General features: G+C 61.8%; 89 protein-coding genes and 1 pseudogene (1 of these 90 cut by a window edge). 44 read left to right on the top strand and 46 right to left on the bottom strand.

Translation table 11 applies throughout. From position 1 onward, the window contains the following. From AC3WQS_RS28265 to AC3WQS_RS28315, 11 genes are all read left to right on the top strand, one after another. Positions 1 to 982, top strand: partial view of a 3-oxoacyl-ACP synthase III family protein gene (locus AC3WQS_RS28265; protein WP_020971052.1) — the 3' portion only. It extends 47 nt beyond the left edge of the window; only the last 982 of its 1029 coding nucleotides appear in the window; the start codon falls outside the window, past its left edge; its stop codon occupies positions 980 to 982. A gap of 3 nt (positions 983 to 985) precedes the next feature. After that, positions 986 to 2188, top strand: coding sequence for an MFS transporter (locus tag AC3WQS_RS28270; RefSeq protein WP_492712600.1), 1203 nt, complete (start codon positions 986 to 988; stop codon positions 2186 to 2188). A 5-nt stretch (positions 2189 to 2193) separates the two neighbouring features. Further along, a complete protein-coding gene (locus tag AC3WQS_RS28275) occupies positions 2194 to 3189 on the top strand; it encodes a zinc-dependent alcohol dehydrogenase (RefSeq protein WP_492712637.1) in 996 nt (331 codons plus the stop codon). Beyond that, a complete protein-coding gene (locus tag AC3WQS_RS28280; protein WP_019745655.1) occupies positions 3182 to 4003 on the top strand; it encodes an SDR family oxidoreductase in 822 nt (273 codons plus the stop codon). The genes AC3WQS_RS28275 and AC3WQS_RS28280 overlap by 8 nt, the downstream gene beginning before the upstream one ends. Next, positions 4000 to 4899: an NADP-dependent oxidoreductase gene (locus AC3WQS_RS28285; protein WP_020909402.1), complete on the top strand. Its 900-nt coding sequence runs from the start codon at positions 4000 to 4002 to the stop codon at positions 4897 to 4899. The genes AC3WQS_RS28280 and AC3WQS_RS28285 overlap by 4 nt, the downstream gene beginning before the upstream one ends. Next, positions 4896 to 5693, top strand: coding sequence for a VOC family protein (locus AC3WQS_RS28290; RefSeq protein ID WP_019745657.1), 798 nt, complete (start codon positions 4896 to 4898; stop codon positions 5691 to 5693). Before AC3WQS_RS28285 ends, AC3WQS_RS28290 begins: the two co-directional genes overlap by 4 nt. Further along, positions 5690 to 6574: a TIGR03619 family F420-dependent LLM class oxidoreductase gene (locus AC3WQS_RS28295; protein ID WP_019745658.1), complete on the top strand. Its 885-nt coding sequence runs from the start codon at positions 5690 to 5692 to the stop codon at positions 6572 to 6574. The genes AC3WQS_RS28290 and AC3WQS_RS28295 overlap by 4 nt, the downstream gene beginning before the upstream one ends. Beyond that, positions 6571 to 7239: an HAD-IA family hydrolase gene (locus tag AC3WQS_RS28300; protein ID WP_019745659.1), complete on the top strand. Its 669-nt coding sequence runs from the start codon at positions 6571 to 6573 to the stop codon at positions 7237 to 7239. Before AC3WQS_RS28295 ends, AC3WQS_RS28300 begins: the two co-directional genes overlap by 4 nt. Then, positions 7236 to 8198 carry an ROK family protein gene (locus AC3WQS_RS28305; protein WP_019745660.1) on the top strand — a complete coding sequence of 321 codons (963 nt, stop codon included), beginning with the start codon at positions 7236 to 7238 and terminating at the stop codon, positions 8196 to 8198. Before AC3WQS_RS28300 ends, AC3WQS_RS28305 begins: the two co-directional genes overlap by 4 nt. A 10-nt stretch (positions 8199 to 8208) precedes the next feature. Continuing rightward, positions 8209 to 9309 carry an alcohol dehydrogenase catalytic domain-containing protein gene (locus AC3WQS_RS28310; protein ID WP_019745661.1) on the top strand — a complete coding sequence of 367 codons (1101 nt, stop codon included), beginning with the start codon at positions 8209 to 8211 and terminating at the stop codon, positions 9307 to 9309. 161 nt (positions 9310 to 9470) lie between these two features. Continuing rightward, positions 9471 to 9947: an SMI1/KNR4 family protein gene (locus AC3WQS_RS28315; RefSeq protein ID WP_024487502.1), complete on the top strand. Its 477-nt coding sequence runs from the start codon at positions 9471 to 9473 to the stop codon at positions 9945 to 9947. Between the two features lie 13 nt (positions 9948 to 9960). Here AC3WQS_RS28315 and AC3WQS_RS28320 read toward each other — a convergent pair whose 3' ends face one another. After that, positions 9961 to 10734 carry a DUF4190 domain-containing protein gene (locus AC3WQS_RS28320; protein ID WP_020971058.1) on the bottom strand — a complete coding sequence of 258 codons (774 nt, stop codon included), beginning with the start codon at positions 10732 to 10734 and terminating at the stop codon, positions 9961 to 9963. A gap of 175 nt (positions 10735 to 10909) precedes the next feature. Between AC3WQS_RS28320 and AC3WQS_RS28325 the strand changes: the two genes are divergently transcribed. The 3 genes from AC3WQS_RS28325 (at position 10910) to AC3WQS_RS28335 (ending at position 13737) form a co-directional block, all read left to right on the top strand. Further along, positions 10910 to 11617: a TetR/AcrR family transcriptional regulator gene (locus AC3WQS_RS28325; RefSeq protein WP_438472524.1), complete on the top strand. Its 708-nt coding sequence runs from the start codon at positions 10910 to 10912 to the stop codon at positions 11615 to 11617. After that, positions 11610 to 12347 (top strand): SDR family oxidoreductase, encoded by a 738-nt coding sequence (locus AC3WQS_RS28330; RefSeq protein ID WP_492712599.1) that lies wholly within the window; start codon positions 11610 to 11612, stop codon positions 12345 to 12347. The genes AC3WQS_RS28325 and AC3WQS_RS28330 overlap by 8 nt, the downstream gene beginning before the upstream one ends. A gap of 82 nt (positions 12348 to 12429) precedes the next feature. Further along, complete coding sequence (locus AC3WQS_RS28335; protein ID WP_492712598.1) at positions 12430 to 13737, top strand: serine hydrolase domain-containing protein; 1308 nt, start codon at positions 12430 to 12432, stop codon at positions 13735 to 13737. Between the two features lie 19 nt (positions 13738 to 13756). Here the strand turns inward: AC3WQS_RS28335 and AC3WQS_RS28340 are convergent, their stop codons facing one another. The 3 genes from AC3WQS_RS28340 to AC3WQS_RS28350 form a co-directional block, all read right to left on the bottom strand. Beyond that, the gene (locus AC3WQS_RS28340; RefSeq protein WP_492712597.1) at positions 13757 to 14593 is read right to left on the bottom strand and encodes a DUF1206 domain-containing protein; all 837 of its coding nucleotides are present in this window, start codon (positions 14591 to 14593) and stop codon (positions 13757 to 13759) included. Positions 14594 to 14654: 61 nt separating this feature from the next. Continuing rightward, positions 14655 to 15056: a hypothetical protein gene (locus AC3WQS_RS28345; protein WP_492712596.1), complete on the bottom strand. Its 402-nt coding sequence runs from the start codon at positions 15054 to 15056 to the stop codon at positions 14655 to 14657. Between the two features lie 58 nt (positions 15057 to 15114). Then, positions 15115 to 16086: a serine/threonine dehydratase gene (locus tag AC3WQS_RS28350; protein ID WP_070795553.1), complete on the bottom strand. Its 972-nt coding sequence runs from the start codon at positions 16084 to 16086 to the stop codon at positions 15115 to 15117. 167 nt (positions 16087 to 16253) lie between these two features. Here AC3WQS_RS28350 and AC3WQS_RS28355 point away from each other — a divergent pair, with 167 nt between their 5' ends. Together AC3WQS_RS28355 and AC3WQS_RS28360 are read left to right on the top strand one after the other, a co-directional pair. Continuing rightward, entirely contained in the window at positions 16254 to 16892 is a 639-nt protein-coding gene (locus AC3WQS_RS28355) for an NAD(P)-dependent oxidoreductase (protein ID WP_020909412.1), read from the top strand. Positions 16893 to 16894: 2 nt separating this feature from the next. Beyond that, a complete protein-coding gene (locus tag AC3WQS_RS28360) occupies positions 16895 to 17842 on the top strand; it encodes a nuclear transport factor 2 family protein (protein WP_283308010.1) in 948 nt (315 codons plus the stop codon). 38 nt (positions 17843 to 17880) lie between these two features. Here AC3WQS_RS28360 and AC3WQS_RS28365 read toward each other — a convergent pair whose 3' ends face one another. The 4 genes from AC3WQS_RS28365 to AC3WQS_RS28380 form a co-directional block, all read right to left on the bottom strand. Beyond that, positions 17881 to 19047, bottom strand: a complete 1167-nt coding sequence (locus AC3WQS_RS28365; RefSeq protein WP_317825987.1) for an alkane 1-monooxygenase — start codon at positions 19045 to 19047, stop codon at positions 17881 to 17883. 420 nt (positions 19048 to 19467) lie between these two features. Continuing rightward, positions 19468 to 20451 carry an ABC transporter substrate-binding protein gene (locus AC3WQS_RS28370; protein ID WP_019745672.1) on the bottom strand — a complete coding sequence of 328 codons (984 nt, stop codon included), beginning with the start codon at positions 20449 to 20451 and terminating at the stop codon, positions 19468 to 19470. A gap of 95 nt (positions 20452 to 20546) precedes the next feature. Beyond that, positions 20547 to 21404: a helix-turn-helix transcriptional regulator gene (locus AC3WQS_RS28375; protein ID WP_019745673.1), complete on the bottom strand. Its 858-nt coding sequence runs from the start codon at positions 21402 to 21404 to the stop codon at positions 20547 to 20549. Continuing rightward, on the bottom strand, positions 21401 to 22345 hold the full coding sequence (locus AC3WQS_RS28380; protein ID WP_019745674.1) for a D-cysteine desulfhydrase family protein: 945 nt from the start codon (positions 22343 to 22345) through the stop codon (positions 21401 to 21403). Before AC3WQS_RS28380 ends, AC3WQS_RS28375 begins: the two co-directional genes overlap by 4 nt. Before the next feature lie 73 nt (positions 22346 to 22418). Between AC3WQS_RS28380 and AC3WQS_RS28385 the strand changes: the two genes are divergently transcribed. Continuing rightward, on the top strand, positions 22419 to 23105 hold the full coding sequence (locus AC3WQS_RS28385) for a dienelactone hydrolase family protein (protein WP_283567222.1): 687 nt from the start codon (positions 22419 to 22421) through the stop codon (positions 23103 to 23105). Positions 23106 to 23118: 13 nt separating this feature from the next. On the opposite strand, the gene AC3WQS_RS28390 is transcribed toward AC3WQS_RS28385, so the two are convergent. Genes AC3WQS_RS28390 through kynB form a run of 3 tightly spaced genes read right to left on the bottom strand, consistent with a single transcriptional unit; the run spans position 23119 to position 26598 of the window. Next, positions 23119 to 24552: an amino acid permease gene (locus AC3WQS_RS28390; protein ID WP_492712595.1), complete on the bottom strand. Its 1434-nt coding sequence runs from the start codon at positions 24550 to 24552 to the stop codon at positions 23119 to 23121. A gap of 52 nt (positions 24553 to 24604) precedes the next feature. Further along, the gene (gene kynU / locus AC3WQS_RS28395) at positions 24605 to 25870 is read right to left on the bottom strand and encodes a kynureninase (protein WP_492712594.1); all 1266 of its coding nucleotides are present in this window, start codon (positions 25868 to 25870) and stop codon (positions 24605 to 24607) included. Next, the gene (gene kynB, locus AC3WQS_RS28400; protein WP_492712593.1) at positions 25867 to 26598 is read right to left on the bottom strand and encodes an arylformamidase; all 732 of its coding nucleotides are present in this window, start codon (positions 26596 to 26598) and stop codon (positions 25867 to 25869) included. The genes kynU and kynB overlap by 4 nt, the downstream gene beginning before the upstream one ends. A 138-nt stretch (positions 26599 to 26736) precedes the next feature. On the opposite strand from kynB, the gene AC3WQS_RS28405 reads away from it, so the two are divergent. The 3 genes from AC3WQS_RS28405 to AC3WQS_RS28415 all read left to right on the top strand — a co-directional run bounded on the left by AC3WQS_RS28405 (position 26737) and on the right by AC3WQS_RS28415 (position 28717). Beyond that, on the top strand, positions 26737 to 27228 hold the full coding sequence (locus AC3WQS_RS28405; RefSeq protein ID WP_283308000.1) for an Lrp/AsnC family transcriptional regulator: 492 nt from the start codon (positions 26737 to 26739) through the stop codon (positions 27226 to 27228). Positions 27229 to 27411: 183 nt separating this feature from the next. Then, on the top strand, positions 27412 to 27726 hold the full coding sequence (locus AC3WQS_RS28410) for a hypothetical protein (protein ID WP_139120551.1): 315 nt from the start codon (positions 27412 to 27414) through the stop codon (positions 27724 to 27726). A gap of 34 nt (positions 27727 to 27760) precedes the next feature. Continuing rightward, positions 27761 to 28717: a phosphotransferase enzyme family protein gene (locus AC3WQS_RS28415; protein ID WP_492712592.1), complete on the top strand. Its 957-nt coding sequence runs from the start codon at positions 27761 to 27763 to the stop codon at positions 28715 to 28717. A gap of 50 nt (positions 28718 to 28767) precedes the next feature. Here the strand turns inward: AC3WQS_RS28415 and AC3WQS_RS28420 are convergent, their stop codons facing one another. The 5 genes and pseudogenes from AC3WQS_RS28420 to AC3WQS_RS28440 all read right to left on the bottom strand — a co-directional run bounded on the left by AC3WQS_RS28420 (position 28768) and on the right by AC3WQS_RS28440 (position 33905). Next, complete coding sequence (locus AC3WQS_RS28420) at positions 28768 to 29394, bottom strand: MBL fold metallo-hydrolase (RefSeq protein ID WP_007730862.1); 627 nt, start codon at positions 29392 to 29394, stop codon at positions 28768 to 28770. After that, entirely contained in the window at positions 29391 to 30479 is a 1089-nt protein-coding gene (locus tag AC3WQS_RS28425; RefSeq protein ID WP_007730860.1) for an S-(hydroxymethyl)mycothiol dehydrogenase, read from the bottom strand. Before AC3WQS_RS28425 ends, AC3WQS_RS28420 begins: the two co-directional genes overlap by 4 nt. Positions 30480 to 30627: 148 nt before the next feature. Continuing rightward, complete coding sequence (locus AC3WQS_RS28430; protein WP_019745685.1) at positions 30628 to 31890, bottom strand: helix-turn-helix transcriptional regulator; 1263 nt, start codon at positions 31888 to 31890, stop codon at positions 30628 to 30630. A gap of 20 nt (positions 31891 to 31910) precedes the next feature. Beyond that, positions 31911 to 33081: pseudogene (locus AC3WQS_RS28435) on the bottom strand (glycoside hydrolase family 183 protein). Between the two features lie 119 nt (positions 33082 to 33200). After that, complete coding sequence (locus AC3WQS_RS28440) at positions 33201 to 33905, bottom strand: type 1 glutamine amidotransferase (protein ID WP_029256465.1); 705 nt, start codon at positions 33903 to 33905, stop codon at positions 33201 to 33203. Between the two features lie 130 nt (positions 33906 to 34035). On the opposite strand from AC3WQS_RS28440, the gene AC3WQS_RS28445 reads away from it, so the two are divergent. The 6 genes from AC3WQS_RS28445 to AC3WQS_RS28470 all read left to right on the top strand — a co-directional run bounded on the left by AC3WQS_RS28445 (position 34036) and on the right by AC3WQS_RS28470 (position 39371). Next, positions 34036 to 34539 carry a PASTA domain-containing protein gene (locus tag AC3WQS_RS28445; RefSeq protein WP_021345800.1) on the top strand — a complete coding sequence of 168 codons (504 nt, stop codon included), beginning with the start codon at positions 34036 to 34038 and terminating at the stop codon, positions 34537 to 34539. Positions 34540 to 34668: 129 nt separating this feature from the next. Further along, the gene (gene cuyB, locus AC3WQS_RS28450; RefSeq protein WP_232253260.1) at positions 34669 to 35445 is read left to right on the top strand and encodes a cysteate racemase; all 777 of its coding nucleotides are present in this window, start codon (positions 34669 to 34671) and stop codon (positions 35443 to 35445) included. 36 nt (positions 35446 to 35481) lie between these two features. Continuing rightward, on the top strand, positions 35482 to 36165 hold the full coding sequence (locus AC3WQS_RS28455) for a GntR family transcriptional regulator (RefSeq protein ID WP_019745689.1): 684 nt from the start codon (positions 35482 to 35484) through the stop codon (positions 36163 to 36165). 62 nt (positions 36166 to 36227) lie between these two features. Next, entirely contained in the window at positions 36228 to 36605 is a 378-nt protein-coding gene (locus AC3WQS_RS28460; protein ID WP_020909423.1) for an ArsR/SmtB family transcription factor, read from the top strand. Then, positions 36602 to 37198 (top strand): SRPBCC domain-containing protein, encoded by a 597-nt coding sequence (locus tag AC3WQS_RS28465; protein ID WP_020909424.1) that lies wholly within the window; start codon positions 36602 to 36604, stop codon positions 37196 to 37198. The genes AC3WQS_RS28460 and AC3WQS_RS28465 overlap by 4 nt, the downstream gene beginning before the upstream one ends. A 133-nt stretch (positions 37199 to 37331) precedes the next feature. Beyond that, entirely contained in the window at positions 37332 to 39371 is a 2040-nt protein-coding gene (locus tag AC3WQS_RS28470) for a YhgE/Pip domain-containing protein (RefSeq protein WP_020971076.1), read from the top strand. Between the two features lie 38 nt (positions 39372 to 39409). On the opposite strand, the gene AC3WQS_RS28475 is transcribed toward AC3WQS_RS28470, so the two are convergent. From AC3WQS_RS28475 to AC3WQS_RS28530, 12 genes are all read right to left on the bottom strand, one after another. Beyond that, positions 39410 to 40609: a glycoside hydrolase family 183 protein gene (locus AC3WQS_RS28475; RefSeq protein ID WP_019745693.1), complete on the bottom strand. Its 1200-nt coding sequence runs from the start codon at positions 40607 to 40609 to the stop codon at positions 39410 to 39412. Between the two features lie 173 nt (positions 40610 to 40782). Further along, the gene (locus AC3WQS_RS28480; RefSeq protein WP_020909426.1) at positions 40783 to 41568 is read right to left on the bottom strand and encodes a RhlG family 3-oxoacyl-ACP reductase; all 786 of its coding nucleotides are present in this window, start codon (positions 41566 to 41568) and stop codon (positions 40783 to 40785) included. Next, positions 41565 to 42764, bottom strand: coding sequence for an acetyl-CoA C-acyltransferase (locus AC3WQS_RS28485; protein ID WP_492712591.1), 1200 nt, complete (start codon positions 42762 to 42764; stop codon positions 41565 to 41567). The genes AC3WQS_RS28480 and AC3WQS_RS28485 overlap by 4 nt, the downstream gene beginning before the upstream one ends. A gap of 79 nt (positions 42765 to 42843) precedes the next feature. After that, positions 42844 to 43827 carry an NADPH:quinone oxidoreductase family protein gene (locus AC3WQS_RS28490; protein WP_003943088.1) on the bottom strand — a complete coding sequence of 328 codons (984 nt, stop codon included), beginning with the start codon at positions 43825 to 43827 and terminating at the stop codon, positions 42844 to 42846. Between the two features lie 31 nt (positions 43828 to 43858). Next, positions 43859 to 44956, bottom strand: a complete 1098-nt coding sequence (locus AC3WQS_RS28495; RefSeq protein ID WP_492712590.1) for an acyl-CoA dehydrogenase family protein — start codon at positions 44954 to 44956, stop codon at positions 43859 to 43861. Continuing rightward, positions 44953 to 46146: an acyl-CoA dehydrogenase family protein gene (locus AC3WQS_RS28500; protein ID WP_003943047.1), complete on the bottom strand. Its 1194-nt coding sequence runs from the start codon at positions 46144 to 46146 to the stop codon at positions 44953 to 44955. Before AC3WQS_RS28500 ends, AC3WQS_RS28495 begins: the two co-directional genes overlap by 4 nt. 34 nt (positions 46147 to 46180) lie before the next feature. Continuing rightward, complete coding sequence (gene fabG, locus AC3WQS_RS28505; protein WP_020909429.1) at positions 46181 to 46939, bottom strand: 3-oxoacyl-ACP reductase FabG; 759 nt, start codon at positions 46937 to 46939, stop codon at positions 46181 to 46183. Between the two features lie 46 nt (positions 46940 to 46985). Then, the gene (locus AC3WQS_RS28510; RefSeq protein WP_492712589.1) at positions 46986 to 48020 is read right to left on the bottom strand and encodes a phosphotransferase family protein; all 1035 of its coding nucleotides are present in this window, start codon (positions 48018 to 48020) and stop codon (positions 46986 to 46988) included. Beyond that, on the bottom strand, positions 48013 to 48795 hold the full coding sequence (locus AC3WQS_RS28515) for an SDR family oxidoreductase (protein WP_070384859.1): 783 nt from the start codon (positions 48793 to 48795) through the stop codon (positions 48013 to 48015). The genes AC3WQS_RS28510 and AC3WQS_RS28515 overlap by 8 nt, the downstream gene beginning before the upstream one ends. Position 48796: 1 nt before the next feature. Next, complete coding sequence (locus tag AC3WQS_RS28520) at positions 48797 to 50017, bottom strand: acyl-CoA dehydrogenase family protein (RefSeq protein ID WP_019745701.1); 1221 nt, start codon at positions 50015 to 50017, stop codon at positions 48797 to 48799. After that, positions 50004 to 50807, bottom strand: a complete 804-nt coding sequence (locus AC3WQS_RS28525) for an enoyl-CoA hydratase-related protein (protein WP_408988585.1) — start codon at positions 50805 to 50807, stop codon at positions 50004 to 50006. Before AC3WQS_RS28525 ends, AC3WQS_RS28520 begins: the two co-directional genes overlap by 14 nt. Beyond that, positions 50804 to 51625, bottom strand: coding sequence for an SDR family oxidoreductase (locus tag AC3WQS_RS28530; protein ID WP_020909431.1), 822 nt, complete (start codon positions 51623 to 51625; stop codon positions 50804 to 50806). The genes AC3WQS_RS28525 and AC3WQS_RS28530 overlap by 4 nt, the downstream gene beginning before the upstream one ends. A gap of 158 nt (positions 51626 to 51783) precedes the next feature. On the opposite strand from AC3WQS_RS28530, the gene AC3WQS_RS28535 reads away from it, so the two are divergent. Then, positions 51784 to 52260 carry a MaoC family dehydratase gene (locus AC3WQS_RS28535; RefSeq protein ID WP_492712588.1) on the top strand — a complete coding sequence of 159 codons (477 nt, stop codon included), beginning with the start codon at positions 51784 to 51786 and terminating at the stop codon, positions 52258 to 52260. A 90-nt stretch (positions 52261 to 52350) separates the two neighbouring features. On the opposite strand, the gene AC3WQS_RS28540 is transcribed toward AC3WQS_RS28535, so the two are convergent. Continuing rightward, a complete protein-coding gene (locus AC3WQS_RS28540) occupies positions 52351 to 53064 on the bottom strand; it encodes a TetR/AcrR family transcriptional regulator (RefSeq protein ID WP_019745704.1) in 714 nt (237 codons plus the stop codon). A 104-nt stretch (positions 53065 to 53168) separates the two neighbouring features. On the opposite strand from AC3WQS_RS28540, the gene AC3WQS_RS28545 reads away from it, so the two are divergent. After that, positions 53169 to 54689, top strand: a complete 1521-nt coding sequence (locus AC3WQS_RS28545) for an AMP-binding protein (protein ID WP_256063919.1) — start codon at positions 53169 to 53171, stop codon at positions 54687 to 54689. A 52-nt stretch (positions 54690 to 54741) separates the two neighbouring features. Here the strand turns inward: AC3WQS_RS28545 and AC3WQS_RS28550 are convergent, their stop codons facing one another. The 6 genes from AC3WQS_RS28550 to AC3WQS_RS28575 all read right to left on the bottom strand — a co-directional run bounded on the left by AC3WQS_RS28550 (position 54742) and on the right by AC3WQS_RS28575 (position 60772). Beyond that, positions 54742 to 55029, bottom strand: a complete 288-nt coding sequence (locus tag AC3WQS_RS28550; RefSeq protein WP_019745706.1) for a putative quinol monooxygenase — start codon at positions 55027 to 55029, stop codon at positions 54742 to 54744. A 56-nt stretch (positions 55030 to 55085) separates the two neighbouring features. Beyond that, positions 55086 to 55718: an HAD family hydrolase gene (locus tag AC3WQS_RS28555; protein ID WP_030243853.1), complete on the bottom strand. Its 633-nt coding sequence runs from the start codon at positions 55716 to 55718 to the stop codon at positions 55086 to 55088. A gap of 38 nt (positions 55719 to 55756) precedes the next feature. Then, positions 55757 to 56431, bottom strand: a complete 675-nt coding sequence (locus AC3WQS_RS28560; RefSeq protein ID WP_019745708.1) for a TetR/AcrR family transcriptional regulator — start codon at positions 56429 to 56431, stop codon at positions 55757 to 55759. A 68-nt stretch (positions 56432 to 56499) separates the two neighbouring features. Beyond that, the gene (locus AC3WQS_RS28565) at positions 56500 to 57891 is read right to left on the bottom strand and encodes an MFS transporter (protein WP_019745709.1); all 1392 of its coding nucleotides are present in this window, start codon (positions 57889 to 57891) and stop codon (positions 56500 to 56502) included. A gap of 250 nt (positions 57892 to 58141) precedes the next feature. Beyond that, entirely contained in the window at positions 58142 to 59797 is a 1656-nt protein-coding gene (locus AC3WQS_RS28570) for an AMP-binding protein (RefSeq protein ID WP_492712587.1), read from the bottom strand. Between the two features lie 3 nt (positions 59798 to 59800). Further along, a complete protein-coding gene (locus AC3WQS_RS28575; RefSeq protein ID WP_031333840.1) occupies positions 59801 to 60772 on the bottom strand; it encodes a phosphotriesterase family protein in 972 nt (323 codons plus the stop codon). A gap of 158 nt (positions 60773 to 60930) precedes the next feature. Between AC3WQS_RS28575 and AC3WQS_RS28580 the strand changes: the two genes are divergently transcribed. The 3 genes from AC3WQS_RS28580 (at position 60931) to AC3WQS_RS28590 (ending at position 63119) form a co-directional block, all read left to right on the top strand. Next, the gene (locus AC3WQS_RS28580) at positions 60931 to 61491 is read left to right on the top strand and encodes a TetR/AcrR family transcriptional regulator (protein WP_003943195.1); all 561 of its coding nucleotides are present in this window, start codon (positions 60931 to 60933) and stop codon (positions 61489 to 61491) included. A 101-nt stretch (positions 61492 to 61592) separates the two neighbouring features. Then, positions 61593 to 62297, top strand: a complete 705-nt coding sequence (locus AC3WQS_RS28585) for a FadR/GntR family transcriptional regulator (protein WP_019745713.1) — start codon at positions 61593 to 61595, stop codon at positions 62295 to 62297. Positions 62298 to 62312: 15 nt separating this feature from the next. Further along, positions 62313 to 63119: an ABC transporter ATP-binding protein gene (locus tag AC3WQS_RS28590; protein WP_020909438.1), complete on the top strand. Its 807-nt coding sequence runs from the start codon at positions 62313 to 62315 to the stop codon at positions 63117 to 63119. 12 nt (positions 63120 to 63131) lie between these two features. Here AC3WQS_RS28590 and soxR read toward each other — a convergent pair whose 3' ends face one another. Continuing rightward, the gene (soxR, locus tag AC3WQS_RS28595) at positions 63132 to 63572 is read right to left on the bottom strand and encodes a redox-sensitive transcriptional activator SoxR (RefSeq protein ID WP_020909439.1); all 441 of its coding nucleotides are present in this window, start codon (positions 63570 to 63572) and stop codon (positions 63132 to 63134) included. 62 nt (positions 63573 to 63634) lie between these two features. Here soxR and AC3WQS_RS28600 point away from each other — a divergent pair, with 62 nt between their 5' ends. Together AC3WQS_RS28600 and AC3WQS_RS28605 are read left to right on the top strand one after the other, a co-directional pair. Continuing rightward, complete coding sequence (locus AC3WQS_RS28600; protein ID WP_492712586.1) at positions 63635 to 65065, top strand: MFS transporter; 1431 nt, start codon at positions 63635 to 63637, stop codon at positions 65063 to 65065. A gap of 32 nt (positions 65066 to 65097) precedes the next feature. Next, positions 65098 to 65310 (top strand): helix-hairpin-helix domain-containing protein, encoded by a 213-nt coding sequence (locus AC3WQS_RS28605; protein ID WP_020971089.1) that lies wholly within the window; start codon positions 65098 to 65100, stop codon positions 65308 to 65310. Between the two features lie 9 nt (positions 65311 to 65319). Here AC3WQS_RS28605 and AC3WQS_RS28610 read toward each other — a convergent pair whose 3' ends face one another. The 3 genes from AC3WQS_RS28610 to AC3WQS_RS28620 form a co-directional block, all read right to left on the bottom strand. Next, the gene (locus tag AC3WQS_RS28610; RefSeq protein WP_042953148.1) at positions 65320 to 66414 is read right to left on the bottom strand and encodes a GGDEF domain-containing protein; all 1095 of its coding nucleotides are present in this window, start codon (positions 66412 to 66414) and stop codon (positions 65320 to 65322) included. Positions 66415 to 66651: 237 nt separating this feature from the next. Continuing rightward, positions 66652 to 67791 (bottom strand): serine hydrolase domain-containing protein, encoded by a 1140-nt coding sequence (locus AC3WQS_RS28615; protein ID WP_020971091.1) that lies wholly within the window; start codon positions 67789 to 67791, stop codon positions 66652 to 66654. Between the two features lie 104 nt (positions 67792 to 67895). Next, entirely contained in the window at positions 67896 to 68765 is an 870-nt protein-coding gene (locus tag AC3WQS_RS28620) for an oxygenase MpaB family protein (protein ID WP_400819898.1), read from the bottom strand. Between the two features lie 116 nt (positions 68766 to 68881). On the opposite strand from AC3WQS_RS28620, the gene AC3WQS_RS28625 reads away from it, so the two are divergent. Next, positions 68882 to 69502, top strand: a complete 621-nt coding sequence (locus tag AC3WQS_RS28625; protein WP_019745721.1) for a TetR/AcrR family transcriptional regulator — start codon at positions 68882 to 68884, stop codon at positions 69500 to 69502. 9 nt (positions 69503 to 69511) lie between these two features. On the opposite strand, the gene AC3WQS_RS28630 is transcribed toward AC3WQS_RS28625, so the two are convergent. Together AC3WQS_RS28630 and AC3WQS_RS28635 are read right to left on the bottom strand one after the other, a co-directional pair. Next, a complete protein-coding gene (locus tag AC3WQS_RS28630; protein ID WP_019745722.1) occupies positions 69512 to 70204 on the bottom strand; it encodes a GntR family transcriptional regulator in 693 nt (230 codons plus the stop codon). Between the two features lie 9 nt (positions 70205 to 70213). After that, entirely contained in the window at positions 70214 to 71356 is a 1143-nt protein-coding gene (locus AC3WQS_RS28635) for an acyl-CoA dehydrogenase family protein (protein ID WP_492712585.1), read from the bottom strand. 127 nt (positions 71357 to 71483) lie between these two features. On the opposite strand from AC3WQS_RS28635, the gene AC3WQS_RS28640 reads away from it, so the two are divergent. After that, positions 71484 to 73010: an aldehyde dehydrogenase family protein gene (locus AC3WQS_RS28640; RefSeq protein ID WP_492712584.1), complete on the top strand. Its 1527-nt coding sequence runs from the start codon at positions 71484 to 71486 to the stop codon at positions 73008 to 73010. Between the two features lie 12 nt (positions 73011 to 73022). On the opposite strand, the gene sfnG is transcribed toward AC3WQS_RS28640, so the two are convergent. After that, on the bottom strand, positions 73023 to 74147 hold the full coding sequence (gene sfnG / locus AC3WQS_RS28645; protein ID WP_024487492.1) for a dimethylsulfone monooxygenase SfnG: 1125 nt from the start codon (positions 74145 to 74147) through the stop codon (positions 73023 to 73025). Between the two features lie 98 nt (positions 74148 to 74245). Between sfnG and AC3WQS_RS28650 the strand changes: the two genes are divergently transcribed. Next, the gene (locus tag AC3WQS_RS28650) at positions 74246 to 75466 is read left to right on the top strand and encodes an SfnB family sulfur acquisition oxidoreductase (protein ID WP_047888996.1); all 1221 of its coding nucleotides are present in this window, start codon (positions 74246 to 74248) and stop codon (positions 75464 to 75466) included. A gap of 6 nt (positions 75467 to 75472) precedes the next feature. On the opposite strand, the gene AC3WQS_RS28655 is transcribed toward AC3WQS_RS28650, so the two are convergent. Beyond that, complete coding sequence (locus AC3WQS_RS28655; RefSeq protein ID WP_021331743.1) at positions 75473 to 76135, bottom strand: TetR/AcrR family transcriptional regulator; 663 nt, start codon at positions 76133 to 76135, stop codon at positions 75473 to 75475. Between the two features lie 119 nt (positions 76136 to 76254). Between AC3WQS_RS28655 and AC3WQS_RS28660 the strand changes: the two genes are divergently transcribed. Further along, entirely contained in the window at positions 76255 to 77649 is a 1395-nt protein-coding gene (locus AC3WQS_RS28660) for an MFS transporter (RefSeq protein ID WP_020971099.1), read from the top strand. A 6-nt stretch (positions 77650 to 77655) separates the two neighbouring features. Further along, positions 77656 to 78651 carry an ABC transporter substrate-binding protein gene (locus AC3WQS_RS28665; RefSeq protein WP_019745728.1) on the top strand — a complete coding sequence of 332 codons (996 nt, stop codon included), beginning with the start codon at positions 77656 to 77658 and terminating at the stop codon, positions 78649 to 78651. On the opposite strand, the gene AC3WQS_RS28670 is transcribed toward AC3WQS_RS28665, so the two are convergent. After that, complete coding sequence (locus AC3WQS_RS28670) at positions 78638 to 79465, bottom strand: helix-turn-helix domain-containing protein (protein ID WP_080909931.1); 828 nt, start codon at positions 79463 to 79465, stop codon at positions 78638 to 78640. The genes AC3WQS_RS28665 and AC3WQS_RS28670 overlap by 14 nt on opposite strands. Before the next feature lie 139 nt (positions 79466 to 79604). Between AC3WQS_RS28670 and AC3WQS_RS28675 the strand changes: the two genes are divergently transcribed. From AC3WQS_RS28675 to AC3WQS_RS28690, 4 genes are all read left to right on the top strand, one after another. Then, positions 79605 to 80273, top strand: coding sequence for a DsbA family protein (locus AC3WQS_RS28675; RefSeq protein WP_492712583.1), 669 nt, complete (start codon positions 79605 to 79607; stop codon positions 80271 to 80273). Positions 80274 to 80418: 145 nt separating this feature from the next. Beyond that, positions 80419 to 80850 (top strand): MarR family winged helix-turn-helix transcriptional regulator, encoded by a 432-nt coding sequence (locus AC3WQS_RS28680; RefSeq protein ID WP_019745731.1) that lies wholly within the window; start codon positions 80419 to 80421, stop codon positions 80848 to 80850. Positions 80851 to 80921: 71 nt separating this feature from the next. Further along, complete coding sequence (locus tag AC3WQS_RS28685) at positions 80922 to 81380, top strand: MarR family winged helix-turn-helix transcriptional regulator (RefSeq protein WP_020971103.1); 459 nt, start codon at positions 80922 to 80924, stop codon at positions 81378 to 81380. Between the two features lie 105 nt (positions 81381 to 81485). Further along, positions 81486 to 83093, top strand: coding sequence for a DHA2 family efflux MFS transporter permease subunit (locus AC3WQS_RS28690; protein ID WP_153211899.1), 1608 nt, complete (start codon positions 81486 to 81488; stop codon positions 83091 to 83093). 73 nt (positions 83094 to 83166) lie between these two features. On the opposite strand, the gene AC3WQS_RS28695 is transcribed toward AC3WQS_RS28690, so the two are convergent. Together AC3WQS_RS28695 and AC3WQS_RS28700 are read right to left on the bottom strand one after the other, a co-directional pair. Further along, complete coding sequence (locus tag AC3WQS_RS28695; protein ID WP_492712582.1) at positions 83167 to 83895, bottom strand: YdcF family protein; 729 nt, start codon at positions 83893 to 83895, stop codon at positions 83167 to 83169. Positions 83896 to 84263: 368 nt separating this feature from the next. Next, on the bottom strand, positions 84264 to 85547 hold the full coding sequence (locus tag AC3WQS_RS28700; RefSeq protein WP_259118382.1) for a PucR family transcriptional regulator: 1284 nt from the start codon (positions 85545 to 85547) through the stop codon (positions 84264 to 84266). 137 nt (positions 85548 to 85684) lie between these two features. Here AC3WQS_RS28700 and AC3WQS_RS28705 point away from each other — a divergent pair, with 137 nt between their 5' ends. Beyond that, positions 85685 to 86560 carry an SGNH/GDSL hydrolase family protein gene (locus tag AC3WQS_RS28705; protein ID WP_322742050.1) on the top strand — a complete coding sequence of 292 codons (876 nt, stop codon included), beginning with the start codon at positions 85685 to 85687 and terminating at the stop codon, positions 86558 to 86560. 52 nt (positions 86561 to 86612) lie between these two features. Beyond that, positions 86613 to 87989, top strand: a complete 1377-nt coding sequence (locus AC3WQS_RS28710; protein WP_020971108.1) for a spinster family MFS transporter — start codon at positions 86613 to 86615, stop codon at positions 87987 to 87989. Positions 87990 to 88082 lie beyond the last annotated feature (93 nt).

Here is an 88082-nt window from a genome sequence, read left to right on the forward strand (position 1 = left end):
GGACAGGCGGGAACAAGCCTCCGACATGGTGACCGAAGGACGGTTCGATCCCGTCGAACAGCAGAAGACCGGACAGACTTCGGTTGCAGTGTCGGACCCTGATATCGGCGAATCCGCGCCGGAGATGGCAGTCTTCGCAGGCAGAGCTGCGTTGGCCGACAGCGGAATCAGCAGCAACGAAATCGACCTACTCGTGCATGCAGTGGTTCTGCACAACGGCCTGGAGGCGTGGAACTGCGGCGCCTACATTCAGAACGAACTTGGCATCGACGACTGCCTGCCGATCGAGATCCGAACAGCCTGCGCCGGAGCAATCGTCGGAATCGAACTGATCGGCCGCTGGTTCGACGGACACGGCAAAGGCCTGGTAACTGCATCCGACGCTTGGCGTCTCCCCCTGTTCGACCGGTGGAATTCCGACAGCGGTCTCGCCTACGGAGACGGCGCGGCCGCTGCTGTCATCGGCCCGGATCCGGGTCCCTTTCGTATTCTTTCGACTTCCGTAGTCACTGATGCACACCTCGAGCAGATGCACCGCGGGCACGAGCGCACAAGCATGCCTGTCTACGGCACCGCCGACCCGATCGATCTCCGAGCACGGGTGGGGGGCTTCACCGAGACTCACTCCATCGACGAGTTCTGGTCACGCAACGCGGCCGCTCTGTCTCGATGCGCTGAAACAGCTTTGGGTGATGCCGCCACTCATCACGGTGACATCGCCACCTGGATCGTACCGAATTTCGGCAACGTCCTACTCCGCAAACAATGTTTCGAGCCGCTGAAGATCCGCGCCGAGCAGACCTTGGTCGAACTCGGCAGAACCATCGGCCACACCGGTGCTGCCGACCCACTACTGGGCCTCGACCTGCTCCGCCGCAGCAAGGCCCTGCACCCCGGAGACCGGATCATGCTCACCGGCATCGGCGTCGGGTTCACATGGGGATGCGCAGTCGTCGAATACACCGGATACGAGAAGGGATAGGCCATGGTGGTCGAAACTCCGCACGAATTGACGACAACGGCTCGCTCTACCAACGCGAATGCCGCAATAATCTGGATGCTCCTGGCAGTGTTCGGCGTCGGCACTGTCGAATACCTTGTGGCCGGCGTACTTCCGGACATCTCCACCGACCTCGAGGTCAGCACCTCCACAGCCGGACTGCTCGTCACCATCTATGCCGTCACAGTGGTCATCGGTGGCCCTCTACTGACGATCGCTACCACCAGGGTGCCGCGGACACCTCTCATCGCGGCTCTGATGGCTCTCTTCGTCATCGGCAACATCGGAACTGCGCTGGCACCGAACTTCGCAACCATGGTGATATTTCGGATCATCACTGCTCTGCCACACGCGACGTTCTTCGCTCTGTGCCTGGTGCTGGCGACGTCGTTGGTGGCGCCTGAATTCCAAGGGCGTGTGATCGCCCGCGTCACCCTCGGACTGAACCTGGCGACGGTCCTCGGCGTCCCCTTGGGAACTCTCATCGGTACACAACTGGGTTGGCGCTGGTCTTTTGCGATCATCGCCGTTTTCCAACTGCTGGTCACCGCTGCGCTGATCGCCTCGACGCGCAACGCCGCTCCCTCGCACCAGACCGGCAACGTCAGCTCAGAGCTACGGGTGTTCACCCGGGGCCCAGTTCTGTGGGCGATCGGGCTGACCGCTCTCAGTCAGGCAGCGCTTTTCGTGGTGTTCACCTACATCTCGCCGTATCTCACCGAGCATGCCGGCATCTCGGTGTCGACGGTGACGGTGGTGTTGTTCGTATTCGGCGTCGGGTCTGTTGTCGGCAATCAACTCGGTGGTTACTACGCAGACAAGGACCTGGACAAAACGCTGTACATCGCGTTGACCGCGCTCGCGTTGGCACTTCTCGCTCTCTTCGTCTTCGGCGCAACGTCTTGGTTTGCCTTCGCCTGGATGTTCGTACTCGGTGCTACCGGTTTTTCCATTATTCCGCCGCTCGCCTCGAAACTCATCGGTGCTGCAAGCGAAGCCCCGCACCTTGCTGCCACGGTCAACATTGCAGGATTCCAACTTGCGAATGCTGCCGGCGCGTGGATCGGCTCGATCGCTCTGTCCGGCGGCAACAGCGTTGCAGTCCTGCCTGCTATCGGGGCAGTCCTCGCGGCGGGCGCAGTACTGCTGCTGTTCGTCAGTCGGCGCACTGCTCGGAGCGTGACGTGAAAGCCATGAGAGCTGCGATGATCGACGCTCCCCGTTCCGTGTCGATCGTGACGATCGACCGTCCCAACTGCGGGCCTGACGATGTCGTCGTCAAGGTTGCCTATGTCGGTCTGTGCGGTACGGATCTGGAGTTGTTGCACGGCACGTCGTCATACCTCACTGATGGCCTTACGTCGTTTCCGCATCACTTCGGGCACGAATGGGTGGGCACCGTAGAGCAGACCGGCCCGAATATTCAGGATCTGTCGGCGGGTGACGTAGTCACCGGGAGCACGATGATTTTCTGCCAGGCGTGTTCGGCCTGCGGGGCCGGACGACGCAACCAATGCTCCGATCTGCGTGAGGTCGGGCTATACGAACATCCTGGTGCCGCAGCCGAATTCCTCCGCATGCCGCGGCGCACGGTCGTTTCACTCGGTCGCGTCACAGTCGAACCGGAGCACGTTCTCATCGAGCCGCTCGTGACGGTGCTCGAGGCGCTCGACGCTGCTTCGGTGTCGCCGGGTGATCGGGTTCTCGTCGTCGGCGCGGGCACGATCGGCAGCTTGTCCATCGCCATGCTGAGTCGATACCCGATCACCGTCGACGTTCTCGAACCCCGGTCGATCGAACACCTCGACTCCGGCACCGTCACACACAGTTTCACCGATGCCACACACCTGACCGGGCAGTACGACGTGGTCGTGGAGGCGTCTGGCGGCGCCGGTGCGCTGGGTACCGCCGTAGGCGTTCTCCGTCCGGGAGGCAAGTGCATCCTCGTAGGCGTCGCGGCGCACACGGAATCGATCGATCCCGGAGCGGTTGCGCTGGCCGGCATTTCGATCATCGGAGTACGTCACGGGGTAGATCACTACCGCCGAGCCGCGGAACTGTTCCCGCTGATTCGCCCGGCATTGACCGCATTGATCGACAGTGTGGTTCCTCTGACCGAAGCACAGTCCGCATTCGATCGTCTCGAAGGCCACAGGACACGGCCGAAGGTGGTGATCTCTGTTGAGTGAGCTCGAATACACAGTGATAACCGGAGCGAGTAGTGGTATCGGCCGGGCAATCGCGCTCGCGCTTGCGAAAGAGGGTCACAACCTCGTCCTCGGATACGGCAATGGTCTCGATCGCATCGCACGGTTGGTGAGCGAACTAAATGCGCAGTTCCGCATCGACGTCGTTCCCCTGCAACTGGACCTGCGCAATGCCGAATCGACAGTCGACGCCGTTCTGAGATGCACAGATGAACTGGGTGAGATCCACTGCCTGGTAAACAATGCCGGAATCAACGATCGATCACCCGCAGATGCACTCGCCATCGATCGAATGCGCGAGGTCATGGCCGTCAATTCGATCACCCCACTTGCGTTGGCCTCGTCGGTGGGGCGCCGGATGATCGCGCGAGGTATCGCAGGATCGATCGTCAACATCACATCGATCCATGACACGGTACCCATCACCGGCGGTGCAATCTACTGCGCCAGCAAGGCCGCATTGGCGGCGTCGAGTCGTGTCCTCGCCCTCGAATTCGCGCCCCACGGAGTGCGCGTCAATTCCGTCGCACCGGGAGAAACCGCCACCGCGATGAACGGCATCGATGACGAATCCTCGTATGCGGACATCGATCGCCCCGCTATCCCGTTGGGGCGTCCGGCCGGTGTGCACGAGGTCGCAGCAGCCGCGGCGTTCCTCGCCGGGTCCGGTTCGAGCTATCTCACGGGGACCACCGTTACCGTCGACGGCGGACTGGTTCTGACTGCAGCCGAAGCGAATGCCCGCTACGCCGTCGATCATTCTCCAACGCAAGGTCTCATGAAAGGAATCGCATGAAAGCCATCGCAATCGAAGCCACCGGCGACCCAAGCGTTCTCACTCTCACCGAGGTTGACGAGCCGACATCCGGCCCCGGAGACGTCACTGTTTCCGTTGCAGCCGCTGCCGTCAACCCTGTCGATCTGAAGACCCGTTCGGGGTTCTTGCCCATCGAGTTGCACTTCCCAGCCGTATTGGGATGGGACGTCTCCGGAACTGTTATCGCAGTCGGATCCGCGGTAACACGCTTCACGCCAGGAGACCGCGTCATCGGAATGATCGCGCAACCGGCACACCGCTACGGAACCTATGCCGAACGCGTCACCGCCGACCAGTCCTTGTTCGCACCCGCTCCGTCGAACGTCACCCTCGAGCACGCTGCTGCGATCCCACTCGCAGCGCTCACCGCTGTGCAATGCCTCGAGAAACTCGACCTTGCACCAGAATCCACGGTGTTGGTGACCGGTGCTGCCGGCGCGGTGGGCCGAATAGCGTCGGCGCTGCTGATCTCGCGGGGACACCGCGTCGAAGCCCTCGCTCGCGAGAGCGACACTGACGAACTCTTGGCCCTCAGCCTCAGCCGGGTCATAGCGAGTCCCGTCGACCTGCCGCAGAAGGAGTACGACGCCATCGTCGACACGGCGGGTATTGCCGAATCCGTCGACAGTGTGCGAGACGACGGCGCCTTCATCTCCATCGACGACAACGAGCAACCCGCACCGCAACGTGGAATCACACCGGCGAAAAGCTATGTCGACGAGGACGGCTCGGGCCTCGAATCATTCGCCGAACTGGTATCGACCGGTTCGGTCACCGTCCCTGTCGCCCGAACATTCCGGTTCGACGAAGCACCCCAAGCCCACGCTCTGCTGGCCGCGGGCGGAACCCGAGGAAAGGTACTGCTGATCCCATGACCGTGACCGCGAATGTCGAAGATGCCTTGTCCACAGTCGGTGTCACCGTTCCCGATGCGGACGCCGCCGCCAACTTCTTCGCTTCACTCCTGGGTGCGAACCGCGTCGTAAGATACCCCGGACGTGTCTCCGTACCGATCGGATTGTCGGGGGTCGTGGATTTCGTATCAGCGGATTGGCCCCATCAACCCCCACCGCGGTTGGTCGACATCGGTACCAACCATCTCTGCTTCACTGTCGGCGATATCGAACTCGCTGTGAGCTACCTTGATTCGCGAAGCGACGTGACAGTCCTCGGCGACGTGATCGAGGTACCCGAGGGTCCGATTGCGGGCAACAAGTGGGTGTACTTCCGGTCGCCGTGGGGCGATCTCTTCGAACTTCAGCAGTGGCCCGAGGAGCCGGGATACTTCCACGAGACCCAGGCCCGACTCCACCACAGACGAGAGGACATCGCGTCAGCCCTTCTCCCGACCTGCCGCGGTTTGGATCACACGGGCTACAGCGTCCCGGACCTCGACGCCGCGATAGCGCGTCTGGTGACCGCCCATTCGGGAACCGAGGTGCTCCGCACCGACATCGCAGCGGATCGCGGGTTCATGACGGCACAGTTCGATCTCGACGTCGAAGGAACGTCCCGGATGGCGATGGTATCCGTCGGCGACTTGAACATCGAGTTGTTCGAGCACCACATCGGCCGGCAGGAGGCCCCTCGCCCTTTGACCGCCAACGGGGGAAACTTCCTGACGTTCCGCCACGGGGGCGCCGCGCGACTGATTCCGAGTTCGCTGTGAAGTACGGAATCAATCTCCCCAACTTCGGGCCGCAGATCGACCCCGAGGGGATTCTCGCGTGGGCCCGGACAGCGGAAGCTGCCGGATTCGACAATGTCCTACTCTCGGATCACGTGGTGTTGACCGACGACGCGAATCGCCGCTCTCCCGCTCCGTTTTACGAGTGCCTGGCCACGCTGTCCTGGCTCGCAGCGGGTACCGAGTCGATTCGCCTGGGCAGCGGCGTGCTGATCGGCAGTCACCGACACCCGGCCCACCTCGCCCACGCGACCGCGACGATTGATCGACTCAGCGGCGGACGGTTGATCGTGGGCATCGGGGTCGGCTGGACTGCACAGGCTTTCGACGTCCTCGGCGTTCCGTTCACACGTCGAGGCCGACTGACGGATACCACTCTCGAAACCCTGATCGCAGCGTGGACGTCGGAGACATACGACGCACCGGGCTCGGCCGGAACACATCGCGTGCACAACGGACCTCTACCGCTGCAGCAACCACACCCTCCGTTGTGGATCGGCGGCAACGGACCCGCTGCGATCGACCGAACCAACAGATTAGGCACTGCATGGCACCCATTGCACCCTACCCGGGGCCTATGCATCGCTGGAGTCGCTTCACTCGCCCCCGGGCGTGAGTTCGTCCCCCGCATCTACTTTCTCCCCACCGAAAGATCTGTCGAATCACCAAACCGTCCACTCGGGTACGGAACCATCAACCAGATACGTGCCGACATCGATTTTCTGTCTGAGATCGGTGCACAGACGATTGTGCTCGATACCGATCCTGGCGACCAGCGACTGCGCCGCTCAACCGACCACGATCTCGATCTGATTCGCATTGCCGGCGAAAGTTTGGGAATGAGTCGGGTGGCCGTCTTATGACTCTGCGGCCCAGCTTGATTCGACAATCCATTTCGACCTCGGCACTGCTGTTCGACATGGACGGAACCCTCGTCGATTCGCAGGCGTCGATCGAGGCTGTCTGGTTCGAATTCGCGGACCGGCACGGCGTTGATCGGGCGGTGGTAGCGCAGGCACTTCCAGGCCGCATCGCTTCCGACATCATCGTTCGGGTTCTCGGTAATCGAGCAAACGTCGAATCCGAACTGAACTGGATCAGGCAAAGCGAAGAGCAGAACTCGCATCCAGTTCGCGCCATCGCCGGCGCCAAGGACTTTCTGGCGTCTGTGCCCCGGGAGCAATGGGCGATTGTCACGTCGGCCCCTCGATCGATGATGGTGCGAAGGCTCACTGAAGCGGGCCTCCCGCTTCCACACGCGTCGGTATGCGCTGAGGACGTGCGCGCCGGCAAGCCAGATCCCGAGGGCTTTCTTGCAGCGGCGGCGCGCTTGAAGGTTTCCGCCGACTCCTGCACCGTATTCGAAGACTCCTCGGCCGGCATGGCTGCTGCGGCCGATTCCGGCGCATCATGCGTTGCAATCGGAGCCGAGCCCGGACGAAACCTTTTGAGAGTGAATAATTTTACTTCACTACGACTCTCCCGAGAGAGATCGGAGCTCGTAATCGACGTGGTACCGGAACTATGACGGATACCGTATCGGTCGATCTGGGAGGTACGTGGCTACGCATCCGCAGCGGTGAGCGAACCGAACGGCTGCCATCGCCCAGCGTGCTCCGACAACCGTCTGCCACTCCCGATCAACTCCTGCGCGAGCTGATCGAGACACTGGATCGATATCTACCGCCGGGTGCCGCAGTGAACATGGCGTGCGGGGCCGCGCTCGACGAACAGAAGGGCGTCGCCCATGGATCCGGCCCATTGTGGGGCGGCACTCCTGCCGGTGAGATTCCGTTGCTGCGCCTCCTCGAATCCCACCGCCCGGACGTTCGATGGACACTCGTGAACGACGTGACGGCAGGGTTGGCGTCATTCGCTCGTGGGTTTACACGTCCCACCGATCGGCGCATCGCCTACCTCACCATCAGCAGCGGGATCGCACTGCGGATAGCTGATGCAAGAGAGGGAGTGATTCCAGTGGACGCATTGGGGTTGCAAGGTGAGGTCGGCCACCTTCGTGCAGTGACGTCGGGGCCGGATACAGTGCGACAGTTGCCCTGCGCATGTGGAGGCATCGGACATGTCGCGGCGATCTCGTCCGGCTCGGCGTTGGCTGCTGTCGCCTCGGCTCTCGAATTGCCCTATGACAGAGATTCGTTCGGTCCAGCACTCGAGTCAGGCGCCCCTGGTGCATCACTTCTGTTGAGCGTGGTCGTCGAGCCGATCGCCGAGCTGGTCAGAACGATGATCGCCCTCGATCCACGACTGGATCGCATCGGGATCGGTGGCGGGCTCGCCGAAGGTCTGTCCGAGATGTACGAGAGGGAACTTTGTTCCCAACTCGCCTCGGTGCGATCGTACGCGGACACGTCACTGACTCCCGAGAGAATCCGTAAGACGATATACCTGTGCCGTCCTCACGACATCGACACCCTGTCCGGTGCCGACGATATTGCCGCCGGTCGCCTCCGCGTAAGCAAGCTGTGAAAGAGGATTCATGACAACGCAACTCACCCATCGCGCAATCGTGAGAAGGGGCAGTCGGTCGAGCGTCGAAAAGCGGCCGACTCCAACTCCCGGACCCGGCGAACTTCTCGTCGCCCCCGAGAAAGTCAGCCTGTGCGGGACTGACATTCAGATTGTGCGCGGAGACAGGGACGACCCCTCGCCCATCGTCGGCCACGAAGGCGCTACCCGCGTCGTCGAAGTGGGCGACGGCGTCACCGGCTTCGAGGTAGGTGATCGAGTCGTGGTCAACCCGACGCATCCGCATGATTCATCGTTTCTTCTCGGCCACAACGTCGAGGGGTTGTTTCAACAACGCGTCATCATCGGCGTGCCCGCGGTGAGTGGAGGGTTGGTCACGCCGTTGCCACTGGAACTTTCCAGCGCACGCGCTACTCTCGTCGAACCGTACGCCGTCGTCAGGTACGCGCTCTCCTGCCTCTCCCGTGAGTCACCGGGGACGCTGCTCATTTTCGGCGACGGTCTCATCGGAAATCTGGCTGCGGCCCTCGCACCCTCCGTTCTCTTCCCAACCGTCCGAGTAGTAATGGTCCACCGCACCGAACTCGGCATGGAGTGGACGACAAATCACTTTCCATCCGTGGTCAACTCGCTCGCTACCGAGAACTGGGTACGCGAAACCACAGGCTCGGTCGCCGTGCTGGTCGCGACTCACCGCGCCGGCACAGTAGCGTCGATCGACACCGCTCTGGAACGCCTCGGCGATCGAGTTGTCTCCGTGCATCCGATTGGTGGAGTGCCGGCCAAGGCCACGTCCGATTTGTTACCCGGGGTGGACATCGCCGGGGTGCGACAAGCCAACACGGGTGGACCGACACCACCCGCGATCACGACGTTCACCAGGGGCTCTCTGCGCGTTGCCTTGACGGGCAACAGAGGAGTCACGAACCACCAACTCGCCTCCGCTGCAGCTGCATTGACGAGCGCCGACGACACGATCGACACGCTACTCACACACCAACTCGGCATCGATGAGGGCACCGCATTGATGAACGTGATCTGCGAGAAACGGACCCGAGAGGTGGACGGCGAGTTGGTGATTCGATTGGTGGTGAATCTTGCGGGTCATTGAAGGTATTTGATCCGACGAACTCGGGGAACAACCAGCCAAGACCTCCCGCCCGAGATCCCCCACGGACTCGCATTGCTAGTGTTGATGACGTGTTTGCCACGGGACCCAACGCGCTGACGGTAAAAGGCCAACCGACGCTTCAACACATAGATTTCACCTTTTTGGATTCTTTTCGATTTCCCGACCGGCAGGGCTTCCCCGATTCATATCGCGCATTCATCCGGCACGCAGGGTGGGCGCGGACCTTCGGACTCTGGCTCATCTATCCGCCCGTCCTTCCCGGATTTGCCGACGGCTGGCAAGGGCGCGCCCGCAACCTCACCGCTCATCTTCATTCGGTCTACACAGAAGGACAGGATGACGAGTTCGATTGGATGATCGAACCCGACGGCGATTGGTCACTCCCCGACTCGCTGCAGGTTTTCGGATGGAGCGAAAACGGTGACGCCCTCCTGTGGGACACAGCATCACGCGACACCGACGGAGAGTTTCCGGTTTGGGAATCGCGATCGTTCAACTCCCTCCACCGCCTCGGCGGGAGCCTCTACGAAGCACTTCCGTCCATTCGCACCCGGACGGCGAGCCTGTTCGGACCCCGCGCCTACGACATCGAGCCACTCCAGCCCACCCAACTCTGACGCGCGACCCAAATTATCGAAAGGCCGCGGGCACAGCCACTAGTACGACACCTACGATGACGACCAGCGACAGATAGCCGAGAACGAGGCCGGCCACTGCCAATCCGCGCCCACTTTCGCCGGAACGGCGAATCTGGTTCAGCGACACATGGCCCACGGGAATAGCAAGAACCCCACCGAAGATTCCAAGTACCAGTGCGACGATGGCCAAGGCATTCGTACCGCCGACCACCCCTGGCGGCGGCGACACCACCTGCCTGACAGGCCCGAATGCCGAACGAAGGCTCCTCCCTAACAGCAGCGCCCCGACCATATACAGCGACAGTCCCGCCACTGATCCGGCTACCCAGGCTCCACGAAACGCCGGCCCGTCGACGTCGAGGATCCTCCCCGCCGCCCTTACCCCGGATCCTGCTGCACCGACCGCGATACTCAAATTCACTGCGCCAGGAAGAACGGCAAGCAAGGCAATAGCACCGATACCAAGCGACAATGCCGGGCCACCTCGGCGCCGCCACGCCAAGGAACTCATCAGCGCTGCAAACAAAGTCACAGCAATGCCTAAAAGCCCAGTCACAAATCCGACAACGACTCCCGTCTCGAAGTCCCCACCTAGATGACGAGCAACCCACTGTGCCCAGGCCCGTGCGAATGGCGGCCCGAGCGTCAGCGAGGCAACGACCGTTGCAACCGCAACACACGCCACGACACTGATGACCCGCAGAATCCACCCCAGATAACCGGAATGCGAATTATTCGGCGCAACAGTAGTTTCCGAGTCGATCACCAGGATTCCTTCGTTCAGAGTGCGACAACAGAACGGCCCTAGCCGTCACTCCACACAGAACCGTGGCCGGACCGGCTCACTCATCTGATCAAGTTCTGGTGCCTGTGTCTGTAGTTCGTTCGCACGACCAAACCGGCGATAGCAACGATTACACATTTATGTTAGCGTTGCTTTCATGAGTTCGAGGGCAAAGATTCTGGCCGCAGCAACCGAGTTGCTCAACACCTCCCCCAACGGTGACATCTCCACCCGTGCCGTGTGCGAGATGGCCGGCGTCGGCGCCCCCGCGCTCTACCGTCAGTTCGGCGACAAGGACGGACTGCTCGCAGCCGTCGTCGAGGCAGGATTCTCCGAATACCTCGAAGGCAAACGCGCTGCGACACCTTCCGATGACCCCGTCGCCGATCTACGGGCCGGCTGGGATGCGCATACAGCCTTCGCGCTCGCACATCCCGCTCATTACCGACTGATGCACTCACCTTCCGCCCAGAGTGCCGACACCGCCTTGCAAGCCCAGGCGCTACTTCGATCCGTTCTCGAACGATGCGCTGCGGCAGGCGTTCTGACCGTATCGGTCGACGTGGCTACGCAGATGGTGATGTCCGCCAACGCGGGTGTCGCTCTGATGCTCGTCGTAAGGCCGGAACAGTACCCCGATCCGACACTGTCACAGCGAGTTCGCGACGGAATCTTCGCGTCCATCATCGACGAATCCGGCGCCCACCCGGACGCCTCCCTCAACAGAGTTGCATCCACTCTCGACGCTCAACTCGCCTCCGCAGATTCAACTTCCCTCTCCACCAACGAAGTCGGCCTACTACGGGAGTGGCTCCGCAAGCTGTCCGATGCACCCAAACCAGTTCAGGAGTTACATCATGACTGACACCACCACCCGCGTCGCCATCGTCACCGGAGCTTCCGGCGGCATCGGGCGAGCGACTGCCGAGAAGCTCGCCGCCGACGGAATGGCTGTCGCCGTGCACTATTCAGGAAACCTTCAACGCGCCCAGGAAACAGTTGACACCATCGTCGCAGCGGGCGGTCGCGCCATCGCGGTGCATGCCGACGTCGCCGACGAAGGTGAAGTCGCGGCCCTGTTCGATACGGTCGAGGAGGAATTCGGAGGCATCGACGTCGTCGTCCATGCAGCCGGAATCATGATTCTCTCCACCGTCGCAGAACTGAACTTCGACGATTTCGATCGGATGCATCGGACCAACGTCCGAGGGACCTTCGTGGTCGACCAGCAGGCAGCCAGATGTGTCCGGCGCGGTGGTGCGATCATCAATTTCTCCACCTCCGTGAAGAAGCTGGCGTTTCCGACTTATGCCGCGTACGCCGCCACCAAAGGTGCTGTCGACGCGATCACTCTGGTTCTCGCGAAAGAGCTACGGGGACGCGATATCGCGGTCAACGCCGTAGCCCCAGGCCCCACGGCCACCGATCTGTTCCTGGACGGGAAAGACGAAGCTACAGTGGAGAACCTGTCCAAGCTGGCTCCCCTGGAACGCCTCGGCACACCGGTGGACATCGCGGAGGCTGTCGCGTTTCTCGCCGGCCCAGCTCGTTGGGTCAACGGCCAGGTCATCTACGTCAACGGCGGCGTGATTTAGCAAATCCATCGTCTAAGGACCACACCTTGGCAATTCCGACAAAACAGTCAAACCAGTCGACTTTGGTTGTAATGTGCAAACAATGGAAAACCAGGATCGAGGGTCCGCCCGGACGTCACGACGACAGTTCATCAGCGTTGCAGGACTGGCGGCAACCGCCGTCATAACCCTCGCGACCTCCTCGACCGCCAGCGCCGCCGGCCCCACGGCACCCAATCCAGGTTCGCGGGTCGGCGATCCTGCAGAAGCCCAAGCGGTACAGCGCGTCGCAGAGACACTGCTGAACAGCGGAGTCCCCGGCCTTGCCTTCGCCATCGTCAAACCGGATGAGAAGAACCGCAAAGCGAGTGTCACCACTGCGTACCACTACGGCCATGCCGACGTCGAAAACGGCGTGAGAGTCACTCCACGAACGCAATTCGAGATCGCCTCGGAGACCAAGACCTTCACCGCTGCACTACTGGCGAAACTGATCGCTCGGGGAGAAGTCGGATTGGACGACCTGGCGAGCAAGTATTCGGACGGCAACCCGCTGCCAAAAGGCAGCGGTGGCGAGGAGATCACGCTTCGCCAACTGGTCACCCACCGTTCCGGTCTGAGCGACGACCCACCCAATCTTTCGGCAGGGTGTGCCGATCCCACACAATCGTGCACGGACGAGAAAGCGAAGTACACGAGAGACATGCTCTGGGAAGGACTCCGGGCTCCCGGGGCCTTGGAGTTCGCCCCCGGTAGCCACTGGCTGTACTCGGACTTCGGGTTCGGACTGCTCGGCACACTCATGGCAGACAAGATCATTCCGGGACAGGAGAAGCCGCCTTTCGCGGCAGCAGTCGCCCGCGAAATCACCGACCCGCTCGGGATGATGGGTACCGTGATCGAGACCAAAGCAACCGACCTGGCCGTTCCGTACTACCTCGACGGCACAAGAGCCCCTCTGTGGAACAACACGGGTGCGATCGCAGGCGGGGGTGGCCTCGTCAGCACCGCCGAGGACATGTCGATCTGGGCCGCAACAACTCTCGGCTATGGCAACAACCCGCTCAAACCGGTCCTGACCTCGATGCTCGAGCAGATCGACACGCAAGCTCCGGAGAATCCTGCATTCGGAATGGGAATGGCGTGGCAGCTCCAACCCCCGACGCCGAACTTCCCACAATCGTTCGCCAAGAAGAACGGAGACAGCTCGGGATCCAACTGCATCACCCTGTTGGTTCCCGACAGCGGCTGGTCGATCACGATTCTGGCGAACGGTGGAAATGCGGCGATGATCGACCCTGCAGCAGTGAACCTGATGCATGATCTGGTTCCGAGACGACCGATATTCGGTAGCTCGACGGGAAGTTCGTCGGGCAGCGACGCCGGTTTCCAGACCGGGTCATTCGGATAGACCCACTTACCCAGGGGCGCTACATCTTCGTCGAACGTGCCATCACGAAGCAGTAGAGCCCGTAGGTGATGATGCCCAATCCGGCAAGGATCAGCAGGGCCACTCCGTACGGCTGCGCACCCAGCGTCTTGAACGCTCCGTCGAGTCCGGAGGACTTGCCGGGTTCGGAACTGTTGACCGCGAGAAGAACCAGAACGCCGACAGCAGCGATGGCCAAGCCCTTGGCGACGTACCCGACGGTTCCGAGTCGGCGCACGAAGTTGCTGGGTGTGCCTTTCAAATCATCCAGGAAGTTCTGGCTCGCGCCCTTGTACACGTGGTAAACACCAACAGCGATGATCGCGATCCCACCGATCACCAATGCGATAGTCCCCAGCGTGTTCGCCATCAAACGCGCCGTGATTCCCGCACTCTGACCGCTGCTGGACTTCCCGCTTCCGCGGGCGAATCCGAATGCAGTGAAAGCAAAACCGAAATAGACGAGCGAAATGCCCAGAGCCTTTGCACGGTTGAAGAACTCCTTCTTCTTGTCGTCCGAGGACGGCGACGACGAGCTCCCCAACGCAGCTTCGGCCAATCTCCACAACGCCATGGCAAGGAAGGCCACGACGCCGACCCACAGAGCGAAGACACCCCCTGGTTTTCCTGCCAACTCGGCCATCGCACCCGATTGGTCCGCAGACCCGGATCCACCGAGAGCAAGGCGGATCGCGATATATCCGATCAGCAGATGAACCACGCCGCTGACGACAAATCCTGCGCGGGCAAAGCGCTCGAAGACATTGTTCTGTGCGACGTCAGCCGCCGTGGACGTGACACTTTTCTGGTCCTGCGGTGACGATTCTTTGTTCATCATGATCGTCGAACCATATACGGGCAGACGCTTCCCTCGAACGCCTGCACCAAGTGTTTCGAGATCAAGGGTTTCGAGGGTTCTGATCCGGCGTCGACCGCGGTTCTTCGGGGTTGGGAACCTTGGGGTCGATCGTGTCTGCATGATCTCGTTGCTGGTTCAGTTCCTCGCGAGAGCTCGTCGCCTCTTTCCGATGTTGCGCTGCATGATGTTGCAGCGCAGACGCTTCCGCCGCTTTGGCGTCGGCCTCTGCCTGCACCATGCGCGCTTTGGCTGCTGTCTCGTCTGCCCGCGCCTCGCGCTCGCCTACTTGCAGCGACTTGTCTGCGACGTCTTCGCGGATCTGTTCTGCCTCGATGTGACGACGCTCGTCGCGCCTGTTTCGCGCCACCCACAGGAGTGCGGCCACGATCGCTATCACCACGACCACGGCAACAATTATCCAGATAATGCTGCTGGTACTCATACTGCGAGAGGTACCCACCTGGGACTTTCTCACACGCAGGCAAAGAAATACGCGAAAATTACAGGTCGGTCGGATGCGTGTTGGCGCCGCACAAAACGACGCACAATTCACCGTCGGACGGCGGCGTCACCGTTCCGTTCAGAACCGGAACCATTGCTGCCGCGGTTCCCAACTCCACCAGGATCCGGAACTCCCGCCACAGGAACGCCCGCGCCTGCCGGATCGAATCATCGTCGACCACAACGCTGTTAACCGAACTCTCATGCAGCGTCTCCCAGGCGATGGCGCCAATCCGTGTGGCCCCCAATGAGTCCCCGGCGATACTGTTCACTTCGATATCGATCGGACGCCCCGCATCGAGCGAGGTGTGCAAGGTGGCAGCCCCGGTCGGCTCGACGGCTACCACTTGATCTTCGGGACGAGCCGCCGCGACGATTCCAGAGACCAACCCGCCGCCGCCGACTGCAACGCAATACGTGATCGGTCCGGATGCGTCGTCCTCGATCTCGAGAGCAATGGTCCCGGCTCCGCTGACGATGTCGGGCAGGTCGTAGGCGTGCAGTTCGAGCGCACCGCTCGAGCGTGCGATGTCCGCCGCAGCGGCAGCGGCGAGTGCATACCGGTCGCCGACCTTGTGAACGGTTGCACCCAGCTCCCCAAGTGCCTTCACCTTTGCTTCGGGCGCTGTCTCCGGCACCACCACTGTGCAGGTGAGTCCTCGGCGCCGCGCGGCCCACGCAGCGCCGATCGCAGCGTTGCCGCCGGACGCGATCACCACGCCTGCGTCAGGCATGGTGCCGTCGGCGACCGCTCGTTCCACTGCATTGAGACTGCCGCGCACCTTGAAGGAGCCGCCGTGTTGGAGGTACTCGAGCTTGAACAGAACCGGCACCTCACCGTGTGGTGTCGGCACCGCAGTTCGAAAGATGGGAGTACGCCGCGCCAGTCCTGCGATACGAGTCCGTGCGGCTTCGACATCCGAGCGCTCGATTGCCAGCGGACCTGCGTTGTTGTCGGCGGTGAGAGTCATGTACCAACCCTACGGTTCGCAACTTCGACCCGAAGCAGTCGGCCCATCGTCATCAAGATGTCTGTTTTTCACCAATTACTGCCCGCATCTGACCGAGACATCGACCTTCCAGGTGAATAAATTTACTACTACAAGCACAACGACGACAGCAAGGAAAGGCACACGCCATGTCGAAGATCGCAGTATTCGGTGGAAACGGTTTTGCAGGAAGTGCAATCGCGAAGGAAGCCGCTTCACGCGGCCACGAGGTAACCGTCGTCGCTCGCAGCGCGCAGTCCGGAACCGACACGAATGTCGTGCAGGGTTCGGTTCACGACAACACGATCGTGGAGCAGATCACGGCAGACAACGACGTCGTTGTCGTTGCCATCCCCGCTCGCGAGATCGACGGCAAGCGCCTGCTCGACGCCGTCACTCCCCTCGCCGATGCCGCCGCACGCAACGGTGCTCGCATTGCCGTAGTCGGTGGCGCCGGCAGCCTGTTGGTCGCCGAGGGTGGGCCGCGCGTCGTCGACACCCCCGATTTCCCGGACGCATACAAGGGTGAGGCGCTCGCTCACGCCGACGTCCTCGACGCGCTCCGCGCAACTGACAGCAATGTCGACTGGTTCTACGTGAGCCCGGCCGCAGCGTTCGGTGCCCATGCCGGCGTCGCCCCGAAGGGATCGTTCCAGTTGGGTGGCGACATTCTCCTGACGGACGCCGAGGGTAACTCCGCCATCGCGGGCGAAGACTACGCCCACGCTTTTGTCGACGAGATCGAGACTCCGGCCCACCGTCGCCAGCGTTTCACCGTCGCACACTGAACATGAGCAACCTTCGTAGGCGCGCAGCCTGGATCGCTGTTCCCGCTGCCGCCGCCCTCCTGCTCACCGCGTGCTCCAACGACGCGGAATCCGCAACGCCCAGCAGTTCTGCGACGTCCACGACCGTTGTCGCCGAACAGGGCGATCAACTCGAATCCAACAAGACCGTCGTCACAGATTTCTACGAACTGGCGTTCAACGGCCGTCAGGTACAGCAAGCCGCCGACCGGTACCTTGGCGACGTCTACATCCAACACAACCCCACCGCCGCCGATGGGGCAGCCGGATTTGTCAGCGGCATAGGCGGTTACGTCGAGGCCACACCCGGATTACACGCCGAGATCACTCGTGTTTTCGCCGAGGGCGATCTGGTTGCCCTCCAGTCTCACACCACGTCTACACCTGGCGACCGCGGCCAGGCAGTATTCGACATCTTCCGCGTCGACAACGGCAAGATCGTCGAACACTGGGATGCCATTCAAGACGTGCCGGAAACGTCCGCAAATCCGAACACGATGTTCGACGGACCCACCTCGTCGCCGTCCAAGTCGTCAGAAGTCTTGGAGCGCAACACGGCCAACGCGTTGACGTTCCTGCAGCTCGCCTTCAACGAAGGCAAATCCGCCGAGGCTGCCGACCAGCTGGTCGGTCCGACCTACACCCAGCACAACCCCTCGTTCGCTGACGGCAAGGACGCATTTGTCACCGCACTGGCCGGGATCGAACCCGTTACCGGAGACAAGGCCACCAAGTTTCCACGGACGATAGCCGAGGGCGACTTCGTCTTTGTTCAGACCTTCGCTTCGTCCGGTGAGGGAACGGCCGGCGGCGGCTCGATGGACATCTTCCGATTCGACGAGAACGGCAAAATTGTCGAACACTGGGACGCGGTCCAGGACTACCCGTCGACGACCGCGAGCGGTAACACCGTGTGGGATGACGGTCGCTGAAACGACAACTCCGAACAGTTCAGCGGACGGCTACGTAATCAGCCGACGTTGATTCGATCTGTGTCGCCCTCGTAGTAGTCCAACAATCTCTGATCCATCACCCGGCGCCACAGTGGTGGAATCCACGCGATCACGATCATCACTGCGTAGCCGGCCGGAAGTTGCGGCGCTTCGGCCGCGCTACGCAGACTTTGGTACCGCAGCTTCGGGTTGGCGTGGTGATCGCTGTGCCGCTGCAGTTGGTAGAGAAACAGATTGCTCACGACGTGATCGCTGTTCCAACTGTCAGCGGGGCTGGCGCGAACGTACGATCCGTCAGCACGCTTGCCACGCAGCAGACCGTAATGCTCGAGGTAGTTCGCCGCTTCGAGGAAGGTGAATCCGGCAACTGCCTGCAGCAGGAGCCAGGGCGCGACCTCCCAACCGAAGATACCGATCAGCGTCGCGAAGAGGACAACACTCATCGCCCAAGCGTTGAGAATATTGTTCTCGAAGCTCCAGGTTCGTTTGCCTTTCCTCTGGAGTCGCGCGCTCTCGATGCGCCATGCCGAACGCAGCCCGCCGAAGACACTTCGTGGCAAGAACCTCCAGAAGCTCTCACCGAACCGTGAGCTGGCCGGGTCCTGCGGAGTAGCTACACGCACATGGTGGCCGAAATTGTGTTCCACGTAGAAGTGCCCGTAGAGAGATTGCGCAAGCGCCACTTTCGCGAGCCACTGTTCGCTCTTCTCGCTCTTGTGGCCGAGCTCGTGGGCCGCGTTGATACCGACGCCGGCGACGACACCCACCGTGAACGACATCGCGATCTTCTCCGCGATTCCCATCGGAGCGTTGATCCAGCACCAGCAGGCGAAGACCAGACCGGCGTATTGCAAGGGGAGGAACGCGTAAGTGCACCAGCGGTAGTAGCGGTCCTTCTGCAGTCGTGGGATCGCATCGTCCGGCGGACTTTCGCCATCTTCACCAGCCAACATGTCGATGATCGGGATGACGATGACCAGCAGCCACGCGCCGGTCGCCCAGAACAATCCGAGACGAAGGTTGTCGACGAGAAACCAGGAGATGAACGGGCTGAGTGGAATCAGCAATCCGAGCGGCCACAGGTACCTTTTGCGGTCGCGCCAGCGCGGGTTTTCGCCAGACGGCGAGTCGGTGTTCTGGACAGCCTTCGATTCGGTATGCCGTGCGTCGGAAGTCGCTGTCATTCGCCGATCTCGCCTTTCGTCCCCTCGAACGATTCGCCCCACGCACCGTTCACGCTCAGCAAACCAGAACTAATGTCCGGACGGGTATGGTCCCGAAATCCAGAGCGCCCTGCTCGAAAGACGGCACGAGCGCTTGTACTCACCAAAAACTCCCCCGCACATCACTGCTCACCCCGACAGTAGATACGGACAAAATACCCCACGGATCTGCGGGGATGGCGACCACCTCCCCACGTCGCCGAGGATCGATGATCCCTGCCAAGGCAAGGTCGAACCGCGTCGCTCTCGTCGAAGTAACGGTAACCGGCAGTGACAGAAATCATAAGCAGAGGACAGGATTTCCGCTCGTAGTGGCGACCAAAAAGACTGCGCGCCCTCAACTGGTCAGTTGCGGGCACGCAGTGAAAAGGTGAGCAAGCGTCAGAGCGTTGCAAACACCTTCGTTTTCACTTCGTTCAGCCAACCGTTCGCGGTCACGAAGTCTGTGACGCTCGACTGCAATCCGAAGACGTGCCCGGCCTGCGCCGCCGGCAGCCTCGTGAAGAGGTTGTCGTCGAGGACCGCTTGAACCGCCGCATTGGTCGATCCGTCCGCATTCAGGGGATACAGCACGACCGTCACACCGTTCATGATGTCGGCCAACTGCTCCATCGGGTAGGACTCGTATCCGGCATCGGTGTAATTGGTCGGAACACCGGGCCCGTACGCCAATCCGAGTTCGTTGACCACCAAATTGCCGATCGCACCGGTGGGCTGCTGAACCGAGAAAGCGCCGGGCGCGTCTCCGAGTGAAATGTGAATCCACTTGTTGGTCGCGATCACGTCGGCGTACTCGCCACGGACACGTTCGAGATTCTCTTCGTAAGCAGTGCGCGTCGACTCGAGCACGTCCGTCTTGCCGATCGCCTCGGCGATCTCCGTGGTGATCGTCTTCCAGTCGCCTCGACTCTCGCCCTTGACGATGACGGTGGGCGCAATGCCAGACAGACGGTCGAACGCCGCTTGGTCCACCTCGTCGGCGTCGCCGACGATGATGTCGGGATCTGCCGCAGCGATCGCTTCGAAGTTCATTTCCCCGTAGGGCCCGATGGTCGGGAGCCCGTCGACGAAGGCCTGCTGCTCCGGCGTGAATTCACTGATCCACTTGCCGTAGTCCTGCACAGCAGCCGGTTTCACTCCGAGGGACATGAGCTGCCAAGGAGTGTCGTACGACGCGGCGACGACGCGCTCCGGCGAGGCGGGAACCTCGATGTCCCCGTATGCCGAGGCAACCGTCCGGACGTCCGTCGGCTCGGAGTCGGCCGATGACGAGGAACAGCCAGTCACCACCATCGCACCGACAACGACAACTGCCGCCGCTGCGATGACTCTGGAACCGAAAGAAAATGATCGAATTGCGCGCACGCAGAACTCCTACAGAGGTGATTGTTTAGCCAACCCTAAGTTCATTCTGTGGCACGACACAAGTCCGATCGAGGCGCTTTGAGTCGCTGTTCGGACTAGTCCTGTAGCCAATCGGTCATTGGCGCGCGCGGATGATCGATCAGGCTTGCGAACTCCCCCGGGGTCACACCCATCGTCCGACGAAAAGCCGCACCGAACGCGCTTTCGGAACGGAAACCCGTCTTCCTCGATACAAACGAGATGCTTCGACCAAGTGCCAGAAGTTGCATCGCATGATGAGCCCGCAGTCGCATACGCCATTCCGAGAAGGTCAATCCGGTTTCGGCCGGGAACCTTCGTGTGAGGGTCCTCGTACTGACCTTCGCGTCGGTGGCCCACTCCTCGACCGATCGGGTGTCGGCCGGGCTGGCAACCAACTGATCTGCGATCTGCCGAAGCCACGGCGTCGTCGGCAGCGGCACATCGAAAATCAGTCGCGGTACGGGTTCGACGAGGTCGATGGCAAACGCCTCGGCTCGTCGACGAGCCGCGTCGGTCAAGTCGTCTCGGGTGAGGTGATCGAGTACTTGTTCGAGCAGCGGAGGGGTGGACAAGGCCACCACACGATCCAACCCGGTCACATCGGATGCCACCAACCACGTGCACGACAATTCTGTGCCGCTACGCGCCGTCACCTCGTGCGGAACAAAGGACGGGATCCACAGACTGACCCCGCTCGGCACCGTGTACACAGTCTCCGGAGTACGGACCTCGAGAACACCGTCGATCGCCCACAGCAATTCGTGATCGCTGTGGCGGTGCATCTCCCACGTGTAGTCCGAATCGACTGACAGCCGATTGGTCGCCAAACGCAGATACCCGTCGGCACTGACGCGCAGCGGTCGCACGACGCGTTGCCACTCGGACAACTCGTCGAGCGGGCTGCTGAGCGGGTAGTCGATCTGCTCGCTCACCGCAGCGTCGACAGTTCGGGATGTCCGAACAGGCCAGGTAACCCACCGGTGTGCAGGAAGACCGTTTTTGATCCCGCCGTGATGGCTTTGTCCTTCACTAGTTGGATCAATCCCGCAAAGGCTCGGCCGGTGTACGTCGGGTCGAGGAAGATGCCCTCCGTACGAGCCAAACATCGGATCGCGCCGGCTGATGCTTCCGTGAGCGTCGAATATCCTTGTCCAACTTGGTTTCGCAGGATCTGAAGATCCGCGGCTCGCACGGTCGGACCAGGCATCTCGTCCAATAACCCAGCGAGGGTCGACACTGGATCGGCAACAGCCCCGACATCGACGCCGACAACTCTGTCGACGCCCAGATGCGCGACAAGTCCAGCCATCGTTCCGCCCGATCCGAGTGCAACCACGACGCGTTCCACTCCGGGGAGTTGCTGCTCGATCTCGCGTGCGCAGTCGACGTAACCCTGCGCGGCCACCGCGCTGGTACCACCGAAGGGAATGACAAAAGGAACTCCGCCCGAGTCAGCGACGGCCTGCACCGCGGCGTCGACCGCGGATGCCGTGTTCCCTCCGGCCCAGACGATCTCAGCGCCCGCGAGTGCATCCAGAACGAGATTTCCCTGCGCGGATTCCGGCTCGGCACCACCGAGCACCAGCACACAACGCAATCCCAAACGGGCTGCTGCGGATGCAGTCAACCGAGCGTGATTGCTTTGCGGTGCACCGGTAGTGATCAAAGTCGTCGCGCCGACGGCCAAAGCCTGAGCGCAGGTGTACTGCAGCTTTCGGATCTTGTTGCCGCCACCGCCTAGTCCGGTGACATCGTCACGTTTGATCCACAGGTCTTCCGGCCCCAATCCGAGTGCCTTCGCGCAACGCGCCAAAGGTTCGACGGGGGTCGGCCAACTGCCCAGGCTGATCGGCGGAACGTCGGAACTGAACATTCGACGAGTCTAGTTCGACCGTGCACCCACAGGCTGTGCTCGAATACAGTCCGTACTCGCATACAGTCGGGACATGGGAACTTTCACGACGACCACACGTGACGTACCGCTGACCGTCAGCCGACCGGATTCGCCGAGTGAACCGAGACATGCGGTAGTAGTTCTCCAAGAAGCGTGGGGCGTGAACCAACACATCGAGAGCATCCTCGAACGCCTCGCCGACGCCGGCTACCTTGCCGTCGCCCCGCATCTCTACCACCGCGGCGCACAGACCTCCTTCACCGACTTCCCGTCCGCGAAGGATGCGCTCATGGCACTCGACAGCACAAGCATCGGCCACGACGTACGTGCCGCCGTCGACTGCAGCCGATCCGAGGGAGCAGACAGAGTCGGCTCCCTCGGATTCTGCATGGGCGGCACCGCGTCACTGTGGTGTGCCGCGGTACCCCTCGTCGATTCCGCTGTCACGTACTACGGCGGCGGTGTCGCCGAGGCCCGATGGGACGGAATCGCGGCAGGCACCGAACTTGCAGCGCAACTGCAGGTCCCGTGGCTCGGTCACTACGGCGACCTCGATCCGAGTATCCCGCCGGAGAGCGTCGAGCAATTGCGCGCAACCGCGTCCGATCTCGCCCGGGTGTACCGCTATGCCGACGCCGGCCACGCGTTCAACAACGACACTTCGACCAGCCACTACGCCCCGGATTCTGCTGCCCTCGCCTGGACCCGCACTATGGAGTTTTTCGCCGAAACCCTGTGATTGCCAATGTAAGTCAGGGAACCCGCTTGACCACCGTGCCGGTGATCTCGTCCTGAACCTGTTCAGCCGTTACCGCTCGACTCTGCGCCCGACGTGATCGGGTGAAGTAGTAGATGCCGATCACGGCAAGAACAAACGGAACTCCGAACACCAGCGTCATCTTGAAATCGTCGACCCACAACGTGGTGATCAGAATCGCGACCATGAGGACTCCGCCGAGGATTGTTCCCACCGGAAAGAACGGAATCGTAAAGGAAAGTTTGGTTCCGTCCTCCTTCATCCGCTTGCGAAAGAACCAGTGCGTCAAGAAGATCAGCAGCCACGTCGCCATCGCTCCGAACATCGACAACGAGATCATCAACGTGAATGCCTGCTCGGGAAAGAGAACGTAGACGATGGTCGCGACGGCGATGCCCGACGTCGACAGCAGCAAGGCGTTGACCGGCGAGCCGTTGGCCCTGACCTTGCCGAGAATGGCCGGCGCGTCACCAGCACGCGAGAGCGAGAACATCATTCGCGAAGACACGTACAACTGACTGTTCATCGCGGACAGCGCGGCAATAATAACCACGAAGTTCAGCACACTGTCTGCGCCCGGAATCTTCACGACCTGCATCACCGTGACGAAAGGGCTTCCGCCGCTCAAGATCTTGTCCATCGGAGCAATTGCCAGAATCAAAGCAAGGGTTGCGATGTAGAAGACGAACAGCCGGACGATCGTCACACGGAACGCCTTCTTCACCGCTACCGCCGGGTTCTCCGCCTCACCGGCCGCAATGGCGATCATCTCGATGCTCAAGTAGCTGAAGATCGATACGATCACGGCAAACCACATGCCGGACAAACCATTCGGAAAGAATCCGCCACCGGCCGTGTAGTTGTGGAATCCATAGTCCGGGTTCCCGCTACCGAACACGACGTACGCTGCCATCACGATGAATGCCACGATCGCGAAGACCTTGATCGTCGAAAACCAGTACTCCATCGTTCCGAAGGCCTTGACGTTGAACATGTTCACTCCGATCAGCACTCCGGAGAACAACACGATCCACAGCCACGACGGTACGTCGGCGAACCAGAACTGCATGTATTCACCGATCGCGGTGACCTCGGTACCGACCGCGAGGACGATGCAAGACCAGTAGAGATAGCGAACGAGGAAGCCGATCAACGGTCCGACGTAGAACTCTGCGTACGCACCGAACGAACCTGATGTCGCATGTGCGACGGTCATTTCGGCGAGGGCACCCATCAGCAGCAGGGCGATCAACCCGCCGATCGCGTAACTGATGATGACGCTCGGGCCGGCAAATCCGATGGCGAACTTACTGCCGAGGAACAGTCCGGTGCCGATTGCACCGCCGAGCGCGATCATGCTCATCTGCTTGGGGCCGAGTTCGCGTTTGAGACCTGATTCTCGCTGCTGAATGTTTTTGAAATCACTCATGAAAGCTCCTTGCGAAAGGCGGTACCTCCCGGTCCGCGGAAACTTGGAAGAATCAGGTGACTGCGTCGCGCTCGCGGAATTCGGGGCGATCCCAGGACTTGTTCTCGAGGATGTCTCGCAACACGTCGACGGCGTTCCACACGTCGGCGTATCCGAGATAGAGCGGAGTGATACCGAACCTCAGCACTCCGGGTTCGCGGTAGTCACCGATGACGCCCCGCGCGATGAGAGCCTTCATGATGGAATAGCCCTCGGAATGAACAAAACTCACGTGCGAGCCACGACGCTCGTGCTCGCGCGGCGTGATCAACTCCAAACCGTAGGCAGCGCAACGCTCCTCGACGAGGCTGATGAAGAGATCGGCCAGCGCGAGCGACTTGCTGCGGATGTCGGCCATGTCAGCTTTGAGCATGACGTCGAGACCACATTCGACGAGTGACAACGACGTGATGGGTTGAGTACCACTCAGAAACCGTCGTATTCCTGCGCCCGGTTCGTAGGCCGACTCCATCGCGAACGGTCGCGCGTGCCCCCACCACCCGGACAGTGGCTGGATTCCGGTGTTCTGATGGCGACGGTTGACCCAGATGAATGCAGGCGAACCCGGACCACCATTGAGGTACTTGTACGTACACCCGACCGCGAAGTCGGCGTCGGCGCCGCTCAGATCGACAGTGACGGCGCCGGCCGAGTGTGCGAGATCCCAGATCATGAGGGCGCCACGTTCCTGCACTGCTGCAGTGACTTCCGTCATCGCATACAGGTTTCCGGTGCGGTAGTTGACGTGCGACAACATCACTACGGCGGTGTCTGGTCCTACTGCTTCGGTGAGGTCGCCCGGTTGGTCGATCAGGCGTAGTTCGTACCCCTGATCGAGCAGCGAGATGATGCCCTCCGCAATGTAGAGGTCAGTGGGGAAATTGTCGCGCTCGGAGACGATCACCTTCCGGCTGGGATCCTGAGCAGCCGCGATGGACAGTGCGGAGGCCAATGCCTTGAACAGGTTGATCGACGTCGAATCCGTCACTACCACTTCGCCTTCACCTGCTCCCAGCAACGGGGCAAGTTTGTCACCGAGGCGGACCGGGAGGTCGAACCATCCAGCCTCGTTCCAACTGCGAACCAAGCCGTTGCCCCACTCGTCGCCGATCACTCTCGCGGCGCATTCCTGTGCGGCAATGGGACGCGCGCCGAGAGAGTTTCCGTCGAAGTAGAGAACGCCCTCCGGAATCGCGAACTCGCGGCGGAACTCCCTCAGTGGATCCACTGCGTCGGCCTTGACGCAGTCTTCCAACGAAAGGGTGGTTGTCGATGTCATGACGATTCTTCTCCTGCATGTGTCGGCGTTGAAAGTGATGAAGGCAGAGTCCGGAGCACGGCGCGTACCGGGCTGGCATCGAGGTCGAGGAACTTCAGCGGCAGTGCGATCAACTCGTAGTAGCCTTCGTCGACCTCGTCGAGGCACAGTCCTTCGAGGATCGCGACGCCACGATCGCTTGCCGCGTGGTGCCCGTCCATGGTCTTGCTGTCCATCGGATCGAACGAGGCGCCGTCGATTCCGATCAGAACGCCCCCGCGGTCGGCGAACCAGTGAGTCAGGTCCGGAGAAACGCCGGCGAAGTCGTTGTCCCACTCGCTCGGGTACTTCGGGTAGGTCCTCAGAATCAGCCGTTGCGGCAGATGGCCGCCGAGTCGCTCCACCGTCTCTTCGACGGGCCTGATGCATGCGGCACCGTCGACCCCCGTCATGTCGACCACCAGTGCTTCGCCGAGATAGGGCTCGAGGGGAACAGAACCGATGGGCGCCCCGTCGATGCGGGTGTGCGCCGGCGCATCGGCGTGAGCACCGATATGCGGAGTGGTGGTGATTCGGTTGATGGTGACGGCGTCACTGCCGCCGAGGTCGGACGTGACAGCGCGGGTGAAGGCGGTATCGCCTGGCCACACGGGCGTCGATTCGGAGATCGGCGGGCTGATGTCGATCAACCGTGCCACCCAGTCGCCCATGTGTCCGTCGCCCGCGTGTCGGCCGATCCTCGGAAGCATCCAGACCCCTTCGTCCGCAACAGTCGACTGTGTCGATCTCGACCGTTTGATAATTCGATGTGTTTGGCAAAAGCTAGGATCATCGACGGGCGCGGTCAATAGATGCTGAATATTTTCGCGACGGCAGGGAGAAATCGGATGATTAGTGCGATCGAACGGGCGGCAGCCGCGGCTCGGCCGAATCATGTTCGGCTCGACGAAGTCGATACAGCGATTCTCCGCGAACTCGTCCGGGATGCGCGCATCCCCAACAATGCACTCGCCGAGAAGGTCGGGATAGCGCCGTCGACCGCTCTGGCGCGGATGCGCGCTCTACGCGAATCGGGCGTCATCAAGGGGTTTCATGCAGACATCGACCTCGAGCTACTCGGCCTCGAGATCTCGGCGATGGTGTCGATTCTGATTCACTCCCACGCCAGGAGCCGGATGACGGAAATTGCCGAGCACCTGAGCGGACTGGATTCCGTTCAGCGAGTGTTCCTGATGAGTGGGGACCGTGATCTCCTGGTGCACGTGTCGTGTGAATCCCCCACTCGGCTTCGCGATTTCGTCAGCGCACACCTCAACGATCCGGCTATCGCCAATACCCAGACCAACCTGATCTTCAGCGAACTGAGTCAAGGCGGCTGAACTGCAGCTGTCGCCAAGGCCGATTCGGTGTACTCTCGTAACCTTCGTCTCCGGACGGAGTACGCGGAGCGCTGATCAATGTCGGAACACAAGCAAATGCAACCCCCGGACTACCACCGATGCCTCGAAACGGTGTTCTCCTCACCCGCCGCATGCCGCGAGATACTGGAAAGACTGTCCAAGATGACGGAGGCAGAAGTCCAATCGCGATGGTCGCCGTGGGTTGACCAGGAACCCCCACCCTTCGGTTCGCATGTCAAGGATCAAGTACCCGCAGAGGTGCAGTTGGCGGCGCTACAAGTCACATACGATTCCCATCGAAAGTCGACTATGGCGCTGTGGCGCCAGTTGTCGGACATCATGGGCATCCCCGTCATGCAGGAAAGCCTCGTCGAACTCATCTGGAGTGTGCGTATGACGATCGAGCGGCTCAACAACCGAATCGAGATGCTCGAAAACGCAGCTACACAATCGGGCAAACCTGCTCCTGACGCATGAGATGACTGTGTTCATCCCACTAAAGTCGGACAGCATGTTGCCACTCGGGTTGTCCATGCTCTGGGAGTCGGTGGAGCCGGAAGCCGCTCTGGAGGAGCGATTCGGATTCAACAGCTTTGGCGCAGCCACCCATTGGGTCTCGGCGGTACTCGAGCAGACTTGGGGATTGACGGCCCTCGAGTGCTCGCGAATGGCGATCAGTGACCAGAACGCGATTGTGTGGGTTGCGAGCGACCGAGGTGGGCTGGTGGTGAAGTGGTCGCGCGCCACAGAGCGCTTCGCGAACCTGGGGGCGTCGACGCGACTGCTGAGCGCACTCGCCGGGCAGGGTGCGCCCGTTCCGTCGCCAATCACTTCCCTGAACGGATTGGACCGGGAAACACTGGAAGGGCCCTCGTGCGCAGTGTCGTTCACCGTACTGCCGGAGTTGGCGGGAGATTGGTTGGACGTGCACGACCACGCGGCGGTCCGTTCGGCAGGAGCATGTCTGGCAGAAATACACCGAACGCTCGGCGCCACCCATGTCGACGGATCGGTTTTCTCGTCGCGCAGCACCGGGTTGATGGAGCGCATCGGTGGTTGGCTCGAGAATTTCGACCGCGGGTTCGCGCCTGAGGCAACGCGTAGGCTCGTGGACCTCCTGGCGCGTGCGTCCGAGCTAGATGACCAAATTCAACTGGTACACAACGACTTCCGTGCAGCCAACATCCTGACTCGAAATTCTCATACCACCGGAGTACTCGACTTCGACGACGTGGTGATCGACCACCGGGTGAGCGACCTGGCCAAGGCAAGCGTCTATCTGGGCACCCTGTTCACCGATTGGCGACCGACACCGATCGCGGTACGGCAGAGCCTGCGCGCCGGCTACGAATCTGTACGTACCCTCAGCCGATCCGAGACAGAATGGTTCGAGATCCTCGAACTGTGGCACGGCCTGATGGCAATCCCGGGTGAGAACGACACCGCCGGTTGGGCATCAGCGTTGTGACAAAAAGTGGGGACGCCGGTACCGGCGTCCCCACTTCACTTCTGATCACATCAGGATCCGGCGCGGATCCATTCTTCGAGATGCGGCGCCTCTGTGCCGATCGTCGTGCCGTCGCCGTGACCGGTGTGAACCTTGGTCTCGGCGGGGAGCGCGAACAGCTTGTCGCGAATGGACCCGATGATGGTCGGGAAGTCTGAGTACGACCGCCCCGTTGCGCCGGGTCCACCGGAGAACAAGGTGTCGCCGCTGAACAGTTCCCCCGCCTCGGGCAGGTAGAGGCAGGTCGACCCCGGGGAATGGCCCGGTGTGTGGATGGCCAGAATGTCCGTACCCGCCACAGCAATACGCTGATCATCTTCCAAGCTCAGATGCTTCACCCCGGGGTGAGTCATCTCCCAGAGCACATCGTCGGCCGGGTTCAGGTAGATCGGAGCGTCGAGCTTCTCGGCCAGCTCCGGCGCAACGGTGACGTGATCGTTGTGACCGTGGGTGCAGACGATTCCGATCACCTTGCGTCCGCCGACAGCGTCGATGATCGGCTGCGCGGTGTGAGCTGCGTCGACGATTACCACTTCGTTGTCGTCACCGATCAGCCAGATGTTGTTGTCGACGTCCCACGTTCCGCCGTCGAGGCTGAACGTGCCCGAGGTGACGACGCGATCGACACGCAATGTCACAGGACCACCACCGAACGGAGGACCTCGCCGCGGTGCATCGTCTCGAAGGCCTTCTCCACCTCGTCGAGCTTGATGCGCTCACTGACGAACTTCTCGAGCGGCAGACGCCCCTGCTGGTACAGGTCGACCAGAACGGGGAAGTCACGCTCGGGCAGGCAATCGCCGTACCACGACGACTTGAGGGCTCCGCCGCGCGAGAAGAAGTCCACCAGCGGCATTTCCAGCTTCATGTCCGGCGTCGGAACACCCACCAGCACTACAGTTCCCGCGAGGTCGCGGGCGTAGAACGCCTGCTTCCAGGTCTCCGGGCGACCGACTGCGTCGACAACCACGTCGGCACCGAAACCTCCGGTCAGCTCCTGGACTGCCTCGACGACGTCGTCGACCTCGGTGGCATTGATCGTGTGTGTGGCACCAAGTTCCGTGGCCCACTCCAGCTTTCGCGGATCCCGGTCGATGGCGATGATGGTATTGGCGCCGGCCAGGCGTGAACCCATGATCGCTGCGTCGCCGACACCACCACACCCGATCACGGCCACTGAATCACCGCGTCCGACGTTGCCGGTGTTCATCGCGGCACCCATGCCGGCCATGACACCGCAACCGAGCAGTCCGACCACAGCCGGATCGGCCGAGGCGTCGACCTTGGTGCACTGGCCTTCGTGAACCAGCGTCTTGTCTGCGAATGCGCCGATACCGAGTGCCGGCGTCAGTTCGGTGCCGTCTTCGAGCGTCATCTTCTGCTCGGCGTTGAACGTGTCGAAGCAGTACTGCGGGCGGCCACGCTTACACGCACGACACTGCCCGCAGACTGCACGCCAGTTGAGGACGACGAAGTCGCCCACCTCGACGTGAGTGACACCGGGGCCGACGCTCTCGACGATGCCCGACGCCTCGTGCCCGAGCAGGAACGGGTACTCGTCGTTGATTCCGCCGTCGCGGTAGGTCAGGTCGGTGTGGCACACACCGCACGCTGCAATGGCGACCACTACCTCGTTGGCACCGGGGTCGGGAATCGTGATGGGGACGATTTCGACGGGGGCACCCTTGGATCGGGCGATGACGCCGCGTACCTGCTGTGGCATGGCTTTGCTCCTGGCTTCGTGCGATTGAGGACGTGTCGTCACATGGCGCCGTGTTTTCACATTGCGATATGTGCACTCGTTGAAAGGTTAGCCCGAAGCAGGTGCCCGCAACCCTGGTCGAACTGACTGACCGACCTGGCCGAAAGGACTAGGGTGCAGGCTTCACGCCGGCCTCCGCGCCCGCGGCGGCCGCCGCACCCCGACTCTCGACGCCCAATTTCCGCAGGACCCCGGCAACATGAAACTTGACTGTGCTCTCGCTGACGCCGAGGCGCTCCGAGATCGCCTTGTTGCGCCGTCCGGCCACCAGATGCTCGAGTACCTCGAACTCCCGCGGAGCCAGTTCGGTGAGGACGTCGCGGTTCGGTAGGGCGACGGGGGCGTCGAGCGGGATGGTTGCGCTGATCCGGTTCCCCCACCCGGGCGTCGACTCGGATTCGACGGTTCCACCCAAAGTCTCTACCCTCGAACGCAATTGGCGTTCAACGTCAACCACGTCGGCTTCGCCGCCGCCGTCGTCGCGAATGTCGATCGAGAGTGAAGCCGCGTCGAGCGTCCAGGCCACCCGGATACGCGAGAGCATCTGCTGATCCGACAAGGCCAAGACCGCGCCGCGGACGACCGCGCGGGCGCCGTGCGCCACTTCACCTGGTAACCCACGCCCGTCGACGGGTGGCTCCACCAACTCCAACGCGATTTCCCGATGCTTGAGCAGCGAACGCAATTCCCCACGCATCCGTGCAAAAGCCGTGGTGGTCGACTCTTCGGCCAACTCGCGGTGCACGTCGACGGCTGAACGCAGGCCGATCAGAGCCGAGGCCGCAGTCTCCCTGGCCGAGGTTCGCGCACGTGTGTCGTCGAGATCCGCCGAGCGCAGCGTCGCCAGCATCGTCTCGAGGGTGGCCGCATGCACCTCCGTCATCTCCGCCACGGTGCGTGCACGCTCCGACGACGCTGCCCGTGACTCGGCGAGATATGCCGGGCTCGCGTTCCGGACCTGGAGCTGAATTCCGGTTGCAGTCACTGCGAACAGTGCCTGGATCAATTCGAGGGATGCTGTCTTCACCGGTACGGGGTGCGGTGTCAAAACGAGAAGCGTATCGGTTCGATCAAGCATCGCAAGCACTTCACGGTCCCGGCCGGCGACAGCGCATTTTCCCCGAAAGATCTGTCCGACAGTGAGATCCGTACGGATACGGTCGAGTTCGGCGATGGTCACACGATCGACGACGGCTGGATCCCCGGCGACCTTGCGCGGCCTACCGGTGCATTCACGGGTGAAGATCACCAGGGAAGTGTGCGGCGCCATGTCCGCGATCAACGTCGAAAATCGTCGGCCGATTTCGGGTAGTGGTCCCACCAACACGTCTCGAAGGGCGGTGATCAGTAGCGCATTGTCGGTGGTGCTCACCGTTCAACGATAAATCCGGTTCACTGGTGCAGCGTGGTCTTCATGAGCATCACGTTGTAGTCGGACCAGGTGGTGGCGAGAAAGTAGAGGTCCTGCCCCTGTGACCAGGGGTGCATGTACGCGCCGTAGAGTCCCGGAACCTCGTCGGTGCCGATCACTACGTCGGGCGCACTCCACGGGCCGGTCAGGTCCGACGCCGTCCGCAGCACCAGCGCTCCCCACTCGTTGGAGTACATCGCGACGAACTTGCCGAGATAGTCGTTGTACTGCACCGACAGTTCGCTGACATCCCCGTCGAGAACCACTGCAGCGGCAGCGGGATTGTTGGGGACCCATGCTTTTCCGTCCCAGTATTCGTACGCCGCGACGTCCGCGATGGAGGCTTCCTTGACCCGCGAGAGGCGCCCCCTCGCCGAAACGTCCCGCGGGGGTACCGAAGTTGTAGACGTAACCACCGTCTTTGACGAAGGAACCCATCTGGAAGTTGTCGTTACCCGTCAACGGCAGATTGGGCCGGGACGAGGCCGGTTCGACCTGCCAGGTCTCACCGTTGTCGTGCGAGGACGCGATCTGCGAGAAGTTGGTGACCCACTCGCCCGACCCTCCCCACGAACGAATCGACATGTAGTTGACGTACTGAACGCCGCCAACCGAGATACCCGTCGTCGGAATGCTGCTGGTTTCGACGCCGGTGACTTTCAGACTTCCGATGATCTCGCGTGAGTGATTCGGCCGGTCGGTCGGTGAGGAGTCGATGTTCATGCCGTCGGACAGATTTCCGTCCGAGCTACGGAACAGGACGTTGCTGCGCCAGTCACCGACCACCCCGGAACACAGGGGGTCAGATCCGATGCCGACGGTGTCGCCGAAGGCTGTCAGGACCTGACCTGCGCCGTTGTCCCACATGATGCCGAGATCCGTGCCGAGAACGTTGAAACGCTCGACGGTTTGGTTGGGGCTGAGCGCGCCGGTGATGTACTCGACCGCCGAGGTGCGGCCCTGCAATTCCGGAAGTTTCCCGTCCGTTCCGTTGAGCCAGGGAATCGGATTGGTCGGCCCACCTGATTGATCCAAGCTGCCGGTGACGTTGCAATCCCACGGGGATGCATGAGCCTGGGTCGCCCCCAAGACCGCGGTCGACGCGAGTACACACGTCACTGCAGCTGTCGATATCTTCCGTATCCGGCGCATCGCTCCCCTTTCGCGGGGGAGATCCGGACTCTACGAGGTGTCTTGCTCGACCGGATCGGTTCATCCACCCACGACAACACAAGGTAACAGGTAAATCAGTCAATCAGGACAAAACGGCCTTATTCAACAGAGATCGATTTCAACCACTTCTCCATCACCGCTGCGGCAATCTCGAGCCCCTGAGACTCGGCAGCACTCAACTGATGCATGAAGATGCGCGGACCGTCCGCTCCCAGTGAAGCATGCAGCGAGTCGCGGTACTCGGCCAGTTCCATCCATTCGCGCGCCACCTCGGAGGACGCTTCGAGGTGAAACTGAACGGCGTAACTCTGCTTGTATCGGAAGAGTTGATTCGGATACTTGGCAGAACCAGCGAGCCGCACCGCGCCGTTCGGAATGTCGAAGGTATCCGAATGCCATTGCATTGCAGGAAATGTGGAGGGCAGATCTCCCCACACGGGATCTTGCCGGCCCTCGACAGTCAAGGTGATCTCCTCAACTCCGACTTCGGGCACAGCGCCCGTGTAGACGCGAGCACCCAGCGCCGCGGCGAGCAACTGCGAACCCAGACACACTCCCCACACCGGGACATCGTTCTCGACCAGATCGCGAATGTATTCGATCTCGGATGCCAACCACTCGACCTCGCCCTGATCGCCGACGCCCATCGGCCCGCCCATCACGATCACGGCGTCGAACCGTCGATGGTCGGGAAGCGGGTCGGTTCCCAGAAGAACGGTCTGCACATCTCCGTAGCTCTCCAGGACAGGCGAATACGCCGCTGGGGGTTCACACTGCGCGTGTCGTAGTTCCAGAAAATGCATTAGGCAATTCCTCTCGAATCCGGTGCCGAAAGCCTATGGTTCTATTCGACATAAGGCACATCGACGGCGTCGGATGTGCTCTGACTCGAATCTCCCCTTTTCATCGCCCCTTTACCGACAAGGAACGTCTGTGCGCGCACCACAACTCTTTTCGACATCGATTCGCCCGTCCTCAACTGCCGTTCGCATCGGACTCAGCGCATTCGCCTTGGCGTCACTTGCCGCATGCTCAGGAACAAGCACCGACAGCGAGGCCGAATCAACATCCACCGCGACCACCACTGCAACCTCGACAACTCAACCCACGACGACTCAGGCTCCATTGACCACCTCGGTGGCCGGTCCGACGAATACTCCACTGGCCACCACCCCAGTCACCGCAGAAGTGACGCCCCCTGCAACTCCTGCGATCATGCCCAACGTCGTGTGCATGAATCTTCAAGACGCGCAGGACACCATTCAGTCGGCCGGAGTCTTCTTCTCCAGAAGTGCTGACGCAACTGGCGCGGGTCGACGCCAACTGGTCGATTCCAACTGGATTGTTGTCGATCAGACACCTTCTGCCGGAAGCCCTTTCGGTGAAATCGAAGCCGTGCTCTCAGCCGTCAAGATCGGCGAACCCACCCCCTGCTGATCGAGCGAGATCTCGAACTTCGCAATTCTGGGAACGCCGCGCCCTACTTGACAACTACCTTCAACCTCCTTCACTGTAGTCAACATTACGAGTATCCAATATATTGGATGCGAAAGGTTGGATTGCAACATGAAGGTGCAACGAATACGGCAGCGCGCCAACTCTCCGGCGGGCATGAGCGAACCCGTCATCGGAATACTCGGAGGCATGGGGCCGGCCGCTACTGCGGACTTCTACTCCAAACTCGTTGCCCTGACGCCAGGTTCGACGGATCAGGAGCACCCCAAAGTTGTCATCTGGGCCGATCCCACGGTTCCCGACCGGACATTGGCACTCACCGAGGACGGCCCGGACCCCACCCCCTGGCTGCTCCGAGGTGCGCGCGTCCTCCGAGAGTCGGGCGCAACGACGCTCGCCATCCCATGCAATACCGCCCACGCCTTCCTGCCCGCCATCTCATCCCAACTGGGACTTCCCGTCGTCCACATGATCGACGAAGTTGCTCGGCACATCCGGACGCTCTCACCCGCCGTCACATCCGTCGGACTGTTGGCCACCACGGGGACGGTCCGCACCGGGTTGTATCAACAATGGCTGTCGGAATACTCGATTGACGTCCTGGTGCCAGGACCTGCGATCCAGGACGAACTGGTGATGCCGGCGATCCGAGCAATCAAGAGTGGCAACGTCGGAGACGAGACCACCGACAAACTCGTCAGGGCCGCTGATCTTCTCGTCGAATCGGGCGCGCAGGTCGTCGTGGCCGGATGCACCGAGATTCCGCTCGGACTGCCCGCCGACGCCACAACCTGTCAGATCATCGATCCGGCAACAATTCTCGCCCGCGCGCTGCTCCTACGCGTTGCGGATGCCCGGAAACACGCGTCGTTGGCCGACCTGGGCTGACCTGCGACAAGCAACGTGCAGAGTACGATATCCAGTATGTTGCGTGGCGGTAAACCGGTTGAGCGAGCACGAATGAGCGACATCGCTCTCGAACGCATTCGCGAAGCGATCGTCACCGGTGAACTGGCGCCGGGCTCGAAGATCAAGGACAGCGAACTCGCCGAGTATCTGGGATTGAGCAGAACTCCGGTCCGCGAAGCGCTCGCAAGGCTGGTCGACACCGGACTCGTGGAAGCGAAGCCCGGTGCATACACGCGCATCACCACCCTCGACCGCGGCGACGTCGAGGCAACACTCGCAGTCATCGAAGCTCTCGACCAACTGGCCGTCGTCACCGCTGTACCGAACCTCACCGACGAGATGATCGGGGCGATGCGCTCCGCCAACAAAGACTTCGCCGCTGCCGTCAAGCGAAACGACATAGGCCGAGCGCTGACCGCGGACGATCGCCTACACAGCGTCATCATCGACGCTGCGGCAAATCCGCTGTTGAAGAAGCTGATTCACCAGGTTCACCCACAAATTCACCGCATCTACTACCGCAAGTTCTCGAGCCTTCTCGGCAGCCAGGACTCCGTCGACCATCACAACAAGCTGATCGAGCTGTGCGCAGACCACGATGCCGAGGCGGCAGCAACACTGTCGGCCGAACATCGACGCCATCTCGGCGGGCTGATCGGTGAACTCTTCGACGCCGACGAGTTCGCGCTCTCGGACTGACCGACGCCCGAATACAAGTTTCGGCGCTTGCCTATATTGGCCATTGCCGATATAAATGACTGGTGCATGCGTTCGACGTTCTCGGAGACCCAGTTCGGCGAAGAATCATGGAACTCCTGTCCAGCGGCGAGCGCTCGGCGGGTCAGATCGCCGAAGTCGTGGCAGCGGAGTTCGGAATCTCGCAACCGACCGCGTCCGGGCACCTGCGAGTGCTCCGAGAAAACGGATTCGCCACCGTCCGCAGCGAAGGCACCAGGCGTCTCTATGCCGTCGAGCCCGCGCCATTGCAAGAAGTGGACCAATGGCTCGACGGATTCCGGCAGTTCTGGAGCGGCCCTCTCGACGCATTGGCCACAGAACTCGCACGAGGGAAACGACGCGGCTCCGAGCGGAGCAGATCTTCACAATCGAATTTTTCCGACGAAGGAGACTCACAATGACCGAGATCGCGAACCAGGACACCAGCCTCACGGCGGTAGAGCGGAGCATGGGCAACCGCGACATCGCAGAAGGTGCGGCTCGAACTGCCGTACTCAAGCGCCGCTACAACGCGTCGGTCGACGACGTCTGGGACGCCATCACGACCCCTGACCGCATCAACCGTTTCTTCCTTCCGGTGAGCGGAGACTTCCAGGTGGGCGGCTCGTACGCCTTCGAAGGCCAGGCAAGTGGCGAGATCCTGGCCTGCGACGCCCCACACCTGCTGCGACTGCAGTGGACACCGCCCGGCGATCGCGGATACAGCGATCAGGTCGAGATCCGGCTGACTGCAGACGGCCCCGACGCCACCTGGCTCGAGTTGGAGCACGCCTCCGTCGCCGATGTCTTCCGCAACGACCCGGACACCGGCTGCTACGGCGTCGGAACCGGCTGGGAAGGCCCACTTCACTACCTGGGCGAATACTTGCGCGGCACTCTCCCCGATGCGCCGAGCACCGAGTGGTACACCTTCGACGAAGCAGAGGAGCTTCGTCTGGCCAACTTCCGCGGGTGGGAGTGGGCAAAGATCGAGGCAGAGCACGGCGGCCGATAACGCCCAATTCTTCGAAAACGGTCACAGGATGGCCGTTTGCTTTGTATCGTGACCGAGCTGGACGTATGTCCAGCAGTTTTGGTGGCTTTCTTTCGTGCCACAACTGCTTCGGTCCACGAGAAGAGAGCTCCACATGGCGCCACAACCCGTAGTCGACAACGCGGCCACGACGCGACGCACGCACATCATCCGGACAGTTCTCGCTGTCCTCGTCATCGCACCGCTGTCGATTGCGGCGTTCTACATGTGGGCACTGTGGGATCCGGGCGACACGGTCAACCGCTTGCCCGTCGCCATCGTCAACGCCGATGCCGGCACAGAACTCGACGGAACACGTCTGCAAGCCGGCGATGAAGTTGTTGCCGCGCTCGTCGAGAGCGGAGACGTTGCATGGAAGGTCGTCTCGGAACAGGAAGCCGCCGACGGCGTCAACGACGGCACCTACTACTTCTCGGTCGTCATTCCCAAGACTTTCAGCGCAGACGTGGCCAGTGCCGCATCGGGTTCGGGCCGCAAGGCCGAACTCGACGTCTTGTACAACGATTACAACAGTCTGGTCGCCGGCCCGGTCGGTGAAAGCATCATCGCTCAGGTGCGCTCGGCGGTCTCCGAGTCGATCGGCGAGCAGTCCATCGACCAGGTGCTGGTCGGGTTGGGTGAACTCGGAACAGGATTCGGTGAAGCAGCCGCTGGCGCGCAACAACTCTCCGACGGATCCTCCGAGGCACTCGCCGGAACCAACGAGCTCTACGCCGGAAGCAAGGAACTCGCCACCGGCATGGGTGAAGCGAATCAAGGCGGCAAGGAGCTGGCCGCCGGAGCCGGCGAGCTGGCTGCTGGAGCGAACGAAGCTGCTGCAGGCTCGGGCGAGCTGAGCAGCGGACTCAACCAGTTGGTCGGGGGAACCGACGAACTCGGCGCAGGCGCCCGTCAGATCAGCGAAGTGGTCGACATGGTCACCACCCCGGTACTCGACCTCGCGGGGTCCTCGGACGCCGTCGTCGGTCAGATCGACGCCCTCACGTCGATGCTTCGAAACTCGGCCGATCCGGTCTCCGCCGGACTCGTCGAAGCCCTGGGTGGACTGCGGGCTTCCCTGACTGCACAACCGTCGGACGACGACGTGATCGGTCAGCTCGGCCAGCTTCGCGACGGTGCGCGGGAGATCTCGCGCCAACTCACCGATCCGAGCAGCGACTACCGTGGCGGGCTTCTTGCCGCGGCGGCCGGTGCAGGTGAACTCAACACGGGACTAGGCCAACTGTCCGACGGCGCAGGCCAACTCGCTACCGGCGCACAGGAACTCTCCACCGGCCTCGGGCAGTTGGACACCGGAAGTATTGCGCTCCGTGACGGTCTCGGGCAGCTATCGGCCGGCGTCGGCGAGCTCGACGCGGGCAGCGCAGAACTCGCCACCGGTTTGTCCGACGGCGCCGCCCAGGTGCCGCAGTTCTCGGACGACGAACGCGCCACCACAGCCAATCTGCTCTCGTCCCCGGTTGCCGTCGACGCGCGGAACAACTATCCCGCAGCCGGTTTCGGACCGGGAGCCGTCCCTGCCGTGATCTCGGTGGCACTGTTCCTGTGCGGAATTCTCACGTGGTTCGTCGTCCGTCCACGACGCGGACGTTCACTGAACTCGCACACCAGCGTGGTGCGTGAGGGGCTGCGCCGCTACCGCATTCCCGCCCTGGTCACCTTGGTCGCGGCGCTCGTGTTGTCGGTGGTGTCACTGACCGTGGCAAACGTCGAACCACCTAGTGTTCTGGCGATGATCGCAGTGATGATCCTGGTGGGTGCCGCCGCGGTCAGCTCGGGCAGGCTCTTCACCGTTGTGTTCGGAGCCGTCAACGGAACCTTCATCGCTTTGGGCGCCTTGATGATTCAGATCTTCGCCTTCGGCGCGGTGTACCCCATCGAACAGATGCCGACGGTTCTGCAGTGGCTGCACGCCCTGATGCCACTCACGTGGGCGCGCAACGCCATGCGCATGGTCCTTGTCGGATACTACGGCCCGAAATTCTGGGTGGCGGTAATCGCTCTGGCTGCCTTGGTGATCGGAGCCGTCCTGTTCACCATCTGGTGGCGCCGCCGACAAGAACCGCCGACCGACGCCGATGACGACGCGCCGATCACCGAGGAGATCGTGTACCTCCAACCAACGCAAATGTAACTCGGCGCAAACCTGAGTCAGCGCAAACGTGAGTCGGATCAGCGAACGAGCGTCGTACGCATCAACATGACGTTGTAGTCGGCCCACGTGGTGGCAAGGAAGTACAGATCCGAACCACTGGACCACGGGTGGATGTATGCAGCGTAGATACCGGGAACCTCGACCAGATTGACCAATGTTTCCGGTGCCGTCCACGGACCGACCGGACTGGGAGCGGTTCGCATCACGATCGAACTGAACGCGTCGGCGTACATCGCCACGAACTTGCCGAGGAACTCGTTGTACTGAACGGAGATCTCCCCGATGCGGCCGCCCATGACGGGTACGGCCGCAGCGGGATCAGCTCGGATCCAGCCGTTTCCGTTCCAGTACTCGTAGGCGGAAAGATCGAGGATCGCCCCCTCGGGCACGCGAGAAAGTCGAACCTCGCCGGATCGTCCCGCGGGGGTTCCGTAGTTGTAGACGAACCCGCCGTCCTTCACCATCGAGCTCATCTGAAAGTTCTCGCTACCGGCGACGGGGGCGACACCCGCGGGAAGAACCCCACCGATATTGGGGCGCAGCGTCTCCGGACGCATGGTCCACGTCTCGCCGTTGTCCGAGGAGGTGGCAATCTGTGAGTAGTTTGTACTCCACTGCCCGGCCTCGCCCCAGTTGCGCACCGACATGTAGCTCAGATACTGCACACCGTTCACTGCTATGCCGCTCGTGGGGATACTGGAAGCCTCGACGCCCGGAATCTTCAGACCGGAGATGATCTCACGCGCCTGACCGGTACCGTCCTTCGGCGCGCTGTCGATGCGCATCCCGTCGGCGAGTACCCGATCCGAGCTGCGGAAGAGCACATTACTTCGCCACTCGCCCACCAAACCGTCGCAGGTGGGGTTACGACTGAGCCCGGTGGTATCGCCGAAAGCGGTCAGAATCTGCCCCGCACCGTTGTCCCACATGATGCCCAGGTCGGTTCCCAGGACATTGAAGCGATCAACCGTCTTGTTGGGACTGTATGTGCCGGTGATCTTTTCGATCGCGGTAGTACGACCGGACAGACCTGGCAACCCTCCGGTGTTGCCGTTGAGCCACGGCGCCGCATTGGCCGGACCTCCACTACTACCGACGCCACTGACTCCGACGCATCCCGGCGCAGCCATCGCCGGCGAAGCCACCGCCGTGACGGCAGCAGCTGCCAGAGCAGCAACTACCCCGAACACCCCCAACGATCTCCCCGCGCGAAACATGACTCCCCCATGGCCGGGATTGTTGGTGTTGTCGTCGTCGTTCCCCCCGAACCTCGGACAATCTAGCAACTGCAGTCACAGATAACCCAATCAGACAAAGACGCGAAAAGGCCTGAAAGTCATAGTAGTTCAGACTTTCAGGCCTTTTCGGACAGAGAAGATCAGTCAGTAGGTCAGCGCGCTCCGCTCGCACCGCCGTCGAGTGGAATCACCGCGCCGGTCAGATAAGCCCCGGCACGTGAAGCCAGGAAAATGGCAAGACCTGCAGCATCCTGGGGAGTTCCGACCCTGCCCAACGGGACCGAGTCCGCCACAGCCTTTGCACTTTGCTCGTCCTCGAGGAGGAATGCCATCATCTTCGACGGGAACGGGCCCGGCGCAATGGCATTGACCGTGATCTGTTCCCCCGCAAGCGTTGCCGCGAGCTTGCGCGTCAACATGTGCACCGCAGCCTTACTGGCTCCGTACGAGAAGTTCTCCGACCCCGACACCACGAGTCCGTCGATCGATCCGATATTGATCACGCGCGCGGGATCTTCCGCAGTGGCCGCAGAACGCAGCTGCGGCAACAGCTTCTGCGTCAAGAGGAAGATTGCCTTGACATTGATGTCGAAGATCTTGTCGAAGCCGGCAGCCGGAAAATCGTCGACGGGAGCTCCCCACGTGGCACCGGCGTTGTTGACCAGTACGTCGAGCGTCGGCGAAATCTCGGCGACCTTCGCAGCGAGGCTCTCGATCCCCTCGTCCGTGGACAGATCGGCCGGATGCGAGATGCAGGTGCCGAACTCCGAAAGCTCTCGCGCGGCTTCGTCACAGGCTTCGGCTTTTCGGGCCGAAATGACGACCGTCGCTCCGCCTTCGACAAATCCACGAGCGATCATGTATCCGATACCGCGTGATCCACCGGTGACCACAACGGTCTTGCCACTGACGTCGAACAGTCCCTCGATCAAGCTCATGCGACCTCGAAAAGCCCGGCAGCACCCATGCCGCCGCCGATGCACATGGTCACCACCACGAGCTTGGCTCCGCGCCGTTTTCCTTCCAGAAGAGCATGGCCGACCAGACGAGCACCCGTCATTCCGTACGGATGGCCGACGGAGATACCGCCGCCGTCGACGTTGTACTTCTCGGGATCGATCCCGAGCTTGTCGCGGCAGTACAGGGCCTGAGAGGCGAAGGCCTCGTTGAGTTCCCAGAGATCGATGTCGTCGACCTTCAGTCCGTGAAGATCCAGCAGACGCGGAATCGCGAACACCGGTCCGATGCCCATCTCGTCGGGAGCACAACCCGCGACAGCCATCCCACGGTAGATACCGAGAGGAGCCAACCCGCGGCGTTCCGCCTCGCCCGCCTCCATCAGCACCGAAGCGGAGGCACCGTCCGAGAGCTGAGACGAGTTGCCCGCAGTGATGGAGGAATGCGCACTGACAGTCCCGTCGGCCAGAACCGGTCGCAGACTCGACAGCCCTTCCAACGTGGTGGAAGCGCGGTTGCCTTCGTCCAGGGTCAGCGTCACGGACTCGCTGCGGATCTCACCCGTCTCCTTGTCCTGCACTTGCTTGATCGAGGGCAGCGGGACGATCTCGAGATCGAACCGACCTGTGTTCTGAGCTGCTGCGGTCCGCTGCTGCGAGACGAGCGCGAACTCGTCCTGCTGCTCGCGGGTCACTCCGTAGCGCTCGGCGACGATCTCGGCCGTGTGCAGCATCGGCATGTAAATCGACGGCTTGTTTTCCTTCAGCCACGGATCAGCCGCGCGGAAGTTGTTCATGTGATCGTTCTGGACCAACGAGATCGATTCGACTCCGCCGCCGACCGCGATCTGCATTCCGTCGTCCACGATCTGCTTGGCTGCGGTCGCGATGGCCATGAGCCCGGACGAGCACTGACGATCGATCGTCATTCCGGAAACCGAGTCCGGAAGCCCGGCCCGCAGCACCGCTTGCCGTGCGACGTTGCCGCCGGAAGATCCCTGCTGCAGCGCGGCGCCGAGGATGACGTCCTCAACCTCGCCGCCCTCGAGGCCCGCGCGCTGAACTGCATTCGAAATGGCATGTGCAGCAAGCTCTTGAGCCTGAGTGTTGTTGAACGCGCCGCGGTACGCCTTACCGATCGGGGTACGGGCGGTGGAAACGATGACAGCTTGCCTCATCGGGGAATCCTTTCGTCGAACACGAAGTGCTGTGCGCCTTTATTAACCGCCGGGGGTTAATAAAGGCGCACAGCAAGAATCAGGGCTGGAACACGACGCGACCAACAGTGGTGCCGTCGCCGAGGCGACCGATACCGTCGGCAACGTCCGTCAACGACAACCGCTCACTGATCAGTGGTTTGACCAAGCCGGCATCGGCGAGCCTGGTGAGCTCGACGTGGCAGTCGTCGATGGCCTGCTGGTTGTAGGCCTTGTACAGCCCCCAGTGCAGTCCGATGATCGAATAGTTCTTGATGAGAGCGTGATTGAGTGCCGGCTGCGGGATCGTGCCACCGGCGAAGCCGATGATGACGATCCGTCCCTCGAAGGCGATGCACTTGGTGGACTTCGCGTAGGCGTCGCCGCCGACCGGATCGAAGACCACGTCGGCGCCCTTGCCGCCGGTGAACTCCTTGACCGCTGCCACGAAGTCCTCACTGTGACGGTCTACGACGAGGTCTGCGCCGAGCTTGCGCGCGTACTCGGCCTTGTCCGGGCCGCCGACGACACCGATGACCTTGGCGCCTGCCGCCTTGCCGAGTTGCACTGCCGCACTACCGACACCACCCGCAGCAGCGTGGACCAACAACGTCTCACCCTCGAGCAGTTGGGTGCGGCGATGCAGAGCGAACCACGCTGTCTGATAGCCGATGCTCAGAGCGGATGCTTCCGCGTCGTCGAGAGCCGACGGCGCCGGGAACGTGTTGTTCTGATCCAGTACCGAGTACTCGGCGAATCCGCCGGACGGCAGACTCGGATTACCGATCACCCGGTCCCCCACTGCGAACTTGGTCACCGATTCACCGACCGAGACCACTTCACCACACAGTTCGACACCGGGTGTGAAGGGCAGCGGCGGCTTGATCTGGTACTCACCCCGGCACATGAGGACGTCGGGGAAGTTGGCCGGAGCCGCCAGCACCTTGACCAACATCTCCGTCGCATTCGGGGTGGGATCCGCGGTCTCCTCCAACGCGAGCACATCGCGGGGTTGACCGAGTTCGTTGACGCGCCAAGCCTTCACAGCAATTCTCCAGACAGATAGTGGGTGAGTTTCAGGACGAGATCCGGAGGTCGACCAACTCGGCGAGGCGTGCCCGATGCTGATACGCGGTTCCCAGCGACAGCTGATCGCTCTTCGCCCGTTTGAGGTACAGGTGCGCCGGATACTCCCACGTCATTCCGATACCACCATGAAGTTGGACGCATTCCTCCGCAGCATGAACCGCGACGCCGCTGCAGAATGCCTGGGCCACCGTCGCTGCGATCGCCGCATCGGCGTCGCCGCGCGCATAGGTGTCCGCCGCATATCGTGCTGCCGCTCCCGAAGAGCTGACTTCGAGCCAGAGATCGGCGAGGCGGTGCTTGATCGCCTGGTACGAACCGATCGCCCGGCCGAACTGCTTGCGCTCCTTCACATACGCGAGAGTCGTTTCGAGGCACCACTGAGCTACAGCGAACTGTTCGGACGCCAGAAGTGCGCTTCCGCAGAGCAATGCTTCCTCAACCGCTTGCGCCGCATTGCCGCTGTCGACACGGACCGACGACGACCCCGAGAACTCGACGTCCGCCAATCGGCGCGTCATGTCCAGGGACAGAACCGGCGTGACGGTAGCGTCGGCGATCCGAACTGTATGCAGCTCCAGGCCGCTCTCACCGGCAACCGGAACAACAAGAACATCGGACTCGGCGACGCCGGCAACCGTCGTGACGCTGCCGACGAGTCCACTCGCCGTTACCTTGACAGTAGGTGTGAAAGTTCCTGGTGCAGTGGACAACGGGACGACCAGAGCAGCCGTCGAATCCCCCGCTGCCAATTGACCGAGCACCTCGGTCTCGCCGGCCTTCAGCAACGCCGTCGTCGCCAGCACCGCGCTGGTGAAGAACGGAACGGGAGCGACCGCACGTCCGATCTCCTCCATCACGACCGCCGCCTCACGCGTCGACGCACCTGCCCCGCCCAGTTCCTCGGGTACCAGCAGTCCCGCCAAACCGAGTTCCGACGCCAGCGACTTCCACAGCCCGGTGAAGTCGGCGGACACGTCGTCGTACGCCGTGACCACGGTGTCGGCGCCGGCCCGCTCGCTCAGCAGTCGTCTGACGCTGGCTCGCAGATCTTGTTCGGTCTCGGAGTACAGCAGATCGGCGCTCATCGGGGTAGGTCCTTCCAGGCGATGTCCTTGTCGACGCGATGCTCGGGCGGCAACCCGAGTACACGTTCTGCGATGACGTTGCGCAGGATCTCCGACGTTCCGCCCTCGATCGAATTGCCCTTGGCTCGCAGGTACCGGTATCCGGGTTCACGCCCGGTGAAGTCGACGGAATCCGGTCGACGCAGCGTCCAGTCGTCGTAGCGCAGACCAGCTTCGCCGTGCAGCTCGAGGTCGAAACCCGAAATCTGCTGAGCCAAACCGGCAAACGCGAGCTTCATTCCCGAGCCCTCGGGGCCAGGCTGGCCGGCGGCGAGCTGCTGGCGCAGTCGCTCACCGGTCAGACGCGCAACTTCGGATTCGGTCCAGAGCCGCATCAACTCGTCGTGCATCGCCGGATTACGCAGCTCGGGCTCGTCACGCCAGGCCTGAGCGACCTTTCCGATCATGCCTCCCTCACGCGGTGCGCCCGAACCGATGGCAACACGCTCGTTGTTCAGGGTGGTGGTCGCAACCTTCCACCCCTGGCCTTCGGCTCCGAGGCGATTGGCGTCCGGAATCCTGACGTCCGTGAGGAATACCTCGTTGAATTCGGCCTCGCCGGTGATCTGACGCAGCGGCCGGACATCGACGCCCGGGTCGGTCATGTCGCAGATGAAGTAGCTCAGACCCGCATGCTTGGAACGTGACGGATCGGTCCTGGCCACGAGAATCGCCAGCTGCGCATTCTGCGCGCCCGACGTCCATACCTTCTGCCCGTTGACTATCCAGTCGTCGCCGTCGCGGACGGCGCGGGTAGCGACGGCCGCGAGGTCCGACCCTGCGCCCGGTTCACTGAACAGCTGGCAGTAGACCGTCTCCGCAGTCCACAACGGGCGCAGGAACTTCTGCTTCTGCTCCTCGGTACCGAAGGCGGCGATGGTCGGTGCCGCCATGCCGAGTCCGATGCCGTTCTTGCCGGTGGCCGGGCCGGGTGCGCCGGCGGCCTCCAGCTGAGCGTTCACCTGACGCTGAAAGCTCTGCGGTACACCGAGTCCCCCATGACCTTCGGGGAAATGAACCCACGCCAGTCCGGCGTCGAATCGTGCGCCGAGGAAATCCGACACCGACACACTGTTCGGATCGTTCTCCGCGAGAAGCGTGTTCACCTTTTCGGTGAGATCACGCGATACTGCCTCTTCGTCGAAAGCCATGCCCATTCCTTCGGTTCGAGCGGTGAGCGGACGGTCAGTCCTTCGGTCCACCGGCGACGTAGACGACCTGACCGGAAACGAAGCCCGCGCCTTCACTGACGAAGAACGACGCGGTGTGCGCGATGTCCTCGGGCTGACCGACGCGGTTGACCGGAATCTGCGAAGCGGCAGCGGTCTTGAAGTCCTCGAAGCCGACTCCCATGCGCTCTGCCGTTGCGGCGGTCATCTCGGTTTCGATGAATCCGGGGGCAATGGCGTTGGCGGTGACGCCGAATTTGCCCAATTCGAAGGCCAATGTCTTGGTGAATCCCTGCATGCCGGCCTTGGCTGCGGAGTAGTTGACCTGTCCGCGGTTGCCGAGAGCCGACGTGCTCGAGAGGTTCACGATGCGGCCGAACTTCGCTTCCACCATGTACTTCTGCACCGCACGCGACATGAGGAACGCTCCGCGCAGATGGACGTTCATCACCGAATCCCACTCGGCGACGCTCATCTTGAACAGAAGGTTGTCGCGAGTGATGCCGGCATTGTTGATCAGCACGGTAGGTGCACCGAGTTCTGCGGCCACACGATCCACCGCTGCAGCAACCGAAGCCTCGTCGGAGACGTCAGCGCCCACGGCCAGTGCTTGGCCGCCTGCGGCCTTGATCGCGTCGACGGTTCCGGCACACGCTGCTTCGTCGAGATCCAGCACGGCAACGGCAAAGCCGTCTTCCGACAGTCGCTTGGCCACTGCCGCACCGATTCCGCGTGCTGCACCCGTGACAATTGCGGTTCTACGTTCCTGGCTCACTGGCCCTCCATAATTTTCGTGATTCAACGGACACCGGACGATCTCGTCAGATCCCGGCCTGATCTGCAATTTCCCTGGCTTTGGCTACCAAGGCGTCAATACGTTCCACGGTGGGAGTTCCGCTCTCCGCGGCATTCTGCGGTTCGTCGCGGGCGCGACGCATCACGCCCTCGGCGATCACGGCGATCTTCCACAGCCCCAAGGTGTGCCAGAACTTCAGCGCAGCCGGATCCCGTCCGGTGGCCTCGAGATAGATCCGGGAGATCTCCTCTCGCGAAGGGAATCCCGGGAGCGCCGACGCCGGGAAATCGCCACCAGTGTCCTCCCTGGCCGCCGGCCAGTACGCCAACAAGCTTCCGACATCGGCCAACGGATCACCGAGTGTGCAGAGTTCCCAGTCGAGGGCCGCGACAACTTCGCCGTTCTCAGCGGAGGTGATCACGTTGCGTAGGTGAAAGTCGCCGTGCACCAACGTGGTTTCGGTGTGAGCCGGCTGAGCTGCAATGAGACGTCGGGTGAGATCGTCCAGGTCAGGACATTCCCGCGTCTTCGACTGTTCCCACTGTCCGCCCCAGCGCTTCAGCTGCCGTGCAGCGTAAGGCTTGTGGCTTGCCAGGTCGTCGAGACCGGCCTGCTCGAGGTCGACGGCGTGTATCTTCGCCAGCGTCTGAGCGAGCGAGATTCCGATTGCCCGGCGACGATCTTCCGACAACGCCTCCGCAAGAGGCATTCGGTCCACCACTTCGCCGTCCACGAATTCCATGAGGAGCAGCGGAACTTCGGTGACGGCTGGATCCTCGGTCAACCCGAATACTCGTGGCGAAGGCACGTCGGTGGATTCGAGAGCGCTCAGGATTCGAGCTTCGCGCGCCACGTCGTGAGCCGAGGCCAGCAGGTGCCCCAGCGGTGGGCGTCGTAGTACCCAGCGATTGCCGTCTTGATCGCGAACCAGGTACGTGAGATTCGACTGCCCCAGGCCGATTCGATCGAAGGACAACGGCCCGGTGAAGTCGATCCCCAGGCCTGCTATCCACCCGGTGACCGCTTCGGTATCGAGTCCCACTACTCCGACGCTAGCCACCGACGGACGCTCCCTGCCGGAACGGGAGTGCGTCACCCAACAACTGGCCACCGTCGATGGTCATGATCTCGCCGGTGATCCACTGGGCTGCATCCGAAACCAGGAAGGCGATGGCAGCGGCCACGTCCTCGGGTTCACCGATGCGTCCGAGAGCGGTCGACGCGGACACCGCTTCTTCATGTTCTTTCCACAGAGCTTCGGCGAGTTTGGTTCTCACCACTCCCGGAGCAACGGCGTTGACACGAATCTTCGGTGACAACTCGAGCGCCAACTGCTTGGTGATGTGGATCAGAGCAGCCTTCGACGCGTTGTACGTACCGATCCCGGCCTCGAACGCCATGCCGCCGATCGAGGCGGTGTTGACCACGGAACCACCGTGCTCGCCCATCCAGGCCCGCGCTGCCAGGCCGGTCCACAGGACTGGAGCCCACACGTTGACGTCGAAGGTCTTGGCGAAGCGCGAGTGATCCTGGTTGATGATCGGCCCGAACGACGGGTTGGTGCCCGCGTTGTTCACCAAGATGTCGAGACTGCCGAAACGCTCGATCGTCTGCTCGACGCACTTGTGTGCAGCATCCTCGTCCGTCGCGTGAGCGCCGACGCCGATCGCGTTGCCGTTCACCTGCGCGGCAGCCGCATCTGCGGATTCCTGTGAGCGCGAAGTCAGTACGACGTTTCCGCCCGCCGCCGCAATCGCCTGCGCGGTCGCGAGGCCGATGCCCCGCGATGCGCCTGTGACGATTGCCGTCTTACCGGTGAGATCCAGTCCTGCCATGTCAGTTCGCCTTGACTTCGCGGTACTTGCGCAGTTCCTGCTTGGCGATGGCGCGCTTGTGCACCTCGTCCGGGCCGTCAGCCAGGCGAAGGGTGCGCATGTGGGCGTAAGCCATCGCGAGCGGGAAGTCGTCCGTGACGCCGCCGCCGCCGTGAACCTGGATGGCGCGGTCGATGATCTTGAGCGCGATGTTCGGCGCTGCAACCTTGATGGCTGCGATCTCGGTGCGCGCTTCCTTGTTGCCCACCGTGTCCATCATGTGAGCGGCCTTGAGCGTGAGGAGTCGAACCATCTCGATGTCGATACGAGCCTCGGCGATCCAGTCCTGGATATTCGCGTTGTCACTGACAGGCTTTCCGAAGGTGATGCGGGTGGATGCGCGCTTGCACATCAGTTCCAGTGCGCGCTCGGCCATTCCGATTGCACGCATGCAGTGGTGGATGCGGCCGGGGCCGAGGCGGGCCTGGCTGATCGCGAATCCTTCGCCCTCGCCGGCGAGAATGTCCTTGGCCGGGACGCGCACGTCCTCGAAAGTGATCTCGCCGTGTCCTTCGCGGTCCTGGTAGCCGAAGACCGGCAGGTTGCGCAGGATCGTGACTCCGGGAGCATCGATCGGAACGACCATCATCGACTGCTGACGGTGGGTGGCGGCATTGAAGTCGGTCTTGCCCATGACGATCAGAACCTTGCAGTTCTGGTGCAAAGCGTTGGAAGCGAACCACTTACGGCCGTTCAGTACGTACTCGTCGCCGTCACGGTCCATACGAAGCTGGATGTTGGTGGCGTCGGAACTGGCAACCTCGGGCTCGGTCATCGCGAAAGCAGAACGGATTTCGCCTTCGAGAAGCGGCTTGAGGTACTTCTCCTTGTGCTCGTCGGTGCCGAAGAGCGTGAGCACCTCCATGTTTCCCGTGTCCGGAGCGGCGCAGTTGGTGGCCTCGGAAGCCAGGTGGCTGCGGCCCATGATCTCCGCGAGCGGTGCGTATTCCAGGTTGGTCAGGCCGGGGCCCCATTCGGGATGCGGGTGAAAGAGGTTCCACAGCCCGCGCGCCTTGGCTTCCTTCTTCAAGTCGTCGATGATCGGCGGCTGGAAGTGCGGGTTACCGGACTCACGCATCTGCTCTTCGTAGACCGCTTCGGCCGGGTAAACGTGCTTGTCCATGAAATCGAGCAGTTCGGCCTGGTACTTCTTGGTGCGATCCGAGAACTCAAACACTGACATGTGAACTCCTGACAGAGAGGGAAGGAAAATTGGGGGCTCGATGTTCGAGATGGCTGTTGACGCCCTCGACGACATCCGGGCCGTGAAATGCATTCAGCATCAGTGATTCCGCACGCCTGGCGGAATCGGTGAAGGTCGAGTGCGCGTCGGCACTCATCTGAGACTTGATGACGGAGAGGGACGTCGGCGAGCAGTTGGCTGCGATGTCCTCGGCGTAAGCAATCGCCGCATCCAGAACGTCACCGCCGCTGACCAGGTGGTCGATCAAACCGATACGGTACGCCTCGTCGGCATCCACCATCCGGCTGGAAAGCAGAAGATCGACTGCTCGGCTGTGACCGACCAAGCGGGGCAACATCCAGGAGATGCCGTACTCCGCAATCAGGCCTCGACGCGCGAAGGCGGTAGTGAATCGCGTTGCGCTCGAACCGAAACGAACGTCACAGTACAGAGCCTCGACCATTCCGAGCCCTGCGGCGACGCCGTTGACGGCAGCGATCAGCGGCTTGCGAACGGTGGTCGGGAAATCACGGTCCCGTGGTCGGACAAGATCACTTTCGGAGACGTCGCCGACGTTCTTCAAATTGCCGAGGTCAGCCCCCGAGCAGAATCCTCGACCGGAGCCGGTGACAACAATTGCTCGGACACTGGGATCTTCGTCTGCTGCGGCCAAAAGGTCGTAGTACTGATCTTCGAGCTCGTTGGTCCACGCGTTGAGAACGCGGGGCCGATTGAATGTCAGGACCAGCACCGCTCCTCTCTGCTCGGAGAGGACGAGTTGCTCGGTCATCGCGTTCCCGCGAGCAGCGACGCCTGGTACCGGCGCATCCCGCGCAGCCAACGGTCGTAGTCGGCGCCCTTCTGCCGGTACATGTCCAGAACGTTCTTGTGCGGAAGGATGAGGAATTCCTCGGCATCTACTGCGGCAAGAACGATTTCGGCGCATTCAGCAGGCTCGAGAACATTGCCTGCCGCAAGCACAGCCCCGGTTGCGGCCTTGCCGACCGGATCGCCGGAGTTCTCGCCTTCGTAGAGAAGCTTGGTGTTGACACCCATCGGACACAGGCAACTGACGCGAACGCCCTGATCTCCGTAGGTGATCGAGAGCCACTCGGCAAACGCGACCGCGGCATGTTTGGTCACCGAGTACGCGGCGGACCCGACCTGACTGAGCAAGCCGGCAGCAGAGGCAGTGCTGATGAAGTAGCCTTCCCCGCGCTCGGTCCAACCAGGGACGAGGAGCCTGGCGGCACGAATGTGGGCGCGAACGTTGACGTCGATCGTCGTGTCCCAGACGTCCTCACTGATGTCGAGGCCCATGCCTCCGGTGACGCCGGCATTGGCGAAGTAGAGGTCGACCGGGCCGAATTCCTTTTCCGCCTGCGCGATGAGGCCCGCAATGACCGTCTCGTCGGAGACGTCGCCACCCGCAGACACTGCTGCGCCGGGATGCTCCATGTTGATCGCCTCTGCCACTGCCGAAGCTGCCGCCCCGTCGAGGTCGGCTACTACGACGCGAGCGCCCTCTGCGGCCAGTCGCTGCGCCAACGCACCGCCGATCCCCCCGCCGCCACCGGTGACAATTGCTACCTTCTGGGCAACCTTCATGAGCGATTCCTCTCGCTTGCGTCATACCTACGCGCTGACAGTGATCCACGTCTCCCCTCATGTATAGTTGAATCCGGCGTCAGTTTCAACCGTCGAATCGCGACGGTCACCCGAACGGCCCGTTCCGTCCTCCTGAACTGCGAGTAAAGGGATCAACGATGACTGAAAACCAATTGCCCGTCCGCCCGTCCACCTTCGCCGAGCTCGAGAAGCTCATCGGCCAGGAACTTGGCCCGACGGAGTGGTACGACATCACCCAGGAGCGCATCAACGCGTTCGCCGAAGCCACAAACGATCATCAGTGGATTCACGTCGACCCGGAACGAGCCGCATCGAGCCCGCTCGGCAGCACCATCGCGCACGGACTCTTCAGCCTCTCGCTGGGCCCACAGTTCTCCTACCAACTCATCCACTTCGACGGCTTCGCCCACAGCCTCAATTACGGCTACGACAAGGTTCGCTTCCCCGCTCCCGTTCCCGTGGGATCCCGGGTCCGCATGCGTGCAACCGTCGTGTCCGCGGAGCAGTTGCCCGGCGGAATCCAGGTGAAGATGAGCCAGGTGGTTGAGCGCGAAGGTTCCGACAAGCCAGTCGTCGCGGCCGAATCCGTCGCTCGCGTCGTCGAGAAAAGCTGAACAGAGAAAAGCTGACTAGAGAAAAGCTGAAACAAGACTCGGCACGTCCCGGCCGCTCGAACGTCGATACGGCCGGGGCGACCTGCCGCTTCAGGATCGGTCAGGGAACTTCAGCGCGTTAGCCCACAGGTCTGTCACCGTGGCGACAATCTGATCGAACTCCGGCGAACGCCCGTCCACCTCACCCTCATGGAGGGTGAACAGACTGTAGGCGAGCCGACTCACCATGCCGGACAGAGCAATTGACGCTGTCATTGGATCCAGCGTCGTGTCCGCGATACCACGACTCTGCAGATCTGCAATCCCGCGGGCATTACGGCGTATGAACGCATTGGCACGCTCGCTGCGGAACTTTCGGAACTCCGGGTCGATGTGAGCAACCTGCTCCATCAGCCCCATCAATTTCGCATTGCGTTGATACGCAGCCAGATACGCTCGATTACTTGCCTCGAGCACGGCGTACGGATCGTCTGCGCCCGCCACGCGTCCCATGCCCGGGTGCATCATGTCGTCTCGCGCGACCTCGAGGACGGCGGCGAAGACCTCTTCCTTGTTCGCGAAGTAGGTGTAGAACGATCCCGTCGCGCAGCCGGCTTCTTTGGCGATGTCGATCAGACGGGCATCGAGATAGCCACTACGCTCGAATACCGTGCGGGCAGCGGCAATCAGCGCTGCGCGCGTGCGGGTTCCCCGCTCGGTGGTCGGCCGATCTCGGAGCAGCGCAGGCGGAGCCACCGGCAGGGCGGCAATTCGCGATTCGTCATCGAGCACGGTGCGCTCCCCATCCTTCCGAGCCAACATCATTTCGGGACAATCCCAGCAGACTCGATGTTGACGCCGGATTCAAGTGTACGCTCTGGTGAGACCCAGGACACACAATCGGTCGATTCCTCCCGAAAGGCAGAACCATGGTTAGCGTTCTCGACCCGGTGACCCGTCACGCGGAAGTCACTCCGGACAACATCGCAATTCGAAACAGCATTGCGATCCGCGGCACGGATGAACACTGGACTTACCGGCAGCTCCACGACGCGTCCCTGGCGTTCGCCGGCCGCATTCGCGATGCCGGGTTGAGCGTAGGCGATCGGGTTCTCCTAGCGGCACCGTCGGTAGCGGAATTCGTCGTGGCGTACATGGGAATTCAGGCCGCAGGTTGTGTCGTGGTGCCGATCAACACGATGTCGGCGCAACCCGAAGTCGAGTACGTTCTGGACGACGCGGAGATTTCCCTGGCCATCGCGTGGCATCAGCTCGGTCCCGCAGTCCAGGATGCAGGGAGTGCGCGCGGTGTCCCGGTGTGGACACTCACCGAAGAATCGGCGAAGGCTGATCATGCACCCGCAACTGTGGTCGACCGTGACGCAGCAGACACAACGGCGATTCTCTACACCTCCGGCACCACCGGACGCCCGAAGGGCGCTCAACTGACCGTCGGGAATTTGTTGTCCGCCGGTGAGATCGGCGCCGAGAGCAGCCGCGGAAACCCTTCGGACCGCACCGGAACCGGACTGCCGCTCTTCCATATCTTCGGCCAGGGTTCGGTCATGATGGCAACCTTCACCGGCGGCGGATCACTGTCCCTGCTCGCCCGGTTCGACCCCGCCGCCATGCTCGACCTGGTCCGCCGAGACAAGCTCACCATCATGGCCGGTGTCCCCACCATGTGGAATGCCATGCTCCACGCCGCCGCCGACGTGGACAGCTCCGACTTCGAACAACTCAGGATCGCAATCTCCGGTGGCGCATCACTTCCCGGTGAAGTCGCTCGCGCCTTCGAAGCACGGTTCAACTGCACGATCCTCGAGGGCTACGGCCTCACCGAGACGAGCGCGTTCGGGACTTTCAACAGCATCGACCGCGTCGCAAAGATCGGATACACCGGCCGCGCCGTACCGCGCACCGAGGTCGAGGTGCGTGATCACGACGGAAATGTCTGCGAGGCAGGCACAGTGGGCGAGGTGTTCATCAAAGGACCGACGGTCATGAAGGGTTACTGGAAGCGCCCTGAAGACACTGCCGCCGTTCTTTCCGACGACGGATGGTTCCGCACCGGAGACCTCGGTGAGACCGATCCCGACGGGGACCTTCGCATCGTCGACCGCGTGAAGGACCTCATCATCCGTGGTGGATACAACGTCTATCCGGGCGAGGTCGAAGAGGTGCTCTACCAGCACCCCGACATCATCGAAGCCGCAGTGATCGGCATACCCGACGACTACTACGGGGAGGAAGTTGCCGCAGTGGTGGCCGTGCGTCCAGGCTCCGACCTCGAAGCAGACGCCGTCACTTCGTGGGCTCGGGAACGTCTCTCCGCCTACAAGATTCCCCGAGTCGTCCAGTTCATCGATGCACTCCCGAAGGGTTCGACGGGAAAGATCCTCAAGCGATCGATCGACCGAACCGAACTCCTCGCCCAGAAGCAGAACTGAAAACACAGGTGAGCCCCGGCGAGATTTCGCCGGGGCTCACCTGTTCACTCGCTCAGAGAGCGTCGAAGTACTCGATCTGCGGGGCGCCGGCGAGGAAGGGTGCCATCGCCTTTCCTGCAGCCTGGAAATGCTCGGACGTTCCGTGAGCCTTGATGGCAGCACCGTCCTGATACAGCTCCATGAACTTGTAGGAATTGGCATCCGTTTTCGAGCGGATCAGTTGATACAGAACCGTTCCGGGCTCCTCCGTGCGCACCTTCTCCGCAAGTTCGGCGATTACGGCTTCGAACTGCTCGCCGCTTCCGTCCTTGACGGTGATATCCGCGATGACAGCAATCATTCGTTCCTCCAAAAGTGTTCCAGCAGTATTCGAGTGTTACCGAGAAACCTACAGTTTCACTGCGTGGGCAGTAGTCCGAACGTCGATGCCAGTTGCCTGCGAGTGCTTTCTGCGTCGGTGTGGAGAATGCCGGCGATCCCCAATCGTGCCGCACCGTCGAGATTCTGTTGCAGATCGTCGATCATCACGGCATCTTCGGGCGCGACGCCCAGGCGCTCACACGCGATGGTATAGATCTGACGGGAGGGCTTACGAATCCCGACTTCCGAGGAGATCACCACTTCGTCGGCCAGGTCCTCGAGGACAAATCCCGCATAACAATCACGCCCGAAAGCATTGGACACGAGCGCAACAGGGTGTCCCGCCGCCCGCACGTCTGCGAGCAGACGCACCATCTCCTCGTCTCGAATCAGCCCGGCTTGCATACGGTCGACCAATCCAGCACTGTCGACGACTGCGCCGTGCGCTCGTAGACGTTCTCCGAATCCGGCCTCGAAGGCCTCCTGGTCGATCTTTCCGGATTCGTGATCGGAGAGCAGCCTCTTCGAGACGTCGTCGCGGGAGAGCAGGGTCAACGGAAGCCGTGGGTCTCCCCCAAGCGAGGCCCCAAAATCTTCGAAGGCCTGAAGAACACTGGAGGTGAGAACTCCACCGAAATCGACGAGCACTGCCGTACGCGTAGGTGTCATTGCTCCATCAGACACCAAACATGAACCCGGCGTCAACATCAGTTTTGGCGCAGCGAGAATTGTAAAGTGTTGATCCACAACCGGTTGACCGTATCGAGCAGACCATCGAAGGTCACTCCGGCGGCGCCGTCCTCGCCGCCGCGGGATACGAAGTACCCGAACGCAAGTCGACTGATCATCCCGGAGAGTGCCCGAGACGTCAGTAACGGATCCAGGTTCGCGTCCGCCAGACCGGCTTTCTGCAGCTTCTCGATACTGCGCGCGTTGCGTCGAACAAACGCGTCAGCACGCTCGAGGCGGAGAACCCGGAACTCCGGATCGATACTTGCGACCTGCTCGAGCAGTCCCATCAGCTTCGCGTTGCGTCGGTACGCCTCGAGGTACGCGCGGTTGCTCGCCGCGATGACCTCAGCGGGATCCGCTCCTTTCGGAGTGTGCGGCATGCCCGGATGCATCATGTCTTCGCGCGCCAGCTCCATCACAGCCGCGAAGATCTCCTCCTTGCTTGCGAAGTAGGTGTAGAACGTACCGGCCGAGCACTGCGCCTCCACCGTGATGTCGATCAGACGCGAGTCCAGATAACCGGTCCGTTCGAAGACGGTGCGAGCCGCATCGATCAACGCTCGACGCGTACGCAAACCACGCTGAGTGGAGGGGAGTTCCCGTGACACTGTCGACGAAGCATCTTCGGAGCCTGTGCGTGCTGCAGCCATGCTCCAGTTATACGTCAGACGCCCGCTACCGGTGACCGATAGCGGGCGCCTGTTCGAGACCGAAGGTATTACCTGGCGTAGAGGTGCGCGCCGGGAATTGCGTTCGGATCGTCCCGAACTTCCTTCGGATTGGTCTCTTTCAGCACCCAAGCGCTGAAGAAGGTCACCAAGCCCATGAGTGCCACGAACACGGCAACCCATGTCGTGGTTCCGGTCTTCGCGATAAGTGCTGTCATGATGAACGGGGTGCCGCCGCTGACCGTGATCGCAGCCAACTGGTAGGCCAACGATGCTGCCGAGTAGCGCACGTTGGGTGCGAACAGTTCACCCATGTATGCCGCGATAGGCCCGTAGGTCATCGACTGGAACACGCTGCCGACCGTGACTGCGATGAAGAACAGCGGCAGGGACTTGGTGTTGATCAACCAGAAGTACGGGAATGCCCAGACCACGATCGCCGCGGCGCCGATCAGGATCATCGGACGACGACCGATCTTGTCGGACATCTTCCCGGACCACAGCACCACGCCGACTGTCAGCAACGCGCTCAGGAGCGAGATGATGAGCAGTGAGTTCCGCTTCAACCCCAGTTCGGTTGTGCCGTAGCTGAGTACGCCGGCGATGCTGATGTAGAACAGTGCATTGGTGGCGGCCAGAAGTCCGCAACCGAGCAGGATCTTGCGCCAGTGATCCTTGAGCGCCTGCGCCAGTGGAGCCTGAACGACGACATCCTTTTGGTTCTTCTTGGCGTCTTCCTGCAACTCGAGGAATTCCGGCGTGTCCTCGACCTTCGTCTGGATGTACAGAACCACGGGGAAGAGCAGCGCGCTGGCGAAGAACGGAACCCGCCAACCCCAGCTCAGGAATGCTTCGTTGGAAATGGTCGCGGTCGCGACGAGGAAGACCAGGTTGCCCAGCACTACACCGAACGAGACACCCATCTGACCGAAAGTGCCTGAGAATCCACGCTTCTTGGGACTCGCGGATTCGGTGAGGAGAAGGACGATTCCGCCCCACTGGCCACCGCAGGCGAGACCTTGGATGAATCGCAGTGTCACCAGAAGAATCGGAGCGACGACGCCGATTGCCGACGCACTCGGAATCGCGCCGATCAGGAATGTCGCGACAGCCATCAGCAACAGGCAGGTGACGACGGCGGGCTTGCGTCCGTACTTGTCGCCGAAGTGTCCGGCGACCAAACCGCCGATGGGGCGGGCAACGAAGCCGGCCCAGAACGTACTGAACGAGAGCAATGTGCCCATCAGTGCGGATGAATCGGGGAAGAACACATGCGGAAAGACCAGTGCCGCAGCCGTTCCGTACAAGAAGAAGTCGTACCACTCGATGGAACTGCCGAGCAGTCCCGCGCCGAGAAGTTTGCGGTGCGCTTTCTTCTTCTTCCGTTCCTGATCGGACAGGCCCCCTGCCTGCGTGTTCGAATCCACTGCCGATCTCGTCATGGGTTACTCCTCGATGGGTCGGACGCTCGTCGCGCCGGGAGTTGAGAAGTGAAACCGGGCCAGAAGTAGAAACTGACACCAACTTCAACTCTGTGGCGTTGCGATCAGTCTGCGATACAAAAAGAGTGATGTCAATCACTGAAATGCATTGCCGCATAAGGGACTAAATCCCCTATCGATGCTCGCCGATCACCACGACGAATGGCCGGCTCACCTTGTCGGCGGCCGGCAATTCGTTTGTCAGGCAGATCTAGTTCGGTACCCGCAGTTCACGACGAAGAATCTTGCCGCTCACTGTTTTCGGCAGGTCATTCATGACCTCGACGATGCGTGGATACTTGTATGCTGCAAGCCTTTCCTTGCAGAACTCGACCAGATCCTCGGTGGTCGCCTCGGCACCGTCCTTGAAAGACACGAAGGCCTTCACGGTTTCGCCGCGATACGGATCCATGACACCGACGACGGCAGCCTCTCGTACGGCAGGGTGTTCGTAGAGAACATCTTCCACTTCGCGTGGCCACACTTTGAAGCCCGAGGCATTTATCTGATCCTTCATCCGGTCGACGATGTAAAACCAACCGTCGCCGTCCATGAATCCGATGTCGCCGGTGTGAAAACGCCCGTCCGGCATCGCATGTGCGGTCTCGTCCGGCTTGTTCCAGTATCCGAGTGCAACCTGGGGACCGGAGACCACGATCTCGCCGTACTCCCCGATCTGTACCGGCCTGTCGTTCTCGTCCACCACCTCGGCGTACGTATTCGATACCGGAACGCCGACAGCAACGGCCCCCGACGCCGGATCTACCGGCGCTTCACGCGAATTCGGCACCACGATCGCCGGGCTGTTCGTCTCGGTCAGCCCGTAGCCGTTGTGAATGTAGTGACCGAACTTCGCCCGGAACGCTTCCAACGCCGCGTGCGGGATCGGCGCGCCACCTGAATACACCGACTCGAGAGAGCTCAACGATTCCTTCGAGACTGCGGCGCTGTCCGTCCACGCGATGAATACGGTGATCGCTCCGATGATCGCGGTAGCCCGATGCTCCGAAATCGACTCCGCTGCAACGATGGGATGGAATCGGCAGGTCAGAATCGTGGGCGCGCCGGCCAGGAGTGGAGCCGCGACGTGCCCGATCAACCCGGTGATATGGAACAGTGGCGCCACCGCGAACATCGCGCCGCCGGGGCGCAGCCCCAACCAGTCCCGATAGATCTGCGCTGCGAACACGACATTTGCGTGCGTGTTCATCGACCCCTTCGGCGGGCCGGTCGTCCCCGACGTATAAGGAAGGTAGGCAAGGTCTTCCGGGGACAGATCGACCTTCTCGGGCTTCTGTCCTCGATGAGCCTCGATCAGTTCCAATAGGTCCGGAAATCCATCATGACGAATCCTGGACGCCGAACCGAAGATCCGTTCATCGTCGCGCGACTGAAAATCCCGTTCCGACGTGGTGATGACCCGTCGTACTTCGGTGCCCTCGGACGCAGTCGCCACGGTCTCGGCCGAGGACTCGAGACAGATGACTGCTACCGCGCCGCTGTCCGCGAGTACGGTGGACAGCTCACGGTCCCGGTACATCGGATTGACCGGAACGACGACAGCGCCGAGTTTCCAGACTGCGACCGTCGCGATGACGAACTGCGGAACATTCTGCAGGACAAAGGAAACTCTGTCGCCGAACCCGATTCCGTCCACGGCGAGGGCCACCCCAAGCGCGTCCGACATCTCGTCGAGCTCGGCAAAGCTGACGGTCCTGTCGAAGTACCTGATGATCGGGGCGGTGCGATTGCGCTCCAGCGACGCACGGAACATCGCGAGGGCATTGACATGCTCGATGTCCACATTCGGCGGAGTGTCGGCGTCGTAATTGGCGAGCCATGGCTTGCTCTCGTACACGTTGGTCATAACTCAGCTCTCGAAGTACCGACGCGGATTATCCACCAGCATGGTGTTGATCTGATCCTCGGTGACGCCGCGCTCGAGCAGCGCGGGAACGACCTGATCGCTGATGTGGGTGAAGTTCCAGTTCGGTACTGCGGCCGCCTTGGCCTCACTCGAGAACCAGTCGATGAAGCACGAGGCATCATGTGCCAGAACCATTTTCTCGGCATAGCCACGGCGGGCCAGTTCCACGACAGTGTTCACCCGCTCCTTGAACGGGAGCAGAACATCGAGACCGAAACGGTCCATCCCGAGTAGCGAACCCGCATCGGCAAGTGCACACAGGTAGTCCAGGTCGGTCGAATCACCCGAGTGCCCGATGACGACCTTGCTCAGATCTGCACCTTCCTCGGCCAGAACCTTCTGCGCAACGAGGCCCGATTCCGTGTGCGGGTTCGTGTGAACCGTGATCGGTACCCCGGTTTCGACCTGCGCCTGACCGACCGCTCGCATCACACGCTCGACACCGGGAGTCAGACCAGGTTCTTCGATGGCGCACTTGAGGAATGACGCGCGGATGTCTGTGCCGGCAATGCCGTCCTTGATGTCCTTCACAAATAGATCAACCATCGGCTCGCGCACGTCGAACAGCAAACCTGGACCGGTGTAATGGAATTGGAACGGAATGTCGTTGTACGTGTAGACGCCGGTGGCGACGATGATGTTGAGATCGACCTGCTCGTTGATCCGCGCAATACGCGGGATGTAGCGACCGAGTCCGATGACCGTGGGATCGACGATCGTGCTGATCCCTCGCGACTTCAGTTCGGACAGCTTGGTCACCGCATCGGCTACTCGAGCCTCCTCGTCCCAAGGCTCCGGGTAGTCGGGATAGTTCTGACGCATCTCCTCCCCCAGAACGAAGACATGCTCGTGCATCAACACCTTTCCCAGATCGGCTGTGTCCACCGGCCCACGAACGGTTTGTACTGAACTCATCGATCGAACCCCTGACTGTGATCGCCATCACTAACATGAGACAATGAGCTAGTGTGTCTCACGTCGCTTGGTTCGTCAATAGGCTCGAGCCACCCGAAGCCCACCTCTGTTCGACCGCCGAAATTGTGCAGTACCGGACAACCGGAGAGAATGTCCCGATGCCTACCGACCTCGAACGCCGACGCGCGATCGACACCGCCGCGAGCATGTACCTCGCGGAGGAACCACTCGACATGTCACTGCTCGCCGAACGTCTCGGAGTAGGCCGCGCGACGCTCTACCGCTGGGTCGGCAATCGCGACGAACTGCTCGGAACAGTGCTGGCCGAGGCCACCGAACGGACATACCGGAAGGCGATGTCACAGGCGTCGGGGCAAGGTCCGGAGTACATCCTCGACGTCTTCGGACGCGTCATGCGGTCGGTGGAATCGTCGACCGAACTGCGAGCGCTGACCAAACGCGAACCGATGGTGTTCATCAAACTCGCGATGATGCCCGGCTCCATCGAATCGATCTCCGCCTCCATCACCGCCGAAATCTTGCAGTCCCAGGTCGACGCCGGCCAACTGACGATCACGCTCTCGCCGCAAGTGCTGGGCGAAGCTCTCGTTCGCATCTGCGACGTACACCTCTACGCCCCTCTACTCGGGCGGGAAAAGGCGGAGATCGAGACGGCCCTCGACCTGATCGCACTGCTCCTCGGCGTCACCCGTAACTGACGGTATCGACTGCGTGAGCACTGCTCCGACACACGGCCCACCCGAGTCCTCAGACGTCTGATGAGTTGTTACGCTGTCGGTACCCCCACGAGAGGCAAGCCGTGTCCGACGACCACACAGGATTCACACTTCGCAGTGGTCCGCTGGTGCCGCAACTCGAACAGTTGCTTCGCGGGCGAATCAGGCAAGGAACGTGGGCGCCGTCCGAGCGCATACCGAGCGAGGCGGCCCTTGCCGTCGAACTCGGCGTCGGGCGTTCCTCGATTCGCGAGGCAATCCGCCTCCTCGCTCGCGACGGGCTACTCGAAGTCCGACACGGCGTCGGCACCTTCGTGGCTGCCGCGTCCGAACTCGAGCACGTCGACGAATTCACCAAACTGCTTCGACGCTCACGCATCCTGGAGGTCTTCGAAGTCCGTCGCGCACTCGAGATCGAGGCCGCCAGACTGGCCGCGGAGCGGGTACAACCCGAGGACCTCGACGGCCTGCGGCGGCGACTGACCATGCGACACAGTCATTTCGAGGGTGACGTTGAAAAGTTCGTCGACGTCGACCTCGACTTCCACACCGAAGTCGTTCGGTTGTCCGGAAACGCGGTTCTACTCTCGCTGTTCACGTCGGTGCGTCCACTCCTTCGTGAATCCCTCGTCGAGATGATGGCCCACGAGGCCGGCGTCCCCGACACCTCACATGCCCATGATCAGTTGGTCGAGGCCCTTCAAGACGCCGACCCAGAAGCCGCGGTAGCGGCAACCCGAGCAAATATCGACACCGTCTTACGGCGGTTGCGTGTGCTCGACGCCTAAGAGAGGTTAGTTCTCGTGCAACACCCCAATGGCACAGTACTGTCGACCGAACACGTGGATCTCGTCCGCGACGGCCGATACTTGTTGAAAGACATCAACATTTCGATCGAACCCGGGCAACACTGGGTACTCCTCGGCGCGAACGGTGCAGGCAAGAGCACCCTACTGAGCCTTCTCGGAGCAACCGCCCACCCGACTCGCGGTTCCGTCTACGTCCTCGGGCACAAGCTGGGCCGAGTCGACATGAGGGAACTGCGGATGGACATCGGGCACGTGAACCCGCGTCACACGATCGGAATTCCGATCACCGTCCGCAACGTCGTGATCACCGGCCTCACCAACACCACCGAGGTAATGCCGCGGTGGTCACCGACGCCGGAGCAAGAGGCTCATGCCGACGCACTGATCGATCTACTCGGGATGAGTCCGCGTTCGGACGCACTGTGGCCCAACTTGTCCCAGGGCGAACGGGGGCGAGCCCTGATCGCCCGTGCACTCATGGTGGAACCACGCCTGCTCCTGCTCGACGAACCGGCGACCGGGCTCGATCTTGCTGCGCGCGAACAGCTCTTGACGGCTCTGGACGATCTCCGCAATCAGAACCCGTCACTTGCCAGCATCCTCGTGACGCATCACATCGAAGAGATTCCGAGCACCACCACACATGCTCTCCTGATCAAGGACGGCGTCGTGACCGCCAGCGGCCTCGCCGAGAATGTGATCACCACCCAGAACATCAGCGAGTGCTTCTCGCATCCCATCGAGATCGAGCGTCGTGGTGGTCGGTGGAATGCTCAGTCGCGGCCACGCGAAAGAGTTTGACCGACAGTAGTTTCAGAGACGTCTGGCGCCGGGTCCCTCCCGGCCCAGTTCGTCTCCAGGGTTGAGCAGGTTGCATGTCTTGAGTGACAGACACCCACAGCCGATACAGCCCGTCAGTTCGTCCTGCATCCGGCTGATGGCCTGCTTGCGATCCTCGAGGCGCTGATTCCACTCCGTCGAAATCTTGCGCCAGTCCTTCTTCGTCGGAGTTCGCCCCTGCGGCAACGACCCGAATACTTCGGCAACTTCGGCCAGAGGTATCCCGAACCTGACTGCCAACTGGATGAGCGACACCCGCCGGATCGAGTGGCGCGGGAACTTCCTCATATTTCCTGCCGTCCGCTCTGCAGGAACCAGACCGAGTGTTTCGTAGTAGCGCACCGCCGACACGGCGACGCCGGTGCGCGCCGATACCTCACCGATCGAGAGAAGTTCGTCACTCTTACGGATCATTCTGCCTCCCAATGGCTGCGCGACATTGACCTGAAGCGCACTTGAGATTCTACCTTCACACCATGCACTCCCCCACCGATGCTCCCGCCGGAACCTGGCGGCAGCTCCTGAGCGGTCGATACCTCGGCACCGCTACCGTCCTCGCAGGCGGCGTCGCGCTGTACGCGACCAACGTCTACCTGACGACCAGCCTGCTTCCGACTGCCATCGACGACATCGGCGGTCAGCAGTACTACGCCTGGACCGCGACGGTCTTCCTCATCGCTTCCGTCATCTCCTCGATGTTGGTCACCAACGTCCTCGCCGCCAGGGGACCGCGCGGGGCCTACCTGATCGGCCTCGCGATCTTCGCGCTCGGCACCGTCGTCTGTGCGGTCAGCCCGACCATGGAATTGCTGTTGGTCGGCCGCACGATCCAGGGTTCGGGAGGTGGCCTGCTGGCTGGTCTCGGTTACGCCGTCATCAATGCCGCGCTCCCCAGACATCTGTGGACCCGCGGGGCCGCGCTGGTTTCGGCAATGTGGGGAGTCGGCACCTTCGCCGGCCCCGCAATCGGCGGCGTCTTTGCTCAATTCGGAGCCTGGCGATGGGCTTTCGGCGTTCTGGTTATCGCGACGATCGCAGTCGCAGCTCTCGTCCCCGGCGCGCTACCGGCACATGAACCGGGCAGCACCACCAGTAGCCCGGTGCCGGTCCTCTCACTGGCATTGCTGACTGCGGCAGCTTTGCTGGTCAGCGTTGCCGGAATTCTGTCCAACCTCGCAGTGACCGCAGCAATGGTTCTCGCCGCTGTGCTGCTACTGATCGCCTTTGTCGCCGCTGACCGTCGCTCGCGCCACGGCGTACTACCGCCGTCGACGTTCAACGCGTCGTCGCCCAAATGGGTGTACCTGACCATCGTCGTCCTCGCTGTTGCGTCGACCGTCGAGACGTTCATTCCACTCTTCGGCCAACGACTTGCCGGACTGGCACCGCTCGCGGCCGGATTCCTCGGGGCCGCACTCGCTCTCGGCTGGACTCTCGGCGAAATCCCGAGCGCCTCGGCGACTACCCCTCGTATCGTGCGACGAATCGTTGTCAGCGGGCCGATCCTCGTCGCGATCGGGTTGGGCATCATGGCAGCATTTCTCACCGAACACGCCGGCGCCGGTGCGATGGTCGCGTGGGTGATCGGACTGCTGGTCGCCGGCGTCGGAATCGGCATCGCCTGGCCCCATCTTGCAGTCGGTGCGATGACCTCGGTTACCGATCCCGGAGAAGGTGCGTGTGCCTCCGCTGCCATCAACACCGTTCAGCTGATCGCCAATGCCTTCGGCGCAGCCCTGGCCGGAGTGCTGGTGAACATCGGCGAACCGTCGACGCTTCGTTCTGCGCAATTGCTTCTCTTCACCTTCGCCGCTATCGCGATCATCGGCATTGCCGTGGCAGCTCGCGCACTTCCGCGAACGCCCGACAAAATCGACAGCCCCGAAATCGTTCACGACGCTCGCTAAACTGTGGAAAACCCACACGGAGGAGTTGGCCAGTGACAGAACCGGATCCGGGCACAGTGGAAACCGACTTCCCGAAAACGGGAGCTCCCGCACAGCGCGCGCTGATCGGAGCGGGCTACACCCATCTCGCGCAATTGACGTCCGTGTCCGAGAAGGAACTCGGCGCTCTGCACGGGATGGGACCGAAGGCTCTGAGGATTCTGCGTGAAGCACTCGCCGAACGCGGCCTGAGCTTCGCCGACTGAGCTCTCACATCAGACCAGGCTCGCCCGAACCTGGTTGCCACCTTCGCGCTTCGCTTCGTACATCACCGTGTCCGCGACGCGGAAGAGTTCGGCAAAGACTTCGTCGACGGACTCACCCGGATGCCGGGGCGCGGTGCGGACCGCCATTCCGATGCTCGCGCTCGTCGGTGGATCATCGGTCGCCCCGTCCATTGCCGAGCGGATCTGTCCTTCCAGCCTCGCTATCACGCTGACCGGCACCCGCTCGACCACGACGAACTCGTCACCGCCCACGCGGGCGGTCAGTGCAGCTTTGGTTGTCCACAGGCGAATACGCAGCGCCGTTCGCAGGATCGTGCTGTCCCCAACGTCGTGGCCGTAAACGTCGTTGATCGTCTTGAATCGGTCGAGATCGATCACCACTACGAGAACCGCGTCGGCCTCGGTCACCGGAGGCCCCATCAGATCCTTCACACGACGCGAAAGTCCGCGACGGTTGAGCAGACCGGTCAACGGGTCGATGTCGGAAGTAGTGGCGTCGGATCCCAGAACTGCCAGAACCATTTGGGACACCACGGGAATCACAATGATGGTGGCCATCACGACCGCGATTTTCGCCAACCCCAAGCCGACGTCCGCTGCTGGTCCGAACAACAAAGTCCACCCCGAAAGCACCGTGACAATCGAGGCGAAGACCAAGTGACCGACTTGGAGTTTCGGATTGTGGAAGAACGCAATATAGCCGCCGATCGACGCAAACACGACGCACGCGATGAGCCGTCCCATCGGTTCCGAGTCGGTTGCGGCGGCCGCCGCAATCGCAACGTCGGAACCCACGACAAAGGTGTACGACCACAGCGGCGTCGGCGGAAACAACCACCAGATCAGGGCCGCGCCGACGCACAGGACTATGACCATGAGATTGACCGCTCGCCAGAACGTACCTTGCGGACCGACGTCACTGAATCGCGCCGACAGCAACACCAACCCCATCCAGAGTGCCGTTCCGCCGACCAGCGCCCGGCAGGAAGTCAAGAACCCGCGGTCTTCGAGGTACCTGCTGAAACTATGGAACTGGTCCGGCAACTGCCACCAGCGCATGACAACTTCGACGAAACCCTTCATCGCCGGTCAGCCGATGCAGGTCTGCAACTTTCGGGCACACTTCGACGTAGCGGACAAGCTGATTTCCCCCCGGAGCACACTGGCATATCCGGCAGCATAGTCAGCTGCAGCAGACAAACCAACCGTTCCGCCGGATTAGCAATCGGGTCTATACCCAGCCCCCTCGGCTACTACTCAGCAAGGATTTGAGTAGCGCTTCGCCCTCCCTGTCATCTCGATCAAACGCAGTCACATCGATCAGCTCAGTGCGTCGTAGGCAGCCGATACGTACTGCGCCGATCTCTCGGAACCGAGCAGGCCCGGCCCCATCTTGTTCATCACGTACGAGAAGGTCATGCGCTTCTCGGTGTCGATGATGATCTGCGAGCCACCCCAACCTCCCCAGAAGCAGATTCGCCCCTCCGGAATGAACGGGACGGACTCGGGCGTCGGCAATCCGAATCCGACGCCGAAGCGGACCGGCACACCGAGGACGAGGTCGACCCCGTACGACTGCTCCTCGAAGATCTTGTCGATCGTTTCCTCCGACAGCAGGCGAACGTCACCGACCTTGCCACCGCACGCAATCACCGATTGGATCCTTGCGAGCGCCCTCGCATTCGAATGACCGTTGGCCGCACCGATCTCGGCGGCTCGCCACCCGTCGGTCCACGAACCTGTCGCGTCGGCCGGCGGCGCGGTGAAGGTCTTCACCATGATGTTGTCCATCCCGAGTGCCGCGATGTCGATCGGCAACGGCGGTGGCGCAATCACATTCGAGACTCGCCCGTATTCCGACTTCGGCAAGCCCAGGCGGAAATCAGCATCGAGCGGACCGGCTATTTCCTCGTCGATGAAGCGGCCGAGGGTTCGACCGTCGATGCGCCTGACGACCTCGCCGATCAGGTGGCCGTAGTTGAGGGCGTGATATCCGGATGCGGTACCCGGCTCCCACCACGGAGCCTGCGTCGCCAACCGGGCTGTGGCGTACGCGTCGTCGCAAATGTTCTCCAAGGTGAACGGTTGATCCCACCCCGAAACGCCTGATGTGTGCGACAACAGTTGCCGGACCTGAATACGGTCCTTACCCGCTGCTGCGAACTCGGGCCAGTACTGCGCGACCGGGGCATCGAGATCCAGCAACCCGCGGTCGACGAGCATGAGCGCGGCCAGTGCGGTCACGGTCTTGCTGCAGGACCAGACGTTGGTGACTGTGTCGCGGGCCCAAGGAGCAGTGTGCTCGACGTCGACCCAACCGCCCCACATGTCGACGACGGATTCGCCGTCGATCGTCAGTGCGATCGCTGCCCCGACGTCCTCGCCGGAATCGAGATTGCGTGCCAGCGCCTCCTTCAAGCCAGAGAATCGCTGGTCACATACGCCTTCGATGTTCGCCACTGACAGCCTCCACAGGAAAGTTAAAACTTGACGTCAACTTCAACTATGTTGAGTATGTGTCCGATTCACCTGTGGTGTCAATCACTTCAAGTGTCAGAGTCGGCTCAGACCAACGGGATTCCCTTGGCGATGCGCCGACGCAGATCCCAGAGATAGAAGTTATAGGGGAACATCCGCAGAATCTTCGGGCTGAACCGATTGACCAGCGCGGCGACGCGCATGGATCGGTCGAAGTTGCGCTGCTGACGCGCTGACCACGGGAGCCGCATTTCGTCACGAAAGGCCTGGGGCAGGAACCCTGTGGTGACAAATCGGTTGAGCGGACCGACCACGGGATGCAACAACTTCGGCGCGAAGGTCGCCGACGCGATCCCGTAGAGATGCTCACGAATCGTCTCGTCGATCGCCACCTTGTCGAGGTTCTCGTTCCAGTAGACCTCGAACGCATCCCGGTCCGCCGGCCACATGTCGCGTCGCATCTGAAGGGTTGTACCGAACGTGGCGCTTCGCTGATAGAACGCATCCTGGGTGACCGGATCGAGATCCCCGTACAAGATTTTGTAGACGTCCTCGAACCCTCGGTACAGGCAGGCGGCTACCCACAACTGCAGCTCGGGATCGAACGCGTTGTATTCGACCGCGCTGTTCTCATCGGAGCGAACGTGCTTGTGAGAGCCGTTGACTGCGCGTCGGTACAGCTTCTTTTCTTCGTCCGTCGCCAGGCTCGCGACGGCGAGATACGTCAGCGTCGTCCGGGTTCGCTTCACCGGATGCCGATCCAACCGACCCGTCTCGACCTTGCTCTCATACACGCCGTACCCCACCGCCGGGCGCGCCAACTGCATGATGACGTTGGCGCCTGCGGCCAACAGTCCGAGCCCGGACATCGCCTTTTCGACCTCGGCGTCGATGTCGACCGCCTGGACGCCGACCGCTCCGATGCCGCCCGTCACCGCTTCCTTGCGCCCGTCCATCGAATCCCTACTCACCGTCATGGCAGAACCCCTTCGAGTCGATATCTGCGAACGCACGTTCTCAGATGAGTGAAACGCCGAAATGCCGAGATGTCAAGCAATCTCGGGATGCAAAGATGGTCTTCATGAATGACCAACCGCGTTCGTACGGTGGCGTCGACGGCGCGCTCCGCGTAGCCCAACGACGAGAGACGCTGATCGAGGCCGGTCTGGAACTCATGGGCTCCGCCGAGCCCGAACTCACGGTCCGCGGAGTGTGCAAGAAGGCCGGTGTCGCGGCGCGGTACTTCTACGAGAGCTTCACCGATCGTGATGCTCTGATGTCGGCCGTCTACGACACCGTCATCACGGACATCGCCGTTTCAACCCAGGCCGCGGTGGACGCCGCCGAGACCGAACGAGGCAAGGCGCTCGCCGGAATCGCGAACATCGTCCGCACGATCGCGCAGGATCCCCGTCGCGGACGTCTACTGTTCTCCAGCGCCCTGACGAGCCCTGTCCTGGCCGAGAAACGACGAGCGTCGACGACGATATTCATCGGTCTCCTGGCCGCCAACGCCAAGACCTTCTACCGATTGAACGACAGCGGCCACTTGACGCTGACGGCAACCTTCCTGGTCGGCGGCCTGGCGCAGACCCTCAGTGCATGGCTGGACGGATACATCGACGTGACGGAAGAAGAACTGGTCGCCGAATGTGCAGCGATCCTGCTCGCTCCCGCCCTACCTCCGTCTTGAGCTCCTGATTCAGTCCCAGATCCCGATGTTGTCGAGGTGAGCGAGAAGTCGAGCAGCGCCGTCGGAGAACTGCAGACTCATCTGCGCGTCCACCTGTTCTCGATCGTGCTTCTCGAACGCCTCGATCAAAGCGTCGTGGCTCGATACCGCAAGCTCACCCCAGCCTGGATCCGTCGCGTAGAGACGAGCAGGGGTGTACCGAATCGCGCCGAACAGGAACCATGCCAGCTTCGCACCACCCGCAGCGCGATTGATCAAGCGGTGGAATTCGAATTCGCACTGCTCGATCGCAGCTGCATCCGAGGCGTCCACCGCCGCTCGCAAATCGGCGTTGAGTTCCGTGAGTTCCACCAGTTGATCAGCTGTGATGGTGTCCATCGCCCGCAAAGCCAGCTTGACTGCGATCTGCCCCTGCAACCAGAAGATGTCTTCGATGTCTTGGCGACTGAGGGGCGAGACGAGATAGCCGCGATGCGGAACCAACTCGACCATTCCCTCGCCGCGCAATGCGACGAGGGCTTCTCGCACCGGCGTCACGCTGACACCGAGGTCGGCTGCGGTTTCGTCCAATCTGACGAACTCGCCCGGACGCACAGCGCCGGACATGATCAGGTTACGAACGTGGTTGGCCACGTCCTCCGACAACTGTGGCCGTCTCCTCAGCTCAGATGTCGCCCTCCGAGTGCGTGCAGACGTTGCCACAACCGATCCTCACAGTCCGTACGTTTTGCCGATGATGTCTCGCTGAATCTCGTTGGTACCACCATAAATGGAGGACACAAGAGTCTTTCGCACATGGTGCTCCATGTCGAACTCAGTCGCGTAACCGTACCCACCCATCATCTGCATCCCCTCGAGCGCGACCTTCTTGGCGGTCTCGGTCAGCTTCAGCTTGGCCATCGACGCTTCCCGCGGGAACATCTTGGTCGGGTTGGCGTCGACCATTCGGGCAACGCTGTAGACCAGCAGACGGCCGCATTCGATCTCCGTGGCGAGATCCGCGATCCGGTGGCGAAGCGCCTGAAACGATCCGACCGGACGGCCGAACTGCTTACGTGTGGTGACGAATTCGAGGGTGTCGTCGAAAGCGCGCTGCGCGGTCCCGAGCATCATCGCCGCGAGGATGAGGCGTTCGATGTTGAGTCCGGCCATGAGTTGACGCCAGCCGTTGCTGACTTCCCCAACCACCGCGTCCTCGGGCAGGAATGTGTCGGTGAAGTAGAGATCGTTGACCTCCTTGCCGCCCATGGTGTCGATTCCACTGATCTTCAATCCGGAGATGTCGGCCGGGACATGGAACATCGTCAGGCCCTCATGCTTGCCTTCACCCCGGGATGTGCGAGCCACCAGAAGGATGTTCTCGGCGAAGTGCGCGTTGGAACACCACGTCTTCTGGCCGTTGATCAGCCACCCACCGTCGACCTTCTCGGCGCGGCAACTCAAATTTCCCACGTCGGAGCCTGCTTCGGGTTCGGACATCGAGATCGACTGCGACGCGCCACGGACGATCCCGCCGAGCACTGCCTCCTTCTGGGCCGGACTGCCGAACTTCTCGTATGCAGCCCCGGTGATGACGGTCGGGCCCAGTCCACCGATCGGCGCCATGCCCTTGGCTGCTTCCTCCAGGAAGATGCACAGGTCGACCGTACTTCCGGCAGATCCGCCGTATTCCTCCGGGACAGTCAGCCCGAGCCAACCCAATTCCGCCATCTTCTCGTAGAACGCCTGGTTGTGGTTATGGGCGCCATGATCGGTCAGCAGGTCTCGCTGCTCACGGGTACCACTTTCCTTCTTGCAGAACGACGCTACCGACTTGGCGAAATCAGACTGCTCCTGCGTGAAATCCATGTACATCGAAAACTCCCGAGTGAGATGAGGCTGGAGGCTTGTCGGAGCTCGGTCCGACGCATACTGTGACTACCAGCACAGTAAATCACATCACATATATGTGATGCACCGACATGTGGAGGATCTGAAGAACATGACAGAACAGCTCGGCCGCCAGAGCACGTCCACGTCGACAGATCCGAAATCGGACGATCACACCTTCGCGAGCCTCGACCCTCGCAACGATTCCGTGGTCGCGCAGCACCCCATTGCAGATCAGCAAGAGATCGAGAAAGCGGTCGCCGCAGCACGCGCGGCGTCGAAGTGGTGGGATCAACTCGGATTCCAAGGCCGCCGGAAGGTGCTCGGCAATTTCCGCGCCGCGATCGCCACTCACGCCGAATCGATGGCGGCGATCATTTCCGCCGAGACCGGAAAACCCAGCGACGACGCCCTTCTCGAAGTCATGCTGGCCGTCGAACATCTCGACTGGGCGGCACGCAACGCACAGAAAGTATTGCGCCGCAGACGCGTCGGTGCAGGACTGATCAGCGCCAACCAGTCTGCATCCGTCGGCTACCGGCCGATGGGCGTCGTCGGTGTGATCGGCCCCTGGAACTATCCGCTGTACACACCGATGGGTTCGATCGGCTACGCACTGGCCGCCGGCAACGCCGTCGTCTTCAAACCGAGCGAACTCTCACCAGGCGTCGGCGTCGAATTGGCCCGGCTGTGGAACATCGCCGCGCCCGGACACCCTGTCCTGCAGACCATTACCGGTGACGGAAAAACCGGTGCACTTCTGTGTTCGTCCGGTGTCGACAAGATCGCATTCACCGGCTCGACGGCTACCGCAAAGCGCGTGATGGCCGCCTGCGCGGACACCCTCACTCCCCTGGTCGCCGAATGCGGCGGCAAGGACGCCATGTTGGTGGACTCCGACGCCAATCTCGATGCGGCCGTGAGCTTCGCTGCATTCGGGGCAGTGGGCAACGGCGGACAAACCTGTGCCGGCGTCGAACGAATCTACGTCGCAGCGCCCGTGTACGACGCCTTCTTGTCAAAGCTCACCGCCGCGCTACGAGACGCCCACGCCGGCGCCACCGACAGCTCGACCTACGGGCCGATGACGCTGGGAAAGCAGACTGCGATAGTCCGGGGCCAGATCGAAGACGCTCTCAGTCGCGGCGCGAAAGCTGTACTCGGCGGACTTGATTCGTTCAACGGTCCGTTCATCGATCCGATCATCCTGACGGATGTTCCGGAGGATTCCACGGCGATCACCGAGGAAACGTTCGGCCCGAGCGTCGTGGTGAACAAGGTCGCCGACATGAACGAGGGGATCGAGCGTGCCAATGCGTCGAAGTACGGCTTGGGCGCCTCGGTGTTCACCAAGAGTTCGTCGAAGGGTCGAGCGATTGCCGAGAAGCTCGAATGCGGCGTCGTCACGGTCAATTCGGTTCTCGGATTCGCCGGAATCGCCGCCCTGCCGTTCGGCGGGGTCGGCGATTCCGGGTTCGGGCGTATCCACGGAGCCGATGGGCTGCGTGAGTTCAGCAGTGTGAAATCACTGGCCGTTCAGAAATTCAGCGCTCCGTTGGACCTGCTGACCATCGAACGAAAAGCTCGGGACATGAAGATCTCTCGTTGGATGCTGGTGAAGCGCCACGCAAAGTCCTGAGAGGCCAGGCGATCAGCCGGCGGTGACGAGCACCTGCTCGTCACTGTCGGCTGCTTCGAGTTCACGAACCAGCGGGAGCACCTTGGCCCCGAAGTACTCGATCTCTTCCTGGAAGTGCAGGAATCCGCCGAGAATCAGATCGACACCGCGACGGCGATATTCGACGATCCGATGGGCGATCTGTTCCGGCGTGCCGATCAGTTGTGAGCGGAAGCCGTCGTTGTACTGAACCAAGTCCTCGAACGTCGAATCTGCCCACATCCCGTCCTTGGACGAGGTCGACGCGCCGGCTTGTTGGACTGCATTCTTGAAACCCTCGACTGCGGGACGGTTCGCCTTGGCGATGATCTCGCGCAGCGTGTCTTTTGCTTCGGCCTCGGTGTCGCGGGCGATGATGAACCCGTTGAGTCCGAACTTGACCTCCCGATCGTTCTCGCGAGCAACACGGCGGACGTCGACCAACTGTTCGGTGACGCCGTCGTAGTCCTTGCCGTTACTGAAGTACCAATCCGAATAGCGACCGGCGTTCTCACGGGCTGCCGCCGAGTTACCACCTTGGAACAGTTCGGGATTGGGTCGCTCCGGAGTGTTCAGGGGCTTAGGCTTCAACGTGAAGTCGTGAATGCGGTAGAAGTCGCCGCGGAAATCGACGTCGTCCTCGGTCCAGATCTTCCGAAGAACCTGAAGGAACTCGGCGCTACGCCGATAGCGCTCGTCGTGCTCGAGCCACGGCTCGCCCAGATGAGTGAACTCGTCCTTGAACCAACCACTGACGACGTTGACGGCGAATCGACCGTTCGACAGGTGGTCAGCGGTAGCGCCCAGTTTCGCCAACACTGCCGGCTGCCAGAGTCCGGGATGCACGGCGGCGATGACCTTGAGCTTCTCGGTGGCCAGGAGCAGCGCAAGGCTGAAACTCGTGGATTCGTGCTGGAACTCGGCACCGTAGCTCGCCTCGTAACGAACCTGACTCAGGGCGTACTCGAAGCCGTTGTTCTCGGCGGTCTGCGCCAACTTCTTGTTGTACTCGTAGTCCCAACTGGTCCGCTGCTCGATGTCGGAGGTGACCAGACCACCACTGACATTGGGCACCCAGTAGGCGAACTTGATCTCGTCGGCGATACGTTCAGTAGACATGAAATCCAGCAAACATGCAGTTCCCGGGGGTTTCCAGGGTAGCGATCACACAGGTTGTAAGTGTTGGGTGGGTGCTGCGACTGTGAAACGGTGGCAGCATGACTGCTGTGGACATTCAGGAGATCGCGCACCGCATCACCAGTGAAGACGAGGCGCTCTCGGTAGCGTCACAGCTGTCCGACGAGTTCGCGGCAGGTGCCGGCGTCCGCGATGCGCAGCGCCTCCTTCCCCACGACGAGGTTCGCACCCTGGCGCAGTCCGGTCTGCTGGGGCTCTCGGTGCCGAAGGAGTTCGGTGGCATCGACGCGAGCACCGAGACGTTGGCCGAGGTCTTCCGCCTACTCGCCGAGGGCGATCCCAGCATCGCGCAGATTCCGCACAGCCACTTCACTTTCCTGGAAGCGCTCCGGTACCAGGGGTCTAACGAGCAGAAGCAGTTCTTCTACGCCGAGGCGTTGTCGGGTAAGCAGTTCGCCAACGCCCAGAGCGAGCGCGGCAACAAGACCATCGACATCGACGGCACGACTCTCACACCCGACGGGGAAGACTTTGTGCTCGAAGGTCGAAAATTCTATTGCACAGGAGCGCTTTTCGCAGATTGGATTGTGGTGCGTGCCGCCAATGCGGATCAGTTCACCGAGACCGGCGCACAGGTGAAATCCGCGGTCTACCTACCCCGGAATACTCCCGGACTGTCGATCGTCGACGACTGGGACGGCATGGGGCAGAAGACAACTGCGAGCGGAACCGTGACACTCGAATCCGTGTCGGTGCCGCGGTTCAACGTCGTACCCTTCACATCGTTGTTCACTCACCCGACCACCTACGGGGCACAGGCCCAGATTCTGCACGCCGCGATCGACACGGGCATAGCGTCGGCCGCATTGCGTGAATCCGTGAAACTCGCAGCAAAGGCGCGGCCCTTCTTCGAGGCGAAAGTCGATACAGCGGTGGAGGATCCACTGCTCGTTCAACTCGCCGGCGAAGCGGCAATCGAGGTTCGCGCTGCCAGATCCCTCTTGGCGGAAGCGGCGCGATCGATCGACGTGGCGCGTCGTAATCCCACCGAGGACTCCACGGCCCGAGCATCCATCGACGCTGCAACTGCCAAAGTGGTCGGTGCCAGGGCGTCATTGGCGGCCACGAGCACGCTGTTCGAGATCGGTGGCACGAGAAGCGCGGGCGAATCAGCGAACCTCTCGCGATTCTGGCGTGACGCACGCACGCATACTCTGCACGATCCGACGAGGTGGAAGGTCCAACACATCGGCCGCTGGACGCTGTCGGGGACAATCCCACCGAGGCACGGGCTGTTGTAAACACTCTCAGTCGGAATTTGTGTATCCACTGATCAAGACCTCGAGACCTTCCAGGTAACTCTCAGTCGTCGTCCCTCCCGGCCAGTCCTCGAGCACCTCACTGAGTACCGGCAGTTTCTCGGGACCGATTTCTCGGATCTTGACCGCGAGAGGTGACACACTGCCTTCCGGTCGTGTGGTGGTGTCGTAGATGTTGAGCAGTGCACCGAGTGTGTAGTTCCACAGCGCTCGATAGACCAACAGTGCGCGGCGCGGCGACATCCCGAGTTCGACACACGCGGCCATGGCCCGATCGACCAAGACCACAGCGCCGCTCCCGCCGCGCCCACCTCGCTGAAGCAACTCGATGATCCAGCGCTCCGATGCCAGCGTTTCGAAGATCGCGGTGAAGATCATGCGAAGCCGTTCGACCTGATCCTGCGGCAGGACCAGCGCGCCGAGATCTTGCGAGTACACATCGAGAACCGCGCTGATCAGCTGTTCCTTGTCGCCCACGTGCCGGTACAGCGCCATCGGGGTGGTGCCGAGCGACTTCGCCAACGCGCGCATGCTCAACGCGTCGGCGCCGCCGGACTGGAGTTGCCGTTTCGCCTCGTCGACTATCTGCTCCGACGTGATCGTCGGGGGACGTCCGAGCCGCGGTGATCTCGGTTCCATCTTTTCGGCCATCCGTCGATTGTGCGCGCCCCTGCTACGACGCTCTCGCCCGGGGAACCCCTTGCATCTCAGTCGTCAGCAAGGTAAACCTAACTACTTATGAGAACGCGTATACAAATTAGGTACCTGCAATGACAACAACAACTCGAGCGGTAGCTGCACCGGCTCTGGTCCTCACAGCCGCCGCGGCAGCGCAGTTCCTGGTGGCCTTCGACATGTCGGTCATCAACGTCGCACTGCCAGACATCCAGGAATCGCTGAACTTTTCCGACGCCGGGCTGTCCTGGGTCGTCAACGCGTACGCCCTCGCCTTCGGCGGACTACTGCTTCTCGGCGGTCGCCTGTGCGACGTGATGGGCACTCGTCGAGTTCTGGTTTCCGGGCTTCTGCTGTTCGCCCTCGTCAGCATCGTCGGCACCTTCTCCGTGTCCGCCGAAATGCTTGTCGGAGCTCGGGCGCTTCAAGGCGTCGGCGCTGCACTGATCGCGCCGGCCGGGCTCGCTGCCCTCAGTCAGGCCTTTCCCACCGGACGCGCCAGGGCCAAGGCATTCGGCATCGGCGCAATGTCATCAGCACTGGGCGGCGCACTCGGTGTCGTCTTGAGCGGCATTTTGACCGAAGGGCTCAGTTGGCGATGGGTGATGTTCGCCGGCGCACCGGTGGCCCTGATCGCCGCGGTCGCAGGTGCCCGTGGCCTGCCGGCCGGCCAAGCCGCCCGAGGTGGCTCCCTCGATCTCCCCGGAGCCATCTTGGCGACGGCCGGAATCACCGCCCTTGTCGGCACAGTGATCGCCACGGAATCACATTCCTGGACTTCGGGTTACGTGCTGGGTGGATTCGCACTCACGGTCGTCCTGCTGACTGCCTTTGTCGTAGTCGAAAGCCGCTGCGCCACACCACTGGTACGACTGTCCACCCTGCTTCGACCCCGAATCGGACTGGCCAACGCCATCATGTGCCTGGTGTGTGCGGCCCAGTTCAGCGCGTTCTTCTTCGTCTCACTCTTCCTGCAACGCGGGCTGGGCTATTCACCGACCACCACCGGTCTGGCTTTCCTGCCTTTCTGCTTCGGCCTGGTGATCGGCATCCTCGCGTCCACCAAACTCCTTCCGCGCTACGGAGTTCGACCGCTGCTCGTGGTCGGAACAGCAGTCGCCGCAATCGGGACTTTCATGTTTTCGACCATGAACCTCGACAGCCCCTTCTGGGCCGTCATCCTGGTGCCTTCGCTTCTGGCAAGCATCGGCATCGGTCTGTCGTTCATGCCGCTCAGTAACGTCGCCACCGCCGACGCTCCCCCCGAAGAAGTCGGCATGGCATCAGGGCTACTGAGCACATCGCGTCAGATCGGCGGTTCACTCGGACTAGCCGTTCTCGTGAGCGTCGCCGCTTCCTCGACGGCGCACTCGGACAGCGCACCGACCGAAGCACTGGTTTCCGGATACTCCCAAGCCCTCTTCGTCTGCTCCGGCCTACTGCTGGCCGGCACCCTCCTGTCCTTCTTCTTCCCACGAATGGATCGTTGACCTCAGATGTTCACCACCCGAACCGCATTCGGCATCGTCTCGGCGCTTCTCCTCACCGTTGCCGGCGCAAGCGCGTGCAGCAGCTCCGCCGAGTCCGAAACCGCTTCTGCAACTCGCTCCGTCACACACGAACTCGGCACCGTCGAAGTTCCGGCCTCACCGCAGCGCATTCTCGCGCTCGACGAGTACGCGGGGCTGAGTGCACTCGCACTCGGCGTGAAGCCCACCGTCGTCTACAGCACCCTGCGATCGGACGTCGCCAAGTCGATTCTGCGCGAGCAGGGCGTCGAAGTTCTCGACAAGCCGACTTTCTTCGCCAACCCCGCCGTCGAAGAGATCGCGTCCGTCGAACCCGATGAGATCCTGATGAGCAATGCCGGTCCACTACCGAGCCTGTTCGCGCAGATCAATTCCGTGGCGCCAACCTTGGTCCTCCCGTACTCGGCGCCGTGGCGTGATGTGCTCGAACAAGCTGGGGCACAGCTCGATCGAGGCAGCGAAGCAACCGCCATGATCGGAAAGCTGGAATCCGGCCTCGAAGACGTCAAGTCCGCGGCTGCCGGCCAGAGCCTTGCGATCCTTCTCGGCTACAGCGGAAACCTGTTCACTGTGCCACCGACCACTCCCATCTCCACACTGGTCACCGAGGCCGGATTCACCAGGCCGGTATCGGAAGTCAACGCGACCAACAATCAAGACACCGGCACGATTTCGCCCGTCTCACCTGAACTCCTACCCGAGCATGCGGCGCAGACCGTCGCCGTACTTTCCGGGCAGCAGTACGACGCATCCATCGTGCGAAACACTCCACTGTTCGACAACCTGACACCCGACCCGGCGCACGCATTGGACGTCAGCGGCGATCTCTGGTTCGGCAGCCATCCTTTTGCCATCTACTGGATCATCCAGGATCTGGACGGCATCGCACATGGCAAGGGGCAGAACAGCATCGGAACCCTCGACAGCGCCGACGCGCGATGGGCGGCGTTCAGCGCGCTCTGACGTCCTGACGGAAGGTCAGCGGAGAAACACCCACCCGGGTGGCGAAGAATTTTGTGAAGTTCGCAGAATCGTCGAACCCCAGCTTCGACGCCACCTGGGTGACCGTGTCCGTGCCGAAAGACAGCAGACGTTTCGCTTCGAGCACCACACGCTGATCGATGTACTGCTTTGCCGTCATTCCGGCAGCAGCTCGGGTAGCCCGCAATACAGTCTTCTCGGAGTACCCGATCTTGTTGGCGTACTCCGAAACCGAACGGACTGTGGCGAAGTCACGTTCCACAACGGCATGAAACCTTTCGAACACGTCATTGTGTGCCAGCACGGAACTCTGTTCCTGTCCACCGAGGTGGGTCAGTTTCAACAGAATTGCCGTCAACGTGTGCCGCAGAATGGCCGCGCGAACGACCGGCGCAGAAGTATCCGGACAACCGTAATTCAAGTTCAGGTGTTTCATACCCGTGCTGATGGTCTCGAGGTTCTCGCCGGACAACTGCCACGCTGCCTGCCGACTGTGAGCGTTCCCGTCCAACAACTGCTGGCTGACGGCATCGAGCGACGAGGGTGTGAACAGAACAACCATCGCCTCGAAATCCTCGATTCGCCCCCACTGTTGCACCTGCCCCGGTCTGACCCAGAACACGGTCCCCGGGCTCACCGCGTAGTTGACGAAGTCGATGGTGTGTAGCGCCGAACCCTCGGTCACCAGCGCGAGTAAGTGAAACTGCGGGCGTTGGGGGCCGACGAACTCTGCACTACCCCCGTTGATGCGAATGGTGTCCAGGCTGAGTACTTCGATCTCGGTCGCGTCAGCCACCGAAGACGCGTACCCGACGTCCCGGACGGGTACTTGTCTGTTTTTCACTAGTTCGGGACTCATCTTCACCGTGACCGAATACCCGAATGCGACATACCGTCAGAGTATCAATCAGTTCGCGCTCGGATAGGAATCAACAGTGCAATCGACAGGCTCGAAAACAGCAGGCACGACGCAACTCACCTACGTCTTCGACGCCTATTGCGGGTGGTGTTTCGGCTTCGGCCCTGCGTTGACGGAGTTCGTCCGTCAAAATGCCGATTCCATCAACTTGTCCGTGGTCAGCGGCGGACTGTTCACTGGTGAACGCGTCGCACCCATGTCTTCGGCTCCGTACCTGAAATCAGCCAACGCCACCATCGCAGCCCAGACCGGCGCCGCTTTCGGTGACGGATATTCACAACTGGTGTCTGACGGGCGGTTCGTCATGGATTCGACGGATGCTGCGATCGGACTCGCCGCGCTTCGCACACAAGATCCGACTCGCGCACTCGACATCGCGGGGGCCATGCAGACCGCGTTCTACCGAGACGGTCGCAGCCTCTCCGATCCCGAGACCTACCGCGCCATAGCGAAATCGCTCGGGCTCGACCCATCTGCCGCAGTGTCTTCCCTGTTCACCGCAGATTCGAAGGACGCCGCCCGCGCCGATTTCGTCCGGGCACGCAGGCTCGGCGCCACTTCGTTTCCGACGCTGCTGTTCCACGGGAGCGACGGGTCCGTCGTGAAATTCGGTTCTCCGACCAGTACAGCGGCCGATCTCACCCGCGACCTGAACACGTGCGTGCGGGCGTATGAGGTGGGTTGACCCACCCACTTTCCGAGCGAAAGGTACGTTCAGCGCCTTCAGTACGCCGAACGTACCTTTCGCTCAGCGTGACTTCACCCAAATCACTCCGGCCCCCCTTCTGGTTTGATGAACACCGAACGAATCGCACCAAAGGGGAACGACAGTGGTTTCAGATCCGATCACGGGCCTGGAGATGGAACTTGCCGACATGTGGCAACGAGGACGCGCCCAGGCGCGCACCTATGCGCGTGCAATTCATCCCAAACTCGATCCGGCGCTCTACCCGGTTCTTGTCATCCTGAACCGTTCCGATGCCGTGCGGATGTCCGACCTGATCTCCACGCTCGATATCGAGAAGTCCACCCTGACCAGGCAAATTGATGCCGCAGCTCGGCTCGGCCTGGTGGAACGGATCCCCGACCCCGACGACGCTCGCGCGAAGCTGGTGACCCTGACCCCTGAGGCTCGGACGAAGCTCACGACGATCCGTAATCATCAGATCGATCGTTGGCGCGCCCGACTCGCAAAATGGGAAACTGACGACATCACCACGCTGACGGCCTTGCTGCACCGACTGGGCAGTTCCGAGGACTGACAACAAAGTAGTTGTGCAGTGCAACCAACTTGATCTATAGTTGCAAATATCAACTATTCGAGGGGGTGGCCGTGATCACTCACGACAGTGCCGAGGCAATCCTCGACAACCTTCGCGCCCTAGTCCGGCGCCACCGCGAGGTTTCGTCGACCGGCTCACGCCAACTGTCCCCCGGCATGTTGCCGGACCCACTGGGCGCCCTCCTCTCGCAGTTGTCGGCCGCAGATTCCACGAGATCGACGGATCTGGCGGAAAAGTTGAGAGTGACAGTCTCGACACTGAGCAGACAGATCACACACGCCGAATCTTGTGGATACATTCAGCGGCGACCGGACCCGGACGATGGACGGGCATCGCTCCTGTCCTTGACTCCACTCGGCGTCCAGACCCTGGTCTTCCATCGCCGCGCCCAGGCGCAGCGACTCATCGACCATCTCGACGGATGGACCGAAGAGGACGCCGTCGACGTCGCATGTGCACTCGATCGACTACGACGCTCGACCTGCCCAGAGTCCCACGCGGCGCACTGACCGACGCTGCACGATCAGATCGAATCATTCTCCGATGCAAGGATATTCATGACTTCTTTCACGTCTACCGACGTTCCACCACCTCAGTCATCGACCGATGCGCCGATGACCCACAAGCAGAAGATCGAGGCACTTGTCGGGCTCCTACTCGGCATGTTCGTCGCATTCCTGTCATCGACGATCGTCTCGAATGCACTCCCCACCATCATCACCGAACTACACGGCACCCAGGATCAGTACACCTGGGTCGTGACGGCAACGCTGTTGGCTTCCACCGCAACAACTCCCATTTGGGGCAAGTTCTCGGATCTGGTGAGTAAGAAGCTGTTGGTCCAGCTGTCCATCACGCTGTTCACGATCGGCTCGATACTTGCGGGCATGTCGCAATCGGTCGGCATGCTGATCGGTTTCCGCGCTGTTCAGGGACTGGGCCTCGGCGGCTTGCAAGCCCTCGTGATCATCGTGATCGCGGCGATGTTCAGCCCGCGTGAGCGTGGTCGATACCAGGGACCGATCGCAGCCGTCATGTCCGTCGCGACAGTCGCCGGCCCGCTGATCGGCGGCCTGATCGTGGACACTAGTTGGCTCGGCTGGCGCTGGACGTTCTTCGTCGGCGTGCCGCTGGCAGTCATCGCATTGATCGTCGTGCAGCGTACGTTGAACCTCCCGATCGTCAAGAAGGACGTCAGCATCGACTACGTCGGTGCAACCCTCATTGCCGCCGGTGTCAGCACTCTTTTGATCTGGGTCACTTTGGCAGGTAAGAACTTCGAGTGGGCTTCTGCGATGTCGTTCTTCCTCGTCGGACTCGGCGTGGTGCTGCTCGCCGCAGCGCTGTGGGTGGAAAGCAAGGTCAAGGAACCCATCATTCCGCTCCGCCTCTTCCGAGATCGGACTACCACGCTGGCAACACTGGCAAGCATCGCCGTCGGCGTCGCAATGTTCGGCGGAGCAGTGTTCTTGGGTCAGTACTTCCAGATTGCCCGCGGCTACTCTCCCACTGCCGCAGGTCTTCTGACACTGCCCATGGTGATCGGTTCCATGCTCTCCGCCGGCCTGTCCGGGGCAATGATCACGAAGTTCGGGCGCTGGAAGGGCTTCCTGATCGCCGGTGCCGTCGCAATGTCGGCAGGCTTCTTCCTCCTCTCGACCATCGATCACGCGACGCCGATGTTCTGGGTCGGACTGTTCCTCTTCGTGCTCGGCGCCGGGATGGGCATGGTGATGCAGAATCTTGTTCTCGCAGTTCAGAACACCGTCGCGCCTAGCGATCTCGGCACCGCAAGTTCGACGGTCTCGTTCTTCCGCTCACTCGGCGGCGCGGCAGGCGTGTCCGTCCTCGGCGCAGTGCTCTCCACTCACGTTGCAGATCTGACGACCAAGGGCCTCAGCGCAATCGGGGTCGATCTGAGTGCGTCCGGAGGATCCGGCGCAGGGCTGTCGAACCTCAACGAACTACCCGAAGCGATCCATGATGTGGTCCGCGCTGCGTACGGCGATGCCACCGCACGGGTCTTCCTCATCGCCGGAATCCTGGCTCTGTTGAGTCTGATCGCGATCGCCTTCATCAGGGAGAAGGCGCTTCGGACGGAAAGTGGTGACGAGCAACTCCTGGCGAAGATCGCCGTTCCCGGTGAGATCGATTCCGACACCGTCGATGCCGAACTTGCGCTTCTGACCGAAGGTGACGACGAGTTGCAACGACGCAAGTAGCACCCAGAAACAGTTCCGCGTACCGTCCGGGTGATTCCGGCGGTACGCGGAACTGTATGGGCAGCTGGGTGCGTCAGGTCGCAGCGATCACGCCTGCGACCGGGATCCGGCCGAGAACTGCAACCCGGAAGTCCACCATCGCGCGTTCCACGTGATTGGCGCTCGAGACCACAACCACGCCCGTTGCTCCTCGATCGGCGAGAATCCGCGCAGAGTTGAGCGCGTTCTCCACTGTGGACCACGACGTTCCTTCTTCGGTGATCCGGCCCGGGTCGACGCCGTTGGCGACGAGCCACTCGCGCATCGCCCTGGCTTCCGTCACTCCGGCCTTCGGGGCCCCACCGCTCGTGATGATCGGAGACTGCGGGTACTGACGAGCCAGCTGCAGCGCCGCCTGAAGTCGGTCGACCAGCATCGGACGCATCGTGCCGTCGTCGAAGAGGCCGGCGCCCAAGACGACGATGTTGGTACCCACCGGGTTGAGGTCGAGCAGCACGGGCGACTGGCGCGTCAGCGTCTCAGCACTCGTGCACGCAAGGATGAGAGACCGCACCGGCGTCTGGCAGCCGCCGACAGTCGACAAGATACCGTTGACGACCGTGGTCGGCGTGATGTCGGCGCTCGCTGTCGCCGGCGAAACGCCCACGCCAGCTGCGGCGATCACCGAAGCAGCGATCAATCCCTTCGTCACAGACCTGCGAACATTTGCCATGTAGCCGAACCCCCAGATTGTCGGTTGTCCAGCACACGGTAGCGAACATTTCGCCACGGTTGCATCATTTGACTCAAATTTACTGTTCACTGACCGTCACACAGACTAAACATAAATATTGGGCAACAATTCGGGTTCGAAACCGTCATCTACCAGCATCTCGAATCTACGCGCCCGCCGCATTACCTATCTGAGCAGCAGAGTCACCGAGAAGGTTGACAACGCGGAACGGCAACAATTCGTTGTCACAGATCACGATGTTGCATCCAGGTGTTCCTGCCCCGTCCCGGCCGAGGTGTCGAAGATCAATTCAGGGTTCGCGAAACCGACAAGCTCTGCCGGGTCTCGACGGGCGGACCACCCTAACCGTGTGTGGGTGGCCCGACATACGGCGCCTGGCCATGTCTCCTCACCCGATCGCCGGCCCTCCGGCTCGTTCACCGAGAACCACAGACGCATCACGTTTGGGAAGAGTCCGCCTCCATACCGATTGCGCGACGCGCTCCCAGCGCCATGGTGACTTGCACAAGATCCTTCGGAGACGACAGGTCAAGTCCCGTCAGGGAACTCGCCTTTCGCAGGCGGTACACCACTGTGTTCGGATGTACGTGTAGCTGCCGGGCGGTGGCGGCTCGATCGAATCCGGAGTCGATGAAAGATTCGAGCGTCTCGAGTACCGCGCTATCGGACTCCAACGGCAACAACACATCTGCGAGTATCGGCAGCGCAGCACTGAAGCGGGTCAGTTGATACTCCACTGCAAGATCCTCGAGACGGACGACCCCACTGGTGCGTCCGTACTTTCGGGCAACGTTCAGCACCTCGCGCGCCTGCGTGACGGCCGCTGGAATTGCCGTGGGCGCCGCGACGTGTACAGCGGCAACCGTCGATGCACCGATGACCTTCTCGAGATCACCCAAACGTCGACACAATGACAAATACTGCGGACTCGACGCCCAGTTTCCCTCTGCGGGTTCCGATTCCACAATGGGAATCAGTACGGCTCCGCCGCTGCTCCCGAGCACCCCGAGGGCTTTGTCACGCCCCACCTGATCGAGCTCTCGTTGCAGGTGGCGCACCTTCCTCCGCTCGGCGACGGCAGTGTCCACCTCGGTCGAGGACTCGTCGTCATTCCGCTCGACGTGCAGCGCCACCACCCAGTACAGGCGCGCCAACCTGATCCCCACCTCGTCGGAGACCCGATCCACGTCGACACCCGTCGAAAGTGCTACGAACAGGGACCTTCGCGCCGAATCCTCGTCCGTCTGAGTGGCGTGGTCGGAACCGTAGCCGGCAAGAACCGCGGACGTGGAGGCCGCGGTGTAAGCATTCAAGAGTCGTCCGGTGCGAGCCAGCGCAACTCCGTCTTCCGGAACCGCCCATTCGCTGATCGTCTCCCACCACAACCCTGCTGCCAGGTGATATGCGCGCAGTACCTCACTGAGCGGAACCAATTCCTGCGCCCGTTGACGAGCCGATTCGCTGATGTCGGCGAGCAACTCGGGCGCCAGATCTGCGCCCGTCCGGAGCATCGAAATGAACAGTTCCAAATTTCGCCTCACGATGGTCGTCACGTCGTTACGCAACGCCTCGTCCGGAAGCAACCGGTAAAAGGTGACGTCGCGGTGGACCAGATCGACCGTCGCATTGACCAGCGGATGGGTGCGTTGCGCCAATCGGTCGGCTAGAGATCTGCCGCCAACCACTATCGGTTCGAGCGGCAGATCTTTGTTTCCTGACACAAAACCCTCCACAGAATTGAATTGCCACCACAAGGCCGACCTGCCTTTTTCCTATCACTATGTAACCCACGCCACTCTCGAATTCACAATCAGCGGCGTACCTGGAAGTCCCACCTTCGACCAAATAGGAGCCTCGAGTGACGTGGAAAACGCACAGCGCAGCCATTCTGGCAGGCGTCGTGGCTGCCGGTTCGATCGCGGCACTCGGGACCGGTGTGTCACATGCCGAAACGCATGCCGGCCCCATCCAATACGTCGCTCTCGGCGATTCCGCGGCGGCCGGCCCGCTGGTCGCCGAACAAGATTCATCGGCGCCGGGCTGCCTACGATCACTAGGCAACTACCCTTCCGTGGTGGCGCAAAGACTCGACGCTCACCTCACGGATGTGACCTGCTCGTCGGCGCGATCCGCCAACGTCACGGACACCGCACAATCGACGTTCTCCGGTCAAGTACCGCCGCAGGAAACAGCATTGGGGCCCGATACCGACCTCGTCACCATCACAATCGGCGCCAACGACATCTCGTTGTTCCCGACAGTTCTGAGCTGCGTAAATCCTCTCCCCGAACCCACCGGAACGTCCTGCCGTGACAAGTTCACCGCAGGCGGCGTCGACCAACAGCGACAGTTGGTCGAAAATGCCTCCGCAGGTTGGAGTTCCATGCTCGAATCGGTTCGCGACCGGGCGCCCTCGGCGCGCATCGTCGTGATCGGATACGGAACATACATCGCCGCTGACGGATGCCCCGGCACCCAGCCGTTCTGGCCGCGCGACGCCGACTATCTCCAGAGTGTGATCGACTACGGCAACACGGTCATGGCAGCAACGGCGGCCCGTCACGGCGTCGAGTACATCGACATCACCGAAGCCACTGCCGGGCATGACATCTGCACTGACCCTGCCACTGCTTACTACACCGGAATCGTCCCTACCCAGCCGGCGGTTCCACTGCATCCCACTGCGGCCGGGATGCAGGCGATCGGCAAAACCGTCGCCGACGCTCTGTCCTGAGCCTCTCCCCCAACACAATTCATTCAGCACTCGCGAAAAGAGTGGAACAATCATGTCAATTCAACGAGACGCTCCGCCGCTGCCGTCCATCGACGGCGCCCCTGTCGGAACACGCGACAAACTTCTCGGCGGCACACTCGTCGCACTGTTTCTCGCAAACATGCTCAACTTCTTCGACCGGGCGATCCCCTCGGTCGTTGCCGAGCCGATCAAGAACGAGTTTTCGCTCAGCGACTTGCAATTGGGATTGATCACCTCTGCATTCACCCTCGTCTACGCAGTCGCAGGTCTGCCTCTGGGCCGGTTGGCCGACACGAAGAACCGTCCCAAGATCATCGGGATCGGACTCCTGGTGTGGAGCGGACTGACGGCAGCAACCGGTGCCGCCGGCAGCTATGTGCTGTTCATCCTCGCGCGTCTAGGCGTCGGTGTGGGCGAAGCGACCTTTACACCCGCAGCCAACTCGATGATCGGTGATATCTACCCGGCAGAACGACGCTCACGCGCACTTGGTGTCTTCATGCTCGGTTTGCCGATTGGCCTCATGCTCGCCTACTTCACCGTCGGCAAGATCGCCGAGGCATTCGACAGCTGGCGTGCACCGTTCTTCCTCGCGGCGATTCCCGGTGTCCTGCTGGCAGTCGTGCTCTACCGCATGGCAGATCCGGTTCGTGGTGGTTCCGAAAGTCCGGAGGCCCGCGCAGCCGCTGTTTCACAGGCACCGATCACCCGTCCGATCCGTCGTCTGCTCGCAATTCCCACGCTTCGTTGGCTCATCCTTGCCGGACTGACGTTCAACTTCGCCGCCTACGCAGTGAATTCGTTTGTCGTCCCGCTTCTGATGCGCCAGTACCACCTGAAACTGACTGCTGCGGCATCGGTCACCGGCATCATCGTCGGAATCACGGGCCTCATCGGATTGCTTCTCGGCGCTCGCTACGCTGACAAGGCCAGCGCACGCTCACCGCGCGCGCGGTTGATGATCGGTGTCGGAACCTCGGCATTGGCAGCACCTTTGACGGCACTGGCACTGTTGCAGCACGGCGGGAACGTCGTGATGTTCACGCTCTTGTTCTCGGCCGGGTGGTTGTTGGCCTACGGCTTCTACATCAGCGTCTACCCTGCCATTCACGACGTCGTGGTTCCCAGGCTCCGAGGCACTGCGACGGCGTTGTTCTTCGCTGCCATGTATCTTCTCGGCGGATTCTCGGGACCAGTTGCCGTGGGCGCGATTTCGGACTGGTTCGCCAAGCGTGCGCTTGCCGATGCCGGTACCGGGAAGTTGGCTCAGTACGCCGGCGACGGGTTGAACTCGGCCATGTATCTCGTGCCGATCATGTTGGCGCTCACTGCGGTATTCATCTACCTGGCCACTCGCACTGTCGGCAAGGACGCCGCGCGTATGCAAGCGGAGCTGAGCCAGGCCTGACCCAGGAGTTCACGGCGGTGGGGGGGGGGGGGGGGGGGGGGGGGGGGGGGGGGGGGGGGGGGGGGGGGGGGGGGGGGGGGGGGGGGGGGGGGG

The organism is Rhodococcus sp. FW305-130 (assembly GCF_058788335.1).

What these genes read in the sequence shown, in the direction of transcription:
- AC3WQS_RS28340 (WP_492712597.1), bottom strand. Translation starts at nt 14,593, where the DNA reads ATGATGAACAAAGAATCGTCACCGCAGGACCAGAAAAGTGTCACGTCC.
- AC3WQS_RS28660 (WP_020971099.1), top strand. Translation starts at nt 76,255, where the DNA reads ATGACAACAACAACTCGAGCGGTAGCTGCACCGGCTCTGGTCCTCACA.
- AC3WQS_RS28465 (WP_020909424.1), top strand. Translation starts at nt 36,602, where the DNA reads ATGACCGAGATCGCGAACCAGGACACCAGCCTCACGGCGGTAGAGCGG.
- AC3WQS_RS28440 (WP_029256465.1), bottom strand. Translation starts at nt 33,905, where the DNA reads ATGCATTTTCTGGAACTACGACACGCGCAGTGTGAACCCCCAGCGGCG.
- kynB (WP_492712593.1), bottom strand. Translation starts at nt 26,598, where the DNA reads ATGCTTCCGAGGATCGGCCGACACGCGGGCGACGGACACATGGGCGAC.
- AC3WQS_RS28545 (WP_256063919.1), top strand. Translation starts at nt 53,169, where the DNA reads ATGGTTAGCGTTCTCGACCCGGTGACCCGTCACGCGGAAGTCACTCCG.
- kynU (WP_492712594.1), bottom strand. Translation starts at nt 25,870, where the DNA reads ATGACATCGACAACCACCCTTTCGTTGGAAGACTGCGTCAAGGCCGAC.
- AC3WQS_RS28580 (WP_003943195.1), top strand. Translation starts at nt 60,931, where the DNA reads ATGCCTACCGACCTCGAACGCCGACGCGCGATCGACACCGCCGCGAGC.
- AC3WQS_RS28390 (WP_492712595.1), bottom strand. Translation starts at nt 24,552, where the DNA reads ATGAGTGATTTCAAAAACATTCAGCAGCGAGAATCAGGTCTCAAACGC.
- AC3WQS_RS28710 (WP_020971108.1), top strand. Translation starts at nt 86,613, where the DNA reads ATGTCAATTCAACGAGACGCTCCGCCGCTGCCGTCCATCGACGGCGCC.
- AC3WQS_RS28355 (WP_020909412.1), top strand. Translation starts at nt 16,254, where the DNA reads ATGTCGAAGATCGCAGTATTCGGTGGAAACGGTTTTGCAGGAAGTGCA.
- sfnG (WP_024487492.1), bottom strand. Translation starts at nt 74,147, where the DNA reads ATGTCTACTGAACGTATCGCCGACGAGATCAAGTTCGCCTACTGGGTG.
- AC3WQS_RS28290 (WP_019745657.1), top strand. Translation starts at nt 4,896, where the DNA reads ATGACCGTGACCGCGAATGTCGAAGATGCCTTGTCCACAGTCGGTGTC.
- AC3WQS_RS28570 (WP_492712587.1), bottom strand. Translation starts at nt 59,797, where the DNA reads ATGACCAACGTGTACGAGAGCAAGCCATGGCTCGCCAATTACGACGCC.
- AC3WQS_RS28275 (WP_492712637.1), top strand. Translation starts at nt 2,194, where the DNA reads ATGAGAGCTGCGATGATCGACGCTCCCCGTTCCGTGTCGATCGTGACG.
- AC3WQS_RS28330 (WP_492712599.1), top strand. Translation starts at nt 11,610, where the DNA reads ATGACTGACACCACCACCCGCGTCGCCATCGTCACCGGAGCTTCCGGC.
- cuyB (WP_232253260.1), top strand. Translation starts at nt 34,669, where the DNA reads ATGAAGGTGCAACGAATACGGCAGCGCGCCAACTCTCCGGCGGGCATG.
- AC3WQS_RS28415 (WP_492712592.1), top strand. Translation starts at nt 27,761, where the DNA reads ATGTTGCCACTCGGGTTGTCCATGCTCTGGGAGTCGGTGGAGCCGGAA.
- AC3WQS_RS28550 (WP_019745706.1), bottom strand. Translation starts at nt 55,029, where the DNA reads ATGATTGCTGTCATCGCGGATATCACCGTCAAGGACGGAAGCGGCGAG.
- AC3WQS_RS28665 (WP_019745728.1), top strand. Translation starts at nt 77,656, where the DNA reads ATGTTCACCACCCGAACCGCATTCGGCATCGTCTCGGCGCTTCTCCTC.
- AC3WQS_RS28365 (WP_317825987.1), bottom strand. Translation starts at nt 19,047, where the DNA reads ATGACAGCGACTTCCGACGCACGGCATACCGAATCGAAGGCTGTCCAG.
- AC3WQS_RS28565 (WP_019745709.1), bottom strand. Translation starts at nt 57,891, where the DNA reads ATGACGAGATCGGCAGTGGATTCGAACACGCAGGCAGGGGGCCTGTCC.
- AC3WQS_RS28575 (WP_031333840.1), bottom strand. Translation starts at nt 60,772, where the DNA reads ATGAGTTCAGTACAAACCGTTCGTGGGCCGGTGGACACAGCCGATCTG.
- AC3WQS_RS28360 (WP_283308010.1), top strand. Translation starts at nt 16,895, where the DNA reads ATGAGCAACCTTCGTAGGCGCGCAGCCTGGATCGCTGTTCCCGCTGCC.
- AC3WQS_RS28480 (WP_020909426.1), bottom strand. Translation starts at nt 41,568, where the DNA reads ATGAGCTTGATCGAGGGACTGTTCGACGTCAGTGGCAAGACCGTTGTG.
- soxR (WP_020909439.1), bottom strand. Translation starts at nt 63,572, where the DNA reads ATGATCCGTAAGAGTGACGAACTTCTCTCGATCGGTGAGGTATCGGCG.
- AC3WQS_RS28515 (WP_070384859.1), bottom strand. Translation starts at nt 48,795, where the DNA reads ATGGCAGGACTGGATCTCACCGGTAAGACGGCAATCGTCACAGGCGCA.
- AC3WQS_RS28500 (WP_003943047.1), bottom strand. Translation starts at nt 46,146, where the DNA reads ATGGCTTTCGACGAAGAGGCAGTATCGCGTGATCTCACCGAAAAGGTG.
- AC3WQS_RS28270 (WP_492712600.1), top strand. Translation starts at nt 986, where the DNA reads ATGGTGGTCGAAACTCCGCACGAATTGACGACAACGGCTCGCTCTACC.
- AC3WQS_RS28425 (WP_007730860.1), bottom strand. Translation starts at nt 30,479, where the DNA reads ATGCCACAGCAGGTACGCGGCGTCATCGCCCGATCCAAGGGTGCCCCC.
- AC3WQS_RS28385 (WP_283567222.1), top strand. Translation starts at nt 22,419, where the DNA reads ATGGGAACTTTCACGACGACCACACGTGACGTACCGCTGACCGTCAGC.
- AC3WQS_RS28285 (WP_020909402.1), top strand. Translation starts at nt 4,000, where the DNA reads ATGAAAGCCATCGCAATCGAAGCCACCGGCGACCCAAGCGTTCTCACT.
- AC3WQS_RS28305 (WP_019745660.1), top strand. Translation starts at nt 7,236, where the DNA reads ATGACGGATACCGTATCGGTCGATCTGGGAGGTACGTGGCTACGCATC.
- AC3WQS_RS28655 (WP_021331743.1), bottom strand. Translation starts at nt 76,135, where the DNA reads ATGGCCGAAAAGATGGAACCGAGATCACCGCGGCTCGGACGTCCCCCG.
- AC3WQS_RS28380 (WP_019745674.1), bottom strand. Translation starts at nt 22,345, where the DNA reads ATGTTCAGTTCCGACGTTCCGCCGATCAGCCTGGGCAGTTGGCCGACC.
- AC3WQS_RS28640 (WP_492712584.1), top strand. Translation starts at nt 71,484, where the DNA reads ATGACAGAACAGCTCGGCCGCCAGAGCACGTCCACGTCGACAGATCCG.
- AC3WQS_RS28300 (WP_019745659.1), top strand. Translation starts at nt 6,571, where the DNA reads ATGACTCTGCGGCCCAGCTTGATTCGACAATCCATTTCGACCTCGGCA.
- AC3WQS_RS28345 (WP_492712596.1), bottom strand. Translation starts at nt 15,056, where the DNA reads ATGAGTACCAGCAGCATTATCTGGATAATTGTTGCCGTGGTCGTGGTG.
- AC3WQS_RS28485 (WP_492712591.1), bottom strand. Translation starts at nt 42,764, where the DNA reads ATGAGGCAAGCTGTCATCGTTTCCACCGCCCGTACCCCGATCGGTAAG.
- AC3WQS_RS28625 (WP_019745721.1), top strand. Translation starts at nt 68,882, where the DNA reads ATGGTCTTCATGAATGACCAACCGCGTTCGTACGGTGGCGTCGACGGC.
- AC3WQS_RS28310 (WP_019745661.1), top strand. Translation starts at nt 8,209, where the DNA reads ATGACAACGCAACTCACCCATCGCGCAATCGTGAGAAGGGGCAGTCGG.
- AC3WQS_RS28325 (WP_438472524.1), top strand. Translation starts at nt 10,910, where the DNA reads ATGAGTTCGAGGGCAAAGATTCTGGCCGCAGCAACCGAGTTGCTCAAC.
- AC3WQS_RS28470 (WP_020971076.1), top strand. Translation starts at nt 37,332, where the DNA reads ATGGCGCCACAACCCGTAGTCGACAACGCGGCCACGACGCGACGCACG.
- AC3WQS_RS28540 (WP_019745704.1), bottom strand. Translation starts at nt 53,064, where the DNA reads ATGATGTTGGCTCGGAAGGATGGGGAGCGCACCGTGCTCGATGACGAA.
- AC3WQS_RS28555 (WP_030243853.1), bottom strand. Translation starts at nt 55,718, where the DNA reads ATGACACCTACGCGTACGGCAGTGCTCGTCGATTTCGGTGGAGTTCTC.
- AC3WQS_RS28350 (WP_070795553.1), bottom strand. Translation starts at nt 16,086, where the DNA reads ATGACTCTCACCGCCGACAACAACGCAGGTCCGCTGGCAATCGAGCGC.
- AC3WQS_RS28560 (WP_019745708.1), bottom strand. Translation starts at nt 56,431, where the DNA reads ATGGCTGCAGCACGCACAGGCTCCGAAGATGCTTCGTCGACAGTGTCA.
- AC3WQS_RS28690 (WP_153211899.1), top strand. Translation starts at nt 81,486, where the DNA reads ATGACCCACAAGCAGAAGATCGAGGCACTTGTCGGGCTCCTACTCGGC.
- AC3WQS_RS28405 (WP_283308000.1), top strand. Translation starts at nt 26,737, where the DNA reads ATGATTAGTGCGATCGAACGGGCGGCAGCCGCGGCTCGGCCGAATCAT.
- AC3WQS_RS28495 (WP_492712590.1), bottom strand. Translation starts at nt 44,956, where the DNA reads ATGAGCGCCGATCTGCTGTACTCCGAGACCGAACAAGATCTGCGAGCC.
- AC3WQS_RS28525 (WP_408988585.1), bottom strand. Translation starts at nt 50,807, where the DNA reads ATGACCGAGCAACTCGTCCTCTCCGAGCAGAGAGGAGCGGTGCTGGTC.
- AC3WQS_RS28455 (WP_019745689.1), top strand. Translation starts at nt 35,482, where the DNA reads ATGTTGCGTGGCGGTAAACCGGTTGAGCGAGCACGAATGAGCGACATC.
- AC3WQS_RS28410 (WP_139120551.1), top strand. Translation starts at nt 27,412, where the DNA reads ATGACGGAGGCAGAAGTCCAATCGCGATGGTCGCCGTGGGTTGACCAG.
- AC3WQS_RS28535 (WP_492712588.1), top strand. Translation starts at nt 51,784, where the DNA reads ATGACTGAAAACCAATTGCCCGTCCGCCCGTCCACCTTCGCCGAGCTC.
- AC3WQS_RS28335 (WP_492712598.1), top strand. Translation starts at nt 12,430, where the DNA reads ATGGAAAACCAGGATCGAGGGTCCGCCCGGACGTCACGACGACAGTTC.
- AC3WQS_RS28635 (WP_492712585.1), bottom strand. Translation starts at nt 71,356, where the DNA reads ATGTACATGGATTTCACGCAGGAGCAGTCTGATTTCGCCAAGTCGGTA.
- AC3WQS_RS28620 (WP_400819898.1), bottom strand. Translation starts at nt 68,765, where the DNA reads ATGGACGGGCGCAAGGAAGCGGTGACGGGCGGCATCGGAGCGGTCGGC.
- AC3WQS_RS28475 (WP_019745693.1), bottom strand. Translation starts at nt 40,609, where the DNA reads ATGTTTCGCGCGGGGAGATCGTTGGGGGTGTTCGGGGTAGTTGCTGCT.
- AC3WQS_RS28530 (WP_020909431.1), bottom strand. Translation starts at nt 51,625, where the DNA reads ATGAAGGTTGCCCAGAAGGTAGCAATTGTCACCGGTGGCGGCGGGGGG.
- AC3WQS_RS28520 (WP_019745701.1), bottom strand. Translation starts at nt 50,017, where the DNA reads ATGTCAGTGTTTGAGTTCTCGGATCGCACCAAGAAGTACCAGGCCGAA.
- AC3WQS_RS28600 (WP_492712586.1), top strand. Translation starts at nt 63,635, where the DNA reads ATGCACTCCCCCACCGATGCTCCCGCCGGAACCTGGCGGCAGCTCCTG.
- AC3WQS_RS28650 (WP_047888996.1), top strand. Translation starts at nt 74,246, where the DNA reads ATGACTGCTGTGGACATTCAGGAGATCGCGCACCGCATCACCAGTGAA.
- AC3WQS_RS28610 (WP_042953148.1), bottom strand. Translation starts at nt 66,414, where the DNA reads ATGAAGGGTTTCGTCGAAGTTGTCATGCGCTGGTGGCAGTTGCCGGAC.